The sequence below is a fragment of the Paenibacillus sp. J2R1T-4 genome (genome assembly GCF_059692235.1).
Genome location: NZ_JCAUBA010000019.1, coordinates 1 through 115,343 on the forward strand (window position 1 = coordinate 1; position 115,343 = coordinate 115,343).

At 47.6% G+C, this 115,343-nt stretch carries 102 protein-coding genes and 1 pseudogene (1 of these 103 running past the window's edge); 12 read left to right on the forward strand and 91 right to left on the reverse strand.

What is annotated here, in order from left to right:
- Window positions 1–411 precede the first annotated feature (411 nt).
- Complete coding sequence (locus tag AC58QD_RS25140; RefSeq protein WP_497337775.1) at window positions 412–1,278, reverse strand: nucleotidyltransferase-like protein; 867 nt, start codon at window positions 1,276–1,278, stop codon at window positions 412–414.
- Window positions 1,279–1,407: 129 nt separating this feature from the next.
- Between AC58QD_RS25140 and AC58QD_RS25145 the strand changes: the two genes are divergently transcribed.
- A complete protein-coding gene (locus AC58QD_RS25145; protein ID WP_497337776.1) occupies window positions 1,408–1,773 on the forward strand; it encodes a DUF2614 family zinc ribbon-containing protein in 366 nt (121 codons plus the stop codon).
- A gap of 128 nt (window positions 1,774–1,901) precedes the next feature.
- Here the strand turns inward: AC58QD_RS25145 and AC58QD_RS25150 are convergent, their stop codons facing one another.
- The 25 genes from AC58QD_RS25150 to AC58QD_RS25270 form a co-directional block, all read right to left on the reverse strand.
- Window positions 1,902–3,650 carry a glycosyl hydrolase family 18 protein gene (locus AC58QD_RS25150; protein WP_497337777.1) on the reverse strand — a complete coding sequence of 583 codons (1,749 nt, stop codon included), beginning with the start codon at window positions 3,648–3,650 and terminating at the stop codon, window positions 1,902–1,904.
- Between the two features lie 162 nt (window positions 3,651–3,812).
- A complete protein-coding gene (gene perR, locus AC58QD_RS25155) occupies window positions 3,813–4,241 on the reverse strand; it encodes a peroxide-responsive transcriptional repressor PerR (protein WP_497337778.1) in 429 nt (142 codons plus the stop codon).
- A 72-nt stretch (window positions 4,242–4,313) separates the two neighbouring features.
- Window positions 4,314–5,537, reverse strand: a complete 1,224-nt coding sequence (locus tag AC58QD_RS25160) for a DUF4097 family beta strand repeat-containing protein (protein WP_497337779.1) — start codon at window positions 5,535–5,537, stop codon at window positions 4,314–4,316.
- A gap of 57 nt (window positions 5,538–5,594) precedes the next feature.
- The gene (locus AC58QD_RS25165) at window positions 5,595–6,239 is read right to left on the reverse strand and encodes a DUF6677 family protein (protein WP_497337780.1); all 645 of its coding nucleotides are present in this window, start codon (window positions 6,237–6,239) and stop codon (window positions 5,595–5,597) included.
- 31 nt (window positions 6,240–6,270) lie between these two features.
- Complete coding sequence (locus tag AC58QD_RS25170; protein WP_497337781.1) at window positions 6,271–6,636, reverse strand: hypothetical protein; 366 nt, start codon at window positions 6,634–6,636, stop codon at window positions 6,271–6,273.
- Window positions 6,611–7,210, reverse strand: a complete 600-nt coding sequence (locus AC58QD_RS25175; protein WP_497337782.1) for an RNA polymerase sigma factor — start codon at window positions 7,208–7,210, stop codon at window positions 6,611–6,613. The genes AC58QD_RS25170 and AC58QD_RS25175 overlap by 26 nt, the downstream gene beginning before the upstream one ends.
- A gap of 117 nt (window positions 7,211–7,327) precedes the next feature.
- Window positions 7,328–8,038 (reverse strand): MgtC/SapB family protein, encoded by a 711-nt coding sequence (locus AC58QD_RS25180; RefSeq protein WP_497337783.1) that lies wholly within the window; start codon window positions 8,036–8,038, stop codon window positions 7,328–7,330.
- Between the two features lie 195 nt (window positions 8,039–8,233).
- Window positions 8,234–9,673 (reverse strand): Asp-tRNA(Asn)/Glu-tRNA(Gln) amidotransferase subunit GatB, encoded by a 1,440-nt coding sequence (gene gatB / locus AC58QD_RS25185; RefSeq protein WP_497337784.1) that lies wholly within the window; start codon window positions 9,671–9,673, stop codon window positions 8,234–8,236.
- Window positions 9,674–9,759: 86 nt separating this feature from the next.
- Window positions 9,760–11,232, reverse strand: a complete 1,473-nt coding sequence (gatA, locus tag AC58QD_RS25190) for an Asp-tRNA(Asn)/Glu-tRNA(Gln) amidotransferase subunit GatA (RefSeq protein ID WP_497337785.1) — start codon at window positions 11,230–11,232, stop codon at window positions 9,760–9,762.
- A 38-nt stretch (window positions 11,233–11,270) separates the two neighbouring features.
- A complete protein-coding gene (gatC, locus tag AC58QD_RS25195; protein WP_497337786.1) occupies window positions 11,271–11,558 on the reverse strand; it encodes an Asp-tRNA(Asn)/Glu-tRNA(Gln) amidotransferase subunit GatC in 288 nt (95 codons plus the stop codon).
- Window positions 11,559–11,634: 76 nt separating this feature from the next.
- The gene (locus tag AC58QD_RS25200; RefSeq protein WP_497337787.1) at window positions 11,635–12,432 is read right to left on the reverse strand and encodes an ABC transporter permease; all 798 of its coding nucleotides are present in this window, start codon (window positions 12,430–12,432) and stop codon (window positions 11,635–11,637) included.
- On the reverse strand, window positions 12,422–13,225 hold the full coding sequence (locus AC58QD_RS25205) for an ABC transporter permease (RefSeq protein ID WP_497337897.1): 804 nt from the start codon (window positions 13,223–13,225) through the stop codon (window positions 12,422–12,424). Before AC58QD_RS25205 ends, AC58QD_RS25200 begins: the two co-directional genes overlap by 11 nt.
- On the reverse strand, window positions 13,225–14,253 hold the full coding sequence (locus AC58QD_RS25210; RefSeq protein ID WP_497337788.1) for an ABC transporter ATP-binding protein: 1,029 nt from the start codon (window positions 14,251–14,253) through the stop codon (window positions 13,225–13,227). The genes AC58QD_RS25205 and AC58QD_RS25210 overlap by 1 nt, the downstream gene beginning before the upstream one ends.
- A 153-nt stretch (window positions 14,254–14,406) precedes the next feature.
- Window positions 14,407–15,258: a helix-turn-helix domain-containing protein gene (locus AC58QD_RS25215; RefSeq protein WP_497337789.1), complete on the reverse strand. Its 852-nt coding sequence runs from the start codon at window positions 15,256–15,258 to the stop codon at window positions 14,407–14,409.
- A gap of 168 nt (window positions 15,259–15,426) precedes the next feature.
- Window positions 15,427–16,380, reverse strand: coding sequence for an aldolase catalytic domain-containing protein (locus AC58QD_RS25220; protein ID WP_497337790.1), 954 nt, complete (start codon window positions 16,378–16,380; stop codon window positions 15,427–15,429).
- A 164-nt stretch (window positions 16,381–16,544) separates the two neighbouring features.
- Window positions 16,545–16,922, reverse strand: a complete 378-nt coding sequence (locus AC58QD_RS25225) for an ATPase (RefSeq protein WP_497337791.1) — start codon at window positions 16,920–16,922, stop codon at window positions 16,545–16,547.
- A 268-nt stretch (window positions 16,923–17,190) separates the two neighbouring features.
- On the reverse strand, window positions 17,191–18,018 hold the full coding sequence (locus AC58QD_RS25230; RefSeq protein WP_497337792.1) for an ABC transporter permease subunit: 828 nt from the start codon (window positions 18,016–18,018) through the stop codon (window positions 17,191–17,193).
- Entirely contained in the window at window positions 18,015–18,926 is a 912-nt protein-coding gene (locus AC58QD_RS25235; RefSeq protein ID WP_497337793.1) for an ABC transporter ATP-binding protein, read from the reverse strand. The genes AC58QD_RS25230 and AC58QD_RS25235 overlap by 4 nt, the downstream gene beginning before the upstream one ends.
- A 75-nt stretch (window positions 18,927–19,001) precedes the next feature.
- Window positions 19,002–19,784, reverse strand: coding sequence for an ABC transporter permease (locus AC58QD_RS25240; RefSeq protein ID WP_497337794.1), 783 nt, complete (start codon window positions 19,782–19,784; stop codon window positions 19,002–19,004).
- Entirely contained in the window at window positions 19,781–20,716 is a 936-nt protein-coding gene (locus tag AC58QD_RS25245; protein ID WP_497337795.1) for an ABC transporter ATP-binding protein, read from the reverse strand. The genes AC58QD_RS25240 and AC58QD_RS25245 overlap by 4 nt, the downstream gene beginning before the upstream one ends.
- Complete coding sequence (locus AC58QD_RS25250) at window positions 20,713–20,925, reverse strand: PLD nuclease N-terminal domain-containing protein (protein ID WP_497337796.1); 213 nt, start codon at window positions 20,923–20,925, stop codon at window positions 20,713–20,715. Before AC58QD_RS25250 ends, AC58QD_RS25245 begins: the two co-directional genes overlap by 4 nt.
- Complete coding sequence (locus tag AC58QD_RS25255; RefSeq protein WP_497337797.1) at window positions 20,903–21,145, reverse strand: transcriptional regulator; 243 nt, start codon at window positions 21,143–21,145, stop codon at window positions 20,903–20,905. Before AC58QD_RS25255 ends, AC58QD_RS25250 begins: the two co-directional genes overlap by 23 nt.
- A complete protein-coding gene (locus AC58QD_RS25260; protein WP_497337798.1) occupies window positions 21,142–21,465 on the reverse strand; it encodes a YxlC family protein in 324 nt (107 codons plus the stop codon). The genes AC58QD_RS25255 and AC58QD_RS25260 overlap by 4 nt, the downstream gene beginning before the upstream one ends.
- On the reverse strand, window positions 21,462–21,992 hold the full coding sequence (sigY, locus tag AC58QD_RS25265; protein ID WP_497337799.1) for an RNA polymerase sigma factor SigY: 531 nt from the start codon (window positions 21,990–21,992) through the stop codon (window positions 21,462–21,464). Before sigY ends, AC58QD_RS25260 begins: the two co-directional genes overlap by 4 nt.
- Before the next feature lie 493 nt (window positions 21,993–22,485).
- Window positions 22,486–23,703 carry a M24 family metallopeptidase gene (locus tag AC58QD_RS25270; RefSeq protein WP_497337800.1) on the reverse strand — a complete coding sequence of 406 codons (1,218 nt, stop codon included), beginning with the start codon at window positions 23,701–23,703 and terminating at the stop codon, window positions 22,486–22,488.
- A gap of 171 nt (window positions 23,704–23,874) precedes the next feature.
- Here AC58QD_RS25270 and AC58QD_RS25275 point away from each other — a divergent pair, with 171 nt between their 5' ends.
- Window positions 23,875–24,720, forward strand: a complete 846-nt coding sequence (locus AC58QD_RS25275; RefSeq protein WP_497337801.1) for an SMP-30/gluconolactonase/LRE family protein — start codon at window positions 23,875–23,877, stop codon at window positions 24,718–24,720.
- A gap of 28 nt (window positions 24,721–24,748) precedes the next feature.
- On the opposite strand, the gene AC58QD_RS25280 is transcribed toward AC58QD_RS25275, so the two are convergent.
- From AC58QD_RS25280 to AC58QD_RS25360, 17 genes are all read right to left on the reverse strand, one after another.
- Window positions 24,749–25,231 (reverse strand): hypothetical protein, encoded by a 483-nt coding sequence (locus AC58QD_RS25280; protein WP_497337802.1) that lies wholly within the window; start codon window positions 25,229–25,231, stop codon window positions 24,749–24,751.
- A 71-nt stretch (window positions 25,232–25,302) separates the two neighbouring features.
- Window positions 25,303–25,728, reverse strand: coding sequence for a hypothetical protein (locus tag AC58QD_RS25285; RefSeq protein ID WP_497337803.1), 426 nt, complete (start codon window positions 25,726–25,728; stop codon window positions 25,303–25,305).
- An 88-nt stretch (window positions 25,729–25,816) separates the two neighbouring features.
- Window positions 25,817–25,963: a hypothetical protein gene (locus AC58QD_RS25290; RefSeq protein WP_497337804.1), complete on the reverse strand. Its 147-nt coding sequence runs from the start codon at window positions 25,961–25,963 to the stop codon at window positions 25,817–25,819.
- Window positions 25,964–26,166: 203 nt separating this feature from the next.
- A complete protein-coding gene (locus AC58QD_RS25295; RefSeq protein WP_497337805.1) occupies window positions 26,167–27,072 on the reverse strand; it encodes a hypothetical protein in 906 nt (301 codons plus the stop codon).
- 32 nt (window positions 27,073–27,104) lie between these two features.
- A complete protein-coding gene (locus tag AC58QD_RS25300; protein ID WP_497337806.1) occupies window positions 27,105–28,073 on the reverse strand; it encodes a type II secretion system F family protein in 969 nt (322 codons plus the stop codon).
- Window positions 28,067–29,527 carry an ATPase, T2SS/T4P/T4SS family gene (locus AC58QD_RS25305; RefSeq protein ID WP_497337807.1) on the reverse strand — a complete coding sequence of 487 codons (1,461 nt, stop codon included), beginning with the start codon at window positions 29,525–29,527 and terminating at the stop codon, window positions 28,067–28,069. Before AC58QD_RS25305 ends, AC58QD_RS25300 begins: the two co-directional genes overlap by 7 nt.
- Entirely contained in the window at window positions 29,515–30,771 is a 1,257-nt protein-coding gene (locus tag AC58QD_RS25310; protein ID WP_497337808.1) for a CpaE/TadZ family protein, read from the reverse strand. The genes AC58QD_RS25305 and AC58QD_RS25310 overlap by 13 nt, the downstream gene beginning before the upstream one ends.
- Window positions 30,772–30,813: 42 nt before the next feature.
- Window positions 30,814–31,542, reverse strand: a complete 729-nt coding sequence (locus tag AC58QD_RS25315; RefSeq protein WP_497337809.1) for a CpaB family protein — start codon at window positions 31,540–31,542, stop codon at window positions 30,814–30,816.
- 165 nt (window positions 31,543–31,707) lie between these two features.
- The gene (locus AC58QD_RS25320; protein ID WP_497337810.1) at window positions 31,708–38,793 is read right to left on the reverse strand and encodes a PKD domain-containing protein; all 7,086 of its coding nucleotides are present in this window, start codon (window positions 38,791–38,793) and stop codon (window positions 31,708–31,710) included.
- Window positions 38,794–38,806: 13 nt separating this feature from the next.
- A complete protein-coding gene (locus AC58QD_RS25325; RefSeq protein WP_497337811.1) occupies window positions 38,807–40,036 on the reverse strand; it encodes an S-layer homology domain-containing protein in 1,230 nt (409 codons plus the stop codon).
- 250 nt (window positions 40,037–40,286) lie between these two features.
- Window positions 40,287–41,921 carry an extracellular solute-binding protein gene (locus tag AC58QD_RS25330; RefSeq protein WP_497337812.1) on the reverse strand — a complete coding sequence of 545 codons (1,635 nt, stop codon included), beginning with the start codon at window positions 41,919–41,921 and terminating at the stop codon, window positions 40,287–40,289.
- Window positions 41,922–41,969: 48 nt separating this feature from the next.
- Window positions 41,970–42,854 (reverse strand): carbohydrate ABC transporter permease, encoded by an 885-nt coding sequence (locus tag AC58QD_RS25335; protein ID WP_497337813.1) that lies wholly within the window; start codon window positions 42,852–42,854, stop codon window positions 41,970–41,972.
- A gap of 40 nt (window positions 42,855–42,894) precedes the next feature.
- A complete protein-coding gene (locus tag AC58QD_RS25340; protein ID WP_497337898.1) occupies window positions 42,895–43,788 on the reverse strand; it encodes an ABC transporter permease in 894 nt (297 codons plus the stop codon).
- Window positions 43,789–44,116: 328 nt separating this feature from the next.
- The gene (gene nfsA, locus AC58QD_RS25345) at window positions 44,117–44,857 is read right to left on the reverse strand and encodes an oxygen-insensitive NADPH nitroreductase (RefSeq protein WP_497337814.1); all 741 of its coding nucleotides are present in this window, start codon (window positions 44,855–44,857) and stop codon (window positions 44,117–44,119) included.
- A gap of 486 nt (window positions 44,858–45,343) precedes the next feature.
- Window positions 45,344–47,296, reverse strand: a complete 1,953-nt coding sequence (locus AC58QD_RS25350) for a hypothetical protein (protein WP_497337815.1) — start codon at window positions 47,294–47,296, stop codon at window positions 45,344–45,346.
- A gap of 86 nt (window positions 47,297–47,382) precedes the next feature.
- The gene (locus AC58QD_RS25355) at window positions 47,383–47,739 is read right to left on the reverse strand and encodes a Rieske (2Fe-2S) protein (protein WP_497337816.1); all 357 of its coding nucleotides are present in this window, start codon (window positions 47,737–47,739) and stop codon (window positions 47,383–47,385) included.
- Window positions 47,736–48,887 (reverse strand): amidohydrolase family protein, encoded by a 1,152-nt coding sequence (locus AC58QD_RS25360; RefSeq protein ID WP_497337817.1) that lies wholly within the window; start codon window positions 48,885–48,887, stop codon window positions 47,736–47,738. Before AC58QD_RS25360 ends, AC58QD_RS25355 begins: the two co-directional genes overlap by 4 nt.
- A 195-nt stretch (window positions 48,888–49,082) precedes the next feature.
- Between AC58QD_RS25360 and AC58QD_RS25365 the strand changes: the two genes are divergently transcribed.
- Entirely contained in the window at window positions 49,083–49,898 is an 816-nt protein-coding gene (locus AC58QD_RS25365) for a helix-turn-helix domain-containing protein (protein ID WP_497337818.1), read from the forward strand.
- A gap of 332 nt (window positions 49,899–50,230) precedes the next feature.
- Here AC58QD_RS25365 and AC58QD_RS25370 read toward each other — a convergent pair whose 3' ends face one another.
- The 5 genes from AC58QD_RS25370 to AC58QD_RS25390 all read right to left on the reverse strand — a co-directional run bounded on the left by AC58QD_RS25370 (window position 50,231) and on the right by AC58QD_RS25390 (window position 55,698).
- Window positions 50,231–51,958 carry a polysaccharide deacetylase family protein gene (locus AC58QD_RS25370; RefSeq protein WP_497337819.1) on the reverse strand — a complete coding sequence of 576 codons (1,728 nt, stop codon included), beginning with the start codon at window positions 51,956–51,958 and terminating at the stop codon, window positions 50,231–50,233.
- Window positions 51,959–52,042: 84 nt separating this feature from the next.
- The gene (locus AC58QD_RS25375; RefSeq protein WP_497337820.1) at window positions 52,043–53,668 is read right to left on the reverse strand and encodes a type 2 periplasmic-binding domain-containing protein; all 1,626 of its coding nucleotides are present in this window, start codon (window positions 53,666–53,668) and stop codon (window positions 52,043–52,045) included.
- Window positions 53,669–53,869: 201 nt separating this feature from the next.
- A complete protein-coding gene (locus AC58QD_RS25380; RefSeq protein WP_497337821.1) occupies window positions 53,870–54,283 on the reverse strand; it encodes a hypothetical protein in 414 nt (137 codons plus the stop codon).
- Between the two features lie 32 nt (window positions 54,284–54,315).
- On the reverse strand, window positions 54,316–54,984 hold the full coding sequence (locus tag AC58QD_RS25385) for a hypothetical protein (protein WP_497337822.1): 669 nt from the start codon (window positions 54,982–54,984) through the stop codon (window positions 54,316–54,318).
- 72 nt (window positions 54,985–55,056) lie between these two features.
- Window positions 55,057–55,698, reverse strand: coding sequence for a hypothetical protein (locus AC58QD_RS25390; protein WP_497337823.1), 642 nt, complete (start codon window positions 55,696–55,698; stop codon window positions 55,057–55,059).
- Between the two features lie 162 nt (window positions 55,699–55,860).
- On the opposite strand from AC58QD_RS25390, the gene AC58QD_RS25395 reads away from it, so the two are divergent.
- Window positions 55,861–57,096 carry an aspartate aminotransferase family protein gene (locus tag AC58QD_RS25395; RefSeq protein ID WP_497337824.1) on the forward strand — a complete coding sequence of 412 codons (1,236 nt, stop codon included), beginning with the start codon at window positions 55,861–55,863 and terminating at the stop codon, window positions 57,094–57,096.
- 1 nt (window position 57,097) lies between these two features.
- On the opposite strand, the gene AC58QD_RS25400 is transcribed toward AC58QD_RS25395, so the two are convergent.
- The 16 genes from AC58QD_RS25400 to AC58QD_RS25475 form a co-directional block, all read right to left on the reverse strand.
- The gene (locus AC58QD_RS25400; protein ID WP_497337825.1) at window positions 57,098–57,916 is read right to left on the reverse strand and encodes a helix-turn-helix domain-containing protein; all 819 of its coding nucleotides are present in this window, start codon (window positions 57,914–57,916) and stop codon (window positions 57,098–57,100) included.
- A 271-nt stretch (window positions 57,917–58,187) separates the two neighbouring features.
- Window positions 58,188–59,672, reverse strand: coding sequence for an extracellular solute-binding protein (locus tag AC58QD_RS25405; protein ID WP_497337826.1), 1,485 nt, complete (start codon window positions 59,670–59,672; stop codon window positions 58,188–58,190).
- Window positions 59,673–59,791: 119 nt separating this feature from the next.
- Window positions 59,792–61,609: a cache domain-containing sensor histidine kinase gene (locus AC58QD_RS25410; protein ID WP_497337827.1), complete on the reverse strand. Its 1,818-nt coding sequence runs from the start codon at window positions 61,607–61,609 to the stop codon at window positions 59,792–59,794.
- Window positions 61,606–63,189, reverse strand: a complete 1,584-nt coding sequence (locus AC58QD_RS25415; protein ID WP_497337828.1) for a response regulator — start codon at window positions 63,187–63,189, stop codon at window positions 61,606–61,608. The genes AC58QD_RS25410 and AC58QD_RS25415 overlap by 4 nt, the downstream gene beginning before the upstream one ends.
- Window positions 63,190–63,305: 116 nt before the next feature.
- Entirely contained in the window at window positions 63,306–64,226 is a 921-nt protein-coding gene (locus tag AC58QD_RS25420; RefSeq protein ID WP_497337829.1) for a carbohydrate ABC transporter permease, read from the reverse strand.
- Window positions 64,226–65,182, reverse strand: coding sequence for an ABC transporter permease (locus tag AC58QD_RS25425; RefSeq protein WP_497337830.1), 957 nt, complete (start codon window positions 65,180–65,182; stop codon window positions 64,226–64,228). Before AC58QD_RS25425 ends, AC58QD_RS25420 begins: the two co-directional genes overlap by 1 nt.
- A 42-nt stretch (window positions 65,183–65,224) precedes the next feature.
- Window positions 65,225–67,138 carry an NHL repeat-containing protein gene (locus AC58QD_RS25430; protein WP_497337831.1) on the reverse strand — a complete coding sequence of 638 codons (1,914 nt, stop codon included), beginning with the start codon at window positions 67,136–67,138 and terminating at the stop codon, window positions 65,225–65,227.
- A gap of 185 nt (window positions 67,139–67,323) precedes the next feature.
- Window positions 67,324–70,248: an excinuclease ABC subunit UvrA gene (uvrA, locus tag AC58QD_RS25435; protein WP_497337832.1), complete on the reverse strand. Its 2,925-nt coding sequence runs from the start codon at window positions 70,246–70,248 to the stop codon at window positions 67,324–67,326.
- Between the two features lie 21 nt (window positions 70,249–70,269).
- Window positions 70,270–71,202, reverse strand: a complete 933-nt coding sequence (locus AC58QD_RS25440) for a hypothetical protein (protein ID WP_497337833.1) — start codon at window positions 71,200–71,202, stop codon at window positions 70,270–70,272.
- 177 nt (window positions 71,203–71,379) lie between these two features.
- Entirely contained in the window at window positions 71,380–71,979 is a 600-nt protein-coding gene (locus AC58QD_RS25445; RefSeq protein ID WP_497337834.1) for a TetR family transcriptional regulator, read from the reverse strand.
- 30 nt (window positions 71,980–72,009) lie between these two features.
- On the reverse strand, window positions 72,010–73,149 hold the full coding sequence (locus AC58QD_RS25450) for a YhgE/Pip domain-containing protein (RefSeq protein ID WP_497337835.1): 1,140 nt from the start codon (window positions 73,147–73,149) through the stop codon (window positions 72,010–72,012).
- Between the two features lie 1,581 nt (window positions 73,150–74,730).
- A complete protein-coding gene (locus tag AC58QD_RS25455; protein WP_497337836.1) occupies window positions 74,731–76,071 on the reverse strand; it encodes an ABC transporter substrate-binding protein in 1,341 nt (446 codons plus the stop codon).
- A 13-nt stretch (window positions 76,072–76,084) separates the two neighbouring features.
- Window positions 76,085–76,285, reverse strand: coding sequence for a hypothetical protein (locus tag AC58QD_RS25460; protein ID WP_497337837.1), 201 nt, complete (start codon window positions 76,283–76,285; stop codon window positions 76,085–76,087).
- A 168-nt stretch (window positions 76,286–76,453) separates the two neighbouring features.
- The gene (locus tag AC58QD_RS25465) at window positions 76,454–77,842 is read right to left on the reverse strand and encodes a hypothetical protein (protein WP_497337838.1); all 1,389 of its coding nucleotides are present in this window, start codon (window positions 77,840–77,842) and stop codon (window positions 76,454–76,456) included.
- Window positions 77,839–79,449 carry a M14 family metallopeptidase gene (locus tag AC58QD_RS25470; protein WP_497337839.1) on the reverse strand — a complete coding sequence of 537 codons (1,611 nt, stop codon included), beginning with the start codon at window positions 79,447–79,449 and terminating at the stop codon, window positions 77,839–77,841. The genes AC58QD_RS25465 and AC58QD_RS25470 overlap by 4 nt, the downstream gene beginning before the upstream one ends.
- A 473-nt stretch (window positions 79,450–79,922) precedes the next feature.
- Window positions 79,923–80,306, reverse strand: a complete 384-nt coding sequence (locus AC58QD_RS25475; RefSeq protein WP_497337840.1) for a GyrI-like domain-containing protein — start codon at window positions 80,304–80,306, stop codon at window positions 79,923–79,925.
- 309 nt (window positions 80,307–80,615) lie between these two features.
- Between AC58QD_RS25475 and AC58QD_RS25480 the strand changes: the two genes are divergently transcribed.
- Complete coding sequence (locus AC58QD_RS25480; RefSeq protein WP_497337841.1) at window positions 80,616–80,843, forward strand: hypothetical protein; 228 nt, start codon at window positions 80,616–80,618, stop codon at window positions 80,841–80,843.
- A 172-nt stretch (window positions 80,844–81,015) separates the two neighbouring features.
- Here AC58QD_RS25480 and AC58QD_RS25485 read toward each other — a convergent pair whose 3' ends face one another.
- The 14 genes from AC58QD_RS25485 to AC58QD_RS25550 form a co-directional block, all read right to left on the reverse strand.
- Window positions 81,016–83,304: a helix-turn-helix domain-containing protein gene (locus tag AC58QD_RS25485; RefSeq protein ID WP_497337842.1), complete on the reverse strand. Its 2,289-nt coding sequence runs from the start codon at window positions 83,302–83,304 to the stop codon at window positions 81,016–81,018.
- Window positions 83,305–83,319: 15 nt separating this feature from the next.
- Window positions 83,320–84,168: a carbohydrate ABC transporter permease gene (locus AC58QD_RS25490; RefSeq protein ID WP_497337843.1), complete on the reverse strand. Its 849-nt coding sequence runs from the start codon at window positions 84,166–84,168 to the stop codon at window positions 83,320–83,322.
- Window positions 84,162–85,079, reverse strand: a complete 918-nt coding sequence (locus AC58QD_RS25495; protein WP_497337844.1) for an ABC transporter permease — start codon at window positions 85,077–85,079, stop codon at window positions 84,162–84,164. Before AC58QD_RS25495 ends, AC58QD_RS25490 begins: the two co-directional genes overlap by 7 nt.
- A 66-nt stretch (window positions 85,080–85,145) precedes the next feature.
- Entirely contained in the window at window positions 85,146–86,705 is a 1,560-nt protein-coding gene (locus tag AC58QD_RS25500) for a type 2 periplasmic-binding domain-containing protein (RefSeq protein ID WP_497337845.1), read from the reverse strand.
- A 143-nt stretch (window positions 86,706–86,848) separates the two neighbouring features.
- Window positions 86,849–87,106, reverse strand: a complete 258-nt coding sequence (locus AC58QD_RS25505) for a hypothetical protein (RefSeq protein ID WP_497337846.1) — start codon at window positions 87,104–87,106, stop codon at window positions 86,849–86,851.
- Window positions 87,107–87,240: 134 nt separating this feature from the next.
- Complete coding sequence (locus AC58QD_RS25510) at window positions 87,241–87,651, reverse strand: hypothetical protein (RefSeq protein WP_497337847.1); 411 nt, start codon at window positions 87,649–87,651, stop codon at window positions 87,241–87,243.
- 342 nt (window positions 87,652–87,993) lie between these two features.
- Window positions 87,994–88,233 carry a hypothetical protein gene (locus tag AC58QD_RS25515; protein ID WP_497337848.1) on the reverse strand — a complete coding sequence of 80 codons (240 nt, stop codon included), beginning with the start codon at window positions 88,231–88,233 and terminating at the stop codon, window positions 87,994–87,996.
- A complete protein-coding gene (locus AC58QD_RS25520; RefSeq protein ID WP_497337849.1) occupies window positions 88,220–88,900 on the reverse strand; it encodes a hypothetical protein in 681 nt (226 codons plus the stop codon). The genes AC58QD_RS25515 and AC58QD_RS25520 overlap by 14 nt, the downstream gene beginning before the upstream one ends.
- Before the next feature lie 132 nt (window positions 88,901–89,032).
- Window positions 89,033–89,401, reverse strand: a complete 369-nt coding sequence (locus AC58QD_RS25525; RefSeq protein ID WP_497337850.1) for a hypothetical protein — start codon at window positions 89,399–89,401, stop codon at window positions 89,033–89,035.
- Between the two features lie 278 nt (window positions 89,402–89,679).
- Window positions 89,680–90,774 (reverse strand): Gfo/Idh/MocA family protein, encoded by a 1,095-nt coding sequence (locus AC58QD_RS25530; protein ID WP_497337851.1) that lies wholly within the window; start codon window positions 90,772–90,774, stop codon window positions 89,680–89,682.
- 17 nt (window positions 90,775–90,791) lie between these two features.
- Window positions 90,792–91,805: an AraC family transcriptional regulator gene (locus AC58QD_RS25535; protein ID WP_497337852.1), complete on the reverse strand. Its 1,014-nt coding sequence runs from the start codon at window positions 91,803–91,805 to the stop codon at window positions 90,792–90,794.
- 33 nt (window positions 91,806–91,838) lie between these two features.
- A complete protein-coding gene (locus AC58QD_RS25540) occupies window positions 91,839–92,828 on the reverse strand; it encodes a Gfo/Idh/MocA family protein (protein WP_497337853.1) in 990 nt (329 codons plus the stop codon).
- 89 nt (window positions 92,829–92,917) lie between these two features.
- The gene (locus AC58QD_RS25545; protein WP_497337854.1) at window positions 92,918–93,202 is read right to left on the reverse strand and encodes a hypothetical protein; all 285 of its coding nucleotides are present in this window, start codon (window positions 93,200–93,202) and stop codon (window positions 92,918–92,920) included.
- Window positions 93,203–93,555: 353 nt separating this feature from the next.
- Window positions 93,556–94,128, reverse strand: coding sequence for a hypothetical protein (locus AC58QD_RS25550; RefSeq protein ID WP_497337855.1), 573 nt, complete (start codon window positions 94,126–94,128; stop codon window positions 93,556–93,558).
- 196 nt (window positions 94,129–94,324) lie between these two features.
- Here AC58QD_RS25550 and AC58QD_RS25555 point away from each other — a divergent pair, with 196 nt between their 5' ends.
- Window positions 94,325–95,158 (forward strand): hypothetical protein, encoded by an 834-nt coding sequence (locus AC58QD_RS25555; RefSeq protein WP_497337856.1) that lies wholly within the window; start codon window positions 94,325–94,327, stop codon window positions 95,156–95,158.
- A 115-nt stretch (window positions 95,159–95,273) separates the two neighbouring features.
- Window positions 95,274–95,699: a DUF1284 domain-containing protein gene (locus AC58QD_RS25560; RefSeq protein ID WP_497337857.1), complete on the forward strand. Its 426-nt coding sequence runs from the start codon at window positions 95,274–95,276 to the stop codon at window positions 95,697–95,699.
- Window positions 95,700–95,867: 168 nt separating this feature from the next.
- On the opposite strand, the gene AC58QD_RS25565 is transcribed toward AC58QD_RS25560, so the two are convergent.
- The 5 genes from AC58QD_RS25565 to AC58QD_RS25585 form a co-directional block, all read right to left on the reverse strand.
- Entirely contained in the window at window positions 95,868–96,110 is a 243-nt protein-coding gene (locus tag AC58QD_RS25565) for an HPr family phosphocarrier protein (protein ID WP_497337858.1), read from the reverse strand.
- Between the two features lie 43 nt (window positions 96,111–96,153).
- Window positions 96,154–97,581 (reverse strand): NAD-dependent malic enzyme, encoded by a 1,428-nt coding sequence (locus AC58QD_RS25570; protein ID WP_497337859.1) that lies wholly within the window; start codon window positions 97,579–97,581, stop codon window positions 96,154–96,156.
- A 125-nt stretch (window positions 97,582–97,706) separates the two neighbouring features.
- Entirely contained in the window at window positions 97,707–99,233 is a 1,527-nt protein-coding gene (locus AC58QD_RS25575) for a tripartite tricarboxylate transporter permease (protein WP_497337860.1), read from the reverse strand.
- A gap of 1 nt (window position 99,234) precedes the next feature.
- Window positions 99,235–99,696, reverse strand: a complete 462-nt coding sequence (locus AC58QD_RS25580) for a tripartite tricarboxylate transporter TctB family protein (RefSeq protein ID WP_497337861.1) — start codon at window positions 99,694–99,696, stop codon at window positions 99,235–99,237.
- 65 nt (window positions 99,697–99,761) lie between these two features.
- On the reverse strand, window positions 99,762–100,835 hold the full coding sequence (locus AC58QD_RS25585; protein WP_497337862.1) for a Bug family tripartite tricarboxylate transporter substrate binding protein: 1,074 nt from the start codon (window positions 100,833–100,835) through the stop codon (window positions 99,762–99,764).
- A 225-nt stretch (window positions 100,836–101,060) separates the two neighbouring features.
- On the opposite strand from AC58QD_RS25585, the gene AC58QD_RS25590 reads away from it, so the two are divergent.
- The 3 genes from AC58QD_RS25590 (at window position 101,061) to AC58QD_RS25600 (ending at window position 104,117) form a co-directional block, all read left to right on the forward strand.
- Entirely contained in the window at window positions 101,061–102,698 is a 1,638-nt protein-coding gene (locus tag AC58QD_RS25590; protein WP_497337863.1) for an ATP-binding protein, read from the forward strand.
- Window positions 102,667–103,389, forward strand: a complete 723-nt coding sequence (locus AC58QD_RS25595; RefSeq protein WP_497337864.1) for a response regulator — start codon at window positions 102,667–102,669, stop codon at window positions 103,387–103,389. Before AC58QD_RS25590 ends, AC58QD_RS25595 begins: the two co-directional genes overlap by 32 nt.
- Window positions 103,390–103,640: 251 nt before the next feature.
- The gene (locus tag AC58QD_RS25600) at window positions 103,641–104,117 is read left to right on the forward strand and encodes a hypothetical protein (protein WP_497337865.1); all 477 of its coding nucleotides are present in this window, start codon (window positions 103,641–103,643) and stop codon (window positions 104,115–104,117) included.
- Window positions 104,118–104,141: 24 nt separating this feature from the next.
- Here the strand turns inward: AC58QD_RS25600 and AC58QD_RS25605 are convergent, their stop codons facing one another.
- From AC58QD_RS25605 to AC58QD_RS25630, 6 genes and pseudogenes are all read right to left on the reverse strand, one after another.
- Window positions 104,142–105,353 carry an NAD(P)/FAD-dependent oxidoreductase gene (locus AC58QD_RS25605; protein WP_497337866.1) on the reverse strand — a complete coding sequence of 404 codons (1,212 nt, stop codon included), beginning with the start codon at window positions 105,351–105,353 and terminating at the stop codon, window positions 104,142–104,144.
- Between the two features lie 556 nt (window positions 105,354–105,909).
- A complete protein-coding gene (locus AC58QD_RS25610; protein WP_497337867.1) occupies window positions 105,910–106,776 on the reverse strand; it encodes a LysM peptidoglycan-binding domain-containing protein in 867 nt (288 codons plus the stop codon).
- A 92-nt stretch (window positions 106,777–106,868) separates the two neighbouring features.
- Window positions 106,869–107,792, reverse strand: coding sequence for a S66 peptidase family protein (locus AC58QD_RS25615; RefSeq protein ID WP_497337868.1), 924 nt, complete (start codon window positions 107,790–107,792; stop codon window positions 106,869–106,871).
- Window positions 107,793–108,010: 218 nt separating this feature from the next.
- Complete coding sequence (locus tag AC58QD_RS25620) at window positions 108,011–109,000, reverse strand: Gfo/Idh/MocA family protein (RefSeq protein WP_497337869.1); 990 nt, start codon at window positions 108,998–109,000, stop codon at window positions 108,011–108,013.
- 521 nt (window positions 109,001–109,521) lie between these two features.
- Window positions 109,522–109,875, reverse strand: a pseudogene (locus AC58QD_RS25625) (response regulator); the annotation flags it as partial.
- A 4-nt stretch (window positions 109,876–109,879) separates the two neighbouring features.
- The gene (locus tag AC58QD_RS25630; RefSeq protein ID WP_497337870.1) at window positions 109,880–112,795 is read right to left on the reverse strand and encodes an ATP-binding protein; all 2,916 of its coding nucleotides are present in this window, start codon (window positions 112,793–112,795) and stop codon (window positions 109,880–109,882) included.
- Between the two features lie 231 nt (window positions 112,796–113,026).
- Between AC58QD_RS25630 and AC58QD_RS25635 the strand changes: the two genes are divergently transcribed.
- Window positions 113,027–113,185, forward strand: coding sequence for a hypothetical protein (locus tag AC58QD_RS25635; RefSeq protein ID WP_497337871.1), 159 nt, complete (start codon window positions 113,027–113,029; stop codon window positions 113,183–113,185).
- 198 nt (window positions 113,186–113,383) lie between these two features.
- Here the strand turns inward: AC58QD_RS25635 and AC58QD_RS25640 are convergent, their stop codons facing one another.
- The gene (locus AC58QD_RS25640) at window positions 113,384–114,028 is read right to left on the reverse strand and encodes a spore coat protein (RefSeq protein WP_497337872.1); all 645 of its coding nucleotides are present in this window, start codon (window positions 114,026–114,028) and stop codon (window positions 113,384–113,386) included.
- A 69-nt stretch (window positions 114,029–114,097) separates the two neighbouring features.
- On the opposite strand from AC58QD_RS25640, the gene AC58QD_RS25645 reads away from it, so the two are divergent.
- On the forward strand, window positions 114,098–114,616 hold the full coding sequence (locus AC58QD_RS25645; protein ID WP_497337873.1) for a hypothetical protein: 519 nt from the start codon (window positions 114,098–114,100) through the stop codon (window positions 114,614–114,616).
- Window positions 114,617–114,752: 136 nt separating this feature from the next.
- Here AC58QD_RS25645 and AC58QD_RS25650 read toward each other — a convergent pair whose 3' ends face one another.
- A protein-coding gene (locus tag AC58QD_RS25650) for a glycoside hydrolase family 94 protein (protein WP_497337874.1) crosses the window boundary here: on the reverse strand, window positions 114,753–115,343 show its 3' end. 7,638 nt of this gene lie beyond the right edge of the window; the window shows 591 of its 8,229 coding nt (coding positions 7,639–8,229); the start codon falls outside the window, past its right edge; it ends in the stop codon at window positions 114,753–114,755.

The window sequence follows — 115,343 nt, forward strand, 5'->3', positions numbered from 1 at the left end:
CTCCATAAAGGTAGAAATTTGACTTGCTCTTAAAACGAGTCTAGCTTGTTTTTGGCCATATGGCCGTTAAAACTTGCACGTTCGTTGTTCAGTTTTCAAGGAACAATCTTGTCGTATTCGCAGGTGAGAACCTTCCGAACAGCGACTTTATTAATATATCACATTTGCCCAGTGCATTGCAACATAATTTTTTATGTTCTTCGCAGCTCGTCGATTGGTGTCGACTGCTCTTTAAGGGGCGAGAATTAATTTATCACATCCTGCTGAATAAAGTCAAGCATTCTTCTAAAGTTAGAATAATCAAAAGTTTGTACACAATAACACAGGATATAATTATGTTTCAAAAAAAAGAAAAAACGCTTAGCAAGAAGCTCCTTTGCTAAGCGTCAACCCTTAATACTCAGACTCAAATCAAGAAGCCGTATAGCGAAGCTCGAGTATAAACGAATCATCCTCCGAATAAGCGACTTCCTTAATAAGCTCCTTGCGCGACATTTTCGCAATAAGCAGAGGAAGCTCCAGGTTTAATTCTTTGAGCGATTGAACCTCGGCAAGCTCGCTCAGACTCCACGGATCCTGCCTGCTCTTAATTACGTTCAGCAAGATGTAACAACAGCTTTCCATCATGGACATAACGGAAAACTCACACGCCAGTACTACTAATCTCACCCTTTGTTCAAGTGACTCCTCATTAGATGTGAGCTCATCGTACAGCTTATAAACTCCCGGATTCAGCCTGCGAACTTGTGCCCAAACCAGCACTTCAGGATGTATGCCTTCTTCGATAATGGCAATACGAGCCCAGTGACATAATGCCGCCAGCACATTGCTATAAGCATCCAGCACGTGTCCATCCTGCAAATATTGTTTGCTCTGCAAATAACTTCTCAGAAAATGCGAGAATTCGATCTGCAGCTTTTGACGGCGCATTTCCATAGGATATTCAATTAGCTTGTGAAGTAAACCTTCCATGTACAAATGGGGATCCATTACAATCTCTCCTTGTAACATCCACTGGATAACACTTCGGGTCGGCCCATACATCATCCATTGCTCGAGCTGAACAGAGTTCAATCCTCGTTCTTGTATACGGTAACCGTCTTTTATATAATGAGTTATAGTGCTTGCCGCGTTGTCCTGATCCCTTACGATTAAGACTAGGTAATCCAGACCGTCTACCAGCGGACTGAAGGGTGCCGGATTAGAAACAACAAGGGCACCAGTTAATTTGCTGTCATGTTCATAGCGGAGCTTTATCTGCTGTTTCAAAAAATCCATGGGTCACCTCCGAACACTAGGATCGCTTTAAACGGATGTTCTAAATAAATTCTACATAGCGCATTCGTTTCCTGCCTCCTGCAACGGACAAAATATGAAATTAGAAGCAAGAAGAAAAGAGGAACAAATATGAGATTCAGATCAAGCAAAATAAACGAGTTCAGACTATGGGGGCTACTGCTCACAATGGGCGGAATGGCGATCATGATTGTCGGCTTAGCGGGTATCGTATTCGACTGGGGACAAGCTGGTAAATTAATCGCTGCCATATTCATGGTGCTGGGCATGTTCGTCATGCTCGGCAGTGTAGGCATCTACTTCTGGGCTGGAATGCTTTCCACAAGCGCCGTCTCTCTGGATTGCCCGGAGTGCGGTCGGAGAACCAAGATTCTAGGCAAGACAGACCGATGCATGTTCTGCAAAACCGTCCTGACCTTTGATCCCGCATATGCAGATAAACAAGAGTCATCCGACACGGCTACACCGTCATCATAAGATTATTCATGGAAATTACACTGTTTATTACTTCAAAAGTGAAAACACCCCGGAGGAACGCTGTTTCAGCGAATCCCCAGGGTGTTTTTTGTAAGATTGATTTAAAATACAATAATAGAAATAATAGCTTACGGTTTGGCTTCTAATGTATTCTGAATTACATTCCATATGGCCGGGACTTCGTAACCCCGCCTCCATGATGCAACGCCGGCAAGATTGTATTTCTTGACCAACTCGAGCCGCGCCTTCATCGAAACCTCATCCTCCAACCAAACCTTGATCAACTGATCCCCGTCCTTATATTCCACATAATGCTGGCCAACTTCTGGCAGGAATACCGGTGTTAAATTCTTGTCTTTGATCAGCTTCTGGGCAGTCTCCATGAACACAGCACGGGATGTGACCGATGTCTTGCCATCCTTTATCGCCTCTGTCCATATCCGGGTATAAAAAGGCACACTCAATACCATCTTACTAGGAGGCACCTTATCCTCTTTTAGAATCTGAGCAATCGATCGCTCCACCCATGGCAAGGAGGATACAGAACCGGCTATTGGACTGCTTGCCCAATGCTCGTCATAGGCCATTACCATCATGTAATCCACCGTTTCGCTAAGCGCCTGACGATCATAAAACATCGACCAATTCTCACTAGTAGATTTGACCGTAACATCAATCGACACCACCAGCCCTTGCTCGTGCAACAGAGGTGTCATTTCCCGCACAAACTGAGTCAGGTTGTTTTTATCCTTCAGATTCACGTTCTCAAAATCAATATTAATACCTTGCAGCTTATACATCTGGGCAAAAGAGAGCAATTGCTTGATCATCTTCAACCGCTTGTCGTATGTCGCCAATGCTTCTGTTGTAATCTTGGGATCAAAATTATTATCGAATAACGCCCATACCTGCAAATTGTTGGATTGCGCCCATTTCACATAAGCGGCATCACCCTGATTCTTGATGTTGCCTTCTCCATCCAGTAGATGGAACCAGGTAGGACTAATGACATTAAGTCCAGGCATCGGACCGATCTGTGCGGTATCAGGATTCTTCGTAACGACATGCTCCCATGTCAAATTGATTTTTCCTCCAACGGGCTTCCAAGGAACAAACGGTTCGGCCTGCTTATCAGCGGGAATCGTCTCCACATGACTTAATCCAACACTTTTCTTGGCTACATAGCCGGTTATCCCGTTCTTACGCTGCACACGGTACCACCCGTCATGCTCCGATAGGATGGACACTTGCTCATCAGGCTGCAAATCCGCAACGATCAGAAATTTAATCCCTGTGGAAGAGCGCATCGGGACGGTTTTCCCTTTTTTGCCCGAACCCAATACATTTCCCCACTGAATCGTATCCCCAACGCGGTATATCATAATTACACCCGTCTCATCTGACTCACGGATTTCGAGGCCGTAATATTCACGAAGCGGATCTATTGGTATATACACGGTATTACCTGACTTCTCGAGGGGAAAACGCAGGGTAAACGCTTTATCGTTCATCATTCCTGTTAACGTATTCGTCTTTAAATGAACTACCTTGTCCTTGGTTGTGATTACTACGGACTCCGAGGATGGTTCGTTATACACGGTAGAATCTACTTTCTCTTGAACGAATGAGAGCGGCAGCTTCAAGCTTTCTTTGTTGCCTCTTGCTTCTTCCTTCCAAATAGCGCCTTGATAATAAATCGGTTGTTTCATATTGTTCAAATCAGGATCTACATGCTCATGATTGGGATAATAGACCGAATACCAATAATAAGTCCCGCCTGCGGAACATAATGCAAGGATGAATAAAAGAAACCAGGACCAGAATCGAAAGCCTCTTCGTTTCGGCCGTCCAATAGTTGTATTCGCAGAAAGCTCCATCGTCCCTCCCCAATTACCCCACATTAATGCAGGGACCTTAGACCTTATAGTTATATATTATAGCCGAACAAAAAAACGCATCCGAATCCTCTCCTAAAAGGGAAGAAGCCGGACACGTCTAGTATACTTGAATCACACATATTCATCGACTGAGAAATTACGTCAATGGATTTGGGCGCATGCGGGACATAGCCCGTGAACCTCTAACCGGTGCCCTCTGACCTGGAATCCAGTCTCGTTAGCTGCGATTCGCTCTACATCAAGGAGAGGCGGGTGCTCGAAATCAACAATAATTCCGCAACGATCACATATGGCATGATAATGATCGGACATATCCGAATCAAATCGACTGGAGTCATCCCCGTAAGTGAGCTCGCGCACCAATCCGGAGTCAATAAACACACGGAGGTTGTTGTACACAGTCGCCACACTCATGCTAGGGAAACGTTCTCCTAACGCCTTATAGATGTCGTCGGCTGTCGGATGTGTCATGGAATCCAACAAATAGCCTAGTATAGCATGCCTTTGAGGGGTCATTCGGACACCGGTCATTTTAAGTTTTTCTAATGCTTGTTCGAATCGGAGTGTCATCCTGCTCACCACCACAAAGAGTGTTATATATATGCCAACTCTCTCTATTCTACGGTCGTTTCCTTGTTTTTGTCAATCTGCACGTTGGAAGGATATGCTTGCATTCTTCGTAATTGCCTTAATTTCGTACTCACCGGAGCCTATTTTTCCGGAAATGTGTTTGTCCGCCACATTCAGAGGCAGATTGCTGGATACACTATTCCCGCGCCCATCCACTTCATAGCTTCCATCGGCCGGAAGTCTAACATCGATTTTACCGTTACTGGTCTCGAGGGACCAATCTCCTCCTACTTTATGGCTCGCGATGGAGATGGATCCATTACTGGTCTCTATTTCAACGGAACCCGCCACTTCGTCAACATTTACTCTTCCGTTCTGGGTATCCGCCTTGAGCTTGCCGCTTATGCGCTCAGCAGTTACCGATGCATTGGACGTCTTAAGTTCGGCATCACCCGTAATATCCTGAATGGTCACTGATCCATTGGATGTCTGTATATCGACAAGACCTTGTATGGAGATCGCTTTGACAGCTCCGTTACTTGTACGGCCGTAAACTTTACCTTGTATATCTTGTAAGGTTACACTCCCGTTAGAGGTCTCCGCTTCCAATAAATCTTTGACCGGGAGTTTGTTCGCTTCGATCTTACCGTTGTTGCCTTTTACCGACCAATTGACCTTTTGCTTGTCAGGAACCGTGATTACGAGCTCTATATACGGCTTGCGCGCAAAACGATTGATATCGCTAACAGTAGAAATCGTCAAATGACTCCCCTCGGTTACATCGATATGTGTTCCGTCTGCCACTTCCTTGGCGCCTGCTTCATCCGAGCGGTTCACCCAGACGGTACGCTGTATTTCGATTGCGCTTCCTGTCCCTGTCTGAATAATGACGCTGCCGTATGGATTATCGATAGTCACTTTCTCTGTTCGGTCAGCTAAAGAAACTGTGGTATTGCCCATCTCGAACTTGCGTCCCAATTCCCCCTTGACGATCGATTCCCAGTTCATTCCGTTGAACCATTGTGTAGGAATCCACTTCGCCTGCGTAACTCCAACCACACCTATCGCAATAACGACCGCTATGAGCACTCCGCCAATGTCGAGTCTTAGCTGCTTTTCACCCTTTTGATACTTCAAGTTCACCCATAAATATTCGAGACCCAGCAGTATCAAGATCAAAGGCCACCAATCCAGTAAATACCCAATATAATTCGTATCTGTCATCTGATCCACTAACAGCAATCCGCCGACCGCCAGCAGGATGAGCGCAGATGTAATTCTGCCCACTTTTATCATCGAGTAAGACCTCCCTAGTCAATTACGAAGCAAACACCTTTCTATAAAAGCACATGATTATTTTTTTCTCAAGAACAAGTAGACCCCGATCACAATAAGAATGACAGCACCGATATAGGAACCAGCTGTGCTTATCAGCTCGGTTAACCAGACTGGCTTGCGGCTCAGAACAAAAAACAGCGCACCTACACCAATTAACAACCACCCCGCACGATTGCCGCTGGTGAGAGACTTCAAGGAACCTGCTTCCTCCACTAAAAATTCATTGGGATCCGCATAAAAAGAATGGCGCTTGGCATTCAATCGATCCGTCAGCTGAAGAGCGTCAAATATGCTGTAGAAATAAATGACTGGGATCAGCAAAGAGAATAAAGTGATCAACGGAATGTTCGTATTAGCGCTTAGCGAGAGCTGAACGATTGCAAAAATATCCAGGATAATGGTCAGCATCACAAGAATACCGCGCTGCATAAGGCCCAAGTAAAAGTGCCCCGTCCCCGGAATCAGGAAGGATAATATACCTGCTACAAATTTACGCTTAAGCGGTATGTGCGCATAAGGCTCGAACGGAAGTCCTTGCGGCGGGAATTGGCGGTGGTTCATGTTCATTCCATTCCAGGATTGATGCAATGGCGGTTCGCTCGATTGGGGAGCGGGCTGGGGCGGAAATAACGGTTGTTGTTTGTTGTCCTGGTCAGTCATCAATCATTCCTCCTATTATTAGAGCGGTTGACTAGAGCCGATACAAGGCTTCACTCAGAAGCTCAATACCATAGTAAATCGTATGGGAAACCGTGTTCTGAATGGTCATGCTGAAGGCACCGCTCTGCAAGTCTATAACGCTAGACCAAACTCCCGTAGCAACAAACAGGAACGTGGCTGCAGAGGCTAGCAGCGCATTCATTATATACTGGCGCTTCGTGACAGACCTGATCGTTCTAAGGCGAGTATCATTCGCACTCTTTTGCGCGGAGTATGCTGCATGAAGCTGTTGCTGCTGAGTCTGAACGGCATCCATGACTTTGTATGTGAACATATCTGAGGGCTGCTCCAGCGTCATATTAGTACGGATCTCATTCCACAGCCGATCGGATTTCATGAGGATTCGCCTCCATCCATTTGTCCTTCAATTTCGCTTTACCGCGATGTAAGCGGGTTTCTACGGTTTTGGCGGGCAGCTCTACAATCAAGGCAATTTCTTGTATGGACAGCTGCTTGTAGTAATATAAAAACAGGATCAGCTTGTATTTCTCAGGAAGCTCCCGGATCAACTGCTGCATCAGCTCCTGCCCTTCCTTGGCCACAGCACGATCCTCAGGGCTCATATGTGTTGATGAGGTGTTGGGTGTTATTGTCGGATCTCTAGCCATCCTGAACAGCTTCAGAATAGGATTCTTCACACTTGAGCGCTTATAGTCTGTAACTGTATTCGCCGCAATCCGGTATAACCAAGTAGAGAACTTAGCCTCACCGCGAAATTGTGGGAGCGCGCGATGGAGCTTGATAAACACTTCCTGTGATAAATCTTCCGCCGTTTCACGATGGCCGATCATCTGGAACAGAAGCGTGAAGATATAGCCTTTATGACGCTCTACCAGCTCGCGAAAAGCGGTAAGATCTCCGGCGCCCGCCGCAAGGGCCAACCGCTCATCTGAGTGTCCAGATGGTTCCATCGTTTCACCGCCTTTTCGTTAACATTTCATTAGACGTAAATGGTTTGGATTTCCCTTCATTTTTTCAAGTAAAAAACACGGAAATAATTCCGTGTCTTAAATGCAGGGCAAATTGGACTACTCGATCGCCACACCTGATACACCTTCCACTTGCCTTAATTCGTCCGAGACCGGAAGTAAAATATCTGCTCGAGGCATTTTGATCGACAATATAATAGCAATGAAGTCCTGCTCCGCTTTCTTACCTTTCTCTTCAATCGTAACTTTGCGAATATCGATCCCTCTGCGGGCCAGTACAGCAGATACTGCAGCCAATGCACCCGGTCGGTCCGGCATATCGATCCGCATAACATGGGTCCGTTTACGGCCACGAATCCACCGTTTCTCAACTTTATTCAATATGTATAGGCTGATTAGCACCATCACAGTCGAGATGACAGCCGGATAATAAAACCCTGCCCCTACGGACAATCCAATCGCCGCCACTACCCATAATGAAGCCGCAGTCGTTAAGCCGGAAATGGAGGAACCGTTGAATACAATGGTTCCCGCGCCAAGAAACCCGATCCCTGTAATTACGTTGGCTGCCAGACGAGCCGGGTCAATCCGGACGTTCAGTTCATTGACGAATTCGTTAAAGCCATACATCGACAGCAGCATAATGAGCGTAGCTCCAAGACAGACCAGAATATGTGTTCGTAACCCTGCTGCATGATTGTTCTGCTCACGTTCCAGCCCGACCAAGCCGCCCAAGGTTAAGGCCAGAAGCAATCTTATTGTGATGTGCAACGTATCTATGTCCCAAGGACTGTTAGCTATATCTCCCATTCTTCTCCCCCCTTATAATGAGTATTTCTATTGTATAGCTTAGAGCAAGCATTCATGATAATTCCTTATAGAAAAAGCGCCTACTCCGCCAAAAAGGAGGCGCGCACCAGCATCCTTCCTTAAAGAGGATGCTAGTGCGATCTTGTCCAATTCTGCATCAGTAGACGTTAACTTGTTGTTGGTACACGGTGGAGATTATGTGTTCAAACATTCTAGAATAAGCTTATTGGCTAGCGCAGGATTGGCTTTCCCTTTGCTTTCTTTCATCACTTGACCGACAAGGAAACCTATTGCCTTCTCCTTACCTGCGCGGAAATCCGCAACCGATTGCGGATTGGCCGCAATGACCTGCTCTACAATACCTTTGATCGCGCCTTCGTCACTGATCTGCACAAGGCCTTGCTCCTCGACAATCTGCTGAGGACGCTTGCCGGTCTCGATCATGGATTTGAATACAGCCTTGGCAATCTTGCCGTTGATGGTGCCCTTCTCAAGCAACCCGATCATCTCACCGAGTCCTTGACCTGTTATCTTAACGGCATCGATCTCCACGTTATTCGAATTCAAATACCCCAGGAGGTCGCCCATCATCCAGTTGGATACTGCCTTGGCATCCTTGGTGTAGGACAAGCTTTCCTCGAAGAAATCAGCCAGCTTCATGGAAGTGGTAATCACCTCGGCATCATAGCCAGGCAAGCCGTACTCGGAAGTATAGCGTGCTTTGCGTGCGTCAGGAAGCTCTGGAATGCTTGCGCGCACACGAGCCTTCCAGTCGTCATCGATGTACAGACGTACAAGATCCGGATCTGGGAAATAGCGGTAGTCATGAGCCTGCTCCTTGCCGCGCATCGATAAGGTTTTGCCCGCTGCTTCATCCCAGCGGCGAGTCTCCTGCACTACTTCCCCTCCTCCAGAGAGGATCTCAGCTTGGCGAATCTCCTCATACTCCAAACCTCGCTGCACACCGCGGAACGAGTTCATGTTCTTCAATTCCGCTCTTGTACCGAACTTCTCTTGTCCATAAGGACGAAGGCTTACGTTCGCGTCACAGCGAAGCGAGCCTTCCTCCATCTTCACGTCCGAAACGCTGCAGTACAGCATGATCGATTTCATCTTCTCGAGGTAAGCTTTGGCTTCTTCGGGAGAACGAAGGTCCGGCTCAGATACGATCTCGATGAGCGGTGTCCCGACCCGGTTGAAGTCAACCAACGAAGCGTATCCACCGTCAACATGTGTAAGTTTGCCCGCGTCTTCTTCCAAGTGAACACGCGTAATGCCGATCCGCTTGGTTTCTCCGCCTACTTCGATATCAATCCAACCGTGCTCGCCAATCGGCTGATCATATTGAGAAATTTGATAAGCCTTAGGGGAATCCGGATAGAAATAGTTCTTCCGGTCGAATTTGCTATGCGTAGCTACTTGGCAATTCAGTGCCATTGCAGCCTTCATAGCGTACTCCACTGCCTGCCGGTTCAACACAGGCAGAACTCCCGGGTGACCGAGGCATACCGGACATGTATTGGAATTCGGCGGCGCTCCGAAAGAAGTAGCGCAGCCGCAAAAAATCTTCGATTGTGTATGAAGCTCAACGTGAACTTCAAGACCGATTACGGTTTCATAGCGTTGCTCTGTCAACGTCTTCCTCCTCCATAATAGCTCCCCAAAAAGTGACGTATTTCCGGATGCTTATTCCGATTACTTGAGGGGGACCCCATTGTAAATTAAAGTTCTGGCCGCAGCTTGTGATAGTCCGTATTCTGCTCAAAAGCATGTGCAACTCGCAGCACCGTAGACTCATCCAACGCTTTGCCAATAATCTGCAACCCAACCGGCAACCCATCCACTAACCCGCAAGGTACGCTAATCGCTGGAATGCCTGCTAAACTTACGGGAATGGTGAGAATATCATTCAAGTACATCGTTAACGGATCCCCTACCTGCTCTCCGATCCGGAATGCCGGAGTCGGCGCAGTCGGGCCCAGGATGACATCAAACCGTTCGAAAACGTTGTCGAAGTCTTGCTTGATTAGCGTGCGCACTTGCTGCGCCTTCAAGTAGTATGCATCGTAGTAGCCTGAGCTGAGTGCGTAAGTGCCGAGCATGATTCGGCGCTTCACTTCAGGGCCGAAGCCTTGGCTGCGCGATTGATGATAGAGATCGAGCAGGTTGGCCGGGTCCTTGGCCCGAACACCATACCGTACCCCGTCGAAACGGGCCAGGTTGGAGGAGGCCTCTGAGGACGCGAGCAAGTAGTAAGTGGCGACCGCATACTCTGTATGCGGCAGAGACACTTCCTCCCATACGGCGCCGAGCCCTTCCAGCACCTTAAGCGCCGTCATCACGGCGTCCTTCACCTTCGGCTGCACACCGGCGCCCAGGTATTCGCTCGGGACGGCGATCCGCAAGCCCTTCACATCCCCGGTCAGAGCCCCGATGTAATCGGGGATCTCGACATTGGCGGATGTGGAATCCTGCGGATCGTGGCCCGCGATGGTCTGCAGCACGTAGGCCGCGTCCTCTACGTTCTTCGTGAGCGGCCCGATCTGATCGAGCGAGGAGGCGAATGCCACCAGGCCGAAGCGCGAGACCAGCCCGTAGGTCGGCTTCAAGCCGACGACCCCGCAGTATGCAGCCGGCTGGCGAATCGAGCCGCCGGTGTCGGAGCCGAGGGCGAAGTATACTTCGCCTGAAGCGACGGAGGCTGCCGAGCCGCCGCTCGAGCCGCCCGGTACGTAGTCGGTGTTCCAAGGATTGCGTGTCTCGAAGAAGCTGGAGTTCTCATTGGAACCGCCCATCGCGAATTCATCCATGTTAAGCTTGCCAATTGGCACTGCTTGTCCGCTGCGCAGCTTCTTCATCACTGTAGCGTCATAGATCGGGTTATAATTGCGCAAAAATTGGCTGGCGCACGTAGTCGTCAGCCCTTCCGTTACGATGTTGTCCTTAATGCCGACGGGCAATCCGAACAACAGGCCTTTCTCTGCGCTTGGGCCAGAGGATGAGGACGTCAGCAACTCGTCCATAGCGCGAGCTGTGCTGCGTGCTTGTTCCTCGTCCAGCGTTAAGAAAGCCTGTACTTTAGCATCTACTTCACTAATCCTGCTGAATGAAGCGTCTACCATATCCGTGACGGTCAAATCTTTGCCCGCCAGACGGTTATGTATTTCCTGTAAGTTCAAGTCAAACAAAGACAAAGCCAATTCCCCTTCCTACTTGCTAATATACATACTATCTATTCCAGAACGGCAGGCACTTTAAATTGCCCATCCTCGTCATCGGGAGCGTTCCGCATCACTTGTTCCATTGTAGCCGATGGGCGCGACTCATCTTCACGCATTACATTGACTAGCGGCATTGCGTGACTTGTTGGCTCTACACCGGTCGTATCCAGCTCGTTCAGCTTGTCCGCATATTTCAGAATCGCATTTAACTGCTCCGTGAAGGTTTCCTTCTCAGCATCGCTAAGATCCAGTCTGGCCAGCTTCGCTACATGCTCGACGTCTTTTACCGTAATACTCATTCCAGCACCTCATTTCCGCCTGATCATTCCTACTATTATAGCCTACATCGTTATTGAACTCAACGAATTCTGACGGCTAGTTGCCTGCACTCTCATATCGCTTCAAACCTCGGTAAAATACACGAATGGATAGAAACAAAGCGATACCGGCAACGATTGGTGTCAGCAGCCCAAGCGAAGACCAGCCTTCTTTTCCGAATAAATAGGCAGCCGGGTAGAAGCTGATGAACGCATAAGGCACCACGATGGAAACGAACAGTTGAATCCCCATAGCGTAGATCGTTATCGGATATTTGGTGAAATCACTGATGCTATGAATCATAAACGGGAATGAGTTACGCGGGCCTTGTGTCCAGAATGAGATAGAATTCGAAACCAGGTTGATTGCCACACGAATCGCCCCGCCTGATAGAGCGAATACCACTGCCAGCAGCAGCTGCCACCACGTCCAGCGAATATCCACATGCCAGGCCGCTTGAATGACAATGATGGAACCAATTAGAATATTGCCGAACCCATTCATACCGAAGTGCGATGTCATAACCTGCAGCAGCGTTGGCAATGGACGTACAAGCAGCCGATCCATTTCCCCGCGATTAATCAAATTATTGATTACCCATATCCCGTTGAAAAAGAACGAGGAGATCCCCTCTGACAAGAACACAAGGCCATACATAAAAGCGATCTCCCAGTATGTCCAGCCATTAATAGAAGGAATTCGTTCGAAAATAACCCATAGGAATATAATGCCAAGAAGCTGTGTCATCATAGCGGCAACCATTGAAATCCAAAAATCAGCTTGATACTCCAGAATCGCTTTTACATGCTGAGACATTAATCGATAATAAATAAATAACGTACGTTTAACCCCCATGGATCGTCACCTTCCTGACCGCCCAATTCCATAACCATTTGCCTGCTAACCATAGAGCCACAACCCAGAATAGCTGTAGCCCGAGCATCCGCCATGCTTCCAACCCATGCAGTCGATCGAGATAAAGGGAGGCGGGAATGAACACAATGCCTTGAAAAGGAAGCCAGCTAGAAAATGTCTTCAGCCAATCGGGAAACATAGTGATAGGGATGAGCGCGCCGGAAAATAAGTTCGTTATCGCCGCACGAGCCCAACCAATGCCCATCGCACTCGTGGTCCAGAAGCAGCAGAGCCCGGCCAAATAGACGATGCCGAATTTGATCATCCAGGAAAGCGCCATGCTGATGACGAACAGAATAGCCCCAAACGCCGTGCCTGGAGGCTGCACGCCAGTGAAGATCAGCAGGACGATAACGGTCATTCCTACGCAAACTCCTCCTTCCGTGATGGAGGTGCCAAGTGTTTCGTAAAACCGGGATTTCTGAAAATCGAGCGGCTTTAGCAAATCCATTGCTACGCTGCCGTCGAGAATTTTACGGGAAATCGCGGTTTCGGAGTACCAGGTAATGAGTGTGTTCGAGATAAATACAATTAAAAGATAAGCCTTCATCTCATTCCATGTGAATCCGCCGAGCTCGACCCGATCTGCATAGATCGCTTTCCATAAATAGAAAAGTGCCGTTACGAACACGATGCCGGTAAGCGAATTGATGAAGAAATTAGAACGATAGGCAACCGAATTCTGAAGCGACGCCCGGAAGAGCGAACCGTACTTGCCTCCAATGATTCGCATCACCTCAGCGCCTCCTTGTTAGCCTGCGGCAGCTCCAGATGGCCGTCATATACTTGTCGAATAATATGCTCTACAGAAGGCTCGTCAATGCGGAAGTCGATTACCTCTGCAACCCTCATTACTGCAGCAGCTACCTCTCCGGCGGACATGCGAAACCGATCAAATCGGACAGAGAACGTATGGCCCGCTTCCTTCTCAAGCTCAGCATCCGGCAATTGCCGAATAGCTTCTGCTACAAGCGGACTTGCTTCCGCAACCTGGAAATGAATCGTTCTTTCTTTGGCAAACGCATCCGTTATCGTCTGCAGCTCACCATCATAGAGGAGCTTTCCTTTATCAATAATGACCATGCGGCTGCACAAGTCTTTGATATCATCCAGATCATGCGTAGTTAACAAAATCGTCGTTCCTTGTTCTTTGTTGAGCTGTTTGATGAATTCACGGATGCGTGATTTGACAGCAATGTCGAGACCGATTGTAGGCTCGTCCAGAAATACAATTGGAGGATTGTGCAGAAGAGCGGCCGCCAAGTCGGCCCGCATCCGTTGTCCGAGTGAGATTTTACGCGCTGGCAAGTGCGTGAACTCCTCAAGCTCAAGCAGATCGTTGAATCGTTTCATCGTGGATTCGAATTGAATACTAGGAATCTCATAAATATCTTTTAATAGAGAGAAAGATTCGCGAACAGGCAGATCCCACCACAGCTGCGTGCGCTGCCCGAAGACAACGCCAATATTGCCTGCATTGCGGATGCGTTCTTCATAGGGAACAATCCCATTCACACGTATCGTGCCAGAGGTTGGAACGAGAATGCCTGACAGCATTTTGATGGTGGTTGATTTGCCCGCTCCATTGGGTCCTACATAGGCCACCGATTCTCCCTGCTCAATAGAAAGATCGATGCGGTCTACCGCTTTCTTTTCCTTATACTTCTGAGTAACTAAGTGCTTCAACGCCCCTTTAATCCCGGGCTCCTTAATGGCTTGCTTAAATACCTTGCTGAGTCCAGTTGCTTCAATAATAGCCATTGTTAGCCTCTCCTCTACATCCTGACATTTCAAAGAAGTATAAAGGGTCGAGCCAAAAATTGTCAATATAAACAATCATTATAGTAAAACACCCCATCAGAGGATGAGGTGTTGAGTGGTTAGGTGTTATGAGATGTTGTTCTGTGAAGCGTTCTAATAAGCAGGTTTGGCAGGCTTTGTCTTCGATCGAAAGTAGGAAGGCGGCTGTCCCCCATACTTCTTGAACTGTTTGCTGAAGAAATAAATATCCGAATACCCGAGTGACTCAGCCACTTGTCCAACCGACATAGACGTCTGTGTTAACAAATAGGAAGCTCTCTCAATTCTAGCCCGTGTAATATATTCCTGAAGCGATAATCCCGTCCCCTGTTTGAATAGGCGGTTGAGATAACGCGGTGACACTCCTGTCAAGTCTGCCAGATTGTCATATTCAATCGGAGCCGCTATGTTCTCTCGAACGTACTGTTTCGCTGTCCGAACGATCTTCTTCTGTTTCACTGATAAACCCGATGTATCATTCTGAGTGTAGTGTAGTTCTCTAATGTGCATAAGCACCAATTTCATGAGACAGTTAAATCGCTCCTGAACATACTCTCCCTCAGTCTCATCTTCTGTGTCCAACACTTGATTCAACCAATTTTCTACGATGTATTTATCATCCAGTTCACTATAGGACGGCGGAAGGAAGTATTGCTCCGCTTCTGCTGGTTGTCCCGTGCTCCAATTTGTTAATCGGAAATGTACAAAGATGACGGTTAATCGGTCTTCCAGATTCTGCTCTGCCAGCACTTGATCTCCAGGTCGAAAAATGAAGCAGGAGCCAGGTCCGATCGGATAGGTCACGCCGTTCATTTGAACTTGGCCTGATCCGGATAAGACAAACCAAAGATCGTAATCAAGAAAGGTTGTACGCCAATCCCAACCGGGTTCGCACTTTACCTTTCCCGACTGGCGGCTGCTCTCAATCCAGATGGTCTTGTATCGATTGTTGGACTCCCCGCTCATCGGCTGCACCCTCATTGGCTTCAATATCGTGTTCCTACTATAGTAACAGGTTATTTCTTGGAAATGAATCCAAAGCAAGGGGCAAATGAGAGAAAACCAACGCAAACAAATCAAAAAAGCCTTCAAAGAACGACTACGTTCCATGAAGGCTTCAACATTGCTATATTCTTACTCGCCAGTCGATACTTCAGGGGAAGTAAGCTTGTCATAGAACTCAGCATATTTATCTTTGGCATCGGTATTGCGCACAGCCATTGCAACACGAGGATGTTCATTGAGCATACCGGAGATCATGTAAGGAATTAAGTAGCCCCATTCCACTTTCTCACGCAACGGAATCATGCGACGCTCGATCACTTCAAGAATCGGACGAATTTCGTATTTTGCATTTTTGAGATAGCCAACCAGCAATTCCGTATTGCAGTTACCTGCAGCGCGACCCATACCGAATACTGAAGAATCGAGGAATTGAACACCTAGATCGGAAGCCGTTATCGTGTTGGAGAAGGCGAGCTGCATGTTGTTATGTGCATGAATACCTAGAGTCTTGTTCGGAAGGTACTTCTGGAACTTCTCGATCAAATGCTTGTAATCCTTGTGATCCAGACTGCCGTAAGAATCTACGATATAAACTACGTCAACAGGGCTTTCTGCAATATCCTGGAACGCTTCGATCAGCTCATGCTCCATAACGTGGGACAAGGCCATAATGTTCAGGGACGTCTCGTATCCTTTGGAGTGAAACGTGTTAACCAATTCAAGCGCTTTGTCCAGATCCTTGATGTAACAAGCCACGCGGATCATATCCAGCATGCTCTCGATTCTTGGCAGAATATCGTTCTCGTCAACCCGGCCAATATCAACCAATGCAGATAGCTTCGTATCACCCTTCTGAGGAATGACTTCCTTCATGAAGGACTCCTCCAAGAAGCGCCACGGACCTGAATCCGAGCCTTTCAAAAGCTTCGGTGAGTTCTTATATCCAATTTCCATATAATCCACGCCGGCAGCGTTCAAGGAGTAGTATAAGTCCCTTACGAAATCAACGCTGAAGTCCCAATTGTTAACAAGACCCCCGTCACGGATTGTACAGTCAAGTATTTTACTTTGTGATTCTTTCATTTCCTTCAAAAGCCTCCCGATATGGTGTGATGCTACTCATCATAGCTTATCCGTCAAGCGCATGTCAATCTATCGTTCCCCTATACAAAACCGCTCTTAATCAACAAAAAAGATGCCGAAAGGCACCTTCCATCTTACAATCTATTCAGAGTCAACAGGACTGCTTAGATCCATGCTCTCAAATTGATCTGTTTGATAAAATCTTCTCTGCTCTGAACCTCTTTACTTTTCTCGAGAGGAGCTTCTGCAACCTCGCCATTCATAATGAATCGGAAAAGCTCTTCATTCTTCGTAACCAAAGCATAATCGATTAAAGCTTCACGCTCAACCTGCTCCGCTTCTTGCTGCAGCAATATTTCTTCCAATTCTATATCCGCCGCAGGCACAAAAAAATGCTTATTCAACTTCGGTACGCGAACGACATAATCGAACACATTGTCCGCATTGCGATCGTAAGCAATAATATATCCTGTTTCTCCGATCGGAAAGTGAAGCTCGAAACTATCATTCACAAAAACTACTTTTTGTCCTAAACGAAACATTAGAATATCCCCCCAAACCGGCTTGCCGCCCGCAAACCTTTTTACACAAACTTTATAAATTGCACCGTGTACACACGACTATTAAAATCTAATAAGTGTATTACATGTATGTTATATATCCTACTAAAAAATAATCGAGGTGTCCAATAAATCAACAGATTCATTCGACAATTTATTCCCATATTGGGGACCTGCATATTCTCAGGAATATACAACTGCTTTTAGCTGGCGGCAAGGATCTTGTAAAAGAAGAAAGGGAAGGATCTGACTAGATCACCTGGCTCTCGAATAGCTTGTCTCTCTGATTGACCTTAGCAATCCATAACAACAGCAGAAAATCAACAAGCAGCAGTACACCGCCGGCAATAAAAATAAACATTTTACTTATGAACAACAAACCCGTTACTTGACTGATCAATAGACCCACTAATGGAAGCACAATGATTCCGCCAAGCTGTTGAGCCTCCTGAAAGCCTTTCGAGCGGGCGGAAATGAACACACTGATCAAGATCGTGAACAAAGTGATTCCGGGTGTTACCCATACAAGCAGCAGCATCCAATGACTGTTAGGAAAGATGAGACGCCCAAACATAGAGTATGTGAGACTATCCACCACGACACCATATAACACAAAAGCAATGATCGTACATAGGAACGCCGGAATAAAAGCAGCCATGATTTTCCCTACAAACAGCTCCTTAATCGAAATAGGCGCGTACATTAAGCTCTCCAGGGTATTGCGTTCTTTTTCACCGACAAATCCGTTCAGAGCCATCATTAGCGCATTGAGGATCGGTATGAGCAAAAATAAGGTGCCAAATAAATAAGTTGCAGCAAAATAAATAAACTGATGATTAATGGAAGGCAACTGCTCCAGCATCTCACGTTGCGCCGGAAGTCGCTCTAGGGTATTATGTACGAATTTCGTTAGCGACTCCGAGTCAAGATTCGTTGATTTGGCTACCAGAATAAGGATTCCTGGCATTACCGCTCCGAATAAAACCGGCAATAACACCAGCCCGAGCCATACTTGCGTATTACTTGTGATCGAGCGCATATCTTTTCTAGCAATTGCTGCCACGATTCGCATATTCATTCTGCATTCCTCCGCACATGGAAGTATAGAGATTCCAAGTCACGATTCATAATCTCCACGGAGTTAATCCACGATACACTCAGTATTTGTTGCAGCAAGCCTGAGATCTCTTCTTTGGAAGAAAGCTTGAATTGCAGGATGTCCTGTCCCGTGCGCTGAACTTCATACGAACCGAAACGTTCGCCTTGAACCTGAAGCCCTGTTTCTACTCGCAGCTCGATTGTCTTCAAGTATTTGTGTTCCAGATCAAGCTTACTGCCCTGTTCGATCACCCTGCCCTGCTCTAGAAAAATAAAAGAATCGCAAATGTCCTCCAATTGATGCAAAACATGAGAGCATAAAATAATGGTCGTGCCTTGCTCACGGTTGATTTCTTTCAAATAGCCGAGCACCATGCGAATCCCGTCAGGATCTAATCCATTGGTTGGTTCATCCAAGAATAGAAGGGAGGGACGATGCAGAAGCGCCTTGGCGAGTGCTAGACGTTTTTTCATCCCTGTGCTGTAATGACCCGCTGCTTTATGCTCATGCTCCTTCAATTCGAAGCGAGAAAGCAGTTCATCAATGATGGAGAGATCGGAACAATTGTAGATTTTCGCGAAAAATTCAAGATTAGCCCGGCCGCTTAACTCCCTGTATAACCCTGCCCCTTCGGTTACAATACCGCTCATGCGTCGAATCGCTTCCCCATCCCGATCAGGAGAGAGCCCGGCAATACGGATATTCCCTTCATCCGGCCGGATTACCCCGTTCATCAAACGCACCAAGGTCGTTTTTCCCGCTCCGTTCGGACCAAGCAACCCGATAATATCCCCCTGGTTCACTTGGTAATTCACATCATGCAGCACAAGTTGTTTTCTGTAGCTTTTTTTTACTTTTTCAAGTTCGATTAAGATGTCCGTGCTCAATCTTCTAACCTCCAGTTCCTTGTGCTACGCCAATGCGACTTCTTTCCGTGCATGTATTGAGAATTGCTGAAACTATTAAAGAGAGGCTTGCTTGGATCGGAACAAATAGACGGCACCTTCTATCAGAATGGCGATCAGGACGATCGTCGCACCTAAACAGAGCGGGAATTGAGCGGACACTTTACCCTGAAGCAAGACCGAGTTCGCGTGCTCCGGCAGGTTGGCTGGGCTCCAGCGCATCCATTTACCCAGAAAACTGGAAGTAATGGATAGGATAAAAACGATTCCGATCGTAAGAAACGCTGTGCTTCCGCTACTTTTGAGCAAAACGCTCAGTATCAGAGTGATGGATATAATGAAGGCAAGCCACAATCCGTATAGGAGCAAGCTAAGGGCAAATCTATCAAACGAGACATCGCCTAATAGCAGCATCGTGTAATACCAGGCGGCCAACATTCCCGCTATGAACGATACACCAGTGAGAGTGGCCATAGCAGCCCACTTGGAGGATACATAGGAACGATGCGGCACCGGCTTCATCATGACCATATGGATGACTCCGCTGACACGTTCCGAGGATATGGCTCCCATGAAAGCTAATACCAGGATCAGCACGCCAATTGTGCCGTACTGGGATAATGTACTCGCGATCATCTCGGCGCCGGAGGGCATTGGGATTTGAAGGATTGCCCCTTCCGGGAGTCCTCCCGTGGCTTTTAATATATCAGGCATGTAATACGTTGTGATAGGTTGACTTGCTCCAAAGAGGATGAAGACAAGCGGAACCCACACCCACTTGTAATTGCGCCACATCTCGATCATTTCTTTGCGATACAACACGAACCATTGGGTAATCATTGATTAGTTTCACCACCTATTATTTGCATGAACAAATCTTCGAGATTGGAATGGCCGAATTCAATAGATTGAACCGTAATACCGTGTTCTGCTATTTGCTGGCATACGAACGTCCTCGCGATGTCCATTTGATTGTTGTTTATGAATAAATCCAAAGACCCCTCAGCATGCTTGGGTTGTACTTTTTCTATAAAGGGCTGCTGTTCCCACTCCTGAGTCCATGGAGCTAAGGATTGTTCGCTTTTGATCCTTATGAGCGGTTTGCGATACTTGGCCCGGACGGACTGCAGGTCTCCCGATACAGCAATATTGCCATGCTGCATCAAGATAATGTCGTCGCTAATCTCATCCGCATCATGAAGGACATGAGTGGAGAATAGCAATGTAGTCTCTTGCTTCAGGCTGTGCATCAGCTCAAGAACCTCTCTTCGCCCTATTGGATCGAGCGCGGATACGGGCTCGTCCAGCATAAGCAGCTTTGGGCGATGAATAAGCGCTTGGGCGATACCGAGACGCTGCTTCATCCCTCCTGAGTATCCTCCGATACGCCGTTTCGCAGCATCGGTGAGGCCCACTGCTTCCAGCAGCTCCGTTGATCGTTGACGGGCTTCTTTGGAAGATAAGAAGGCGAGCTTAGCCGAGAACTCGAGAAATTCACGCCCGCTCATCCAGTTGAAGAAGGCAGGATGCTGCGGCAAAAATCCGATCCATTGTCTTATGTCCTTCGGGACATTGGGTGATTCGAATGAAATCGTGCCGCTAGTTGCCGATAACAGTCCTGCGAGCATGCTGAGCGTTGTTGTCTTGCCTGCCCCGTTTGGTCCTAGGAGAGCAATGCAGCGCCCTTGTTCAATGTCGAAGGAAATCCCGTTCACAGCCGTGGTCGTGCCGAAAGTGCGCGTCAGTTCTTTAACGGACAGTAGCTTGTTCATCTATCGCGGCCCCTTCCGAATACGAAGTAAAGAACTGGGCCGATAATATTGATGAATATGATGATGAGTATCCACAGCCATTTGGGTCCATTCGCTTGTTCGGAGCGGATGCAATCAATCAGTGCGATAGTCATGAGTATGGCTTGTATTACGAGGATCGGGGCGACGATAGCCCAGTTGATCTGATCAATCAATTCGTTCATGGTCATTGTGTAAGTCCTCCTTGGCAAGTCGAGATTGTCTCCACCATAGAAATAATATATAAAAGATAGTTGGCAGCGGCACTTGTATCAGTCCCCAGATTCCCCAGAACCATGGGTTAATCTGTCTTCGGCGGGCATCCGTGAACAGCCATGTGCCTTGGATCAGCAGAACGATTGCAACCGGGATCAAGAGCCAGAACGAAACACCGTGAATAGATGTATTCATATCCGATCCACCCGTTTCTTCTGCTTCTGGGTCAGTATGAACCCGACTATGCCGCTAAGCAGGATGGGTGCCTGCATATAAGCGAATAGCAACGGCTTCTGATGAGCGATGGATACGAATGCGGAGAGAATAACTAAGGCAAATAACCAGAACAATAGAAGCTCTTGTATTAATTTTTTTCTTCGCACCTGTTTCTGTTCGGTGATCCAGTTCTCCAATGAAGCGAGATCGGGCATCGGCACAGGGAACCGATCCTCATCATCCAGCTTGCTTAAGTCAGCCTGAATTCGCTTCGTCCATTCTTGCTCGTCCTTCATCATTCTTCACCCATCTCCTTTCGCATTTGCTGCAGCCCATTGTGAATTCTTGACTTTACTGTCCCGAGCGGTATATCCATCATCTGAGCAATTTCTTCATAAGCGTAGCCGTAATAGTGCTTCAGAATAATTGGAACGCGCATCTCGCGTGTTAACTGGCTTAATGCTTCTGTGAGCTCCGACCATCCTTCATTCTCATGAAGAGACTGCCACCGTATTTTTCTCATGTCGGCCATCTCGCTGTCCTTCCAAGACCGTTCGAGCTTCATTCGCCTAAGTTGATCCATATACAGATTGGTTGCGATAGTAATGAGCCACGAGGAAAATTTCGATTTACTATTATAAAGACGAATTTTCTCTATACATCGGATCATCGTCTCTTGCGTCAAATCTTCTGCGGTCTGCGGATGCAAAGTGATTTTCAACAAGTATTTGTACAGGAAAGCGTAGTGCTCCCTCAACAAAAGGGCGAGTGCCTTCGAATCGCCGCGCTGGGCAAGCTGGATGATATGCTGCTCGTCTATGTTCATAATGCTGTCGAGTCTAATGTCACGATTCGAGGTTCACTCCCTTCTTGGTTATAGAATTGCCTATAGTACGGATGAGTCAGGTGAAAAGTTCATTTGATGCGAAAAATATTTTTGACGCTTGTGACAACTAAGTAAAACCTGACCGGAAGAAGTGCACCGGTCAGGTCCTTGGCGTTGGATTTCAGTTGGGACATTATTTGAACTTCTCCATCCTATCAACTGGCTATCCACCTATCGAGAAGCCATGTTACTGCTGCCTATTTTGAACATTTACCTATCCAATCACCAATTAGCAAATCGGACTATCCCTTATTTTTGTGATATGAAGTGATTTTCTCCGAAACCAGCTCAATAACCAATAGTAAAACTTGCTATTTTAGAATATACGGTATTCTCTGCCCTTTTAACCTATAGCAGCAATGGCTATTAGTACTCCTCAAACATTGTAACGTTTAGCTTGGCGTAGTGCAGGAAACTGATCCCGCAACAAAACCTACACTCGGATTAGACCTTCGCGTGTTAGGGTTAGCTGCTCGAAGCCCGTCTCGGTGATGAGATAGGAATTCTCGATTCCGACCACACCTCGGTCTGGGAAAGTGAATTTGGGCTCGATGGCGATAACCATGCCCGGTTCAAGCGGGTATTGAAAGCCGCGGGCGAGAACAGGCAGCTCGTCGATCTCAAGTCCGATGCCGTGACCAAGGAATTTGACCTGGTCACGGCCGAAGCCCATGAAGTGGTCGGCTAGGCCCGCTTCGGCTGCCTGATTGAGCGAAGAGGTATAAAGCTCTTCGCAGATCGTGCCTGGACGCAGCTGGGCTTCTGTGCTGCGCAGTATTTGTTCGCTGACCGCGTATGCGCGCTCAAGGTCAGCGGGGAGATTGCCGATCACGACCGTTCGGGTCTGATCGATCACGTAACCATCGATGCAGCAGCCGATATCGATGAGGATTGGTTCGTCGCGGCCGATGGGACGTCGGCTTGCGCTCTGCGGGCTGGCTGGGCCAAGCCCGCTTCCGCCTGCCGGGCCGTCGAAGTACGTCGGCCGCGCGGCAGCTTCTGCAGCACCGATCATGCCGGTGATGATCTCTTGGTTGTAGCCGCGCACGCGCATAAGCCCCATATGACCGCGCAGCCGGATGGCCGATTCGACGGCCGACATCAGCTCGAGCTCGGTCATGCCTGGCGCAAGGCGCGCCAGCGCGTGCTCGAACGCTGCGTCGATCACTCGCGCAGCTTCGCGGATCGCCTCGACTTCACGAGGCGACTTGATCATGCGCGTCTCGCGGATCAGCAGCGAGCCGTCGACCCACTTGGCTGACGGCAATGCCGCCGTCAACCGCTGGAACTGCGCCACCGGCAGCACGTCGTACTCCGCCGCCAGCACGACAGGCTTGTCCGGATCGCGGTCTGCACCGCTGCCGAACAAATGCGGGCTGCTCGCCGCGAGGCCTACCGCGAATGACCGCAGCGAGCCGAGCTCGCGTACGGTTACATCCGCTTCCTGCTCGGCGCGCAGCAAGCTGCGGCGGACGAAATACACCGCTTCGCCCACCGCAGGCAAGAACAAATAACCGGTTTGCATCGAACCGGTGAAATAATACAAATCGACATTCTGTGTAATTACCATTCCGTCGATGTCTTGCTGAAGCATTTTATGTTGAAGCCGCTGACGACGCTGCGGCCCTTCATTCCCGTAGACTGTTTGCATTTGGATATATCCCTTTCCTGAAGACTGCTCGTAATGGATTCCTTCTATTATACACTGGATACACCATGAGCAGGAAACCCCCCACCAAAAAGCGAATGACTAGTTAGAATATTGTACCTCATCAGCTTCAGCCGTCTTTACCACAATACATATAAAAGGATGTGTATCCCTATGGAATCGAGCTCAATCAAGAGTACCGTACTAACACCAGAAAGCGGTTTCACCTCTGGAATCGAAGGCCCCGCATGCGATCGTAATGGTATTGTCTATGCTGTCAACTACGAACGACAAAGCACAATTGGCAGCGTTACTCCAGACGGGCAAACGAGCCTCTTCGTAGAGCTCCCTGCTGGCAGCACCGGAAATGGAATCCGGTTCAACCGAGCGGGAGATATGTTCATTGCCGATTACACCGGCCATAATATTCTGAAGGTTAATATGGATACTCAGGCAATCTCCGTATTCGCACATGAGCCTTCCATGAATCAACCCAATGATATTGCCATCGCGGACAATGACACTTTATTCGCAAGTGACCCTGATTGGGGAGCTGGAACAGGACAATTATGGCGAATAAATACAGACGGGAGCGTAACCTTGCTCGATGGAGAAATGGGAACGACCAACGGGATTGAAGTAAGTCCAGATAACCGAACACTATACGTCAATGAAACCCAACAACTTAACGTGTGGGCGTTCGATCTCTCCCCAGATCAAGCAATCAGCAACAAGCGGCTGCTCATTGCATTTGAAGATCATGGCATGGATGGAATGCGTTGCGATATTGACGGCAATCTGTACATTACTCGATATGGCAAAGGAACTATAGCCAAGGTATCCCCATTGGGTGAATTATTAGGAGAAATTGAGCTCCACGGCAAAAGCTGCAGTAACATTACCTTCGGTGGACCAGATGGGTGCACGGCTTATGTAACTCTACAGGATAAAGGAAATATCGAGACGTTCCGAGTTGATCGCCCAGGTCGTGAGTGGAGCATGCTGCAACAACACATTTGATTCGAGAACCGGACTTTCCCATGCCACTCTAGTACACTAATTCTGCCGCTCCCTTCACATCCCATGTGATAGGACTAATTACCGTAAAAACACGGGGATATATAATGCGGACGATGAGAACTAAACCGGGACGGTTAAAGGTAACCGAATAATTGTAAGTAGAGTTCGTATATGTGTAAGGAAAAGTATGGTTCTCATTTATGATTTCGAATACAGCAACTTCCACTTCTGACTTCCAAAAGCTTGACGATTGCGGTATATTCGCAGCGTCCAGCTTAAGGTTGGCGCGTAAGTAATCAAGCGCTGCAGCTTGTGAGGCGAGGGGATCAATGGATATGACCCCCTCTGCCAGCTTCTGCATATCGAGTTGCTGTGCTCCAGCATGAGCCGCCCGATTCACCGCGCGTTTGCCTTCGAATAGAGATTGCATAGCCAATTGTTCGTCTGTCTGCAAAGCATTTATTAGCAGCAGGAATGAGAACATGACGATGAAAACAAGAAATTTATACATAGCACTTTCTCACCCAACCGCCTAAAATCGCAACAATCACTAATGAATTACCTTAAATCGTCTTGCTCCAGCTAAGGAACGTACTCACTCATTTTTAATCCCTCTGCGGACATCCGTGCACTTGCAGAAGGCGGCGTAATCCCAATGAGGCGATCGATTTCGAATAACCTTTGATAGGGGTAACTGATCTGCAGCCTCAAGCCTATACCTCTGAGAACAGGGGCACTTGCGTTGCTGCCATCTACACCGCTTGTGGTTAAAACTTCATATTGCAGCAGGGATCGATTGAACCCCCTTCCTTCTAATCTAAGCTTAGACGCTTCTATTGCGGTATTGTCTATATAACCATGGCTTCCGTTTGCACCTATTTCCAACATCAGATCCACCTCTTTCTGCAGAACCGCGTTCCGAATCATGAGCACATGTTTGTATGTAGGCGAGAACATGAACCAGCATAGTAAGCCTGCGAATAACACGAACACCAAAATTTGCTTCATCTCTTAGCTTCTGCTCTCCTTCCCCTTTCTTATTGATTTCATATTCACTTCCATTTCACCTCCACACTGTACAAATCTTCTCCGCCAATTAAGGATTAATAGATTGAATCGATGTTCCTACCCGGACACCGCTGTCTATGACTTTCGACTTCGTACCTTCCTCTCCCCCTATCGTGCGATTATAGATTACTAGGATGACCATAATGAGCAATGCTGTAACAAGAAGCTGTCTCATCTTTACATGCCTCAACTTAAGGAATAAGTGCAGTAATGTCTGTATTTGCCGTAGTACCGTGGGTCTGGATGTTGCGACGCATCCCAGTGTTATTGTCGTTAATAATACTGGTAAATAACAGCGCCACTACTATCAGCATCATCACAGTCATAAGTATATTTCTCATTTTCGATCATCCTTCCTTTCTATTAAAAACTTGCTTATCATTGCAAGGTCTGGAACAGCTTCTGGCCTTCCATTACCCAAGGATAAATAAAAATACGGAACGTATTGAGGATCGGCAGACCCGCTATCAGGAACAGTACATACGATGTCGTTTCCTTGCGGCTGTCTTTTGCTAGTCCCAGTTTTTCCTTATAATCCTGTATCCTTTCACGAAGAAGCACATAATAATTGTCATTCTCATACAAACGGATCGAATTAATAGTCTCTGCAAAGCTATAAGCTTCATCTGTACTAAGCCTCTGCTTAAAGCGGCGAATCGATTGCTCCGCACCGGAGTACCACTCGTTCAACAGCAGCTGGAGTTCTCCTCGGATAACACGGGTAAAAGGGATGCATCGTGACAGCTTATGATGCAGACTTTGCCTTGAGCCGTTGTAATAGAGGAGCTGATTGCTCAGTACATAAATTTCTTTCATGATTTTCTGTGAGCGTTGTTTGCTGATAGCCTCCAGGATCACTCGGTCAGTCCCCAGCAAGAGCAGCATAATACCTCCGCAAAGCAGCAAATATATGGGTTCAACATAGTGATCCATCCCTTGCAATCTAGCAGCCGTAGCTCCTAGTAATACAACGATTACAGCTAGGAAGCTCAACAATCGTCGAATGACTTCATAATCTATAAGATCCACTTGGAACCCGCTTCTTGCAAGGAGTTGTTTTTTGTGCTCAAGACCAGGCGTACCCATCTGAATCCCCAACACCTTCAGCCACCAGGCAGGATAACGTTGCTGCTTCATCCATTTATTCCAATTGAGTACAGGCCAGCGTCCTCTCTTGCGGTACCCAGATAATAGAGCATAATACATGCTAATAAATACCAGAACAAACAAGCTTCCATAACTGATCCATCCTAGCCATTCTAATTGCACCTCTGCTACTGCCAATCGCAACTAACACTCCTTCCATATAACATCCCTTACATTCGACGGATAGATAAATACAAGCCCATCAGGAACGAGCCGAAAATCAACATCCCCCCATCCAGCACCATATTGCGGCCGTCTGGATCTTGCACATAATAATGCCAGGCATTAGAGAAATTTAGCTTGAAATTTATAGAAAGAAATAAGATGAGGAATAAAATAGATGAAAAATTGGCAATTCGTATTTCTAATAGACGATTCCGTTCAGCTTGATCAGCCCTTTGTGCACGGCGCATATCGGTTATCAGTTGTTTGAGATTCTCTCCAATTTCGTTCCCTTCCGTAAGCCCAACTCGCATAATATTGGCAAAATAGTCAGCCCACAAATGTCCAAGCGTGACGGTTAACAATCGCAAACTATCATCGACACTGCGATTCGTAGTCAAGTTATGATTAAGCTGTTCGAACACAGCCTTCATAGGGTACAACATCCGGTTCTCTTCAAGCGTAATATGCAAAGCTTTGCGAATGTTCCGCTGCCCTGATACCAAATAATATTGATAGAAAAGCTCGACAGCAGGCAGAAAATCAAGTCTAGCTTTCATCTGCAGGCTAATAAGCCTCATTCGCAGAGTCAGATAAGGTAACGTCCCCATCATCAGGGTTGTTGAAGCGACTCCCTTTATACTCCCGAACATCAAAGCTCCTGCAATCGCACCTCCCAACGCCAACGTTAAAGTCAAATAGAGCAAGGCACCTAGCGACATCCGGTAACGAAGCGATTCTAACAAATCGGTAAGATGCCGATATAGGCCGCTATATCGAGTCATAAAGCGAGACAACCTGCTTGCCATCGTCTGATCATGCACATAAGCCAATCTGTTGCGCGTTGTGGAGCGATTGGCCCCAGCATGAAGCAGCATGCGGATTGCTAAGTAGAGAAGCATGAATAGCAAAATTATGAAACCTGTCTGCAAACCTATCACTGCCAATGAGCTTTCGGTAAGATTTCCTTTCAGCAAGATTCCACACATCCAAGTTCAGTCAGCAGTCTATGGCCTTTCGGGTCTAATCGCAGTATTCGGGCTGTTGCTCGCTGTGAAAATGCATCCTTAAGGACCCATGTACCAGCAGCATAGTTGTAGCAAACAATATCCCGTACGCTTATTTCTCCGTTTACATATACATACTCCCCAATACGCAGCAGTTTACGCTGCCCTCCGACAAACCCCATTTCCATACCGATCTGAGTAACGTACTCGGTAATTCTTTTTCTCAACCGCTCCGGATCCATCCCCCTCCGGTCCATCATGCACATTTCGGTTATGGCATCCGGCACATCTTCCAGAACGTTAACATGCACCGATGTCAGACTGCCCTCATGCCCTCTTGTACACGCTTTTACATAAATATTGGCGTCCTCGTCCCTGATCTCTGCATGGCATATACGCTTGGGTGATTGGCGCAATGCCAGCTTGAAAGCTTGGTTCCCCGAATGAGCGGTATCCTCCTCATCCACTTCATACTCGATTATGTTTTTTCTCGGAAAATCCCGCTTCAACATGAGCTCGTACCGCGATTCTATAGTAATAAGACGTTCATGATCAGGCAGTTGTGCTATTAGCGCTTTGATCAGATTCGTTTTGCCAGAATTCGTCGGTCCTGTGATCACCATATTGAAGCAGCTGCGCAGCACGACCTCTAGTATGATCCTCATCGGCTCATTGATAGTCTCATAATTGGAATCGCATAAAGTGTCCAGATTAAAATATTTCATAGTATAGAATCGTATCGTAAGTGTAGGCTCAGCGGTGAACCCGAATCCGGTCATGGTTACGCGGGACCCGTCTTTCAAAGATACTTCTGCCCATCTCTTGCGAGGATTGATCACTTCATTGTTAAACAACACCAGATTTTGTTGGATACGCTCAACATCGCTTACGTTCTGGAACCTGATTGACGAAGGCAGGGCTTGCCCGCTTCGCACCTCGTATATATCCCTCCCGACAACTTGAATTTCCTCAAGGCCCTCGCGGTTCTTCATGACCAGTTCAAGCACGTTCAATCCTATTACTTCAGCAAAAACTGCTTCTGTAAGCGTGCTGTAGACGCGATTCGGCGGCTCTACATGACTCAACCGTTTTTTGGCCAACTGATCGCTAATAATAGCTAAAAATTGCCCTCTCTCCTGCTCGAAGCCTAATACTGCGCGGTTCAGCGCTTCACTGTATTGTTGTTTCTCTTCATCCGTCCTTCCCTTGGAGGCAACCAATACGTTGCGAATTTCTTCCACACATCGGTTGAACTCATTCTGTTTACGTTCAGTTGTATCTTGGAATCGAAACTCGTGAAGCTTACCATTAGCGTCGATCAAGTCAGTCATTCCGTTATGTTCTTCTTTGAGTCGATTCGTATCAACAGAAAATGCAGCTAAGGAAAACCTCTTTTCCGGCAAAGTTGTACTCAAGCTTCCCACTTGGCTGATCTTCCTTTCTCGATCCAAAAGCGAACATTTCCAAACCAGCTCTTTCCATCTGAGCGATCTAATTGCACAGGTTTCCGTTCAAACTGATGGTAACGTATCATCGCATCCGTTATTCGGAACAATTCCTTCATTACAGGATGACGACCAAGCAGAAGCTCTAAAAGCTTACCCTGATTCATGGATTCTACTACGGATGGGTGTCGGTGAATTTGTCCCAATACATTCATAGCCGTTTCCCGACGTATATCCTTGAGCCGCAGCACAGCTGTCCCGCTCTGCCTATCTGATTGATTCACGATTAAATCAAACCCTGAAGGCGGAATGCCAAAGGTGTGACATAGATTGTTGAGCCAACGGTTCGTATCCTCTTGGAAGTGAGTCAATTCATTCGTCGTGATTAAATACTTACTGTCCGCCTCCAGAAGTCCGCCCAGGGTAGCTGCATTATCCCAATAAGCGTTAACCTCAACAATACAAATCTCGAATGTCGTCCTTGCAACCTTCAATAGATGGGCGATATCTTCCGGCATATAAAATTCTGCTTGCTCTCTCAGCATATTGCCGAATAATACATGCATGTTGGGAACACCTCTCAGAGACTCGCATGCCTGAAGCAGCTTATCTCTAGTCAAACTTTGCGAACGTAGTTCAGCACGTAACTGATCAAGCGTATAGGAAGGTCGTTCATTACCCAAATATCGATGCAGCTTGGAACTCTTAAGATTCAAACAAATGTAACCGACGCGGTGCGCTGTCGCCCTGGCCAGCTCTACTGCTGTTCCGAAGGAGACGAGCGTCGTTCCGATATTCGGAGTTGAACCTACGAATACCATAAGCTTGGAACGGGGTTCACGAACAACTGAAGGACTACCGTTCATGTATTCGTGCAGCTGCTGAATAATCATTTCATTGGTGCGATGCGGGGATATCCAGAAGTAACCGTTGGCTAAACATGTCTTCATCCAACGCTCATTGAGCAGCCGATCATGTCGATCACTTAACAAAACAGAGATGCGAATATTAGGCTGTCGTTCACGCAAGCTCTCTGTGTAGTCACAGAAAGAGCCGAAGTCAAAGTACCGATCCGATAATACCGCATGGTCTATAGACTGGCGATCTAATACTTCTAACAATTCATGTGGCTCTGAGTAAGTGAAGTAGCGTTCAATCCCTCCTTTTCGGTATGACAACCAACGCTGGTTCAGCTCTTCATCTGCGGATAATAATACTAGCATGCAGGCTTTGCACCTCCTCCTGAACTTCTAGTTCGTACAGCCTTATGGCTGGATACGGGCATCATCCCCTTTGATATACGATGCGGTCAACGCAATGACCAGCTTCGCTTTCTTGGACTTACACATCCGATCTATGGTGAGCCATTCCTCCCCCGTTAAGTTCAAATTAATATGATCGATTGTCCCGTTTGCTTCTCGTCTGGAATAGTACATTTTCTCCGTATCTGAATGGATCTTGGACAAAAGATTCGGATTCTTGGGGTTATCCACCTCCACATTGGCTGATGATTTCACCGAGGCAACTCGGATGCTATGCTCGAATAATCTACGAGATTCCCCCTCTCCGCCCGAAATATATATATCCACCTGATCTCCAGCCCGAATTCCATTAGATAATGTAAGAATGTAATCCTTTGGAATCTGAAAAGTGGACTGAGACTGATTAGGCAGAAGATGGAACCGATCTACTTTCCAGAGCAGTATCGGTTCCAACGTGCCAAGCGGGACAACAGCTTCCGTTCCTACAACGGAGGTAAGCTCGGTTGCTAAATATTGTTGTCTTCCATTCACCGCACCGAGGGCTATCGGCATGGTCTCTACCATCTCTGCCGTAATCATCGTTCCAGTTGGGATGAAATCTCTTGGCACGATGACATCAATCGTCTTCTGCAGTTCCACCTGCTTCAACTGAAGGACATAGACGCCATATACGAGCGCTCCCGAGAGCAATGCCGCCGTCATGCTGATCAGCAGGTTTCTCCTGCGATTCATTCCTATCACCTCCACGTATTGTGAAACAAAAAAAGGACGCAACTCACGGGAATACTCCCGAAAGTTTGCGTCCTTCGCAAACATCTTTTATAAATGGATCACACTTAATATACCATATATGTTTTATTATGTAAATCACTTTTTACGACACAATTTGACTATATTCTACTGTTGGCGGTGTACACGAACGACCTGGCTAGCAGCTCCTATGATTCTAACGGACACGTCCTGTGATTTTACTGCTCCATTCGAGTAGGTAATTCTGAAATGAATCGGCAGCAATCCAAGCTCTAAGCCTTCGGTCATGGAAAGGAACCAGCTTTCAAATAATTCTCCTTGATACTGGTTAGAGACTAATGGCACTTGCATAAGATTTGTCGATACGGTCCGTTCAATACCATTTCGTCCTAAAGCGTCGATCCAAGCCACAACTCCAGCAACAGGAGCAGAAGAAGCCGTTAATTCAAGTTGAAATATTTCACCTGAATAAAAGTCCAGCGGCACCATTGTTGTATTATTCCCGCGCTCTGTATGAAGCTCAAGCCACTGAGGGGTATGACTTACGGATGCTGTAATCTTCAGCTCTTGCGCCCATATGGAATGGGTAACGCTTCTCGTTTCCGTCCCATCTGAAACTGTTAGCTTCACCAAATACTGACCCGGCATACTAAATTTCCTCGTCACATCCATGCTATTTGCTAATATAACAGCTCCATCAGGCTCTGTGATCTCCCAGTTGTAAGAGAGCAAATTCCCATCGGGGTCACTAGATTCATTGAGCAAAGTGACCCTATCTCCTTCCCATATCGGCTTTGGCAGCCAATCAAAGGCGGGATCGGGGGGACGATTCGTTAATATCCATCTATCAACCGACCAATTCGACCATACAAAGCCATCAAATACTCTTACTCTCACCCTTAGCTTCTGTCCAGCCGGCAAATCTGTTGTTACCTGATAACTTTGTGTTGTGGAGGATGTGTTTTGCGATACTTCACCTGAATCACGCACGGTCGATGTGTTCGCCTCGTTCCAGAATTGAACTTGATATTTCAAAAATACAGTTCCTGGATCGGGGTCAGATTGTGTCCAAGTTATGTTCGGTTGTGGACTGACTGTTGACGGAGTTGCTTGGGTGCCAGTTGGATTTGTTACTTGTGCCGATGAAGATAGATTGATTATCAACCATCCCGTGTTGGACCATCCCGACCAAGCCGCACCATCGTGTACGCGAACTCTGACTTGTAGAGGCTGTCCAGTCGGTAAATCTGCAGTTACCGTCATGCTTTGGGAATTGGACTGTGTATATTGGCCTGCGCTATAGTCATAGAGGATTGTTCCGACATCATTTAACACTTGAACGTGATAGCCTTGGAAGTATGTTCCCAGATTTATATCCGCGTCATATTGATTCCATGAAATAGTCGGCCTACGATTATCCTGAATAAGATTAGGTGAAAACTGCAGACCGTTTGGATACATCAAAGTGACAGCAGGGGCACTATTTACTTTCATCCAACCGACATTTGACCAAACAGACCACTGCTCTCCATCGCTCACCCTTACTTGCACCTGAAGATTAACACCGACCTGCAGATCCACTGGCAAACTCCAGGATGCACTCAGTGCTGAAGTCCATTGCGCGCTTTCTCCGCTCTCAGCAACGACATGTCCAGCTTCATTGGATATCTTGACGTGGAAGCCTTGGAAAATCGTGCCGCCTGAATCATTTTGATTCCACGTAATCGAAGGCCGTGTCGTGTAGATCAGATTCGGACTGCCTTGTGTACCGTTAGGATAGGTCAATGTTGCAGTTGGACTAACATTCGGCGGCGGAATACTGCCGACAGTGAGGGATTGAATATAGGGATTGCTCCAAGCACCATATTCATCCCGAACGGACAAGCCGACCGTATATGTCCCCGTCTCTGTTGGTCGGGTCAATTTACTTTCCGCGTATGCGCCGCTTGGAGCCGTGTAGTAATACTTCCTCTCCATTATCCCGCGTGTCGTTCCGTAATTGATACCCGTTATATCAGGGGGCGAATAACTTCCTCCATGAACCCAGCGATCTGGATCGTAGCTATTCTCACTCCAACTAATCGTGCCATCCCCATTTACTCCAATTGTAAACTGTGCCACAGGTCTGCGATGAATAATAAGCCTCTCCTGATAAGCATTAGAGTTTTTTCTATAAGGGTCGAACACCATACTCGAGTACAAGTAGCTCGGATTGGGATCATCTCTTGCTCTCAGCGTAACCCAATATTCACCCACTTTGTCGAAGCTGAGCCGTTCACTGCTATACGTTTGGCCATTCATAACGGAGACACCTTGATTATTCATAAATTTCGGAATATGCGTATAGCTCCACTGGTAGATTCCCGCTAAAGGGTCTGACTCAGGATCCGAGAAGATAATATGATCATAGCGAACTTCCGCGGATGCCGTACCCCCTTCCCAAATAGCATAATTAGACAACCATTGTGTGGTGCCTGCTTGAACGACCTTTGTGGATAGTCCACTAAATTTCACATAAGACTTCTCCGAAAATGGTCCGATCTTGCCACTCAAGAACGATCCATCCGATGCAGACAAGTACGGCACACCATTTAGCGATACATCTATCTGTGCTCCTGCCATGTTCACCTTAAACGAATAGTCTAGGTTGTTCTGGAATGGAAAAGCTACGCTGCTTAGAACGGTTCGACTACCGCCGACGTACCTGCTTAAATATAACGTTGTCCCGTCAGTTTCGACTGCATACCGGTTAGTTGGATCAGCCATTCGGAAGGAGAAACCCGACATTCCCGTATCAGCAACATCTTCCATCCGCATGGTGAACGAAAGTTCCGTATCTGTTACGGATACATCGGAGACGAATTGCCCTAGCTCAAATGGATTTATGACTTCGGCGGCGGTAGTTGGAGGACCCTTAGATATCCACATGTAGAACACATCGTCACTGTAATTCCCCATACTCACGATATGGTGCATCGTTACATAAATTCCGTCCCCAAAATATTGGGAGAATACCGCTCTTGTCGTATTGGACCCGAATCCTTGCTGCCCTCCGGAACCCGCTTTCCCACGATAAGTTCCGGCAGCGTCCCGAACATAATCACCAAAAGGACAACCACAATCCGGAGTATCATTAGGATCGTTAAGTCGGGTGTAGTAGTTCTCCCGTGTAGTGGTGTAATGGTTCAGATCAGCCCCAAGGGAGGCTTCATCATAGTAATTGCCGCTCCAATCTAACCTGAACTTCTCACCATAAGCCGTCCACTCAAAAAGCGTTGGGTCCTCGTTGGAGACAGCTCCGGAGTTCATATTGACAGATTGCATGTAGGTGTAGCAGGTCCAGCTTGGTCCGTCTGTAAAGCTTCTGGCGACTATTTTGTTGTTGATGGGGTCAATGAAAATGAGAGATTTGGCATCGGCACCATTCGTAAACCCCCTGATGTTCGCGCATGCGTTAGGGTTAGAACCGGTTCCTGACAGCTTGACCCTCCAACCAAGAGACGAATCGTTATTAAGCTTGGTTACGTGAGTTTGAACAGATAAAGAACTACCGCTTGGGTAATAGGAAGGAAGCGTATCTTCATAGTAGTAAATGTCTCCGTTCATTCCCTTGTAGATGTTGCTTACTCTGGTGGTATAGTAGGGAGTAAATCCATCCCATGGGTCTGGATCAGATCCCATCGTGTAAGCAGGAGCCGACGGAAGAGCGATCTGCCTTACTATCGCTGCTGTTCTTTCCAATTCATATGCCTGTCGGGATCCGAAATCAAAGAATACCATATTGTCATTCCTATTTATTGCGTTTAACATCTTCCACCCGTTCTCATAAGTTGAAAATGAGTTGGGAGGAGAGAATCCTTTGCTTACAGCAGATCCCAGATACTGGCCCGTGTAGGCGTCAAACGTAGCTATATCAGGAGCAGATGCCTCGTAAGCGAACCAATTTCCGTCCGAGTCATAACCTGAGTGGGCTGCATAAGTCCATATGATAGTGGCGTATATGGTTTTGTCGGAGATTTCATACCCCGTGATTACAGGTGTTCCTATAGAAGTTGTGTTACCCGTACATCCGCCATCGCAGTAATTGTACTTCGATGGAAAAGTTCTCGTACCCATAGCCGCCGCCGTAATAACAAAATCATACGGATTTCCGTTGTTGTAAGTGAAATCCCACGTGAAATAACCTCCTAATGATTTAACATTACCGATTTCTGACTTATTCATGGCAAAAATTTTGCCCTCATACTCGTTGCGTCCGTAAGTGTGGTTGTAATACTGCCTGATTTTGTCGAAATAAATGTACTTCTTGTTAGACCGCAGAATAGGTGGACGACTAGTGTCATAGAAGTACAGCCCCTGCTTTGATGCATCTCCTTCAAAAACAGGAAAGGAATCAAGGTTGTTGAGGGAGGAGTTAAAGCTTGTCTGAGCTCTCCAAGGCGACAGGTTGTTAGCCCCATATCCATTATCCTGGAATGGCGCTGCCCAGTTCTCATAGTAATCATTACCGAACCAAGTTGTATTGAGGTTGTAGAAATACTGACGCTCGAACCCCTTGCCTAGACCACCTACCAACCCCCCATTATTGGACCAGACTGAGTTTTTGTTCGTTTTTGGCTGCGTTGAGTTTACTTTGTACAAGCCCCAGTTGTTTAGAACCGTATTGATCCCATAGCTGATTGGTTGACTCGAGTCTGGCTGTTTGTTCTCTCCGGAAATAGTGAACGAAACAGTCGGAGCTAGGTTGATTGTATCGAAAGTAAGACTCGTAATAAGTTGTGTTGCTGTAGCGCTTGCGCATCTACCGTAATCTTCGCACACTGTCACATCAAACTGGTACTTCCCGACACGTGTCGGCGTGAAACTTGCTTTGGTCATGGTGCCAGCAAGCGCAGTCCAACCATCATTGCCAAATCCGTCGTTAGCCGCATCATACTTGTAGAGGTACGTTGCACTCGTTAAGACATCACCATCAAGGCTGTAAGATTTATTGTACAAATCAACCTGCATGTTTCGAATTCCAAATGGCGGCACGTCCAGCTTTCCAATCGGCACGAGATCCGGTTTAACATTTATGTTACACGTAGACGGTTGAAGCGATTTTAATGCCGGGCTGCCATTATCCCAAACGTGAAGGGAGGCTTGTACGGTAATGTCGCTTGTTGTACCGTTCGTATACGAAGCAATTTTGTTCGTCCACTCATCTCTACTGTGATCGATCTGTCTTCCAAGAGGACTAATACTTTGACTGGAGTTGAACAAATTTGCAGTTACTTGTCTATTTTCCTTCACGACAGGAGGACAACTTGCAACAGGAATTGGGTTGGGCGGGATGACTTCGATCATCGTGGAGGCTGTGTAAGCGGCTCCGAACTTGTCTGTCATCGTAGCGTATATCAAGTGATATCCCAATGTGTCTGTATGGATATTCGGCAAATATTGTTGCTCGGGGACAAATCCGTATGTAGCCGGTAAACCGCTGATCCATGTATTGGAACGACTAAAATCCCAACCGGTAAAGGTAAACTCATCGTGGTCTGGATCACTTGGAGAAGGGTACGGAAGAGAGGCAGGATCCTCAATAACACGCGCTTGTATCGTTGTACCTTGCACCACCTGTGTGAGCGGAGTTTGGCTTGTAAAGTCACCGTTATGGAACCAACCAATTTTGAAAAAGGGCGGGTTGTTGGAGGCAGGTGCATGAACGTTTAACGTCTTGCTGATCCATCCCGATTCTCCGCAGCTTCCTTTCAGCTTCATCATGACCGATACGGACCCTGCCGATATTGGTGCTGGGTAATGGCTTGGGTATGTGAAAGAATATGCGGCTGTGCTGCTAGTTTGCCATGCTGTATCCCAGGTTGAACCTTTGCTTAAGCGATAAATATGGGACTGGTAGGTGCAGCCAGCTGTCGCAGTTATATTCTTGGGTGTTAATTGGAACGGTTCCCGATAGTTGATCGTGTTGGGGGTTATGTCGAAGTCACCGGTGATTTCGCCTGTGTTGATTGTGAAGGTTACAGTCTTTGTGTTATTGTCTTCCCTTGATTCTTCTATTTCATTGTCCCCGTCGACTACCAGGGTTAGATTGAGATTCCCTGCAGTGGTTAATAGTCTCGTTACCGTCTCGGTTAGAGCTTGGTTCGCCAATGCTCCTGAGTATGTCCACCTCCCCCATTCTTCCGCATTTCTGTACAAGTAGACGGTGAAAGGACTGGTTATTGGTTTGCTTCCGTTCTGGAGGCTGATCTGGAAAGTGGCATTGCTGTTAATGATGAGACTTGTCGTTGCGACAATATTCGTTGCTGCAAGATCAGGCTTCTCGAGTTGTTCGTAAGTGACCTCTAGTACGTAGGGGTACTGGTAGGTGTTGGAGGTGATGTCTACTGTGAACTGACCAAAGTAGACCATGAGCTTTGCTCCGGGTGCGGCTAGGTCTTGTGCGTATGGAGAGGGGAAGTTGAAATTTCCAGTATGTCGGACGATAACAGTATTGAAGTCTGGTGTGATGTCTACTGTGATGTTTGAAAATACTTCGCTATCAGGGAAACCAGAAACCCCAGATGGGCCCTCAATATCTACGGATTCAATTAGTTTGTAATTCCCTGCAGTATCTTCATGGTTAATGAACTGTGGTTCTACTTCAGTATTGTCTGCTAATTTAAAACTATTGGTTCTTTGACCTGTTAAAGATAAAGTAGAATCTGTACACCCAGGATATTCATTCATTGAAGGGTATGTTGGATCAACACCATACCCACATACTCTATGATTACTATATGTATTATAACTAGCATCAAGCACGTCAAAATCGGCATGCCATTTCGGGTCTCCACTTGAAGTGGAATACCGATACCACGCATAGTAACTTGCATCTGTAATACTATTTTTTGAAATAACACTCAGAGAATTCCCTGACATCGTTTCTGAGAATGTGTATGACGTTAGGTTTCTAGCCTCTGTAATTTCTCTACGGTCAAATGAATTATTCTCGTTCACAACTTCTATTTTTTTGATTCTCTCTCCCGCAGGAGCCTGTATAATTTTGTTTAAGATTAACGTCTTGCCTGAGCTGATCCGTAATCCCGGCAGTACAATGCCGCCGACGTATTCTGGATCTACCCGTTCCGCTCTAACAACGGAAGGGTTATTTATAAATAAAATAGATACTACGAGGGTTAGAACAAGAATTAGAGCAATAGACGAAACTAATCGTCCCTTTCGAATCTGCATTGTAATAACTCCTTTATTCAATCCTTTCTGGTGATTTGACCCACAAAATGGTTTGACGATTGTTTCGATTCGGGGCAATGATTGGATCAAAAATTTCTAGCAGGATGTCTCCGGACGTCTTTAATTTCTTTGGAAGTAAAACAGCTGGTGTGTCCGTGAAGCCTTTCTGGTAAATAATAACTTCACGACTTAAAACATTATAAGCTCTTGAAGGATCCCAATCTTCAATTCCTAAGATTAGTTGCTTAAGTCTATCCCCTGTATATAGCGAACTGTCATGGTTGTAATTCACATGACTCTTAAAATACAACAAGTAAGCAGGCATGATTTCCTCCATTTGATTCGGAAATCTGGCTGACTTAAACCACTTCAACTCCGACATCGGAGGCAACAAGCTTCGATTCGGATCATTCGGGTCCTCTAAATCGATAGCAATAAGCGCATCCAACTCACCGCTCCATAATCCATCTGGAGTATCAATTCTTAAATTATCCGGATTCCAAGCAGGGCCTTCACCATAAACCTCACCCCCGAACACCTTCGGCATAACCGTAAAAATATTAGTCTTATGCCACAGAATCTCAGCCCGACTAACGGCATATTTATCAACCGGAAGTGTGCCTCCGCCTCGAATCGTCAAGATCCGTTCAATCATCGTTACACTTTGGCTACGATTGGTAGGCTGCTCCTCACCCAACGTCCCAGAGTCATCCATCCCTTGCACAAGGCCCTTACTCGTAGCAAGATACAACCATTTCTTGTCGTCCTCATTAACCCCCCCTATCGCACGTGCCGCAACACGTGACATTTCGGTACGCGTCATCGGCGTATTCCAGTCACCGGAATTGAAGTCCGTCCATTTATGTACGCCCGCACTGACTGCTGCATTAGCGAATGGGATGTACCAATCAGCACCCTCGACTTTACCGCTAACGCTCAGCTTCAAGGCTGTTACGGTCATCTTCACGAACTCAGCTCTAGTTACACTCTGATCAGGACGAAAACTGCCGTCTTCATAACCATCGACATACCCTTTGAGCAGGGCGGATTGGATAGCTTCATTAGCCCAGTGACCGCTTATATCATTAAGCGACCTCGCACTAACAACTGGCGCCGGATCTGTAGCGGAGTAAGAAATAATCTGAAAGGCACCAAAACCAACAATCACAACCACCCAGGCAACCGTCATCTTTCGAACAAACTTATTCACTTCATTCACTCCCACCAAAAGATTAGTTTCCATTTGCAAACAGTCTCCTTATTTCTTGTATCACACTCCTATCCACACGTCCACATTTTTCCATATCATCCACCTGAAACTTACACACAACAAAAAAACCGCCTAAAATCCACATAAATAGTGAATGATAGGCGGTGCTTCCGCTCGATAAGTTTTAAGTTATTGTATACAAAAAATACCATAAAGCGACAACAAGGTCAATACTTTTTCGCTCAGACGATTGAGTTAGTCCCTGCAGACATACTCTATTATATTACTTATTGTAACGATCGTAAGCTGTTTTATATACTTTCAAATAGTCGCTCACACCCATATTTTTAACGGTTGTGACGTACTTGTCCCACTCGGCAAACGAAGTTGCGCCGGTAATAAACTTCGCCTCCATCTCTTTGATGTAGGTATGAATGTCATTCCCTTTTGTACTCAAGAATTCTGATTCTTGTTCTGTGAAGTTGAAGTTGTACCACAACTCCTTGATCGCGTGGGGCTCAGCCTTTTTCCCGGCTTGGACGGATTCCGGCAACGTTTCAGATCCTTTGAAATATTTCTCCTGTACATAACCTGGGTAGCTTCCGCCCATCCACGTGACATATTTCGTCAACGCTTGGTCCATTGTCAGCCCGCTAGGGTTCTTCTTGATTTCATCGATGAATTCAAGCTTACCATCCGCAGCTTTTGTATAGCTGACACCCTCTTTGCCCATGAAATAAAATGTTGCGCCTTCATCACCATAGAAATGGTCCATCCACCGAACGGTTGCTTCCACATTTTTGTTTTTGTCTGTAATGACAAACGCACCTGGCCATACCATTGGTACCTTAATGTGCGTATACAATTGATCGCCGTGCGGTCCTTTTAAGGCTCCCAAACCGAAATAACCATCCCCATTAAATTGCGTTTTCGGATTCGGATTGATCGTTGCCCCAAGCACCCCTTTGCCGCCTTTGGCATAAAGCTGATTGCCCGTTTGGGTGAAGACGTCCTTATCAATCAGCCCTTCCGAATACAGCTTGTTCATGTATTGCAGCAATTCTTTGAAGTTCTCGGTTGTACGGAAAAAACGCAATTCATTCGTCTTCGGATCGATGTCCACATGTTTGTGCCCGAGTCCACGAGTTCCTAAGCCCCAAGCTCCCATTATTTGTTCCATCAACGGGTTGATGCCGGTGCCGCTATACGGGATTTCATCAGCTTGGCCATTGCCGTTCAGATCCGTTGTTTTGACAGCTTTGAAATAAGCGTACAATTCATCTGTCGTCTTCGGTTCCTTCATGTTCAGCTTATCCAACCAATCCTGCTTCACCCATAGCGGGGTTCCGATCAGCATGGGGAGAAACTCCGGACTGTAGAAGGATGGGAATGAATAGATGTTGCCATCCGGCATCGTCAACGCTTTACGAAGATCGGGATATTTGTCCATCAGCTTCTTCAAATTAGGTGCATAACTGTTAATCAGATCATTCAGCTTGACGAATACGCCTTGACTGCCATATTTCATCAAATCAGCTGCAGGCACTCTGGCCGAATACAGCACGTCTGGATAGTCGCCGTTCGCCAGCGAAAGGTTCCGTTTCTCTGTCAAGTTCTCGAATGGTACGGTTTGAAAATTCACCTTAATGTTAGACATTTTGGCATACTCGCTCCACACGAGCCGATCTTCGAATTTATTGCTGCCATTCGTAGCAGCCAATCCAGTGAAGAATGTCAGCTCAACTGGCTCTTTGACGATTGGCATGCCCGCTTTGTTGACATTTTGCACGACTCCGCTTTCTTTATTTGGTGCTGCGTTAGAACCCCCATCTGTTCCCTTAGCCGCTCCACAGCCTGCCAGCAGGCTAGCTGTAATGACCGACGATACCGAAAGTGCTGTCCACTTTTTCCATCTCATCTTGTGATTCCTCCAGTTTCATGTATGCTATCTATGCCAGAAGGGAGGTTACCCCTTAATAGCCCCAATCATAACGCCTTTGACGAAATACTTTTGCAAGAACGGATAGAGCATCAGAATAGGCAGGTTGGCCACAACAACGACGGCATACTTGACCGCCTCCTGATCCAAGAGCGTCTTAGCGTGAGAACTGTCGCCCGCATTAACCATTTCCTCCATTTGACCTTGGATCAGAATTTCCCGCAGAATAAGCTGCAGTGGATAATCGGCACGATCGGTCAAATAGATCAGTGCGTTGAAATACGCATTCCAATGCCCTACGCTATAAAATAAAGTCATAACTGCCAAAATCGGCATCGATAGCGGCAATACGATGGTCCTCAAGATGCGCATCTCCGAGCAGCCGTCAATTGCGGCAGCTTCCTGAATTTCGTTCGGGATGCTTGATTGGAAAAACGTCCTCATAATGATGATGTTATAGACAGATACCGCGCTCGGTATAACGAGTGCCCAGAACGTATTCGTCATTCCAAGCTCTTTGACAACCATATAAGTTGGCACTAATCCACCGCCGAAAAACATGGTAAACACCATGATCCCCATCAAAAGATTGCGTCCGCGAAAATCACGCTTCGATAACGGGTAGGCGGCCATGACAGTCATGACCAGATTAATTGCGGTCCCCAGAACGGTATAGAAAATCGTATTGCCATAACTATTCAGCAGCTCTTTATTCTCCAATACTTTGTTGTATCCCGCGAATGTAATCTCCTTCGGCAGCAGCCACATGTCCCCGTTCAGAACAGTAGCAGGATTGCTGATAGATGCGCTAAGGACGTAGAGAAGAGGATAAAGTACGATAAGCGATATGATCGCCAGCAGTGTTATATTGATCGCATCGAACCATTTGTCCCCATAACTTCGGGTTTCCATTGATGTACCTCCTTCTGAAAACAATTCTATGGAAATCCTTCTACCAAAGGCTGACCTGATTAACTTTTCTCGCAATTCGGTTGACCGTTATTAACAGAATGAAATTGATTACGGAATTGAACAGCCCCACCGCGGCGGAAAAGCTGTATTGCGCTCCTAAGATCCCGCTCCGATAAACATAGGTCGAGATGACGTCCGAACCTTCCAGATTGAGCGAGTTCTGCATCAGGAACACCTTCTCAAATCCGACACCCATCAGCGATCCGAAATTCAGGATAAGAAGAATGACGATCGTCGATCGGATCCCAGGCAAGTTCACATGCCAAATCCGCTGTAGTCTCGAAGCCCCGTCCACCCTGGCAGCTTCATGCAGTTGGGGATCGATTCCGGCCAGAGCGGCCAAGTAGATGATAGAGCTCCACCCCATCTGCTGCCAAACTCCCGAGAAGACGTAAATAGACTTGAACCAACCAGGCTCTGTCATGAAGAAGATTGGCTCCCCTCCAAACGCTTTGATGGCCATATTGACCAATCCGCTATTAGGAGACAAGAACATCATGAGCATGCCAACAACTACGACAGTGGATAAAAAATGAGGTGCGTATGTAATCGTCTGCACGAATTTTCGATAGCCCTTCAATCGAACCTCATTGATCATTAGTGCGAGTAAGATCGGTACTGGAAATCCTACCGCCAGCTCGTACAAGCTAATGCCGAGCGTATTTTTCATCAACCGCCAGAAAAAGAAGCTGTCAAAAAACCGTTCGAAATGTTTGAAGCCGACCCATGGACTCCCCCATATTCCCTTAGTTGCGATGAAATCTTTGAAGGCGATCTGAACGCCATACATCGGCCAGTAATGGAAAATGATAAAGTAAACAACAACTGGAGTAACTAAGAGATACAACTGCCAATGTTTGCGAAGCGCCCTCATCCCTGCGCCTTGTCTCTTGTTGGGAGCGGATGTGAATTGTCGTGCTTGTGCTTGTACTTGTGTCTGTGTCTGTGCCTGATCCAACATACTCCCCCATTTTTAATTTAGTTAAGGTAACTAGCGAAATATTGTTTCAGATCTAATAGCAAGAATTCTGTAACATTGTTTCGATCCTTTAACCATGATACTTATGAATTGTTAAGGGAATGTCATATTCAAATGAAGTTCATGTAAAGGTCGAGTTCCGTCAGGCCAAACCATTTACAATAGAAAAAAGCCTATAACTCTCCTCCATAAGGTGTGAGTCATAGGCTTTTGATATTTCCTCTTAATCCAATCTGAATCCCTGCTCTTCTAAATAGTCCTTCACATAGGGTCGAAGCTTCCGCTTGAACTTCTCTGCCATCTCAAGAGACCACGTCGTATCCCGCTTGCCTTGCGTTCGCTCCATATAATAATCGCGAATTCGCTTATCATACTCATCAATGCCTTCGACAACTTGCTGAGGTATCTGGTATGTATTCTCGTGTAATATAGCTGACGTACTCAATCTGGGCTTAACGGCAGGATCTTGGTCAGGGTAGCCTATACACATCCCGAAAACAGGATAGACAAGCTCGGGAAGCTGCAAGAGTCGAGACACTTCACGAAGATCGTTGCGTATCCCTCCGATATACACGATTCCGAGTCCCATTGCTTCTGCCGCAGCCGCCGCATTCTGAGCAGCCAGTGCAGTGTCTACTGTACTGACAATGAAATTCTCCATGCCATCGGATATCATCTCTGCGTTATTCTTCTCGTTCGCCAGTTTGTTGCGATATAGATCTGCGCACCAGACCAGGAAGAGCGGACATTGTCCCACATGCTGTTGATTACCTGTAACAACCTGAATCGCACTTCTAATCTGTTGGTCGGTTACGCGAATAACGCTGTAGGCCTGAACATTGCTGGAGGTTGAGGCCATTTGGGCTGAATGGAGAATGGCCTCCACTTGCTCCTGAGTTATGGGGTCCGACTTGAACCTCCGTATAGATCTATGAGATTGAAGCCTGCGTATCATTTCATTCATTATTCCCCGCTCCTTTTATCGAAACTATACAAGGAATGATCCTTATGCTTGACCTTATTATGAAGCTTTGAACAATCTGGTGCAAGATAGGAGCTAGGTTGAGCCGGCACTATTCGTATGCTTCTTACTTTCGTGGTTGTATTTAAGTCGCTTTACCAAAATAAGCTATATTACTAAGAATTAAATGTATCATTGGACGAATCTGGAATCTAATAGCCTATACAACAATCCCAAACTTTCATAAAAATGGACAAATTATCCCGAATTTAGTCCAATAGCCAATAGAAGATTGGTAATTTCAGAGAAATTCGTCCATTTGGCACAAATAACCCATACCAAAACAGTCTATCAGAATCCACATGATCGTCGATCGCCTCTGCATTTAGATGTAGTGTCCTTAAATGCCGTCAGTCTAGCACAAAAAGCTGGCTATTTGCCAGCTTTTTGGTATTTGCTTCAAGAATTGTTGTCAAAGGCATTTACAAATTAATAAGTAATGTTCAACTCATCTATCCACGCCCTCCCTGCAGCAGATGGATTGTCGTGAGTCAATATGACCTTTAGTCTATCATTGTATGCGGTAGCTGTAGTGAACGTCGTAGTAAAAGTCGCCCAAGAAGTAGAAGAAATGGTTTGATCAACTAGTACAGTATTTGTGGTGGTGTTGATGATCTTAAGCTTGCCACCACTGTTTCCGTCCACTTTACTTGCAAAATTAACCGTATATAAAGCATTTGCTCGATAACCCAACCAAGTATAAGATAACTCCTGACTTACACCGTCGCCAGAAGATTCTAGAAGTAACGAATTAATCCCTGCAGATCTGTCTGTAGTGTCAATGACTGCATTCGCAGGAGTCGTTGATGTACTGCGCACCCAATAGCGGGGAAGCGTAGAATCCCACGTGTCCGCCGTCTCGAACCCAGCGTTCGCAATCTCTCCATCTGACAGTGATGGGTAAGCATGAATGTCATCGAATCCGATTGATGAGCCGGCAGGCGTCAATGCCGACGTGTATAGACGTATCCTTACATCATGTCCAGCTTCAGGAGTTGTTACAGTGAACTGACTTCTAGTCCAACTGGTATTCGAAATAATCAATTGTCCAAGATTAGTCGATGTGGTGTAATCATAGACTTGAACTCTGCCGTTAACTGTTCCGTACTTTTTGCTTAAGAAGGAGAGGGTATAAGGTGTATTCGGCTCATAATCTTCCATTCTCTGCTCCACAATTTGCCACGAAGTACCGTTTGTGGTAATTAATAAGGATGAATCATTCATTCCTGGATCAGTACCCGTTAACGCTGCAGTATCTGAGGTCGATTGAAATCTCGTCCAGCTCTGCGGCAATGTAGGATCTAATGGAACCGCCTGCTTAAAGTCATAATTCACTAGTTTGTTTCCGCTCCATTTGGCAGTCCCTGTAGCCATTACAGTAGCACAGCCATCTACTTCGCATACTGCATTTGTAATATCCCTAACTAACGGATCGAATTCAGCAAAATGAGTCCAGAAATGAAATCGGTTCGTATTCGTTTTGTCAGTAGTAACTCTAGGCTGCCTCGAATTGTAATACGAAAGTACAGGATCCGCAAAGCTCTGATTCCACATCACGTCGGTGAAGGTTCTTGTTATTTGGGCCAAATCATCATAGGTAAAAACTTGCCCTTGATGGTAAGCCTCCATTACCCCCGCCATCGTCAAACCTGCATGAGATATATCTTCTTGGGTATAGCTTGAATAATGCCCGTTGTCCCACTCACCCAAATTGTCCCAATAGTTCCACAAGGAAGCATCCGTTTCCAGAGTTGCATTTAGTGGATGTGCGATTAGTGTACCTTTGAACGCACGCGACATGTCGTTAGCCCTACTCCAATATAAGGAGCGATCCGCTTCGAAGGCAGTTACCCCCTCTGTAGCATCGTAGAGTAAATACAACATCTGAGCAAAAGCTAAATATTGATTGTGCGGCAAACTGCGTCCAGGGAACAATTCCGTGCTAAAGCCCTCTGGGAAAATATAGACGCCTGTGCCATTGTTCAACCCATCTGTTCCACTAATTTGCTTCCAATAAGGCTCCCATTTATGAAACAAATTATCCGCAACAAAATCGCGATAGGTCTGAGCCTTTATTAAATAAGCTGCGTGCAAGGAAGGATCTGCAATCACTTTATTAACAAATCTCAACACAGGAGACATGATCACCCCTTCATGCACCATATGCTCCCATTGCTCACCGACTTCAAAGGAATCGACCCAAATCATATGCCCTGCTGTTCCAGAAGGAATGGACACTTCGACAATCAGATCATGTCCGGCCGCTGGTGTTTGGAACACACCGTTTACAGCGGTCAGCTTATCCGTATTACTGAAGCTCCAGCTTCCAAGTGTTGTAGCCGTCATGTTGTCGTAAACACGAATTTGCCCGATTGCACCCATATAAGCTTTTCCGTTGAAAGTAATGCCGTATTCTACATTTGGTCTGTAATTATGCAGTTGTTGATAAATCACTGGTGCTGTAGAGTTTATTTAGGAAGAATAACAAACAAGTCCTCACCATCGATTTCCACTGGATATCCCCTTAATTTCGTTGCCGAATCGACCAATAATGCTCCATTTGTCAGATCGAATTCCCAACCATGCCATGGGCAGCGCAAAATCTGATCTTCCATCCCGTACTTGTACTCATACACGAGGGAAGGGAGTCGCGTTCCGCAGACCGTTCCCTTGCATATTTTTGCCCCTTGATGAGGGCAAAAGTTGTTCCATGCATACCATTTACCCTGCACATTGTACAATCCGAACTCAATACCCACAATTTTAAAAATCTTGCTTTTCTTTTCCTGTATATCAGTTGTTTTTCCCACCCAATGCCTGCTCATTCATCTTCTCCCCAAACATTCTCGGGGGATTGCTCCGACTCTTTGGCCATTTGTTCGGCCAGTTCAATAGAGATTTCGCCCTTTCTCTCAGGTCTCGTATGCAACCCGTACAATTCCGCTGCAGTTCCTGCTAGAATACGCTGTTTCATTTCTTTTGGCATTCGTGGTAGGGCCATTCTTGGATTATCATTGTCCCAATGCGGGTAGTCCGATGAGAACATTACCGTTTTCTCTGCCTGTATCATGTGCAGGATCTGCAAAAAATGCTCAGGATTATTCGGTTCTTCGACAGGCTGGGTCGTTAAGCGAATGTGGTCAATAATATATTCCGAAGGAAAACGTTTCAGCCAAGGCGTGGATTCACGTAGTGCCTTAAAGTTTTTATCCATTCTCCACATTAAGTGCGGCAACCAGGAAATACCTCCTTCGATAGCCACAAATTTCAGCTTCGGGAACTTCTCGAACACTCCTTCGCATACTAGGCTGTTCACATGTGTCATATAGTTGGTTGGCAAAATATTATGCCATTCCATATATCGGGTTGGGTAGCCTGATGGCGTCGGTGCTCCCGAGATTCCCTTACCTTCCGTACCAGGATGGACGGCGACGGGAAAACCGCACTCTTGTGCAGCGTCGTAGATGGGATGATAAAAGCGTTGTCCATAAGGCATACGGGCAGCGCTTGCCATTAGCACCTGGACCATACTAGGGTTGGATGAATGACGTCGGATTTCTGCTGCAGCAGCGATTGGATCCGATGCATTGATGAAAATGGACCCTCTAAATCGGTTGCTCACATTTAGCCACGTGTCAATCATACGGTCGTTGCATGCGGCAGCAAGTACATTTCCATAGTCTGGATCTGGATCCAGTGAAAGGCCTAGAACACCTGAACCAGTGAGAATTGCATAGTCAATTCCGTATCGATCCAAATGATCGCTAATTAGAAACTGTGGGTCGCTACCAGGGGCCCCTCCTTTGTCTGGAACTGCATCCTTGCGGTTTGTACCTATGGATGAATAGTACTGAGCGCCATAAGGCAACCCAACATCGCGATATCTATCATGCCACGCCTTTGGTAAATAGGGCTGTAACGGTCCTATTTGGTTATGTACATCCGTATCAATCAGGACTGGTGTTTCGTTCATGGTTATGATTCCTCCTAAATCTAAATCTAGCTTTTTTCATCCAAGTGTGTTCAATTATTAATATTAATGGTTGATGTTTTATCGCTGCACCGTTATTATAGCGTTGATTAGGGTTGCCATTCCATGAAATATCCTCTATTTTATTTGTACAATCTTCTACTCAAATCGTAGTAGTTTTCCGAGGGGTGAGACCATATGAATCCGCCTAATGCCGTGGCTGATTTTGATTTTACTATTACAAATCTAGAATATGTCGTTGAGGTCCAATCGAATAAACCCGTGGAAGTGCATCCTCCTAAACCGCCGGACAATTCGAATGAGTATGTCCTCTCCCTTACAACCCAAGGAACTACAAATTATATGGTAGGCGATCAGCATTATACTATCTCCACCGGGGATGTTCTGTTTTTCCCAAGGTACTTCCCCCGCATAAGAGAAAGACAAGAATCGGGTCAGTGGAAGCATATCGTGGTTCTATTCCATCTTCAATTTAGAGATGAGTCACATAAGACTTCGCTTGATAAGCTTAATCATGTATTCCAAAACTTAGATCAAACCCGAGTCACTTTCTTGTTTCAAGAGCTCCTTCAGGCTTGGGTAGGAAAACAGCTGGGACATTTGATCCGCAGTCGCAGCCGCATTATGGAAATATTGCACTTATTAATTATTGATTCTCTGGAGCACAAAACCTCTCACCTACGTATGGTAGAGATGCTGATCGGATTAATGGACTCTAATGAACAAAAATTTTATTCGATTGAGGAATTGAGCCGTGAAATTGGCATAAGTCCATCGTATTTGTGCCTGATCTTCAAAAAAACAACAGGTGTAACGACGATCCAATATCAAAACCGAATAAAGATTGGGAAAGCATGCGATTTATTAAAAAGCGGGGAATACAATATAACCGGTGTAGCTGAACGACTGGGATTTAAGGATATTTATTATTTTAGTCGATTATTCAAGAAAATTATGGGGATAACACCTTCCGCTCTATTGAAGAAAATCTAGGAGATTAGTAAGTTAAGAATAACCTGATCGGAAGTCCACCGATCAGGTCCTTTGCCGTTGAGTTCAGTTAGGCGGGTGGAAGGGCAGGCAGATGGGCTCCAATCGCTGTTGTACTTGAATCCTTTTATTATATTTTTTATGGTTAGCATTCAAGAACAAAGGCGAACGCTGACGCTTTTCCACTCCATCAGCCTGCCCCCTTTTGTGCTCTTCTCTGTTGAGGAGTTAGGTTTCCGTACGCTTCGCGTCCGGTCGCCCAGCCGTACATCCTCAGGTCCAATATCCGTATTCATGCACTCCGCCATCCACCACCACAACTCTGCACATCCGAATTAGAACGAGACAGTCTGCTTCTTGCAGGTAACACCGAATTTATACTCTATGTGAGATGTGTCTGTATCTTTAGTGTTAAGAACAGGTATCCACAATACTGCCTTCTGATGTTGGAGAACAAACGAAGTGTCAACGGTCACTAACACTTCATCATCAGTAAGGCTCAATCCTGTTATGCGAATGTTACGCCTTGCTCGTTCCCAATCATTGATTTCCTTTCCCGTCATAAAAGTAAATCCATTTTCACTGGCAGTTCGAATCACAGTACGTAGTGCTTCTCTAACGGTAGATTGATTGTGGATATGCAATGGATGGAATAAGAAATGAGCCACTCCGTTCACTCCCTTAGCTTGCTCAAGGAAGGAGACAAGAAAATTACCGTCAGAAATCATAGCATGGTCCATATGATCCTGGATTAAGAAGCCCATTTCAAGTACATCGTAGGAACGATTCTGTTCCTCTGCATACGCAATCGGGAAGTAGGGGTGGCAGGTTCCAAACAGATAGCCAACGTTTCCTTTCTTACTAGGTCCCCGAGTCTGATCGGCTTGAACTCCATTTCGCTCACACCACTGGAATAACTCGCCCCATCCTTCGAAACGAGTGTAATGGTTCTTGTTAGATGAGCATTTCTCCAAACCTGTTGCCTGCTTCAGCCAACTCAGTTGGCGGGCAAATTCCTCCTCGCTCCATTTGCCATTCTGATCTTCCATAGCGTTATAATGGAGAGCTAGCTCATGCCCATCTGCAAGCACCTGTTCATTAATGTGAGAACTGTAGCCTGGTTCCAACATACACCAAGTGCTCTGCACATTGTACTCCTTCAAGATGGCAAGTGTCGTAACTGCGGAATCGTCGACGTTACGATCGCTATCGTGAGAAATCATAGCTACTTGCTCAATTCCATCCGGCCAATATCCAACGAATGGTAAGGTTAGTCCGAGCTTAATAGTCTCCCTTAATAAATGGCCGATGAAAGCTTCCTTCCATAAGTCGGAGTATGGATGGGGGAAATAAGAGGCTCCCGTTAATGTCTTGATGCGATCCAAGTCCCAATTCAGCTCGAAGCCATCATCCGCCTTTAATATTTGGTCATCGAGCGCTGCTGTTCCATCAGGAGCAGGGATGCCGTCCCGGATGATTGGCTGTGTGCCTTGCTGTAGACCTACCCAAGTGGCAGGCAAGTCTACTGCCCAGCGATGAATAGCCCCTAGACCTATGGAGAAGAGTTGCATCACGGCACCTATTGTTTCTCCATCTAGCGAAGGACTTGACTTAAGCACGCCAAGGGACTCTACATCAATTGGAATGGCTGTATCAATGGCGTGGATGCAGTTCCATATCGTTGCATTCATATAGCGTAACGGTCGTATATCTCCCATTGTACTTGGTAGCATCGCATATCCTGGTCCGGTTGTTGGATTAATCTCGCAGCCAAGGCGGTTGGCGAAGCTGTTTAGCCCTGCGAAGGTAATCAATAGTCCGCCACCTTCAGCATAAGTCCATAGGATTTCATGCTCAGATGAATCTGTCGAAGCAGGCTCTAATGCTACAATAACAACATCACACGAGACAACCTCCTCCACAGAATGTAGCAAGTGAAACGGAATACCTGCGTGCTCCAAAACTTCAATAATAAACTTTTCAAACACATTTTCATTCTTAGACCAGCGTGCTTGAGCTGCTTTCCTATCAAGTAAAACGCCTACATTTGCTATTTTTATCATCCGGATCTCCTTAAGTGAATTGGAATGAATTTAAATAAATAAAGACTTCCCCCAACGTGCAGTGAAAGTCTTCATTCATTTAGGTTACTTATCCAAGCCAGCAGCTTTTACTTGCGCATCATAAGCTTCGAAGAGCGCATTGCCGTTATACTTCGTCATTAATTCTTCACGATAGGCCGGCCAGTTCTTGCCTGACTTATCATCGAAGATCGCTTTCGCTTGCAATTCACGTTGGCGATTTCGAAAAGTACCCAAGTCAAAGTCAGTAGGCGGAAGTAAACTCGTTCCTAAATAAGGAGCCGATGGAATAGATGCAATTGTTTTTGCAATCTTACGGTCACGATCGGTCTCATTCGCATTAATAACAGTCAAGCCGAATATCGCAGGTGCTTCTGGTGTAAAGAAATCCCATATGGTCAAGAAATCACCTTTAGCTGTGATATCCGTTTTGATAGCTTCAAGATTGAGGATAATTGTTTTGCCATTCTTGGTGTAATGCTTGTTCTCCACTCCATAGTGGGTTAGGAGGTAGCCCTCCTCAGTAGCCAACCAATCCAAAATTTCTACAATACGGGTAACTTTCTCAGGAGATTTTTCAACAATGTTCTTATGGAATAGAATGGGTGATCCCGGTGCTATACCAGTTGAAATGTTTTGGCTGCCGAATGGTGTGAATGGAACCCAATTTGCATTTGGAAATAATGCTTTCGTTTTCGACTGAATGCTCTGAATATTCGAGTCATATGCAAAATCTTTGGTTGCACCCATTATCACTCCAGCTTTTCCTTGTGCTGCTCTGTCGATATGCTGTGGGGATTTACTCAGAAACCACTCCGGATCAACTAAACCTTCAGCAATAACCTTGGAAATATCATTTAAAACTTGTTCAACACGCGGATCTGTTTGCATATCGATGAACTTTCCGTTTTGAAGGGTAGTAGCGTAAACAAGCCCTGCCTTCCAATATTCGGGCCATTCAAGTCCAATTCCATTGCCACCTGAAGCTGTAGTGAACCCGAAGGTATCTTTCTTACCATTACCATCTGGATCATTATTCGTGAAAGCCTTAAGGACGTTATAATATTCATCGTAAGTTTTTGGAATCTCCAAGTTTAGCTTGTCTAGCCAGTCTTTACGGATATACCAAGTGCGGTACAAATCTTTACTATAAGGTGCAGGAGTACGCACTACTTTCCCTTGAATTTGATAACGCTGAAATGTAGTCTCATCAACCCAATATTTGAAGTAGTTGGGCATCGTTTTGGGATTGATGAAATTGCCGATCTCACCCAAAACGCCATCCAAAGCATATTTTTGTCCGCCATCACCAGTTACATCACGCCACATATCAGGTGGGGAGTTTGCAGCTAACTGTGCATTCAGCTTATTAATATAATCTTGGCCAGCTGGCATGTACTCTACCTTAAGCTCCACATTGAATTTCTCTTCAATGGTTTTCTTCACGAAGTCGTCAGCATTCCCTGGAAGCTGTGCATTGGCAGGACCTTCAATCATGATACGAAGATCAAGCTTCTCTTTTTGTGGTGCTGTTGAAGCTGTGGCTGCTCCATCCGTTTTAGCAGATGTTGGTGTGGGTGTTGCTGACGAGTTGCTCGTACCCTCGTTTGAGCCGCAAGCACTAATGACAACAGCGGCGAGTGTTAATGTGGTAAGCGCTTTCCACTTTGACCTAATTTCTTTTTTGTTCATCTGGTTGTTCATCCCCCTTTAATTTTTTTCTTAACTTTTTGCTACTAGATGCATTTATAGTAATGCAGCTGTTTAATCTCGACAGCGTTATTATATCGTTGCTTAGGATTACCTTTCCATGAATAATCCTCTATTTTATTTGTACAATCTTCTACTCAAATGGGACTGAACAATTCAAATGTAGTTTAAATAAGCCGCATATTATCGGGCCGCCTTGTACATGCCAATTGAGGTTTGGGGAGATATCGTCAGTATTCGTTCGCCAATCACATTCGCCCATCGCTGCCACTCGTTATTCTGATAATCATATCTATAATACTCTTCATCCCTCACTGCAATCGGTTGATTTCCCGCAATTCGTACAGATCCAGGAGGTAGTGGCGCCTCAATGGGCTCTGTTCCTCCATAATTCCATATCCACAGCTTATGATCCACTTGACCATCTGACTGAAGAAGATAATTCTCAAGAAGAAGCACCAACTTATCGTCCGCGTAATACACCTGCCCTGGAAGCACCCTTTTCCGGCCTGTTTGGCTCTCATAATGGGTTATCGGCCTTCCATCCCCCTGTGTTGTAGTGTGAAAGGTGCCACTCTGTACGGGGTAAACGGTCATTCTATAACTCATATACCCATTACTTGTTCCAATTACGGCTGAGCGCAAATGTTCCGAAATGGCTGGCTTTGCAAGTTCCTCATACACAAGGTATTTACCACGACCTGGCCTTTATGATCCTGTGTTTCTTCATACGTATGTGTCATCACATGAAGCTGTCCTGCATGCCGATCGTAGGTTACTGAATGATAACCACCCTCATCACCGTTTCGTTCCATTAGGATCCGTCGCTCGCCAGTAGAGATTGAATATTCATAAATGGTTCTATAATCCGCATATAAAATTCGGTCATTGTCGATCCATTGAACAGGTGAGCCTTGCTGTAGGATGTTGAGATAGACCGAAGTTTCGATAAACCTAGGTGCCTGGCCTCTCTCTTCCAAAACTATCCCATAATAATAGCCATCCCCATCTCCATCTGGACGTCCGATTGCTGCTGTGCCGATATAACGATTGCGATCCGGAGAATAGATGATTGTTTCGTAGAACGTATCCCTAGGTGACCAGCCTATCTTCTCCCCAGTACCGACATCCCTCCATACACCCGGTTGAACCCGATGAACACCTAGATTCCAGTCGTATACAGCCGTATAATTTCCCCTTATTGAACGAAAGTCAATTAGACTCACACTATTTTCTACCCGTTCGTTCCCACCCATTAGGCCATCAGCTAATTCAACCCGATACCGTCTACTATCCAACCATTCTCCCTTTGGCATTCCATTCACTATGGCTTGATCCATTTCTTCAGAAAATGACAACGTCAAGTGTGTTTATAGATTGGATACCACAACAGCTCTCAGAGCAGGGTTCTGCTCGGGGTTTCCAGCTAAAACTATGGATTCATTATTAAAACGTGTAGTTTCAACCGTTAATTGAAGCGGTTCCGCCTTCATAATCCGAATAGGCGGGATATCTCCTATTGTTACCGTAACAACATTGTCCATCCCGGTAAACCGCAGAACGGCACCCATCTGATCGCTATATAGTCTGGTCTGAGCATTACCCTCCATAGTTATCTTCGAGAGTAAATGTTTCTTCTGTAGCCTATCCCCTTCAAGGAGATCCAGTCGAATACTGAACTCCTCCATATGACGCACGATCGAATAGGGCTTATCTGTCAAGTCACTATTGTTAACAGTTCGGAACATATAGCCCACCGTTTCATTGCTTTGCCCAAACGAGATTTGTCGCAAGGAGCTGCGTAAGCTTAGCGGTTGGGCGGTTGGAGTTAAACTTGGAGTTGGAGCTGGACTCGGAATTGGAGCAGAAGTGGGAGTCTCCTTTGGTATAGTTAAGGCTAAATTATCAGTGTTACTATTAACAACCATGTCATCTGTTTGAGCTTCATCCTGGCAGCCAACCAACAATAGCAAACTAACCATCCCAACAATCAGATAAGTCCAGTAACGCATATACTTCAGCCCCTTAATTCAAACAAGATTTTAATGTTATATTTTACCATTTACAATTTAGACGATTAAAACGGGTCAAAAGTTTCTCGGTTTAGTATTGCATATTTATTCATTATTTCGTATATTCATTTAATAATCTTATGGAATGATGGTGATCCTTGTATGCATGATGATGAGATATTAACCACTGAGCAGCTACTAACAATAGCTAGAGATTCGATCCTATTCACGGCAGTAAGGCCTGAGATCATTATGGAACGCGGTGAGGGAATGTATTTATGGGACACGGAGGGTAAGCCATATCTGGATTTTGTAGGAGGGTGGGCGGTCACTTGCTTAGGTCATTCACCTAAAGTCATTCAACAAACACTGAGTACACAGGCTGGCAAGCTCGTAAATACGAGCCCGTCTTATTACAATAAACCTCAATTAGAGTTCGCCCGCCGACTAACCGAGTTATCCGGCTTCGACCGTGTATTCTTTGCGAGCAGCGGTGCTGAAGCGAATGAAGGGGCGATTAAATTAGCCAGAAGGAACGGAGTCCGCAATCTGGGCGGCGCTTATGAGATTATTACGACTCTGAACAGCTTCCATGGCCGTACGCTCGCCACGATGTCAGCAACCGGCAAGAAGCATTGGGAGAGCTTGTTCTCGCCCAAAGTGCCCGGCTTCATTCATGTCCCCCTGAATGATATCGAGGCGTTGCACGCTGCAGTTAACCCGAATACGTGTGCGATAATGTTGGAGCTTGTACAAGGGGAAGGCGGTGTACATTGCGTTGATCAAGAGTATGTAACCCAGCTTCGCAGGATCTGTGACGATACTGGAATCATGCTGATATTCGATGAAATCCAGACCGGGCTAGGCCGCACAGGTAAGCTGTTCGCTAATGAACATTACGGCATTCAACCGGATGTCATGACGTTGGGCAAAGGAATTGGAGGAGGTTTCCCTCTCTCAGCACTGCTGGTAAAAGAATCGTTCAACATCTTCGAGCCAGGCGATCAAGGAGGGACTTATTCGGGGCAACCGCTCGCTATGGCGGTTGGGCTAGCAGTTGTGAATGAGATTGTTGCTAAGGAGCTGTCCGCACAGGCAGAGCAGCAAGGCAAATACATCCTTGCTCATCTTCACCAGATAGCGGCACAATACGGTTTGAGTCGGATACGCGGTAAAGGATTGCTGCTGGCATTCGATCTTCCCGACGAGAATGGCCATGAAATTGTGGCAGAGTGTCTGAAGGCAGGACTGCTGATTAACTCGCCGAATCCCCGGTCGATCCGATTGATGCCGGCGCTGATTGTGTCGGAGAAGGAAATCGATACGATGTTCCAGCTGCTGACCCAGGTTATGGATCAACATGATCTCAAATCATCTCTAACTCAACAAACCTTGTGATTTAACTATATAATTCTTGATATTCTGTAGGCGTAAGGCCTGCATTTTTCTTGAAGGCTTTACTGAAAGAATGGATGGATTGATAGTGCAGCAGCTCCGCAACCCGGGTGACCTTTTGTCCGGACTGCAGCAGGTTCATGGCCTTGAGAATGCGCCTTCGACCCCAATAGTGCTGCAGTGATACGCCCATTTCCGTTCTGAAAACATGGGATAACCGGGAGTGACTGTAACCGAACGCAGCCGCAATTTCGCTAAGTTCTTTCATTTCCAGCAAACGTTTATCTATATACCGTACCGTTTCGAAGGCCAGCTCCTTGGGGTTATCCGAACGGTCGGGTCGTTTGAATATCTTCTCCTCTTGAGTGCTGTAGGAGCGATGAACGATTACGGTGATCTGGCTTACCAGGCTTTCCGCCATCAGGAGTGCATGACTGTTCCTGGCGTCTCCCAGCTCATCAGCCAGCTCCAGCAGGAGACCTTCCATCTTACCCTTATCGCTCCGAATTCTTTGGTCCAGAGGTAGTTTCTCTAACGAAGCAGGGATCAGCATAGAAGCTGCAGCCTCCGAGTATCGAAAGCGCAGGGACAGCAAACGAAACGGCTCCTGCCCGGAGCTGCTGATATCCCAGTTGTCCTTGGGATGGCTTGCAAAATATTGCCCTTCTTGAAACAAAGCCGCTGACTTGTTAAGAGTAAGCTTCCCGCTGCCCGTAACCGCGTAATGGAGGCCGCAGTAAGGTGCCGCACCTTGAGAAGGCAGCAATTCTGATGTAAAGCTGCAATCCCGGACTTGTTCCAGCACATATCTACCTAATGACATAGGCTTCTCCAAGTACGATCTATCGTAAATAAGTCCAACGTTCTCAGAAGAGCTGACACAGATTGGCATGGCTTTCGTCCCCCGTTCTTAACGCGTTTATTCATCTTTATTGTCCCTCGGGAGCAGCATGAAACGTAAGCCCATGAAGTTAAGAAAACAGGGAAAATATTAAGGTTTTGTGAAAAATACTATGGAAATAAAAATCCCCTTATGGGAGCAAGAAGGTTCATCCTAACGATGTTCCAGTCTTAGCTGCCTTAAGGGGCTGATCTTATTTCTTGGATTTGGTGTACCAGTCGCTCAAAGCGGTGTGAACTTCCGTACCACCCTGGGACTTCCATTGCTTAACGAAGTTGTCATAACCGTCCAACTTCTCAGCGCCGGCAATAACCTTGATGATATAGTCATTCTCAAGCTTGCCCAGCTTCTGCATATTGTTACCAACAACAGGAAGCGGAGGTGCAAGAAGTGTCGGGTCTTTTACAGATATCGAATTCTGCTTGTTGATTTCTTCGAACGCTGCGTACATAGTGTTGTCTTTTCTCACACGTACCAGCCATTGCTCTTCGAACGCTTTTGAATCTGTACTAGTGATAAACCAGTCTGCTTGTCCGCGATCATCATTAAATTTAGGCAGGATCGGGAACAGTTTACCAGATGCGTCTTTCTTGTAATGTTCATTTTCAATACCAATAGCCAGTTCTTTGAATAGAGTCGGTTCAACTTTCATGTTCAAGTACTTCATGGCTTCTTCTTTATGCTTCGACGACTTCGGAATGGCGATATACCAGCTTACACCTCCGCCTTGAATCCAGTTGGCAGCTTTGCCGTCTTTACCCTTCAATGCAGGGATAATCGTAATTTTGGAGCCTGGAAGGTTTTTCTCCAGTGCGTCTGTAACGGCCACCGCTACGCCCCAACCATAAACCATAACTCCCGCTTTACCGGTTGAGAACTTTTGCTGCACGGTAGCAGCTTTATTAACAGGCCACTCCTGATCAATCAGACCTTCAGTATACAGCTTGTTCATGAAAGCAAGGTATTCCTTCATGCCCGGATCGTCAAGACGGTGAATCAGTTTGCCGTTGCTGTCTTTCCAAGTCGTAACGACTCCGAATGCGCCTGCAATCTCAGTTACGATACTTTCATAACCTGTGAAAGGAATAATGTTCTTCTTTTCTTTGATTGCTTTCAACAATAGGTAGAACTCATCAATCGTTGTCGGGGATTTCATTCCCAGCTCATCAAGCAAGCCTTGACGGATTGCAAGAGAACTGCCGTTGAAAGCACGAGGATGCATTTCAGGTATTCCGTAGATCTTGCCATCCACCTTAGCGTTCTCTATAGCAGCTTCTGGGTTAGCCTTAACTAGCGCCTGGCCATGCTTTGCTAGAAGATCGTCCAACGGCTCGAGTGCACCTTGTGCAGCCAGACGGTTGTACTGGGAACCGGATAGCTTCAAGATATCATAAGGCTCTTTATTAGCCATCAAAAGATTCAATTTGTCATCGAAGTTTTCTAAAGGCAAAGTTTCATACTTTACTTTATAACCTGTTTTCTCTTCCAGGAACTTAGCAACCGGATCCAAATTCGGATCAAAATTTCTTTGGAAGCCAAGTTGTCTGAGCTCGGGTTTGACCGCTGGTGTAGATGTGCCGCCGCCGTTACTGCCCGATTCCGTACCGCTTCCGCCGCCTCCGCAACCAGCAAGGAGTGAAAACGCTAACACCAAACTGATGATACCAACCTTCTTCATTTAAGTCATCTCCCCTTTATTCTAATGCTTAATTGTTAATCGAATGTAAATGTAACATGTAGTAATCGAAAAGTATTTGTTCCAAGTCACTCCGTTTGTTGTCCTAAGTCTGCATGGACCTATTCCAGTTCTTTATTAAGGCTATCATACAAGACAGCGGGAATGACAATTCTAACTGTCGTGCCATGGCCAAGCCGGCTGTCGAATGTCAGCCCGTATTGTTCCCCGAAGTACAGCTTGATTTTCTCAACCACATTCCAAACACCGTATCCTTTTGTATGAGGCCTTAGTGTTAATTTATCTATCTGCTCGGCCTCCATACCTACACCGTCATCACTAACAGTCAGCAGAATGGTTTGAAGATCGGGGAGCATCTCGACTTTGATTATGATTATCCCCGTCTTATCAGGCCGCTCCTGGATGCCATGAAGGATGGCGTTCTCCACCAGCGGCTGAAGAATCAGCTTAACGGTTGCGCATGACTCCGCATACGGGTCCGTCTCAATCCGGTAATCAATCTTTCCGCCGAAGCGTCTGGATTGAATGTCCAGGTAGATCCGGACATGCTCCAGCTCATCCCGTATAGTGATAACATCCTTGCCCATACTTAGACTTAACCGGAAAAACTTGGCCAATTGGGCGACGACTTCACTTATGTCCGGCGCATTGTGCTTCATCGCCTGCCAATGGATCATATCGAGTGTATTGTATAAAAAATGCGGATTGATCTGTGCCTGCAGCGCCTTTAACTCAGCACTCTTCTTCAGGACCTGCTCCTGATATTTCTCTCGTATCAAGCTCTGGATATTGTCGCTCATTCGATTCAAATGATTCTGCAGCACCCCGATCTCATCGGAGCTGCTCGGAGGCGGATTCTGTTCCCACTTCTCATCCTCAATCTTGCGGATCTGCACAAGCAGGTCGCGAATACGCCGCGTCATCCCGTTAGAGATCCACAAGGCCGTTGGGATAGCCAGCAGGACGACAATTCCAAGGACGATAAGCAAAGATCGGGCCAACTCACTCGTCTGCGCTAATATTTCCTCGTTCGGAATAATCGCAACAAGACGCCACGCCGTCCCCTCGACGTGTTTTTGAGTGACAATGTGAGATTGGCCTGCAATTCTTATGTTCTCTGTTCCTTCGTTTTGCTCCCATAACCTGGCCGGCATCGTATTCATGGAATCCAGAGGCTTTCCGAGCTTGGTTTTGTCCAATGCCGAGATTACAGAACCATTGTTATCAATCAGATATACCGATCCGCTGTTTGTAATGTCCGTCCTCTCGATGATTTGGCTGATCATTTGCTCATCGATGTCCAACACTACAACACCAAGGACTTTGCCGCTTACTCCCCCATTCTGAAGAGGCCTTACACACGAAATAATGTTGGCTATTTTCCTCTCGTCCCCATAGTCGTGCTCATAAGTGGGCCTGCAATAAATGCCGTCAGTATTGGAGAGCATGGAGCTATACCAATCGGACTGCACGATTTCGGACATATTCATGATCGTTCTGTTTTCCCGTGTATAGATAGCTTCGTTCTGTGCATAGACCCGGATACTGAATATTTCCCTGCTGCTGGTTTGCACCGAGCGTATGATCTCCAGCAGCTTATGATAATCGTCGATTTGTTCCGCTAACTTATAATCCGGACCTTCTTTGGCCAGTGTCTGGTTCAACTCCCTGTTCAGGAACAGGATGCTGGAGACATCTTTGATACTGTTCAGCTTATAGGTAATGAACGTGTTCGCTTGTTCGAAAGACTTCTTGGTAGATTCAACTACCCTCTCCTCGATCATACCTGACGTTTTGTAATAGGCCAGACTAGTAAGGGTCAGGACAGCAAGCAAGATAAGCAGGACATACGACAGCAACAGCTTATATTTGATTTTGAGATTATTGAAAAAACTTCTTATTGGAAGTATGGGTTTCATATGGTCCGTCTCTCCATCATTTCCCGGTATTCCGAAGGATTAACACCGGTCTGCTTCCGGAACACTTTGGCAAAATAGTTCGGATCTTGATACCCGATCTTATTAGCGATCTCATAGAGCTTATATTTACGGTCTCCGAGAAGCCGTTTGGCTTGTTCGACCCGGAACTGTGTAATATAGTCGTTCATGGAAATACCCGTTTCCTTCTTGAACAAGATGCACAAATAAGTAGGAGCCAAATATACATGCCCTGCAATAGCGGAGATGGAGACGTCATTGCTGTAATTATCATGGACGTACCGGATGATCTCCCGAATGACCGACTTCTCCGTGCCTTGCTTGTGCGGCTCCAGTGATTCCTGAATAATCTCCAGTCGTCTCATCATGAAATTCCGGATGGTATACAGCTCCCCTGTAACGAATACTTCCGACCAAAGCTCATCCGCCTCGAATTCCCACATTGCCTCCGGGTAATGCTTGGTCATGGCGGCATACCAACGAAACAGCTTTTTGCGCACCGCAGCTACTTCCAAGGTCGGGAACAGAAGCAGATCATTAACCGTTTGATCCAACACCTCGATCGCTTCATTCATTTTTTGCTGCATCAGCGCTTCCTCATATCGAATGAACTGCTGCTTATCGAACAGCAAGAGCTTATTTCTTCCAGGCTGAGCGAGCTCCCGATACCAGAAAGACATGTTCCAGCCTCTATAAAACTTATATTGAAGGGCTTGAACCGCTTGCCTATACGATATGCCAAGAAGGGAGAGGTTAGGAACGGCCTCACCGACTGCCGCAGCTACTCCCCGATCATGCTCACCCTTTGCTTTTCCAGTCAACTTATTCAGCCACAGCGCCAGACCGTCCATATGACGAACGGATTCTACTGCTGCACATATAACACCTGTTCCGTCCCATTCAGCAGCCAGTACATGCAATCCCTCCGCCTTCGCAGTTTCATGGACAGTTTCATGCCAATCCTCCCACTGACCGGCCGACTTCATTCTAAACACACAGCAAATGACTTTGCCTTCAACCGGAAAGTGCTCATCGATCCGTTTAAGCTCCATCTGTACGGCCTCTCCATCGACTTCTTCAGGAGAAGAAATGTCAACGAGCTTCCTCAATAGATGAGCCGTTAGCTGCGGCTTGCTGCGATCGAGCTCTTCCGCAATCAGAACATACAGGTCTTGCTGCTGTCTGGATTCCACAATTTGCTGGGCTACTTGGGTCAAAAGCGTCTCCAGCTCCGTTATTTGTACGGGTTTTTCCAGATAATCCACCACATTAAGCTTGATCGCCGATTTCAAATATTCCGTATCCGAATAACCGCTAAGGAAGATCAGCTTACAGTCAGGAAGCAATGTTTTGATCCGGGAAGCCAGTTCAATTCCATCCATTCTTGGCATGCGTACATCGCAAAGAACGATATCCGGCCTAATCGATTCGATTCGCTCCAATGCTTCTATTCCGTCTTCCGCTTCTCCCGCCACCTCCAGTCCGAGTTGATTCCACGATACAAATTCCCTAAGGCCTTCTCTTGTCATAAATTCATCGTCTACCAGCATGACCTTCAGCATATGTTGAAATCGCTCCTTCCTGGATAGGGATTATAAAATGAAAACAAGCCCAGGCAAGGCTAAACCCATAAATTGGGATAGCCTCACACGGACTATTCTAGTTAATCTGATCGTTGTTAACCTTTGACGGAACCTACCATAACGCCTTTAACGAAATGCTTTTGCAGGAAAGGATACACCAGTAGAATCGGTACCGTTGCTGTAATAATCGAGGCGGCCTGCACCGCTTCGGGCGTTTTGTTCAGTTCTGCGCTGACGTCGATCTCACCTGACATCTTCAACACTTCATTGGTAGAAGCGATGAGCTCCTTCAAGTAAAGCTGTAGCGGCTTCAACTCCGGGTCGGTGATATACACCATTGCGGCGAAGTAGCTGTTCCATTGTCCGACGGCGTAGAACAAGCCAACCGTAGCCAGCACCGGCTTGGACAAGGGGAGTACAATACTTAATAGTATTCTTATATTGCTGGCTCCGTCAAGTTTGGCCGATTCCTCCAAGCTCTCAGGCAGCGCCTCGAAGAAGTTTTTGACAATTAGCATATAGAAGACACTGATCATGCCCGGCAGAATCAAGACCCCGATCGTATTGACCAGATTCAGGTTTTGCATAAGCAGATAGGAAGGAATCAAGCCTCCATTGAACAGCATCGTGAACACGTAAAGAAGCAATATCGGCTTTCTCCACTGCAAACCTGGCTTCGACAATGGATAGGCGGCAAGTGCGGTCATGAACAAAGCTGCAAACGTGCCTACTACTGTGATGAAAATGGTGATTTTGAACGAGTTAAGGAACATTTTATTGCCCATTACTAATTTGTAAGTGCCAAGCTGGAAGTCGATCGGAAAGATTGTGACGATCCCGGACACAACAGCAGCCTCACCGCTCAGAGACTTGGCAATAACGTTCAGGAAAGGAAACAAGGTGGTCATCCCAAGCAGGATAAAAAAAGCATAGTTCAGCACAATGAACACGCGTTCGCCGAACGACTCTTTGATTAGGTTCCCGCTTTTTCTAGCAGAAGAGTGGGTATTCGCCATTACCAGATGCTCCTTTGCATATATTTTTTACTCAAATAGTTGCCGGTAATAACAAGAATGAAGCCTACAACGGATTCGAAAAGTCCAACTGCTGTGGAGAAGCTATAGTCGGATGCGCCTAACCCGACCCGATATACATACGTTCCAATAACATCCGCAACATTGTAGACAACAGGGTTATACATGACTAGAATTTGCTCCGTACCTGCCTCAAGCATATTGCCTAATCGGAGAATGAGCATCAGAACGACTGTAGAGGCGATCCCTGGAAGGGTAATATGCCACATTTGACGAAACTTGTTCGCACCGTCCATCTTGGCGGCCTCATACTGCTGCGGATCGATACCTGCAATAGCAGCCAAATAAATAATCGTTCCCCAGCCTATTTCCTTCCAGCCTTCTGTCACGACAAGCAATGGACGGAACAGATCCTGATCCATAAAGAAAGGGATAGGACTCCCGCCCAACTTTACGATCACGGCATTGACAATCCCCCCGTTAAGCGAAAGCATGTTGATGAACAACCCGCTCACGATAACCCAAGAAATAAAATGAGGCAAATACATAACGGACTGGATTACTCGTTTGAACATCATGACACGAAGCTCATTAAGCAGCATAGCCACGATAATCGGAGCCGGGAATAAGAATAACAACTTCAGCACGCTAATGATAATCGTATTGCTTACTACGCTTAGAAACTGGTCGTTAACCATAAGTTTTTCGAAATGCTTCAATCCGACCCATGGACTATCCGATATTCCCCTGAAAATACTGAAGTCCTGAAAAGCGATAAGCAAACCGTACATAGGGGTGTATTTAAATAAAAGAATAAAAGCAAGCCCGGGCACGAGCATTAAGTACAAGTCCCAATCTTTACGAACAGCCTTTATCTTGCTCGGCTTGGGATTATGGACTTTGGCCGCCGGTTTCGATGACGGGGTTACTGTATCCATGTAAGTGTCTTCCTTTCCATTAAAAGATTGTGGGCAATAGGATTATGGCTTCAATTTATATAGACGGCTGCCTCTGGTATAGTACAACGCTCCCTCGGAAGTAAGGCAGAATAGATCCGATCGCTCGGCTAACAATTGATGTTCCATAGAATCCGGATCTACAACGGATATCCGTCTTCCCGCTGACGTGTAGAGTAAACCGTCCTTCCCCCAACGCATGTAATAGGGTCTCCAACGGCTGCCTGGATTAGCTTCGGGATAAAGCCGTTTCGTCTTCACTACTTCCAATGTGTCGGGGTGAAGAGCAAATATTGCTGCATCTGCATCCATAGCCCCCCAAAGAAGTCCATCGGGCCCGAATGTTAGCGAGCCTATTAATTGAGGAGCTCGGATCAGTCCAGGAATATGAGGCACCCATTCCTTTATCTTAGTGCGTTGCTCCAAGTCCCATAGGAACAGAACAGCCGAATCAGCCTTGGGTGCAATTCCGAGTCCGCCCATCGTCGAAGTTCCTCCGAACAGCTTGCCATTGAGGACAGCCAAGCCGGTTATGCTCTGGTTCTCTACAATGCCGCGATGCACTTCAGCAGTCCATTCTCCGGATTCAGTCTTGGAGCATATCGCGACCGTTCCCCCTTGCTCCCCGTAAGTCGGGATCGTGCCCACATACAGCTGATCGCCATGAGGCAGAAGAGCGAAGGGACGGTCTTGACGTTCTCCGATTTCCAGTACGAATTCGGGACCTTCCGTCTGTTCCCAGTCCCCAGCGTACATACGAGCGTGACGGTAAGTGCCGAACACGGGAACTCCGTCCCAGAACGTAATTCCTTCAGGCTGATGAAACGCTGGTAACACACGCTTCAATCGGTCGGTATCCGGATCGAACACACTCATTCCCCTCTGATATCCTCCAAGGAAAAGAAGGCCATCCGGGGAGCATTCCAGTGACTGAATCTCAACCCCTTCAGCATCAACCTCAGGGGATATAATGCGACACCAACCATCAGTGGGATCGAACAATATCGTTTCCGTATAAGCAGCGATCCCAGCCAACACGGTTCTGCCCGCGTCATCCCCCTCCGTCAACTTGAGCCAACGAAACGCCTTGATGCCGGTTTCAGGAAGTGGAGGCAAGCCGTCTATGGCCGTCACAATATCAGAAGTCCAATTGTAGGCGTACAACCTGGTATTGCTTTTGAAATACACCTTATCCGGCGCATTCGGGTCAGGACCGCTTATAAGATAATCAGCCGCCAGCACCCGGATTAAGGAGAGGCTGTCCCGATCGTAGACTCTGACTTCAATTCCGGTGCTGATAAACAACCGTGATCCAATCACGTATGCCTTGTATACCGTTTCCAAACCAGCTGCGTTAGAAAGCGGGAGCTCCGTCTTTGCTTTCGTAATTCGGCAATATTCTACCACGCCTCCCGTGGTGCCGATTCCTACCAGAAGACGATGGTCTTCCGCCGCCGTGATCCCTCTGGCATACTGCTCGCCTTCTTTCATGGAACCCAGATCTTCAAATATTCCATTCTCCATGCTATATGAGAACATTTTGCTTTCCGGATAACACGCTCCGAATATCATTCCAGCTTCGGCTTCTTCGAGCGCCCAAACCGTCTTGCTATTACATGGATTGTCACCAAGGCTCTCTACCCTGCATTGCTCTGGATTATATCGGAACAATGTTTGCGGTCCCGAAAAATACACTCTCTGGTCGGATGCAGCTAACAGGGAAGTGACAGAATCCACCCCCGGTACTTTCTCCGCATGGATGCGCCGGCCTGTCTCAGCCTCAAACGCATAAAACGTTCCCGGTGAACCGTTTACAAATAGATACAATTCATTGCGGCCATCCCTGTATTGGAATACGGCACCCTGCGTCAACGGGATGGGTACCCCGTCTCCGAGATCCGCAGCTTGCTGCAGAACTTCGTCCGTCCATTGTTCCATATCTAGGACACCCCTTCGAATAATAATAGACTGTTTTAATTGTGGCCCGGGTGAGCTGAAAAAGAAACAGGACGATCTTCGGGAAATGAGGAAAATGTTATGTTTTCGTAAAGAGCTTATTCAGTTTCATACCACAAGGAAGAAGCCCGCTTGTAGGTAGCGGGCTTCTTCTTATATTTATTCACTTAAGCATTCGTCGTCTGAAGAACTTTCTCATTCCAATATCGATTGTCCGTTGACAGAACAGTCTTAAGGAATCGGCCGGTATGTGACTCTTCTACAGCAGCTACTTGCTCTGGCGTGCCTTGAGCCACTACGGATCCACCGTCCTTGCCGCCTTCAGGTCCCATATCGATCAGGTAATCAGCCACTTTGATTACATCCAGATGATGCTCAATAACTAGAACCGTGTGACCGTTCTCCACGAGTTGATTCAAGCAATCAATGAGCTTCTGAATATCATGCAGATGTAAGCCCGTTGTAGGCTCGTCGAGAATATACAGATTATGCGAGCCGCGCTTCAGCTTGCCAATCTCAGTCGCGAGCTTGATTCTCTGTGCCTCTCCTCCTGAGAGCGTTGTAGAGGATTGCCCCAGCTTGAGATACCCTAGACCCAATTGATTCAATACATTGAGCTTATGCAGAATGTACGTCTGATCGGCGAAGAACGTAACCGCCTCTTCAATGCTCAGCTCGAGCACTTCAGAAATGCTCTTCCCATTCAGCTTGACCTCGAGCACCTCGTTATTGAATCGGGCTCCTTTACAAGAAGGGCAAACGGATTCGATGTCAGCCATGAACTGAAGCTGTGTCGTCACAATCCCTTCTCCCTGACAATGCTCGCAGCGGCCGTTCTTCTGATTGAAGCTGAATTCGTTCTTACCGAGTCCCCTATCCTTGGCTTCATCGGTATCCGCATATAACTCCCGGATTCGGTCGAAGAAACCGACATAAGTGGCAGGATTAGAACGCGTACTTCTCCCGATAGGGGATTGGTCGATGTTAATGATACCCGACAAATGCTCGGCGCCTTCGATCGTATCATGCTCCCCTGGAACAATGCGTTGATCCTGAAATACGCCATATAGCTGCTTGTACAACACCTCATTGATCAACGTGCTCTTCCCTGAACCAGAAACACCCGTAACACAAGTAAGAATACCTAGTGGAATATCAACATTAACACTGCGCAGGTTATTGGCTCTAGCCCCTCTAATGCTGAGGAACAACCCAGCCGGCACTCTCCTTTGAGAAGGAACTTCGATTCTCCTGTTCCCGGACAGGAAGGCACCTGTCAGCGATCCCTTCGACTTGCGCAATTTGTCAGCCGTGCCTTGGGCAATGACTTGACCCCCTCGTTCACCGGGACCAGGGCCAATCTCGATAATGTGATCAGCGCTGCGGATCGTATCTATATCATGCTCCACTACGATTATCGTGTTGCCGATATCTCTCAGCTTCTTAAGCGTCTGCACAATCTTCAAGGAATCTCTTGCATGAAGTCCAATACTAGGCTCATCCAGCACATAAAGCATTCCCATCAGTCCTGAACTGATCTGCGTGGACAACCGGATACGCTGTGCCTCTCCACCCGATATCGTGTCTGATCTGCGGCCGAGATTGAGATACTCCAGTCCAATATCGATCAATAAGTTCAGCCTTGTGGCAATTTCACTTACAATCTGAGCTCCGACCTGCTGCTTCTCAGCTGAGAATGTAACGTCATCCAGGAACAGCTTCAGCTCTTTTAATGGAACGCTGCAGAGCTCATGGATATCCTTCCCCCCAATTTGTACGCAGAATCGTTGGGGTTTCAGCTTTCTCCCTTCACAGTCCGGACAAGTATTCTCTACCATCACTCGCTTGAAAAATTCACTATCCCCGCCAATTCCAGCCCTCTTCTTCACAAACCATTTGTACCAACGGTTCACCTGGGCGACCATTCCATGATATCTCCTCATCTGGCCAACCTCTCTCATGGCGTGACGGGAATCCGCATTGGTCTGCAGAATGGGAAACTGCTCGCCTCTTGTCCCATGGAAGAAGATATCGACAAAGTCCTCGGATAATTCATTGAAAGGCGTATCCAGGCTGTATCCATAGTGTACGAATAAGCTGTGAAGGAACATCCCCTTGTAGGATTTCTTCGCGCTTGGCCCAAATAGAGAAGGGTCCAGAGCGCCCTTATTCACGCTTTTCTCAGCATTCTTAATCAAAAACCGTTTCTCAGTCCGCAAATAAGTGCCGATCCCGCCGCAAGTTCGGCATGCGCTTCCTGGATCATTGAAAGAGAAATAGGAAGGATGAAGCTCACCTAGAACCAGATGGTGGGTCGGACAGCCGAAATCCTTGTAGAACGCATGCATATCAACGGGCTTATTTCCCTCGGAATGTACAATCTCGAAACGGATGAAGCCTTCTCCGATCAAATTTAAGCTATTCTCTATCGTTTTGGACAGCGATTTGAACAGAGTAGGTGTAACGACAACCTTGTCTACCACGACCTCCATCTGATAGTCTTCCTCGTCATCAAGCTCTATCGGATCGCTCAGGTTATGGTTCTTCCCATCGATCATAACCGTACGGAAGCCTTTCCCGCGAATCTCATCGAACAGAGTCTGATAATCTTCATCGTACAGCTTGAATATCGGGGCGAGCACCTCTAACTGCGTCCCCTCTGGCAGCGCTTGCAAATGATCGATCATCTGATTGACCGTCTTGGTATTGATCGGATGCTGACAGAACGGACAGCATGCTTCACCAGAGGAAGCATACAACAACCGCAAAAAATCATATAAATCCGTCATCGTCCCTACCGTAGATCGCGGATTCTGGTTGCCCTTCTTCTGCTCAATTGCAATAACAGGCGAAAGTCCGAATACAAAGTCTACATCCGGCTTCTTCAGCTGATTCATTCGGCTCTTGGCGAATGTCGACAGTGACTCCAGAAAGCGGCGCTGTCCTTCACCATAAATAACCTCGAACGCAAGCGATGATTTCCCTGAACCGCTGACACCCGTAATAACCGTCAATCGATCCCTCGGAATATTCACATCTATATTCTTCAAATTGTTCTGCCTGGCACCCCGGACCTCAATACTTGTTTTCACTCGTTGCCTACACTCCTTTGGTTATATAAAATCTTCCTCATCCTGAAGCAAATATCCAGGTTCATCCAGGAATAATCTGCTCTTCGGCGTAGGCTTCACATGGACGGGTACCTGTATGATGTGCTCACGCTCAACGAGCCAGCTGCAAGCCATCTCCAGCAATCCCGCTTCGATCCTGACTATGGTGCTCAGTCTCTCGGTCATCTCGGAGATCGACCGCACATCCTGTTCTTGCCTCAAATAATCCAGAATCGGCCGGAACAGCTCCATCTCCCTCTTCTGGACAAACTCCTTGACCAAAGCTAACGCCGACTGAACCTTCAATTGGTCCACAGGGCCACTGACCAAATCCTCATAGATGGCTCGGAAAAATTCCGGGTTGTACTTCATCGCCTGCTGGACGGATTCCCGAATTGGAACCTCCTTATGACGAATCACTTCGATCTGCGCCAAGATGTCAATCATCTTGATGATCCAGAAGGCGCTGTATGTAAAGTCACGTTTGACCTGAAACCATTTCTCAGCCTTAGCCACTGAGGTAAGCAGAATACAGCCAAGCTGCAGCAGTTGAAACTGCCGATCCCGCTCCCCTATATAGTGGATATTCGCAAAGTAATCCTCGAGTGACTTGTCCTTGGTGAAGAGCAAAGTCCCCCGAAGCAAGTAGGAATGGCTGAAGGAGGTCGATACCGACTTCTCAACCCATCGCTTGAACTCATCACGAGTCTGGATACTTGCGTTAATGGGGATTCCATTCTCCACAAAACACATGTTGTTCTTGACAAGCTTCTGATCATGCACAATCAGCTTCATATCAATATCCGACTTCTCCCATACCTGATCGTATGACAGGCTGCCGAGCAGGATCGCCGCGATGATCTGATCATCCTGCTTTACTTTATCCACGAAGGCTTGCAGGGCTTCCTTATAGGCTGCGTTAATTGCTGTGCTCATGACAACGGTCCCCTCCTCTCTCTATCCTACTATACCGCACACTTGTTCGCGTGTAAATATTTCCCATGGAAATTATGAATTCTTTTTTTTGGACAAAAAAAGAGCTGAATCCCAGGTTATTTCACCAAAAGAGACAACTCCAAACGTTACAGTATTACCTATTAAATGCTGAACGAACTATTCCTCCGCCACAGCACCGAGACCTTGCATGACGAAATGCAGCGTATCCTGGACAAGCTCATCCAGAGAAGGAGGCTCTTCTGCCAGCAATGGCTTGAAGTATTCCGTATGCTTGTGAAAAAGGATCGTCCCCATTATGAAGAACATTGTATTGTCCAAGGATCTGTAACGGAAGACGCCTTGTTCTTTACCCCGCTCCAACAATTCTCTTAACACCTGCCACACCGGAAAAGAAAACTTGCGAATGTGCTCGATGCGATGCGAATTTTTGAATATTTCCTGCTGCAGCAATAAAATCATCTCCGGCTCACTCATCCGGTAACGAATGACCTCTTGGATCAGCGTCTTCAACCCGGCGAACGGCTCAGACCATAAATGAGAGTACTCATCCAGCTGCGCTTTTCCCGGAAAAAATGTATTAAACAGCTCATAGAACAAGTTGTCCTTACCGCCAAAATAATAAGAGACTAGCGATACATTCGCACCTGCATCCTCGCAAATTTGTCGAACAGACGTATTATCAAATCCTTGTCGAGCAAATAAATGTTTGGCAGACATCAATATTTTGATTTTCATATCACGATCAGCGGGAGGCATATGGTTGACCATCTCCTATTCTGAATGCTGCTAGGTTGCTCGAGCGTGACTTCTTTCCTTCTTCAACGCCGTGATCACGACCCCCACAGCTACAGAAGCCAGCATAATCATTAGCAGTCCCCATGAAGGTCCAGCTACCGAGGGTCCACCGAAGAGTAAGTTCATATTTCCTTGAACTGCATACGTGGCCGGCAAATACAAGCTGAGTCCATGATAAAAGTCGGAAAGCAGCTCTCTTGGCACCATGGCACCGGAAGATACGAGCTGAGCGGACAAGACAACGATATTGAATAACATTCCTGCGTTACCGAATAGAAGCAGGAAAATTTGCGCGAAGAACATGAAGCACATCAAGAAAAGCGTCTGGAATCCCCACATAACGAGGAAGCCTTTGACCGCATGCCCGCCCAACAGCAGAACAAGGGAAGAGCCAATCAGTGCAATTCCGACAGCGGACACTACGTTAATGATAGCACGAGCGGTGAACTTCTGCATACGTGTGAAGGTGGTGCCGATCTGCAGAGAGGACTGCTGAATGTTCATGGCCATAATCATCGACCCTACATAAGAAGCCAGAACCATCATCATGGGAATCATCTGATTCGACATATTGGAGACCGGGTTGATATAATGCATATCGGCCGTTACCTTCTCCGCTAAACCCTGTGCAATTCCTTTCGCCTGAGCAGCGGGTGTGTTCATCTGGACCAATATTGCTTCTGCACCTGCACCGATAGCTTCCTTGTTCACATTAGCTGTAACCGCAGCAGCTACACTTTGCATCATGCTCTTGATCATAGCGGGATTGGATTCGTTAATCCAGTACTGCAATTGCCCCTTCTGACCAGAGGTCTGCAGTTGTTTAGTGAACTCAGACGGTATGTACAACACCATTTGTACTTCACGTTTATCCAATTGCTGCTTGGCATCTTCAAGTGACGTCACAGCTTGCAGTTGGAATGGCAGAGTTTGTTGCAGGTTGGCGCTGATTTGTTTCCCTACAGTCGAATCCTCGTTCACTATGCTAATCTTCAAATGGGACGCATTATCCGTAATCCCATCATACCCCGTCATCCATACTAAACTAAAAATCAATTGAAACATCAAAGCAGTTGCGATCCCTACTATTGTGGTAGGTCTCTTAAGAAAAGCTCTCAATGCTTGAAGCATCTTCGGTTTCATCTCCTTCTATAATTAAAACGATCGTTTAAATCAAACGTTTGTTTAATAATTTATCAAAAAGATCTCAATCAGTCAATTCTCTTCAGATGACATTACAAATAAAAAATTAAAGTACAACGACGAGAAAGTCCCCTCTTTAGCGACAAGAAAATCCCTTTTAAGTTTACACTGCATATTTTTTACGACAAGAAAGTCCCGAAATTACATAAAGTCTATTCTTCAAACGGTACATATCCATTATTACGAACAAAAAAGCACTCATAACTAAAAGGGTTAATCTACAATTCGTTGTAGATTAACCCTTTATTTATGATTTATTTAGTTTCTAGGTTGGTTAAATATTCACGGAGAAAAAGATCATTTTTTATTTCGAACTTTATGTTCCAATTTTCACATCTACTATCCTTTGTCAGTATGTTACCACACGAGCATTGAAAATGACATTTATACTTAAATGAATAAAGAATCCTTTGATTGCATTGTATACAGGTACTTCTTATTCTTTCGTCGTGGTATGGGCATCGACTTAAAAGTTGGTGAAGAGTACTATGGAAGTTGTAGTGTAAATACTCTTTGCAATAATTTAGATATTTACTAAATTGATCGCGTGGCTTATTTCCAAAGTAGTAAGACGACATGCGAACTTTATTGATGAAGTCCCTTTGTCCCTGAATGCTGAAATTAACAAAATGCATAAAAGTTTCATTATCAAATCCGTGCATAGTGTAAAAATCTAAGTATTTCGAAGATTGTGTTATTGATTTTTGCTCGCGCACAATTCCGATTCCTAAAGTTCGAATAATATCAACACTAACCAAGAGGATGAAATCCTGCGAATAAGCGAGCATGCGTGAGAAAATCAAATCATACCGAGGAAGCTTATTATCCAACCCGGCCTCAAATTTTTGGAGTTGTATACAAAAATATCATAGTCACTTCCCGTTGGAACTTCCAACCACAAGTTTATCCAAAACTTATAATTGACTGTAAACTTCCACCAGTCCTCGGCGTCTCCATTCGATGACAAAGAGCCATTAAGTGAATCCCCACTGCTGGTTGTTAGAACCCCCCACGCATTATAAGCATCGTTGGGCTCAGATTCAGAAATGGTCGCCATTGTGCTGAACATATTTTTATCAATTTAATGGTAATCGCTGTGTAATGCCAAATTGTTTTGGATTTTTCCGTCCTCAACTGTTAAAACAGTCGCAAATTTGAAATCATTACTCTCAATACAATCACCCCTTAATGCAGATAGATGGAATATAAAGGAAATACCCTTGCATTATGATTAACACGTATTAATAGATTCAAGTCGCAGACTCTCAGAAATTTGCAAGAATACAGCAATAATTCCTCTTTGATCACGATACGATTTCTATTAGTTTAATGAGGCAGAACCTTAAATGCTCTTACTAGACAAAAAAAAGCGGATCTCTCCGCTTTTCTAATGCTTAGGTCTTAAAACGAGCGGCATACAACATTCTTGCCATTTGCTCGCCGCCGGATCCAATAAATAAAAAAGCCCGCAATTTTCGCGGACTTGATTGTTTCAGCAGATGGACAATTTTAAAATATGTTGTCTACCACCATTATTCCTTTTAGATCGTTTGCTTTCTTAGTCGCCTCTTCTTCAGCCATTCGAAGCGCTGTATTGATATCCATGTTTCCGTATAGCACCTCATTGCCATACTTGATATAAATCCCTCTCAGATCGATCAACATGGACCCATAATAGGTGTTGTTTGCCCACTGATTTTGGAACACGGTTTTCCAGTTTTTCTCCTTGAATGCACTTTCTGTTCCCAGCAGTTTTTGCACCTCGACGTTTTTCACGACCGGAACAATACCGATCTTGGCTAAGCCGCTCTGAACTTCATCAGAAACGATATATTTCAATACTTCCATCGCTGCATCTTTATTTTTGGATATCTTACTAATGGACATGTTTACGGACAATGCCTGGGGCCCGATTTTCAACGCATCCTTCAACACCGGCATCGACACAAAATCAAAATTCATCGTTTCCAGCAACGCCTTCGATGAAATCATATTGGCGGTTACCAGCGTAGCCATCGCGCTTTTGCCGTCCTTGAACTCATTGTAATCATTGAGCCCTTTGAAATATCCTTTATCCGCTGTGCTCGCTGCATCTGCAATGTATTTTTGGAAAAATGTTTTCCACCGCTCATCCGAATTGATCGTTGGCGTAGTCGTTCCCGATTTCAAATAAGGGATGGAGAGTGGATTCCCTGCAAACATGTATACCATGGAAGGGATATAACCGGAATATTTAACCCCTCCATCATTTCGAGTCATCCGTTTTGAGATATCATACATTTCCTCCCAAGTCATACCGTCTTTTGGATAGGGGACCCCAAACTTGTCGAATAGGGTTTTGTTGTAGTACAGAAGCGGAATATCGGCTTGCACAGGCAGGAAATACACTTTGCCTCCGTATGCTTTAAACATTTCACTATACGACGGGTTGAACTGGTTCAAGTCCAGCTTGTGGGTTTTGATCAACTCACTCATGTCAGTTGCGTAGCCGTACTGAAATAGCTGCTTCTCATGCCAACCATTCGTCGTGAAAATCAAGTCCATATACGTATTATTCGCCACAAGTCTAGTCATCTTCTCAGCATTGGTGCCGACCGTATCGGTGATATACTTGATTGTATAGTTCGAGAACCTTTTACGAAGCGCGTTGCCAAACCGCTGATTAAAGTATTCTTCCGAGTCGGCTGCCATCGTATAAATCGTAATCTCTATCTGTTTCTCAGGTTCTTTGACTTGGGGAGCAGGCGTCCCTTCGGATTTGCCGGATGGAACGGAACTGCAAGCTGCCAGTAAGACTAACAATGAAATAGCAACGGTATAGCGCTTCAATGATTCAAAAAGACTGTTCATACGATCCTCTCCCCTATTTGGATTCATTCACAATCTGGACAGCGTAGAGATCAGCATCCTGCAACATAAACCGAAACCGTACCGTTTGGCCGAACAGCGCACATAGATCAGAACCGTCACGCCATTTTACAGACTCCCCGAGATGATCACCATAAAGCGCTTCCATATCTTCAAAAGCAAAGCCCTCGATTGCATAACCGGCTTCATCCTGCACCTGAACCCGTACAGAACCTGCAGCCGAGGTCGAGTAATTAAGCGAAAGTTGAGCGCAATCAAGGTTTAGCGCGATTTTCGATTATAACGATAACAAAATCGAAACCCGCGCACTATACAAACCTGATGCGGAAATACAACACGCTTGCTTATGGCGTCCTTTTGCGGCTTATCCAAGCATGGACCCGACTGACCGCTCCGTCCTTATCGCGAACAGGTCGGCGTCCTTCAGCTCGAAGCGGAACCGGACGATGCGGCCGATCCAATGCCCCAGATCGGCGCAATCGCGCCAATGAACGGTCCCCTCGAGCGTATCGCCATACATCGGCTCCATATCGGAAAGGCGGAATCCGTTGATCGGCTGCCCGTACTCGTCCTGCATCTCCACTCGGATCGAACCGGCGGCGGAAGTCGAGAAATTCATCAGCAGCCGGTTGCCCTCAAACGTCAACGGACGCGTGATGAATTCGCCGCCGTCGTATCCGGCGTGAACCGAGGCGAACCCGTGCTTGCGGACTGTGACGCGCCGCAGCCGCATGTCGTCCCAGCGGTAATGCTCCGTCACGTAGAACGACACCAGGTCGGGTTCGGCCGCCAGCTCGACGGCGCCGCTCGCCACCATGCCGCTGCGGTCGGTCCAGTTGCGCCTGTCGTAGCCGGGACGCAGCCACGCTTCCCTGAACGTGCGGTCCCACCGGACGCCGTCGCGGCTCGTCATGAACAACGTATCGCTGACCCCCGGATGCGCGTGTTCGGCGATCAACCGGCGCTCCGGCACGAAACGCATCGGTAACGACAAGTAAATGTGTTCGGCTCCCGGACATAACAGCGTCGAGTTGGTATAAAATTGCTCTTCGGGCGCGTCAGCCGCATATTCGTTCCGCTGCTGCGGGCCCCAGAGGATAAAATCCTCCGATACGGCGCTTTGGATCGCGCGCAGGCGGCCGTCGTGGAAATAGCGGTTGTAGCAGCGGTATTGCTTGCTATTGCTGTCCCAGAAGGCAATATTATGCGAATCGAAGCCGCCGTCCGTCATGATCGGCTCCTCCTTCACATACCGCCAATGAAGCCCATCGGCGGAAGCCAGAGCGAACAGCTCGCTGCGATTCAACCGCGCCGGCCCGGTTCCCACGCCCCCGACCGCCATGTACCGCTGCTCCCTGCCGGCTTCGGGCGACCGGTCGAGGAACGGGGAAAAGTTATGCGCCGCAACGCCCCGCAAGATGATGTTGGTGCTGGCATGCCCGCCGAACGGGTACAAGCCCAGTTCGGGACGCTCGAAGCGAAGGCCATCTTCACTTTCGGCATAACACGTCACCTGATTGGCATCGCTGTCTTCGCCCTGGCAATAGCCGCGATAATAAAGCCGGATCCGGTCCTCATCCTGAAGTACCGAGAAATACCCGCTTGTAGGACCTTCCCAAGGGCGGTCCGGAACAAACGCGATTTCCTTGCGCTCTGGCGCGTGCAGCTTCAGACGAAGCCCGGACATGCCGTCGATCAGCCAGTCGTCGACGAACATCTCGACGCGCGTTCCTATCGATACCACCGTTTTCATAAGCCGCCATTCTCCTTCGCGGCGCCCGCCCCTTGCAGCGGCCTGATTTGCCCTACCGATGCGCCGAGGGGCACACGCTCCGCGTCCGAGCCTAGGCCGGGATCGAATACGCCTTCTAGCCGGATGTCGACAGGGTCATACGCTACCGTCACCACAGCCAGCTCGTTGTCGGCGCCTGGCGGCACATTCACTTGGACCATCGTCCAGCAGCCGTCTTTCCACGTGATGTAGCCGTCCGTTTCGGATTCGGGCAAGCGGTTGCCGTTCAGCGATACATCGTGCAGGATCGCGCGTGGATATGGAATTCGCAGCTTGAAGGCGATGCCGTGTTGAAGCTGGCCGGCGCCGCCCGCCCCCGTATCTTCCGGATGGGGGATGACACGCGAGGCATCGGTTAGCGCTTCCTCCTTCCGCAAATCAAGCGCCAAATAAAGCCCCGGGTCCGGCTCCATGAACGAGCGCAGCCGCCCCGCGTCAAAGCTGGCGCGTCCTTCCAGCCTGTCGATGAAGAGCTGGATCGGCTGGCCAAACGCTCGCTCGAATACGGATTGGTCCGTTTCCCTCGACGTGCTGCAAACGTACATCAGTCGGCCCGGCAGTTCGGGATGCATCAGGCCGGTCGTGAAGCCGCCGATCTTATCCCACAGCTCTACTCGGCTTCTTCGGCGTTGCCCGGGCGTAACGCCCCATGCCGTCACCGAATGAAACAGCCCCCCGTTCATGCCCCGGTTGGGAAAACCCGGATAGTATTCGAGCCGAGCTCGTTCGTTGCCGATTTCTAGCAACCGGCGCATCCGCAGAAACCCGCTTTCCTCGAAAGCGACCTCGATTGACATGACGATCGAATGGTACTTGTTGTACGCGTAAATGCCCTGGTTGCACCCTTCCTTGACGTTCTGAAAATGATGCCGCCATTTGGGCTCCTTGCAAACGGCATCCGTCGGAAGCAGCCGCTCCCGGTCGTCCTCGCTGTCCTGCGGATAACCTGCCGCTTCCGCCGCCGCGCGTATTTCGTCCACGATGCGCCGGTTGTAGCTTTTGTACAGCCCGAAGGCCGACACGCCGATCGTTTCGACCATGATTTGCCCGGCGCTCCAGACGCCGTGGCTGTCGAAGAGCACGTCCGGCTGGTAGTGGTCGATCGCTTCTCTCACGGCTTCCGCTTCCGGATACAGCTCCGGATCACGGACCCCTTCGAAAGACCAGGGCGCCTGATAAGGATCGCCGGCTTTTTCGTTGCGGAATTGATAGTTGATGTCCGCCTTGTCGTACGAGAACGGATTCGGACAAGGAATCAACACCACGATTTGCCGGCGCAAAATGTCCAACGCCCCCGGATCGCCCGATAGCAGCCATTTGCCAAGCATTAACACCGAGTTCCCCCCGGAGATTTCCATTCCGGTATGCATGGCCGTAATGAGCACCACGTCCTTGTGCTCCGCATCGATGCTGCGGTCCGTTAGTTCCGCCAGCCAAATGTCGTGTCCACCGCTTCGGCCGATCGAACGAACGTCGGCATATCGCGGTTGATTGGTTTTCCAATCGGCCAGCAAACGAGCGATTTCTTGCAGCGATAGACGGCTGCGGATAGGCAAAATGTTTTCCAACCGGTACTCCCTCCCCTTCTTCTTGCTTGATCACCGACTCGCGTTTTCAAGTGAATAAGCTTCGCTGTCCTGTTTCCAAACTGGCTGGCTCTCACTTGGCCAGCTCCCTTCGGCGGCATCCCCCCTTCGATGCCCTGAGTATAGCAAGAGGAGGTTCCGGCCGATATACAAACAAAAATTTGGCATACAACAGCGTTGTTTTTGGACGATACAATCGTGATAAACCGAGGCATGAGGGCATAAGAATAACCTGATCGTAAGTTTACCGATCAGGTCCTTTGGCGAAAGCGTTCAGTTGGTGCATATGGCGCGCCTTCCGGTTCGCAGCTGTCGTTTAGATGAGCGATTGGAACTATTTTGCCCGTTTAGCGTGGAAAAGGCAACCGGTATACGCCAGCCGCTTCGCTGGGGATTGTGTTATGCTATCGTGCCCCGTTTTAGCGGAACCTTAGTCGAATTCTAATATCCGAATATTAGGGTTTGTTTACAGGGAATCTTAACACCGTTTTCAACTTTGACGGTTCAGTCTTACGGGGATCCGACAAATAAATTTCCCGATGAATTTTGCTTGAACGGATAAATCCATGTTCAGTACAAAATGCTTCCATTCGCGAAAAGCTTTCCGGCTCATCGTCAAAGCTTCCAATATGCATCATTTGACAGCTCAATCCATCTTCCACATGCTCGAACCGAACTTTCTCAAGGAACGGATTTTGTTTTTCCTTTTCGTCTGTTCCAAAAATCGCTCTTTTGTCTGTCGCGGGTTTTGACCGATCAAGCAAGTCCCATTCGCCCTCAAGTGGAAAAACCGTATATTCATAATATCCAACGGGTACATCCTCACTATTGTAGGACATTGCTCAAAGCCGTTATCTCCTTATGTTTGAATATATATATATGAGCCGAATTTTCCTCTGCGGCAACTTCATGATGTCATTTAGAGTCATCATTCACCCATGATCACTTTATAATATACGATACGCCAACAGAATAGATTTTCCTTTATTTGTTATGTAGAAAGCTGTTTCTTTGCCCAAAAATTTCCCCCTTGAATTACTTGGAGTTACGATAAACTGCCCGTTCAGCGACTTGTACCGAAACTAAAATAAGCGAAGGATGGATTCCATCGCCGTGCTATCGTATGTGAACTATATCCTGGAGAATATGTGGAACGATACGTGTGGGATCAAGGATATTACGGACAAGACGATAAAGGAAATGATTTGAGTTTACCTGAGGAAGCACGCTCTATTATTCGAGAATTTAGTCAGCCAGCTCCCCCATCACCTGGTCAAAGCATTCCGTTCAGTCAGGGGCGATTAGTCGCTTACTTCAATGAACATGCTAATGTAATGTTCAGTCCACGGGCTATGAGAAAGATGGAACGAGGATGAAGCTGGAGTGTCGAACAGCAGACTTTGAGCGGTATCGGAACGATCTTACAGTGGTGTAGGTTATAAATAACTAGAAATATAACACGGAATTACAAACAGACGAAAAACAAGGAGCAACTGCGGTTGGCAGACTTCTCCTCGTCGAGCGGACTGGGCAATCAAGGTAGTCCCGCTATGCCTCATCGCTTACGGACAGCACGTATTTGCGATATTGTCCGGGCGTGACGCCGAATTTCTCCTTGAACAGCTTGATGAAGTAGTGGGTCGTCTGGAACCCGACCGCGGTTGAAATATCGTAAATTTTCGTATCCGACAGGCTGAGCATGTCTTTGGCCTTGTCGATACGAACCAGGTTGACGTACTCCATCACGAACAGACCTTTGCCGTTTTTGAATATGCGGCCGAGATAAACAGGATTCATGTTAAACGCTTCGGATATCATGCGGATCGTCAAATTGGGATTATGGTAATTCTGGTCGACGAACTCGCTGACCGATCGCGTCAGCAGGCTTTCTTCCAGGCGGATCTGGCGATTGGAGCAATCGACGATGTCCCGGATGATGTGCGCGAACCAAGCCGTAATGACGGTCGGGTCCTGCAGCTGTAGAAGCTCCGCGTATACGTTCCGGTTGTCGCCAAACAATTCGCTGCGCCCGACGGCCATCGCGTCCGCTGCTTTGAGCGCCACCTGCAGCAAATCGATCAGTTTCTCCTGCCGGTAAACCACATGATGCTGATCGAAAAGCTGCTTGATGTATTGGGAGACGAACAATTCGGCGTGCGTCTCGTTCCGGGTTTGCAAAATATTCGCCAGCTTGTCCGTATCTTCGAGAATCGTCGTCTCCCGGTTGACCTGCTCCTCGCGCGTCTTTTCCAGCCGATTGACGATGATTCCATCGCCCAGATTGATTTTGTAAGTGAGCAGGCCGCGCACTTGTTTGAAACAGCCGTGCAGCTCCTGCGGTCCGCCTCCGCAAAGGCCGATGCCGCACGATACGGAAAGCGAGAAACCGCTTTCCACATGCTTCTGGATGCTTTCGCAGATAGCGAACGCCTGCCGGTTAAATTCCTTTTCTTCGCCATCCTGCTCGACTTCAAGCAGCAGCGCCCAGCAATCGTTGCCGATTTCGACGACAACCGGTCGGCGGTGCGCTTGCAGCGCTTCTTTAAAAAAGCCGATCAGCGAGATGCGGTATTCGTCGTACCGGCCCCCCAGGCCGCCTCCCGCCGCGTCCAGCTCCAGCACAATGACGCCGTAATGACGCCGGCCGATGTCGATTTGCAAAAACGCCGCCTGGCGTTCGATTTCTTCTTCGGACAAATAATGTCCCATCAGCAGGTTGTAATAAAAACGGTCCTTCATTTGCGGCAGCATTTGGTTGTAGGCCAGCTTCAGATCGCTGTTCTCGTGCAGCAGTTGCACGATATTTCGGTTGATGTAGCGGATTTCATCGGTGATTTTCATTTTGGCTTCGGCGGGCTCGCCCTTGGGAAGCATTTCCTTGATCGCCTCGAACATGCGGCGAATCGGCGCCATCGTGATGACGGACAACACATACGAGAAGAACGCGCCGAATGCGACAAGCACGATGCCGACGGCCGCGATGCTGTTGCGCAAGGCAAGCTCGGCCGCCAGCAGGCGGCTCTTTTGGTCCAGCTTGATCAGATAGATGCCTATCGCATTTACTTGAGCATGCATGCGGATCATTTCCATTGCTTCAGAACGCAAATAATCGATACCGCTTTGCCCTTCGGGCGTATGCCCGCTCCAGGCGAGATCGATCTCGGGCGGCGGCGCGCCGACTGGCAGCACGTTGCCCTTCTTGTCGGCAATCACAATGCGCTGCCCGTTCAAGTCTCCAACAATATCGTGAATTAACTCCCCGATATCGACTTGCACCAGCAGCATGCTCGTCTTATAGGCAGAGTTGAACGGTAGCCTTAGCACGATCGAAGCGACGACTTTGTCACCGGCGATCGGCACTGGGATGGTTTCCGCAAAGGTGCTTTCGAGCGTGGTGTCGGTTTGGCCGAAGAGCGGCATCCAGTCGCCGTGAAACGGCGTATTCGCGTATTCCAGATCCGAATCGATATATTCCCGATTGTTCTCCTTGACGTTCCGGATATAGTACACGTTGCGGATAAAGCGGTTCGTCTGCTTCATCAGCTTCAAATTGTTGATGATGTCCACTTTGTCCGCCTGTGCGATCGTGACGTCATGGTCGTACTTGTCGAACACACTGTCCAGGCCGAATTTTTTGGCGTTGTTGTAGATCTGCTCGTAAACGAGATCGATGTTTTTCTGGTATTGCTGCAAAATGATGGACTGGTCGCGCAGCTTGCCGTCCATTTTGTCCACCACGCTCTTCTTGTAAATCATGAAGGAGGACACAACGATGCAAAGCGTAATTGCCACGAACAGCAAGACAAAAACGTTCCCTTGCACGGACCATCTTTTCATCGACCGTGACCCCCCTTATTCCTTGACTGCGCCCAGCATAACTCCCTGTATAAAGTATCTTTGCACAAACGGGTAGAGCAGCACAATAGGTAAAATGGTCACGATCAACGTGGCAACCTTGATCGATTCCGGTGTCATTTTGCCAGCGGTGTCCATGCTCATCAGCTCATTCACGGCCGATGCTTCCATGACGATGTTGCGCAGCAGCACCTGCATTGTCCACATGTCGCTTTGACGGATGTACAGCAGCACGTTGAACCATTCGTTCCAATGATACACGGCGTAGAATAGCGAAATCGTAGCCAGCACCGGAGTCGACAGCGGCAGCACCACTTTCAGGAGAACGGCGTAATCGCTCGCCCCGTCGATGCGGGCCGATTCTTCCAGCGAAGGGGGAATCGCCATGAAAAAATTCCGCAGCAAAATGACGTTGTACGCGCTGACCAGCGATGGCAAAATCATCGCCCAGATGGAGTTGATCAGCCCAAGCGACGTAACTGTGATGTAGGTCGGTATCAGCCCGCCGTGAAACACCATCGTGACGACGATGTAAACCATCATCGCTTTACGGCCTGGCAAATGCTTCTTGGACAAGCTGTACGCGAGCGGGATCGACACGAGCATGTTGCAGACCGTGCCAAGCGCCGTTCGCATTACCGACATCCGAAACGACGCTACGATTTTATCGCTCGAGCTGAAAATAAACTCATACGCACCGAATGACACTTTAGACAGCGACATGTTGTAAACGATCGTCTCGTTCGTGAGGGAAACAGCCAGCAAATACAAAAATGGGGCCGCAATCGAGGCGACGAGCAGCGACAGGACGACGTGGATGGCCAGCTTGCTGAATGTCGCTACCATAAGTTTTCCGCCTCCAGACGCCTGGCCAGCGCGTTCGCGGAAACAATCAGCACCATTGCGATGGCCGATTTGAACATGCCCACGGCAGTAGCGAAGCTGTAGTTGGACGTGACCAGCCCTTCCCGGTACACGTAGGTATCGATTATGTCCGCCGTCGAGTACACCGAGGGCGAATAAAGCAGGAAAATTTGCTCGAACCCGGCGTCAAGCAGCCCGCCCACGTTCAAAATGAACAGGACGCTGATGACGTTCGTTATCGAAGGAAGCGTGACGTGCATCGTTTGCTTCCACCGCGTTGCGCCGTCCATCATCGCCGATTCGTATATCTCCGGATTGATGCCGCTGATGGCTGCCAAATAGATGATGCTGGACCAGCCGATTTCTTTCCAGATGGAGCTGGAAACGAGAATGCCGCGAAAAAATTCGTTGGAGCTGAGCATGTAAAACCCTTCGCGGTAGCCAAACCATTCTAGAATCCCGCTGGCAATCCCGAAAGACGGTGACGCCAGCAAATAAATCATGCTCGACACGATCACCCACGATATAAAATGCGGCAAGTAGGACACTGTCTGCACGATTTTGCGGAACACGCGATTTTTCACTTCGTTGATCAGGAGCGCCAGCACGATCGGCGCCGGAAACCCGAACGCCAGCTTGAGCAGGCTGATGATCATCGTATTCGTAAATACGCGGACAAAAAAGTAGGAGCCGAAAAAACGTTCGAAATGCTCCAAGCCGACCCATGGCGACGTAAAAATGCCGGCCAGCCCGTCGATCGGGGAATAATCCTTGAAGGAAATAACGATGCCGACCATCGGAACGTAATGAAAAAGTAAATAGTAGACGAGTCCAGGAATCGCCATCAAGTAGAAGGCCCGATGCTTTCCGAGCCGAAGTATGCCTTTTACCATGGAACTTCTCCCCTATCGCGGTGCGCCGAGCATAAAGACCCGCGTCTCCATGCTCGGCCGGACCTGCTATTTTCCCGCTTTTTTGTAGATCTCATTTTTCTCTTTGATGATGTCGTCCATGCCCATTTTGCGCCACTTGGCCAAAAATTCGTCCCAGGCGGATACCGGCAGCTCGCCCGCTGCGATGCGAATGAACGTTTCCAGCTTGGCGGCGTCGAGTGTCGCCTTGTTTTTTTGCACCGACGTGAGGATGAGCTCGTTCAAATTCAGTGCCTGATCGAGCGGCGTGTAGTTGGTCAGCTTTCTCATCTTCCGCAGGTTCTCGTAGTAATAGTCCCAGTACGGGCCTTCCGTCTCTTCCACGAAATTATCGATGTCGAGAAACTCGAAGGTGCCTGCGGCGAATTCCTGCGCGGGATCGAATTTGTCCAGCACTTTGATTTTGTTTTTGGCCTTGTCCGTGTAGTCGTACATGACTCCCGGCAAGCCTCTGCGTGAAATCGTAGTGTTTTCGATGCTAGCGGCGATCCAGTCGTAAATTCGGATCGCTCCTTCCGCATTTTTGGACTTTGCGCTGATGACCTTGAAGCTGCCCGGCTGGCGAATGGCAGCTACGCCGTTCGCGTATTTCTGCGACAACACCGTCGGCGCGTAGGAATATTTGGGTGCGAGCTTGATCAGGTTGTCGTACTGACCGTTATCCCGGCCGTACGATCCGATCGTGGCGCCTACCCAATCCTGCCCGATGAACTCCTTTAGCTTGGTTGCGCCTCCGTCTGCCGTAATCGCATACGTTTCGGGATGGACGAGCTTTTCCTTATACCAGTTTTGAAGCGTTTGCAGATACGTTTTGTAATCCGGATCCATCTCGGGCGGCAAATATGTGCCGTCGGCGCTTTTCCACCACGATGCGCCGTTCTTCAGAAAGCCGCCCAGCAAGGCCTGATCGGCACGCGTCGCTTCGATGAAGATCGGATACAGCTCGCCTTTTTTCGTTGCGTTGCTTGGATTCAGCAGCTTGATCGCGCGCATCGCCTTTTCGAATTCGTCGATAGTCTGCGGTACGGGCATATTGACCGCGGAGAGCCAGTCGGCGCGAATGTACGGTACGTTCGGAAACATGAACGCTTCGTTCGGGATTGCGTATATTTTGCCGTCATCGCCTTTCGTCCAGTCCCACAGATCGGGACGGATGTTTTTCTTCAGATTGGCGCCGTATTTGGCGATCAGGTCGTCAAGCGGCATGAGCAGCCCTTTCGACCGGGCGCTGTTGAAATCGCTGGCGGACAAGCCGACGGAATCGACTTTTTCCCCCGACGCGATCATCAGGTTGAACGTTTGCGCCGCGTTTTCGGCGAATTTCAGTTCGATGCCGGCGCCCGTCTTTTCTTTGATAAAGTCGGACACTTTTTTGATCCCTGGCTTTTCGAAGGTCGGGGCGGTGATAAAAACGGGTGTGCCGAACTCTTTTTTCTCCTCGGTTTTGGCCGGCGTATTGGTCGCGGCATTCGTTGCCGCCGGAGCGGACGATTCGGGCTTGGTTTCTTGTTGGGCTGAACAACCGATCACGACGGCTGCGAGCAAACCTATTGCTACGGCAGGCGCCGCCATTTTGGTTACTTTCATGCGATCTCTTCCCCTCTTTTAATGTGAAAGCGCATCAAGGCTAAGCGCGAATTTTGATTATAACGATAACAAAATCAATACCAGCTCTCTATACAAACCTGATGCGGAAATACAACATGCTTGCTTATGCCGTCCGTTTACCGCTAATTAGAGCATATCACCCGATTGTCCGCATCGTCCGAATCGCAAACAGGTCGGCGTCTTTCACTCGAAGCGGACCGGACCGTGCGGCCGATCCAGCGCTCCAGATAGGCGCCATCACGCCAATGAACGGCCCCATTGCGCGTATCGCCGTACATCGGTTCCATATCGGATAGGCGGTAGCCTTCGATTGGTTCCCCGTATTCGTCCAGCAGCTCCACGTGGATGGAGTCAGCGGCGGAAGTCGAGAAATTAAGCATCAGCCGGTTACCGCCAAATGTCAACGGGCGCGTGACGAATTCGCCGCCACTGTATCCGGCGTGAACCGAGGCGAAGCCGTGCTTGCGGACGGTGACACGCCGCAGTTGCATATCGTCCCAACGGTAATGCTCCGTCACGTAGAACGATAATCGGCCGGGTTCGGCCGCCAGCTCCATCGCTCGCTCGCCACCATCCCGCTGCGGTCGGTCCAGTTGCGCCTGTCGTCTCCCGGGCGCAGCCACGCCTCCATGAAGAGGCGGTCCCACCAGACCCCGTCGCGGCTCGTCATGAACTTCGTATCGCTGACGCCAGGATGCGCGTGTTCGGCGATCAAATGGCGCTCCGGCACGAAACGCATAGGAAGCGACAAGTAAATGTGTTCGACTCCCGGACATTGCATCGTCGAATTCGTATAGAACTGCTCCTCAGACGCGTCAGCCGCATATTCGTTCCGCTGCTGCGGGCCCCATGCGATAAAATCCGCCGATGCGGCGCTTTGGATCGCGCGCAGGCGGCCGTCGTGGAAATAGCGGTTGTAGCGCATCGGTATAGCTTGTAATTGTCGTCCCAGAAGGCAATATTATGCGAGTCGAAGCCGCCCCCGTCATGATCGGCTCCTCCTGCACATATCGCCAATGAATTCCGTCGGCGGATGCCAGCGCGAACAGCTCGCCGCGATTCAGCCGGGCCGGCCCGATGCCCACGCCTCCGACCGCCTTGTACCGCTGCTCCTCGCCGGCTTCAGGCGATCGGTCGAGAAACGGGGAGAAATTATGCGCCGCAATCCCGCGCAAAATAATGTTGGTGCGGTCGTTCCCGTCGAACGGGTACAAGCCCAGTTCGGGACCTACGAAGCGAATGCCGTCTTCGCTTTCCTCGTAACATGTTACTTGATCGGCATGGCTGTCTTCGCCCGAGCAATAGCCGCGATAATAAAGCCGGATCCTGTCCTTGTCCTGAACAACGGAAAAATACCCGCTCGTCGGTCCTTCCCAAGGGCGGTCCGGAACAAACGTGATTTCCTTGCGCTCACAGACGAATCGCCGATATGCCATCGATCAGCCAGTCGTCGACGAACATTTCGACCCGTGTTCCGATCGATACCGCCGTTTTCATATGCCGCCATTCTCCTTTGCTGCGATACGATATTTCCTCTCAGCGGCCTGATTTGCCCTTCCGATGGACCGAGCGGCAAACCCTTTTGACGTGCTGCACACGTACATCAATCGGCCTGGCAATTCCGGATGCATCAGGCCCGTCGTGAAGCCGCCGATCTTGTCCCACAGCTCCACCCGGCTTCTTCTGCGCTGCCCGGGCGTAACGCCCCACGCCGTCACCGAATGAAACAGCCCTCCGTTCATGCCCCTATTGGGGAATCCCGGATAGTATTCGAGCCGCGCACGTTCGTTGCCGATTTCGAGCAGCCTGCGCATCCGCAGAAACCCGCTTTCCTCGAAAGCAACATCAATGGACATGACGATCGAATGGTACTTGTTATACGCGTAAATGCCCTGGTTACACCCTTCCTTGACGTTCTGAAAATGATGCCGCCATTTGGCATCCCGGCTAACGGTGTCTGTCGGAAGCAACCGCTGCCGGTCGTCCTCGCTGTCCTGCAGATAGCCGGCCTCTTCCGCCGCCGCGCGGATTTCGTCCACGATGCGCCGGTTGTAGCTTTTGTACAGCCCGAAGGCCGACACGCCGATCGTTTCGACCATGATCTGCCCAGCGCTCCAGACGCCGTGGCTGTCGAACAGCACGTCCGGCTGGTAGCGGTCTATCGCTTGCCTCACGGCTTCTGCTTCCGGATAAAGCTCAGGATCGCTGACCCCTTCGAACGACCATGGCGCTTGATAAGGATCGCCGGCTTTTTCGTTGCGGAATTGATAGTTGATGTCAGCCTTGTCGTACGAGAACGGATTCGGTCAAGGAATCAGCACAACGATTTGCCGGCGCAAAATCTCCAAGGCGCGGGGATCACCCGAAAGCAGCCATTTGCCAAGCATCAACATCGCGTTTCCTCCGGAGATTTCCATCCCGGTATGCATGGCCGTAATAAGCACCACGTCTTTGTGCTCCGCATCGATGCTGCGGTCCGTCAACGGCCAGCCAAATGTCGTGCCCCCCGCTTCGGCCGATCGAACGAACGTCGGCATACTGCGGTTGACCGATTTTCCATTCGGCCAGCATGCGAGAGATTTCCTGCAGCAATAGTCGGCTGCGGACAGGCAAAATGTTTTCCAACCGGTATTCCCTCCCCTACTTCTTGATCGATCCCAGTCGCGCATTTTCATTGAATGTGCCTCCCTGTCCTGTTGCCAAGCCGGCTGGCCTTCGCATTGCCGGCACTCGTTGGTGGCCCCCCTTCGAATGCCCTGAGTATAGCAAGGAGTCATTCGAGCCGATATACAAACAAAAATCCGGCATACAACAATGTTGTTTGTCGACCGGATCAATCGTGAAAAACGGCGGTTATCCACAAAAAAAAGCCCTATAAATTCTTATATGTAAATAAAAGGCTGTTCCAAAAGGTTTTGGGACCCTTAGGAACAGCTCTTTCAATCGAACCTTCTTACACCGTAACCGTATGCGGCAGCTCCACGGACACCTCGCGTCGGGACTCTGCCGAGCGCAGCACGCCGTCGATGATCGCTTGCTGGATCAGTATTTGTTCGCCCGGTATCGGAGCGGGACGGCTGTCGCGGACCGCTTCTGCGAAGTCCCGCACCTTCTCGTCGAACAAGTTCAGCGAGTGCTCAACCAGCGGAATCTCAGTCTGCGTATGGCCGCCGAATTCGTCGTGGAACAACGTCATCGAGCCGATTTTACCATCCCACACCCCTGACCAAGGCCCGGTTCCGAACGGGATCACCTTCAGCCCAGCTTCGCTTCCGAGGAACATCGTCGCCCCAAGCGTATCCATGTGCATCGCCCAGGAGATCTTGAAGTGCAGCACGAGATCGTTCTCGAACCGGACAAGCGCGACGCCGAAGTCTTCGACTTCGAAGCGATCCGCTTCTTTGTGGTGCAACGGGTTTCGGCCGAAATGGCTCGTTGTGTACGCCGATACTGTCAGCGGACGCGGATACCCGAGTGTATTCAGCGCCATGTCGAGCGAATAACAGCCGATGTCCGCCATCGCCCCAGCGCCTGCCAGCGCCTTGTTGATGAACGTGCCGCCCGGCATGCCCCGTCGGCGGCCGCCGCCTGTCTCCACGTAATATACGTTGCCGAGGCGGCCGGATTGCACGATCTCCTGCAGCCGCTTCATGTTCGGGTCATATCGCGGCTGGAAGCCGATTGTTAGCATATTGCCCGTCTCGCTGGCGGTCTCCACCATCTCCAACGCCTCTTGCAGCGTCACGGACATCGGCTTTTCCAACAGCACCTGCTTGCCTGCGCGTAATGAGTCGACCGCAGTACTATGATGCGAGACGTTCGGCGTGCAGATGCTGACGCCATCCAGCTCCTGCTGAAGCAACTCTAGATGGCTATCGAACGCGGCCGCTTCGGTCAAGCCTTGCGCTTCGACGAACCGCTGCGCTCGTCCTGGAACAACATCAGCCACTGCGACGATATCGACGAACGGGAGCTTCCGATAGCCGGCGACGTGCGATCTGGCAATGCCTCCGCTGCCGATAATGCCAATCTTCAATCTTTTGCTCATGGGTACGCTTCCTTCCATTAGAGGGTATCGGGCGCTGCGCCTCCATCTTGCATGCGTCGGTAAGCTGCGGGTGTCATGCCATACTTCTGTTTGAATACGGGAAACAAGTAGGTCGGCGTCGCGTAACCTCGGGCTAAGGCAATCTCCTCGATGGAGCGGCACGTGTTGAGCAGATCGGCGCACACAGCCGAGAGACGTACATGCACCAAATAGTCGCGGAACGTCGTCCGGCCTTCGCTATGAAAGATGCGTTGCAGCTGGCGGGAGCTGACGTTGACACGCTCGGCCACTTCCTCCAGCGAGATCGGCCGGCTCTTATTGTCCTGAATGTATTGGGTCGCAAGCTCGTAACGATGGCCATTCATGTCCCTCTCCGGGATGCCGGGCTCCGTCCCGGCTGCACCGAATACGCGGGTCGAGCGAAGAAGAATCTGGATGATGGCCTGCTTAAGAAGCGTGTAGAAGCCCGGGGGCTGCTCCTCCCAGGCCCGGTAGGCATCGAGAAATCCGCCCATCGCGTTGTACGTGTCCCAGACGGTTGTTAAGGGAACGCTGTTCAGCATGCTGATACACGTCTCGGCCTCGCTGCGCTCCAGCTTTGTCCCCCAAACTCCATCCGCACCGCCATCTATCGGGTTCAGGGGAATGAATTCGATATGCAAGCACAGCTCATGCATCGGATCCTCGGAGTCGGATTGTTGGGAGTGAATGACGTCTGGACCCGTTATGTAGAACTGTCCTTCGTGCAAATCATAGGTCTGATCCACGATGGTTACATTGCCCTTACCTCTAGCTATAAAGTGGAATTCGAACTCCGAATGTTTATGAGTAGGGATGAAATGACCTTTGCCGAATATCGCAAGGTGGCAACGAAGCACTCGAATGCCGAAGTCGCCCCACCTGAAGCGGATGTCCAATCGATCAAGCGCATGAGGGTTGGGCAGCATCCGGGCGAACGGGAATGGCAGCGATGCCGCCTTCCGTTCGAAGCGCGGCTTGTCTTCTTGCTTGGTCCCCTTCCCACTGCGCATGTCTCATCCTCCCTCCATATACATTGTAAATGCTTAATTAGCCAATTCGATTAGCTTTACAGGACGACCTTCCGCTACGGAACGATTCGCTGCTTCCATCATTCTTGTCAATTCGACGGCCATCTCTATATTGTCTGTTGCATCGGTTCCGTTCAGCACATGCCCGACCCACTGATCGAAAGCCATCGTTCCGTTATCCGGTAGCGGAAGGTCTTCCCAGGCTCCGCTGTCCTTGTTGTTGCGAATCTGCAACCGGTTGTCCGGGAAGCCGAACAACAAAGAACCTTCTGTGCCATGAATTTCAATCGAGAATGGAGAATGTGGATTGACGAAACCGGCCTCGACGATCCCCACCGCACCATTCGCGTATTGAAGCGTCGCTACGGCATTGTCTTCTACTTCCTTGCCGGTTACATATCCGAAGGAAGCACTGACGGATTCGGGAGCGCCGAGGAAACGGCGGACCAAGTACATCGGATGGCAGCCGAGGTCGATCAGCGCGCCGCCGCGACATTGCTCCAGCGAATAGAAATGTGCAGGGAGCCAATTTGCGATGGCGCCGCCATGCGACAACCGAGCGCGGACAAGGGTCAGACGGCCAAGCAACTCTTGCTCCAGCACAGTCTCAATCGCCTGTGTATACCCATGGTAGAGCCGCGGCAGCGATACCGTGAGCTTGACGCCGGCATCATTGACGACTGCGAGAATGTCTAGTACTTCTTGGTACGTCGCAGCCACCACTTTTTCCGTGAATATGTGTTTGCCGGCTTGCGCCGCCTTGATCATAACCTCACGGTGAATATTCGTAGGGGCATCCACTACAACCCCATCGATTCCGCTATTCTCCAGCATGTCGTCTAACGATTCATAATAAGAAACGCCGTACTTCGCCGCCTTTTCCCTACCACGTGCGGGTTCTTCGTCCCAAATTGCCGCGATTTCGGTGTCCGGATTGGCGAGCACCTGGCGCGTATAATCTTCCGCATGCACATGCCAATAACTGATCATTCCAACTCGAATCACTAACCTCACCCTTTACTTTAAATATACGACACAATGTGAAGATACCATATACGCAATATTTGCAACAGTAGACGTTTGTGCCATTAAAACTATAGTGTTGCGCCATCATAAGAAAAACCACTGGGGCCTCCACCGTTGTTTATTCTATAAACGTTCGTATTGTCGGCGGACGTGGTGTCGGCAAGATCGACACGAAAATGACCCTCTTTTCCTTCATCCCGTACAAAATAGAGAAACTCTGGGTCGAGACTGAGATTGGCCCGGATCTCGGCAATCGTAGTCGAAACGACCAGATCCGCCGCTTTTAGGATCGGCACCTTCCCCTTGCCGTTAAGCTCTCCATACACGGATTCGGTAACCGATCCTCCCTCCAACGATGACCCAGTTCAAAAAATGCGGCAAATAAACGAGTGTCTGGATGACACGCTTATAGAACATGCGCCTGATTTCGTTCAACAGGATCGCCAAAATAATCGGAAAGGGAAACGAGACCACGATGGTCAGCACGCTTATGAAAAACGTGTTTTTGATAATGGTAAGCATCATCGGACTGTTGAACAGAAGCCGGAAGTTGTCCAAGCCCGACCAAGGGCTGTGAAGAATGCCGTCCGCTAAGTTGTAGTCCTTGAAGGCGACTTCTCTCGTTCATTCTAAGCAAAACAGTCCCGATAAGCGATCTCGAGCGAGCGAGTGATTGCTTATCGGGACTTAATGTTTTTGCAAGCGATTATTGAAGGCTGGACTGCTGGATATCAATCCGTGCTGCTACACCGGCCGGATTTTGCGCACTTCTATCTCCTCCGAAGTTGAATGCGATGATGACGATATCGTTGCGGCCTCTCCGCACAAAGCCGCGAATATTGAACGTACGGCCTGGATTGAAGTTGGAAACCGCGTTAGTCGGCCCGTCAAAGAGCAGCGGTACGCCGTTAATAATGACGACTGCGAAATTGTCTACGGACAGAAACAACGAAGCGGATAATATTCTTCTTCGGGTGGACAGCGTAAATCTTCTGGAAATAATGGCATTCGGACTGCTCAGATTGCCCGAGTACCATACATAGTTCGCGTTTACTACATTAACCCACGCAGGATCACGTGGAATGACTTGGGCATTAAACCACGAGTTGTCGGTGCCGATCGATACGGTCCGCTGGCTGATGAATATAGGCTTTTGATTGGCGTGAAGCTTCTTAATATGACTCGAGTAAAGTGCCATTATTTTGTTCTTGGGCATGCCTGCGCTTCTTGGTAGGCGAACGACTTTTTTTGGAATTGCTGCGCTTCGCTTTTTGTCCACTTGATCCTCTCCTTATCGGTTAACGGTCATAATACTGTATGTCCGGATTCACATGGCGCTTGTACGAATACACTAGGGAAGTAAAATCTAGTTGTCCGCAGAGGTTAAAACAGAATGGAAAAACAAGGGTCATGATTTTGAATAATGTTGAATAAGGCCTTTTGTAAGTGAAGGAAAATACTGTATAATTTCTAGTATGAAACCATCCCTCTCGTCCCAATCATGGGCATCCCTGTCCCGGCAGTTACCGGGCAACTTCAAGCTTTTTCCCGCCTTGATCTTGGCCGGCTTCTTAGTCGGCTTGATTCTGGCTGCGTTTTTATTCCCTTGGCACAAGGATCCGGGGTACCCTAAACAATATGAATACCGGAAGCTGCAGGCTTCTAACGGTACGGTCCTGTACACCCTCGAGACGAATCCGGATAATGTCCAGCTCCAGCGGATCGATAAGAATGTGACGGCCACCCCTTTTTACGGGATCAACGGCGGCTTTTTCTGGGAAGGCTACCTGCTCAGCATAGCGGTCGTGAACGACAAGCCTTTGAGGGATCAGCCCGGCGATTACGGATCCGGCTGGTACAACACGGGGGTCGATGCGAACTTGAAGCGCGGGACACTCGTATGGGACGAGATAGCGAGACAATTCTCAGTCCAAGTCGTCACGGAAGCGGGGGAGCTCTCGGTAACCGACAAGCAGCATTATTGGGCTCAAGGCGGTGTGAGCATGGGACTTAACCAAGACCTGACATGGGAGCAAAATATGATCTCCGAGCAAATGCCTGCTTATGAGGAAGCGCGCATGCGGTCAGGACTTGTATACGACAATCGGCAAAATATATACATGATCGTTTCACCGACGCTATGCACAGTGGAGCAGTTTCGTACCGCCATTATTGAAAAGCTGGGTCATCAGGGCATCGTAGACGGCATATTCCTAGATGGCGATGGCTCTTCCCAGTTGAAAAGCAGACAGGCTCGCCTAGCAGGTGACAATCGGCAAGTGTTTCAAATGTTGGCTCTGAAGAAATAACGGGACTGGGACACAACAGGTTATTATGTAGTAGTTTGTACCTTTATGGTCAATGGGTTATTATTCTATTATCCGTAAAATGTTGTCTACTATAATTGGGAGAGAGTGACTGAACATGGAGCTTCGTCTGCGCGGCCATCATCTGTTATGTCTGTTAGGGTATCAGGGAATGGGGTACTCTGCGGATTTTACAGCTAATATGACCAGGGTATACCAAAACTTGCAGGAGCAGCCCGAAACCTTAGTAACCTTGATAGAAGGCCCAGACGATCTGTGCGCATGCTATCCTCCTGAAGCAGAAGACTATCATTGCCTCAATCAATCGGTCATACAGCGAGATGAACAAGTTATCCGCCGACTTGGTCTGCAGATCGGTACCCAGGTTCAGTGGTCTACAGTGATGGACAGGGTTAGGGCTCATCTTGTGCCGGAAGATATCCAGGCTCTGTGCTACACGTGCAGTTGGCGATCATTGGGTGTGTGCGAAGCGGGCATTCGAAGAATACAACAAGGAGAAGGGCTGTCCCCTCTCCCTATATAACGTTCCAGGTTAGTCGTTTCTCATGTAGGTCAAGCTATGCTCCTAGTCTTTAGGAAACTAACGACAAGACTAATGATGTCCCTATGGAAGTAATAGAGACAGCCCAAACTCTGGCTGCCTCCGTTTCGTGCTTCTTCTGCTGATTGACTCTTGCATTCATTCTACCCCTTATTCCCCACTTAACGATAGACCATGCTTTGCAAAAATTTCTGTCATTACTTCTCTGGCCTTTCCTTCATCTGGACCTTGAATGTCAAGCCGGTACGTATGATTATTGAAGAGAGTGACGCTCAGACCTAGAATACTTTTCACATCGATAAACTTCGTGCCTACCTGAATGACGATGCTTGAATTAAATCGATTCGCTGCCTGATTGATTTCTACAATGGCTCTCGTTTCCAAAGCACCCATACCGATCCCTCCAATTTGTTTACGATAGTTTAGCCTTAGACGATTATTCCATCTGACGAAACTCGCGCGGAATTCTACGTGCCATTCCCGTTTGAATCGCGGCATGAATGACGGCTTCCCGAATACGTCTGACAACTTCCTGATTAAATACACTAGGAATGATATATAGCTTGTTCAACTCCTGCTGCGAAACAACGGAGGCAATCGCTGCGGAAGCAGCCAGCTTCATCTCTTCGTTGATCGTAGCAGCCTGGCAGTCCAATGCGGCACGGAAAATGCCTGGAAAGCAAAGTACGTTGTTAATCTGATTTGGAAAATCCGAGCGGCCCGTTGCAATGACATATGCAATATCTTCAATTTCGTCTGGATGAATTTCAGGTGTCGGATTCGCCATCACAAAAACGATGGGCCGTACCGCCATCCGCTCGACATCCGCCCGCTTCAGCACGCCACCTGTGGACAAGCCGATAAACACGTCTGCCCCGTCGATTATTTCATGAAGAGAACCTGTTCTCAGGTTAGGGTTCGTCTGTTGGGCGTACCCATTCCACATCGGGTTTGCGTACTCCTTCGTGCGTACCAACGCGCCTTCCCGGTCGACCCCGATCAACTCCTTCACACCTGCAGCGAGCAAAATGTTCGAGCAGGCAATGCCCGCTGCACCTATTCCGCATACGACAACTTTGGCCTCATTTATCCGCTTGCCGACTACTTTCAACGCATTGATAAGCCCTGCGTACAATACGACTGCTGTGCCGTGCTGGTCATCATGGAACACGGGAATGTCCAGTTCCTCGCGCAGCCGTTCCTCAATCTCAAAGCATCGCGGCGAGGATATATCCTCCAGATTAATACCGCCAAAGCCTGGTGCCAAATGCTTTATGGTCGCGACGATTTCATCGGTGCTCTGTGTGTTCAAGCAAATAGGAAAAGCATCGACATCAGCAAACTGCTTGAACAGCATCGCCTTGCCTTCCATGACTGGCATCGCAGCATACGGCCCGATGTTACCGAGCCCGAGGACGGCACTGCCGTCGGAAACGACTGCGACTGTATTGCGTTTAATAGTAAGCTTGTAGACTTTGTCAACATTTTCATGTATGGCCATACAAACTCTGGCAACATCCGGCGTGTACACACGGGACAGATCATCCCTGTTCTGAATAGGCGATTTCGGTTTCATCTCGATTTTGCCGCCGAGATGAAGCAAAAATGTGCGATCCGAGACATGAACGAGTCTTACACCAGCGAGCTCTTGAATCCTTGCCGTAATTTTGTCCAGCTGGGTTTGTTCTGAAGCCGTTACCGTAATGTCTCGAACTGTCCAATTCGCACCCGTTTGGATGACATCAATAGCGATAACATCCCCACCGTTTTCCGTAATGACAGTAATTAATTGTCCGAAGTGGATCTGCTCCGTCCGCAGCTCCAATCGTAGAATAATACTTTTACCACCCATTGTATTTTTCATTGCAGCCTCCATATTCCGTGAGTTAAAGATTCCGCTACTCTCCATTAATGAAACCCCTGATGGTTGGAAAGCAGCCGATCATGACCAGGGCTCTACCCATCCTAACAGGGGTTTAACGATAGCTTTTATCCTTCCTCGTTCACAAGTACATTTTTTCCTCTTAGTTTCAAGATCAGCGGAATGGTGATCCATATAAGTCCAATAATAAGAAATACAAGCGAGACAGGCTTTTGCAGGAATATCATGAAATCGCCATTTGAAATCGTAAGCGCTCTTCGCATATTGTTTTCCATCATCGGCCCAAGAATAAGACCCAGCACTAATGGCGCTAAAGGATAATCGTTCTTAGCCAGGAAGTAACCTACAAGACCACAGCCCATAATAAGCAGCAAATCAAACGTCGAATACTGAACCGCATACACCCCGAATACCGAAAAGACGATAATCAGCGGTATCAAATATTTCGTTGGTGTTTCAATAACCTTGGCAAACACTTTAACCAGCGGCATATTGAGAATCAGCAGCATGAGATTGCCGACAAACATACTCGCAATGACACCCCATGCAAGCTGTGGGTGATCTTGGAATAACAAAGGACCTGGCTGAACATTGTACATAATGAAAGCACCCATCAGAATGGCGGTCGTGCCGGAGGACGGGATCCCTAGTGTCAAGAGCGGAATCATCGCACCGCCTGATGCAGCATTATTCGCAGCTTCCGGCGAGGCTACGCCCTCAATGGCGCCCTTTCCGAACTTCTCGGGATTTTTACTAATCTTTTTCTCCATGATATAAGCGAAGAAAGAAGCGAGAATGGCGCCTGCACCAGGCAGTAAACCGATGAAAAAGCCAAGCACTGAGCCTCGTGCAATCGGTGCCGCGCTATCTTTCAAATCCTGTTTCGTCGGCAGTATCCGATTGATTTTGGCAAGTTCGCCATCGTTTCCTTCACGCTGAAGAATCGTTTTAAACACTTCCCCGACAGCAAAAGTACCGACAGCAACGGTCAGGAACTCCAAGCCCTGATACAGCTCAGGAAAGCCGAACGTGAACCGTTCCACACCTGACACGTTATCGATGCCGATCGTCGCCAGCAATAACCCGAAAGCGGTCATCATCAGCGCCTTCACCATCGATTTACCGGCAAGTCCGCTGATCGCGAGTAAACCGAGCACCATGAGAGAAAAATATTCGGCTGGCCCGAACTTGATGGCGACTGCAGATAAAGGACGAGCCAAGAAGATCAAACCAATCAGCGAAATAATCCCGGCAGCGAAGGAACCGATCGCCGATATCGCAAGCGCCGCCCCCGCTCTGCCCTGTTTGGCCATTTGGTAACCGTCCAGCGTTGTGACGACAGAAGAAGATTCCCCCGGTGTATTCAGGAGGATCGAAGTCGTCGAACCTCCGTACATCGCGCCGTAATACACCCCTGCCAGCAATATGATTGAACTCGTTGCCGCTTCCTCAGGACCTAAGCCGGCTGTCATCGTTGCCGTGATCGGAATCAGGAGGGCTACACCGCTCATCGGACCTATCCCAGGAAGCACGCCGACCACCGTACCGATCAATACCCCAAGGAATACAAATACAACATTGTGCCACTGCATCGCAGTGCCTAAACCGTGAAGCACATAATCAATCGTGCTCATCTTATGCCCCCCCTAACCATGTTGGAAATCCGGGAAGCGAACCATCCAGCACATGCACATACAAATAATAAACGCCATAAGAGAAGCAAGCGGCAATAAGCAGGGAAACCCATACTCTACCCTTTTGCATCGTTTGGAATCCGATCATCAGAAACAGGAAGGTAGAGATTACGAACCCGATATCTTCAAGGAAATAGGCATATAAGACAGCAGATATGAAAATAATGCCAAATCTTTTGTAGTCCAAATTTTCTTTGCGCTTTTCCTCACGCTGCTTACGGATAGTTTCGTATATAAGGCGAATACTCATTAAAGACAAGAACGATCCCAGAATCATCGGAAAAATATTAGCACCCACATTACTCCCGTAAGCGCTTGTCGAAATACCTAAGGAACCTATGACAAACGCAAGGCCAATTGCGAAAAAGGCGATGCCTGCATAACGGTCAAACGTAGTATTCATTCCTCTGCCTCCTACCCTAAGGGCAAGGGAGAAAAGAATCTCTTCTCCCTTGTCTCTTTAGGTATTTATTTCTGCATGCCAAGCGCTGTCAGCATGTCTTTCAGTTGGGTCTCTTGTTGTCCTAAGAAAGCTTTGAAATCATCCGCTTTCTTATAATCTGTTTGCCAGCTGTTTGCTTGCATTTCTTTTTTCCAAGCATCGGATTCTACCATTTTCTTAATCGTATCTTCCCAATAACTCCTTGCATCCGCACTCATGTTCTTCGGTCCAAAGAAACCGCGCCAGATCAGGAACTCTGCATCAACGCCTTGTTCTTTCATCGTCGGAGTATCCTTCAGACTGCCACCAAGACGGGATGGTGCCGCAACAGCAAGTATGCGGATTTTTCCCGCTTTCACGTATTGATCCAAGGACGAAGCATCTGTACCAAGCACGTCGGCATTTCCGCCAAGCAAGGCAGTTACAGCTTCACCGCCTCCATCGTAGGACACATATTTGACCTTTTTCGGGTCAATGCCGTATTTGAACGCCGGAAGAATCGAAACGAGGTGGTCCATCGAGCCAGGCGCCGATCCGCCTGCAACCGTAAGCTTCGTAGGATCAGCCTTCATATCTTCGAGCAAAGATTTCAGATCTTTATATTTCGAATTTGCCGCTACAGCGATAGCTCCGTAATCTTTCGTCAATTGGGCTAGCGGCGTCGTATCATTGAAACCATATGGCGTGTTGCCTTCTTTTTTCAAGTGGTTAATCAGAATTGGAGGCGAACTGACGAACAGCTTGTAGTTATCTTTGACATCTTTGGTCGCGTACTCCGCCATAAATACAGTACCGCCGCCGCCTGGTTTGTTCTCAACGGAAACCGGCTTGTCGATTACTTTGGTTTCCGTTAATACTTTAGCAATCGTACGTGCTGTCATGTCCCATCCGCCGCCTGCGCCGGAAGGAGCAATGATGCTGAGTGCTTTTTCAGGATAGTTGGACTTAGCGACTGCCGGAGCCGTTGTCTCCTTGGCTTTATCCGCCGGTGCACTCGTTCCTGCGGGATTAGCTGTGTTGCTGCCGCAAGCCACTAAGCTTACTGCAAAAATACTGACGGCTGTTACTTTCCAGGAAGCTGTAAAAAGTTGTTTTATCAAATGATACCCCTCCATAATGATTCCCTATTTTTTGTATGCGCTTTCTTTAAAGCGTTTTCAGAATACCATCTGTTAGCGTGTGTTGGGAAGTTTATGGAGATTAGTTGCAATAACGCCGTTTTGAACATTTTGTTCATATTGTTCACGGAAGCGGGTAACCCTATTAGGGTCTAAATGATAACGCTTTATGTTACAATACAAACGAAACGGGGGTCTGCATGGCAAATGAAGCTGCAAACCAAGCTTATCTTAATTATTTGTTCGTTCCTTTCCATGGTGATCATCAGTTTAGGAAGTATATTTTATTACATTATGACCACGACACTTGAAGATCAAATTGGAACGCGTGCCTTAACTGTCGCTGAAACCTTTGCTAATATGCCCGACATTCGTCATGCTTTTCAAACTTCCGACCCGTCCAAGATCATCCAGCCTATCGCCGAAAGTATCCGCGAAAAAACCGATGCCGAGTACATCGTTGTCGGGAACCGCGAAGGCATTCGGTACTCACATCCGCTGCCTGAACGAATTGGCCAAACAATGGTCGGCGGCGACAACGGTCCTGTCTTGGAAGGGCAGTCGATTATTTCCAGAGCCGTAGGTTCTCTTGGACCTTCACTTCGCGGCAAAACTCCTGTTTTTGATGATCACGGCGATGTCATCGGCATTGTATCAGTCGGATTTCTTACGAAGGATATCGATACCCTAACAGCCGCTTATCAAACGCGTATCGAACAGATTTCGCTAATCGTCCTTGCCGTTGGTCTCATCGGTTCCGTGCTTATCGCCCGTAACGTCCGAAGCTCTATTCATGGACTTGAGCCTAAGGAAATCGGGGAGCTGTATACCGAAAAACAAGCTATCCTGCAAACCATCCGCGAGGGTATTATCGCCGTAAATCGAGATGGCATCATCACGATGGCGAACCGCTATGCCTTGCAGCTTCTACAGCTGCCACTCAGTACCGAAATCACTGGCAGACACATTGAAGATATTATCCCGAACACCCGACTGAATGAGGTGGTACGCACGGGAGAAGCCGAGTTCGACCGTGAAATGCTTATCGGAGATCATGACGTCATCGTCAACCGTGTACCGATCGTCAGCCGGAAACACGGTGTTACCGGCGCAGTTTCGAGCTTCCGAAGCAAATCTGAGCTTTATCGTCTGGCCGAAGAGCTCTCTCAGGTGAAACGCTTCGCAGAAGCACTGCGTGCTCAGACGCATGAGTTCTCAAACAAACTGTATGTCATATCCGGGCTCATCCAGCTGGAATCGTATCAAGAAGCTGTCGATCTCATCTCCAAGGAATCGGATGTGCACCAGAATTGGGTGCAGTTCATCATGCACGAAATCCCTGATCCGATGATCGGGGGACTGTTAATTGGCAAATTCAATCATGCGCAGGAACTGAAACTAACATTTGAAATTGACCGTGAAAGCTCGTTTGCGGATATCCCTGAGGAGATCGATCGAAATTTGCTGGTCACGATTATCGGAAACTTGATTGATAATGCCATGGAAGCAGTTCTATCAAGCGGGGAACAGACAGCGCCTTATGTCAAACTATTTTTAACCGATCTCGGCGAAGATTTGATTATCGAATGCGAGGACTGCGGCATCGGCATTCCAGACGAAGTGGCTAATGCGGTGTTTGAGAAAGGCTTCTCCACCAAAGCAGGCGAGCATCGAGGCATCGGTCTAGCCTTAGTCCAGCATGCCGTACGCAAGCTGAACGGATACGTAACTTTCCATAAAAATTCAGAAAGAGGCACCATTTTCACCGTCGCCATACCGAAACATCCAATTTCTACAGAAAGGAGTCCCCGCCATGAACCTGGAACACCAACAACCAACAATTGAAGTTCTAATTATTGAAGACGATGTGAAAATCGCCGAAATTAACCGAAGGTTTATTGAAAAAGTAGACAGCTTTCACGTTGTCGGAATTGCCACAGACGATGTTCAGGCCAAAGAACAGCTAGACATATTACGGCCAAATCTAGTTCTTCTGGATGTTTATTTTCCTGGCGCAAACGGATTGGAAATGCTGTCTTATATCCGTCAACATTACCGGGATACGGACGTCATTATGATCACAGCGGCCAAAGAGGTCGAGGCCATACGGGAAGCTGTCCGCAGCGGAGCGTTCGACTATATCATGAAACCGCTCATTTTTAATCGGCTGCAGGAAACGCTTCTGCGTTATCTGGATTTTCACCGCGAGCTGAATCGTTTGAATAACACCCTAACAATCAATCAAAGCGATGTCGATCGCCTATTGTCCGGTTCGGGTAAAAAGGATTCCCGCTCCGAGATTTCCTTCCTCCCCAAGGGCATCGACAAATTAACGCTTGTGAAAATCGTTCAGGCGATTTCGGCCGCGGCAAGGGGGATGACAGCGGATCAAATCGCCAAAGAAATTGGCGTCAGTCGTTCGACGGGACGCCGCTATTTGGAGTATTTGGTCAGCTCGGGCGAAGTTTTCGCCGATTTGACCTATGGCGTCGTTGGGCGCCCCGAGAGGGTGTATCGTAAAAAGAATCGTGACTGAAATATGTTGTCTACTATTATTGGGGGAGAGTGACTGAACATGGAGCTTCGTCTGCGCGGCCATCATCTGGTGTGTGCGAAGCGGGGATTCGAAGAATACAACAAGGAGAGGGACTGTCCCCTCTCCCTTGTTAACGATCTAAGTTAGTCGTTTCTCATGTAGGTCAAGCTTCTACGCCCCAAGTTGAACAGCAAGGCACAAAAGTGTATGTTAGAGTCACAAAACAAATTTACCTTGACTCGGAGGCACAAATGCTCACATTCGAAGAAAAGCTGGCTATACTGGATTCCTTTCCAGAATTACAACGCAAAGACGTGTCACTTAAACGTGTTAATTATCACTTTGATGACAGTGCCTATGATAAAAAAATCGTAGCCTATCACATGCATCCGAACGGCAACGGCTATATATATGCCGGCCACCTTGCAGGTTATTCGACGGACGACAAAGGCTTCGTTAACATTCGGGATTATTCGGCTGAAGAGCTTCTCAATCTAATTGAGCAATCGATCCGCTCCCTCGCGGGAACTGGCATAGAGAAAACGGCTCCTGTTAGGAGTGAAAGCAAGCAGCAGGAACGTTGGATTGGACCGGATGATCATATTCTCGTTGTTACATTTTCAGATGAATTGTGGTACGTGTATTCAGGTGTCATTCTGGAGTCCGCTTTTGAAACGTATGAAGAACTTGAAGTGTATATGGAAGAGGAAGCTTTCACACGCCTGTAGACTGCGGATGTTGATCCATCCCCGTTAATTGGCGATTCTTCGAGGGAGAAGAACTTTGCGAACAACGAGTGACAGCCCTCCTATCAAGTATAGATACCTCGCATCAATCAGCCTTTTCATCATAGCGGCGAAATGCCCTTTGATCTTCCTTTGTTTCAATAGGCCTACCGCTTTTCTTTTGCCTAATGATGCCACCACTCCTTTGTTATCAAAGACGAAGGGGTGCATAGGCTGACGACGAATTTTACGAGTTAAATTATGCGCAACGTTAAAAGCCTGTTGGACAGCAATTTGCGCATTGGCAGGGTAGGGTCTTCCCTCTGGATCTGTTACCAATGAACAATCACCGATAATAAACACCTCTGGATACGGATAGGATTGCATATACTCATCCACTTTTACACGACCTCTAAATGCTTCAAAGCCTGCCGCCTCCAAAAGACGATTACCGCGTACCCCGCCTGTCCATATGACCGTTTTGGATCGGATGAATTCTCCATCTCCTAACAGAACCCCGTCAGGTGAACATTCTTTTATCGGTGTGCCCAGCTTATATATAACCCCTTTGCTGCGCAGTACCTCCATCCCATTTTCAACTAAATCGGCAGGCAAGCCTGGGGGTAATGCAGAGGGAGATGCTTCAATATTGTAGATTCTCACATCAGCCGGGTTAACGTCATATTCTTTGCATAGAAACGGGACCCGATCAGCAAGCTCGCCAACAAACTCTGTACCTGTGAACCCTGCTCCCCCAACAACGATAGTCAAATATTCCATGCGAGACGGCTGCGTCTTATACTTCGCAAACATGTATTCAATATGCTGACGGATGAGCCGAACACTGTTAATGCTCCTTATCGGGAATGCGTGTTCCTCCAGCCCAGGAATGCCGAAGGTTTCTGGATCACTGCCTAGACCTATCACGAGATAATCATAAGACAGAGTCTGATCCTCCAGGATTACTTTCTTCTCTTCAGGTTTGATTGCAAGAACGGTGGATTTGATGAAATGCACTTTTTTCTTATGGATTAGCTTCGTAATGGGCACACGAGCATTCTCAGGATGATCTGTGCCTGCAGCTGGCATGTGCAAATGTGTAGTGAGGAAATGATAATCATGCTTATTAACCAATGTAACTCTGGCTTTCTTATTGTTCAGCTTCTTCTGAAGCCTTATTGCGGTGACTAGTCCCCCATAACCTGCCCCAAGGATTAGGATTTCAGGTACTTTGTTCATAGAGATTCCCCCCATAAGTTCTGTTTCTGATTTATGAAATAGATTGTGAAAAAATGCACGTACTACTTTAAAAAAATAAGGTATAGTTTATTCGTTCGTGTGCTCGTGGGCTTGCTTGTGAATTAAATCACAATATCGTATTACTTACATCGTAATACAATTTCCTCCTATTGTATATAGGCTTTTGCATGCTATTGCATACATTGACGACACCATGTTCCCATCACAAATACTTAATCTCTTTATCCACGAATAAGGGAACTGCATTCCTCTATTTCGTACAAACAGATTAGTCTTGTGATAATAGGGGAGCTATTGTCCCTTAGTCTGTGAAATGACCTAATATCTTAAACATTCCAGATTATTAGGGAAGTCAGTTCCCCTATTCTTGCCAGCAAAACTACTATAATTTAAATACGAAATGTGAGGTCCCTTATTATCAGAATAGAATAACTGCTTATACGATCTGCACATATATTCCTAACCCAAATAAGCCCCTCAAAGAGGGACCTATCTATCTGCTATTCTATCAATCTACACTCTGCACAACCTGACACTATAATTTCTTTTCCCATGCTTGCAAATATGGATAGGGATCTGTAGCTACCCAGGAACCGGTATCTGTTTTATACATCCCAAAATGCAAATGTGACTCGAATTGTCCTTCAGTCCCTTCAGGTCCGTAGCCGGTATTGCCTACGTATCCGAGCAGCTGCCCTTTGGTAATCGAATCGCCCAATTTCAAGCCTTCGGCATATTTGGAGAGATGGGCGTAATAGAGAACCGTGGAGTCATCTGCTTGAATCGTAACCCGCCAGCCTCCATAAGTATTCCAACCGAGTCGAATAACTTTCCCGACCGTGGCGCTGTATACGGGAGTTCCTTTTGCCGCATTGATATCAACGCCCTCATGGCTTCGTACCGTTGGGGCATCAGGCGACCAAGTCCTTGCTATCGCGAAGCTGTTGGTGTAAGGCTGGTAGGTCCCTTTTCCAAGCGGGAATCTCCCATCCGATAGGTTTGTACTAGCGGTGGTCAGCTTAGGGGGAGTGTTATTCAGAATTGGAATATGTATATTCAGTCCTCCCCAGATATTGTTCGGGTTCCAAATCTGCGGATTGGCGTTAATTAACGCTGAGAGCGGTATGCCAAACTTGTTGCTGATGATCCACATGGTATCATTCGATTGTGTTATGTAATCAAATGATTTGACCGGTATGTGCAGCTTCTGATTCGGATAGATGAAATCCGAACTAAGACCGTTCCAAGACTTAAGCTCTGTTACTGTTGTTCCGTTTGCCGTTGCGATCTTCCATAATGAGTCCCCCGGCTTCACCATGTAGCTGGCTGCCAATGATGGGCTGGCAAATAAGGTCATGCCTAGTACAGTTCCTGCTAGAGACATCTTGATCGTTTTCTTCATGCTGTCATCTCCCTTTTTCATGAGGTATCTGTATCATACCCTGCATGACGGACGAAATGAAAGCGCTAATAATTTCCACTGGACAATCCCATTTATAGCGAGATTACAGGCTCGACGACGGTAAGCGTGTTATTGATTGTGTTCAGATTGACCGTAGCCCCGATGGGTAAAGCTGCTTTGTATTCACCATGTCCGGTAGCTAAATTCGTCATTAACGGTTTTCCTAGCGGAACGAGGAAGGTTCGGATCAAGTTCTCGTAATCTACATTATAAGCAACCGGACAGCTAGTGCATTGTCCCATTATAATACCTGCGCAAGCATCGAGCTTCCCTGCCAGTTTAAGATGAAGCAAATAGCGATATACGGTGTTGATCGGTTCATGGGTTTCTTCAAGGAACAATATTTTGCCCCGCATGTCGATATCATACCTGGTTCCCAAAATACCGACCAATGAAGTGAGATTTCCACCGACTAGTATTCCAGTTACATTGCCTCGCACAAGACTGATAAGAGGCCTCCCAGGCGGGTTTTCAATGATTCTGCGGGCAGCATAGACTGAGGTCATGGCAAAAAACTGATTGAAGTTGTAATCCGGTGTGCTCGCTTTGAAATCGATCAGCAGCAAGCTGTGTAATGTGATCAGATCGATGTAATTATACAAGACGTTCAAGAGCACCGTGATATCACTGTATCCGCTGATCCATTTCGGATTGCGTGCAATTTCGGAATAGTTCAGGTAAGGTAATATCCCAGCAACTCCAACCCCTCCCCTCGAGGGCAGGATCAGCCTAACCTCCTTGTTGAGGAACATACTCATTAAATCTGCTGCACGCTCTTGGTCAGTAGCTGCCAAAAAGCCGTTCCAATTGTAAACGTACTTCCCTATCACAACCTTAAATCCCATAGCCTCGAGTGTCTGTATTCTTGCATTGATGATAGAAGGATCCAATGGACTGCCTAACGTCACAATTCCTACGGTATCGCCCGATCGCAGGATCGGCGGTCTAATCGGCATCGTTCTCCCTCCCCATGCATGGACTGTTGCATAAAATGCAAAAGACCCCTAATCATCAGGATTTATGCGGGAAGCAGCCAATTTATGCCTGGGAAGCAGAAAAACAAATAAAAATAGCCCCTCTAAGGGCTATTCAGGAGGTGCGCTATTCACAGTTGTATTTCTTACAAATTGTATTCAGGATGTTGGAAAATGGATTTCTTTACCCGCTCTTGCCATCAAAAATAAACTACGCGTCCCTCATCGGCTGACAATCTCGCTTTCAGACAAGCCTCCGTTACCATAAAGGATTGTTCAGCGCTAACCATACACTTCCCGGCACCCCGAACCTGCTGCAGGAAATCGACGAAGCTTTCCTGTTCCGCTAGTAAAGGTACTTCTTGAATGCCAGCTACTTGTTCACTTATCAAATACACTTTATTATCAAGCACTTCCAGAATTCCTTTCGTTCCTGCGACTCTGATTCTGTCATCAGCATGATTAGGCGCCTGCTTCGGCCTCAGGTAATCAATGTTAACCGAACCAAAAACTTCATTGGTGAATGTAAAATGGCAAAGACCGGTAGCCTCTAACTCACCATGGCCGTTATTAGATCTTGTCGAATGAGAGGCAAAGACCGAAAGAAACTGTTCACCGCTCAACGCGTACATCCAATCAATCGCATGGCTTCCAACCCATGGTATCGTACCACCATAGGTTTCGCGTTTCCGATACAACTCACTGCGCTCGCCTAATCGGTATGATTTTTGCGCATTCATTAACCTTATTTCGCCGATACTTCCTTCTTGCAAAAGTTTGTTAGCCGTTAAGAACCAAGGGGTATAACGAATGCCGAACATGGCCGCCAAGTGTGCATCGGATTTCTTATAGGCAGCCTTTACTATTTCGAGATCCTCCAAAGTGGTCGCTATCGGTTTTTCAACAAAGACATGCATGCCTCTGTTAAGCGCCTCAACTGTGACAGAAGCATGATCGTTAAAATGACAGGCAACTGCCACAATGTCGGGCATCAGTTGATCGAGCATATCAATAACGCTTTCAAATTTTCGAGGCGAATATCCATAATCAATGGCCGTACGGTATAGCCCTTCAACGTCTTCACCATGAGATCCTGGAGCGATACCGACCAGTTCCGCATCTTGTTGTCCACGCAAACCTTTCAACACATATCCTGTGTGACCTACAGAACCTACTATGCAAATTTTCAAGAGAAAACCTCCAACATCTCAATATTAAGTTGAACGAGCTCCGACCTGATAAAAAAATGATGAGTACCCTACAAATAGCCCCTCCTAAGGGCTATTTAATAGTGTTACTCGTATAGTTAAATCACTATCTCCGTCAAATCCGTATATATCTTGGCAAACATCACTTCGTCTGCTGCTTTTAACTGGCGGATCAAGCGTAAGTTGCGGCTAACGATGCAGGTAGAGCCATCTGCTTCATGAACCGCTTGAATAAAGCCCATAAATTTCTCCATCTCTTCGTCTGACAGCTTTTCCAGTTCAAAATTGAACACTACCTTGAGCGGTTTCACATAGACGAAGCCTTGGAGCGCCATTTGAATGGATTGCAAAGCGGATTCGTCCATTTTGGGAAAAACGGAAACAATGAAGATTCCATTCTTATTATCTATAGTAAATGGAACTTCTTGCGGTGCTCCGCCAGGAACCTCCAAAGCCCTACCCGCATAACCTTCCGAGCCCCGCTGATCCGAACTCGGTAAATCCAGCACGTCATTAATCGTCGACAGAACCTTCTCCAGGGTGACCGGCTTGAGAATATAATGCATGGCTCCATTCTGGATCGCTTCAAACACCATATTCTTCTGATCCAGGGAGCTGATCATGATGATTTTGGCATGGGGATAGGTCGCGATTATTTTCTTCAACGCCTCGATCCCGTTCATAACTGGCATTGTGATATCCATGGTGACGAGGTCCGGCAGGTGCTTCGCATATTCGCGATAGGCCTCAATACCGTTCACTGCTTCCGCAACAACGGTATGCCCCGCTTCAGCAAGCAGAACCTTCAGGTTCCGGCGCATTAGAATCGAATCGTCTACAACTAATATATTGGCCATTCTCTCATCCTCTTTTCATGATTACAAAACTGATCTGCATGGAGCCGTGACTGCCTTCGAGCGTACATGTCCATATTTGGGAGTCTGCGTATTTCACGGATGCTCCTCCGGTGTAGATCGTTATCGGTGACTCCATAATGATATATTCGGAGAAGGCCCCAAATATTTTTAGAGAGTTGCCTAATAATATATTCGCTGTCTCGGCAAGCGTATCCTCCACCAACTGCTCTTCTTCCTCCGGACTAAGCGCAAGCGCATCGAGCACTATTCCTTGAACCATCTCTCGGGACAGCCGCTCATCAACGCTCATGACGAAGAAGCCTTCTACTGCCCCTTTAATGCCTACAAAGGCGGTCACGTTCTTAAGCGTTAATTTGTCTGCTGCGTTAGATTGGAAACACTCATCCGCTCGAAGCGACAATCCGGCGAATTGCTCCAAATACTGCTTAGCATGGCCGATCATCGGGTTCAAGGTGTCTGGATAATGGATTAGCTGCTCAGCGTTCAACTCCTCATAGGGCAGATGGAGCCGGAATGTAGTTCCCCTGCCAACCTCAGTCAACACCTCAATCGTGCCTTTGAGCTTCTCAACCTCTGCTTTGACGGATGATAGACCGATCCCCCGGCCGGAAATATCACTAACATGCTCTTTTGTCGAGAATTCATCGTGAAATATAAGTTCGATTGCCGCTTGATCGGTAAGCTGATCAGCTGCCTCCTGGGTGCATATTCCTTTGTCCACAGCGCGTTGGCGAATCCTGCCAGCATCAATGCCTGAACCGTCGTCACTCAGCTCCATGACGATTCCTTTATCCTTAAGCTCAATACGGCAACCAATCGTAGCGACTTCATCCTTGCCGGCTTCAAGCCGCTCGTCAATAGGTTCTATAGCATGATCGATCATGTTGCGGAACACATGAATCAAACTGCGGCTGAAATCATAGTAAATTTCTGTCTCGGCAGGAAAGTCTCCACCGCTGATAGTGATAGGATGAATGAGCTTCTCCATTCTTTCTGAGAGTCCATTCACATATTCCGGATAAGCTTTCATCAGCTCATGGAATGACTTGTATCTGAGCTTACGGAGATCCGGCAAGAGCAGCTTGCATTCATTGGGTGACAGAATCGTAAGCATCTTACGCTCGATCTCCATAATCTTGTTCTTGTCGATCATGAGCAGATCCTCTTGATTGAAGAACGATTCTCCTAGTACCGACTGAAGTACAGCCAAATCCTCCTTCAACCATTCCCCAATACGAAGCTCTCTGAGACACAGTCCCATCTCTTCTTCAGTCAGCTCATCCGCTCTGCGTATCAACAGACTAAGCTCAGACTCCGCTTCATGCAGGATGTTCACGACATGAATAAGCCCAAATTGCGAGAAATTGCCCTTATATGTATGGATGTCCCGGTACAACATAAGCAGCTTCGACTTCATGGAATCTTCCCCGCGAAGCAGCTCAGGAAGCTCGAACTCGTAGAACAAACGGAAGTCTCGTACGCAATCGTTGAAGTCGCCATAATTGACAATCACCTTCACGACCATCTTGAGGATATTCCGTTCGTGCTCCATTTGACTTTGCAGCTCACGCTTCTCGGTAATATCGGTAAGGATAACCATAATCGATTCTGCGGCTTCGCCTTCCGTACCTTGTATCATTTTATAGTCCAAATGAATACTGCGTTGGTTAATAACAATTTCATCGGTTAACAGAGGAAAATAAATGGCCCTTTTGTGCGGATCCGTCTCGGAGAACAGCTTGTTCAACAAATTGTCCAAAAATCGGCGCTGCTCTTCATCTTCATTCACCAACAGCTCAGGAAATCCCACACCCGCTATTTCGCGGTCGAAGATGGAGGAGCATTCTAGACTATACTCCGGATCAACGAGAAGACTGCTGCCGAAGGTCAGAAAGCCTTGTCCTGCATTATCCAGCAGGTTTCGAATCGACTTGCCGGTTCGGATCAACTGGACCTGCGCCTCCTGCAGCAGCTGTTTGGAGGTCGTTAATTCTTCATTTTGCGCTTCCAACTCTTCATTCTGATCTTCCAGGACATCTTTTTGCTGCTGCAGAATTTCGCTGTAATCTTTCATTTTATCCATAATCATATTAGTAGCTGCTGCTAGATCCTGTATTTCCCTTAGCGGCTTGTGCAATTCAATCTTGCTATCCATCGCCGTAGATTCACGGGAAATCTCTCCCATTCTTGTGATGAGCTGATCAAGCGGATTCAATACCGGTATGGAAATCAGCTTTCCTATGAATCTTGAAATTAGTAAAGAGACAAGCACAAGAACGATAAAACCTACAGCAAACATCACAAATAGAGCCACTGTAAATTGGGGAGCGACCATAGCCCTGACTTGTCCGATTTCGGTACCGCTTGAATTGATCAAAGGAACCGATGTCTCGATCGTATAAAAGCTGATCAGATGGCGTACGAGACCGGAAGACTCCATGCTCATCAACTGACTTTCGTTGGAGTACTGCTTCTTGCCGTTCAGCTCAATATGCATCTCGATAAAAGTGAAGTCTTCTGCAAATAAAATGATTTTATTGATCTCAGACTCGGACTCCGGCTGTTTTTCTGCAAATGCTTTTTTATCGGCAACAGGTATGTACGTTTCAAGCTTCGTTAAATGATCCATACTGCGAACCCACTCTTCCCCATAGGGCTGCGCAGAATCAAACTGCTCCAGACTAGCCAACTCGTATTGCTTCAAAAAGGCCTCCGAATTCATCTCTCGAGCGACCGAGGCGCTTGTGAAGTTGGATACAAAGCTGGAAACCGGCTTCAATAGAAAGGAAACCCCTATGAGGACAGCTGTGCTGAATAACAAAATACTAATGACGGAAGCCAAATAGATCGTACGGCTGATCCGTTTCTTCAATGTTCTTCGATTGGATTGCGGCTTCATGTTGGTCGCCTCTCTTCGGAAATAAACTTCTGCAGTCTAGGACTAATGTCGTATGTCTCATCTGATTGTAGTACTTTCGATAGATTCCGACAATCCTTAATCATTTCAGGTTATAAACGAACATGTTGCTGTAAAAAAGTACGTATTCAAACCGTATTTTCATCAGTACGATCAAGATAAAAGACTTGCGATCTGGAAAGGTTTCCTAAACCTACTGAGGAGATTCTGAACATGAGTGAAAGCAGGAAAAACTTATATCCCGTTTACTTGGTTCATGATATAGAAAACGCTTTCAAGATTGAGTTTACAAACTCCTTCTACATCGCCGATATGTTGTTCCGTAAGCCGAGCTTGAACCGGGAAGCCATCCCCGTATCATCCGTCCATTGAGCAGATTATTAAGGAAGGTATGGTGGAGTTAATCGGACGTAATTGAGTTAGAATAACCCGGCCGTTGGCTAGGTCCGCGCGCGAGGGCAATTGGCTCGTTAGGAAAGAGCGTTGAGATTTTGGCCACAAGGGCTTATAGATTAGGAGAAAGAAAACCCAGCATGGGCTATTGAGACCGATGCTGGGTTTTTGCTGTTATTAGTGAACAGTAGTTGTCGCTGTTGCTTTGTTGTTGGCCGGCATTTGCGGACTTCCAGAGGCTGGAACGAACGTGTTCAGCATTGTTGTCATATCGGAAGCTTCCATTTGCGGTACTTGGTAGTAAGCATTTTTGTTTTGGTACAAGAAAATTTCATATGCCATTTCGATAAAATTCTGTACTTGAGAAGCTAGTACACGACGTACGACAGGATTCGTTACTTCAGTGGCACTCATCGTCAGAAGCGACGCATGGGTTTTAACCAAGCCGATCATAAACCCGCTTATACCTGCATCGTTCACTTCAGCCAATGATTGATTCGGCTTTTTCGGCTGCATTTGTTTCATACCATAAATCGGCTGCATCATTTCTTTTATCATATACGTTGACGTTTCCTGGCTCGGTTTCTGCCCCGTCGTAAAACATTCTGCAGTCAGGTTGTACTGGGAGAGCATGAAATTATATTGACGATCCAGAATGTCCAGCAGTTCTTGATCTTGTACAAACTGTCTGTAAATCATGAATTGATCCAACACATGAATACTGCAGCCTAACACCTCGTGCATATCAAAAAGCTCATGACCCCCATGATTCATTTGCTGCGTGCCTTGTGTCTGGTTGCTGTATTGTGTTTGCTGCTGCATCTCGATATCTCCTTTAATGTTTGTGTGAGGTAACTTCAATAATATAAGTGTTATAGGAGTGATTTATGCATGAACGGGCTGAATGATCTTTTTTGGTTAGGGAACGATACGGATGGAGGTGGGAAAATGCAAATAAAAAAAGTGTTGATACTGCTTTTGTTATTTCCTTTGTTTTTTGGAATTTCTACTACTGCTGATGCTGAGCGTTACGCTGAGTCGTTTCAAATACAAGGGGAAACCGACCAGTCGGGCACTATTGAACCTTTTAGACGCGGCGGATATCGTTCTCCATCTCGAAGCTATAACCCTGGTGTAGGAAATCCCGGCCGTACAACCCCAACAAGACCAGATAATGCGGTTCGCAATCCAACTAGAATGACGCCTGCACCACGAACGGGTTTTGGCGGATTTTTTGGCGGGTTGTTCGGGGGATTGGCATTGGGAACGATCCTGGGATCGCTGTTCAATCCATTTGCCGGTTTTTCACTCGGTGCTCCTTTTCTTTCGCTGCTTAGCTTCGCTTTGTGGCTCATCTTAATTATTGTTGTCGTTCGTATAGTGCGCAGGTCAAAGCGTAAAGAATATTAATTGAAACGTTCGCTTATCGTGAAACGGAAGACAAACTCCTAGTAAAGGGTTTGTCTTTTTTTTGTTAGTCCTGATCGATCGTCAGAAGAATAACAGCGACCTCTCCCTTTATATAAATCGGGAAGAGATCGCCGCACTACTGGATTGTGAATTCAAGCTCATGGACCTGCCCGTCATCGAACAAGTCGATATAGGCGCCATCTTCCTCATGCTTCACGAATACAGAAGCTTGTACATCCGTTTGCTGCAAATGTTCACCGCTGCTGCCTTTGCCGTTTTTGACGGTAATAGCAAAATATGTTTTTCCGTACCGGTAGCGGACGGAATATTCAGGCCATTCCGCCGGAATGCAAGGCCGGATATATAGTCTCTCCCCTTCGCGGCGAAGGCCGAGAATCCATTCGATGCCAGCCTGATACATCCATCCTGCTGCACCCGTATACCAGGTCCAACCGGCACGCCCTTCATGCGGCGACGCCGTGTACACATCTGCGGCCATTGCGTAGGGCTCCCCGATATAACGGAGTACCTCTTTCGACGTTTTCGTATGCGCCACCGGGTTCATAATATGAAACAGCTCGAAAGCTTTTCCTCCATGACCTAGCTGACACCATGCGATTATGCTCCAGATCACGCCATGTGTATACTGCCCTCCATTCTCGCGAATACCCGGAGGATAACCTTGAATGTAACCGGGACTTGGAGAACTCCGGTCAAACGGCGGGTC

Bases quoted from the DNA above. Each gene is read 5' to 3' on its own strand.
- AC58QD_RS25340 (WP_497337898.1), bottom strand. From the start codon at position 43,788: ATGAGGGCGCTTCGCAAACATTGGCAGTTGTATCTCTTAGTTACTCCA.
- AC58QD_RS25380 (WP_497337821.1), bottom strand. From the start codon at position 54,283: ATGACCGTTTACCCCGTACAGAGTGGCACCTTTCACACTACAACACAG.
- AC58QD_RS25310 (WP_497337808.1), bottom strand. From the start codon at position 30,771: ATGCTAGTATTATTATCCGCAGATGAAGAGCTGAACCAGCGTTGGTTG.
- AC58QD_RS25350 (WP_497337815.1), bottom strand. From the start codon at position 47,296: ATGGGTGCAATCGGGCAAATTCGTGTTTACGACAACATGACGGCTACA.
- AC58QD_RS25335 (WP_497337813.1), bottom strand. From the start codon at position 42,854: ATGGAAACCCGAAGTTATGGGGACAAATGGTTCGATGCGATCAATATA.
- AC58QD_RS25645 (WP_497337873.1), top strand. From the start codon at position 114,098: ATGAACGGGCTGAATGATCTTTTTTGGTTAGGGAACGATACGGATGGA.
- AC58QD_RS25205 (WP_497337897.1), bottom strand. From the start codon at position 13,225: ATGCGAATCATTGGAGGCAAGTACGGTTCGCTCTTCCGGGCGTCGCTT.
- AC58QD_RS25290 (WP_497337804.1), bottom strand. From the start codon at position 25,963: ATGAGACAGCTTCTTGTTACAGCATTGCTCATTATGGTCATCCTAGTA.
- AC58QD_RS25260 (WP_497337798.1), bottom strand. From the start codon at position 21,465: ATGATGAAGGACGAGCAAGAATGGACGAAGCGAATTCAGGCTGACTTA.
- AC58QD_RS25165 (WP_497337780.1), bottom strand. From the start codon at position 6,239: ATGACTGACCAGGACAACAAACAACAACCGTTATTTCCGCCCCAGCCC.
- AC58QD_RS25500 (WP_497337845.1), bottom strand. From the start codon at position 86,705: ATGAAAGTAACCAAAATGGCGGCGCCTGCCGTAGCAATAGGTTTGCTC.
- AC58QD_RS25610 (WP_497337867.1), bottom strand. From the start codon at position 106,776: ATGAAGAAAACGATCAAGATGTCTCTAGCAGGAACTGTACTAGGCATG.
- AC58QD_RS25150 (WP_497337777.1), bottom strand. From the start codon at position 3,650: ATGGAGCTTTCTGCGAATACAACTATTGGACGGCCGAAACGAAGAGGC.
- AC58QD_RS25370 (WP_497337819.1), bottom strand. From the start codon at position 51,958: ATGATAAAAATAGCAAATGTAGGCGTTTTACTTGATAGGAAAGCAGCT.
- AC58QD_RS25255 (WP_497337797.1), bottom strand. From the start codon at position 21,145: ATGAATACATCTATTCACGGTGTTTCGTTCTGGCTCTTGATCCCGGTT.
- AC58QD_RS25475 (WP_497337840.1), bottom strand. From the start codon at position 80,306: ATGTCCTACAATAGTGAGGATGTACCCGTTGGATATTATGAATATACG.
- AC58QD_RS25490 (WP_497337843.1), bottom strand. From the start codon at position 84,168: ATGGTAGCGACATTCAGCAAGCTGGCCATCCACGTCGTCCTGTCGCTG.
- AC58QD_RS25455 (WP_497337836.1), bottom strand. From the start codon at position 76,071: ATGAACAGTCTTTTTGAATCATTGAAGCGCTATACCGTTGCTATTTCA.
- AC58QD_RS25560 (WP_497337857.1), top strand. From the start codon at position 95,274: ATGGAGCTTCGTCTGCGCGGCCATCATCTGTTATGTCTGTTAGGGTAT.
- AC58QD_RS25175 (WP_497337782.1), bottom strand. From the start codon at position 7,210: ATGGAACCATCTGGACACTCAGATGAGCGGTTGGCCCTTGCGGCGGGC.
- AC58QD_RS25635 (WP_497337871.1), top strand. From the start codon at position 113,027: ATGAGTGAAAGCAGGAAAAACTTATATCCCGTTTACTTGGTTCATGAT.
- AC58QD_RS25525 (WP_497337850.1), bottom strand. From the start codon at position 89,401: ATGAAAATGCGCGACTGGGATCGATCAAGAAGTAGGGGAGGGAATACC.
- AC58QD_RS25280 (WP_497337802.1), bottom strand. From the start codon at position 25,231: ATGTATAAATTTCTTGTTTTCATCGTCATGTTCTCATTCCTGCTGCTA.
- AC58QD_RS25605 (WP_497337866.1), bottom strand. From the start codon at position 105,353: ATGAACAAAGTACCTGAAATCCTAATCCTTGGGGCAGGTTATGGGGGA.
- AC58QD_RS25245 (WP_497337795.1), bottom strand. From the start codon at position 20,716: ATGAACAAGCTACTGTCCGTTAAAGAACTGACGCGCACTTTCGGCACG.
- gatC (WP_497337786.1), bottom strand. From the start codon at position 11,558: ATGAGTATTACGGTAAAAGACGTCGAGCATGTAGCGAAGCTGGCCAGA.
- AC58QD_RS25365 (WP_497337818.1), top strand. From the start codon at position 49,083: ATGAATCCGCCTAATGCCGTGGCTGATTTTGATTTTACTATTACAAAT.
- AC58QD_RS25485 (WP_497337842.1), bottom strand. From the start codon at position 83,304: ATGAAAAGATGGTCCGTGCAAGGGAACGTTTTTGTCTTGCTGTTCGTG.
- AC58QD_RS25505 (WP_497337846.1), bottom strand. From the start codon at position 87,106: ATGCTTAATTTCTCGACTTCCGCCGCTGACTCCATCCACGTGGAGCTG.
- AC58QD_RS25355 (WP_497337816.1), bottom strand. From the start codon at position 47,739: ATGAGCAGGCATTGGGTGGGAAAAACAACTGATATACAGGAAAAGAAA.
- AC58QD_RS25145 (WP_497337776.1), top strand. From the start codon at position 1,408: ATGAGATTCAGATCAAGCAAAATAAACGAGTTCAGACTATGGGGGCTA.
- AC58QD_RS25325 (WP_497337811.1), bottom strand. From the start codon at position 40,036: ATGGAAACTAATCTTTTGGTGGGAGTGAATGAAGTGAATAAGTTTGTT.
- AC58QD_RS25250 (WP_497337796.1), bottom strand. From the start codon at position 20,925: ATGACCATGAACGAATTGATTGATCAGATCAACTGGGCTATCGTCGCC.
- AC58QD_RS25180 (WP_497337783.1), bottom strand. From the start codon at position 8,038: ATGGGAGATATAGCTAACAGTCCTTGGGACATAGATACGTTGCACATC.
- AC58QD_RS25600 (WP_497337865.1), top strand. From the start codon at position 103,641: ATGCTCACATTCGAAGAAAAGCTGGCTATACTGGATTCCTTTCCAGAA.
- AC58QD_RS25565 (WP_497337858.1), bottom strand. From the start codon at position 96,110: ATGGGTGCTTTGGAAACGAGAGCCATTGTAGAAATCAATCAGGCAGCG.
- sigY (WP_497337799.1), bottom strand. From the start codon at position 21,992: ATGAACATAGACGAGCAGCATATCATCCAGCTTGCCCAGCGCGGCGAT.
- AC58QD_RS25430 (WP_497337831.1), bottom strand. From the start codon at position 67,138: ATGGAACAATGGACGGACGAAGTTCTGCAGCAAGCTGCGGATCTCGGA.
- AC58QD_RS25330 (WP_497337812.1), bottom strand. From the start codon at position 41,921: ATGAGATGGAAAAAGTGGACAGCACTTTCGGTATCGTCGGTCATTACA.
- AC58QD_RS25390 (WP_497337823.1), bottom strand. From the start codon at position 55,698: ATGCGTTACTGGACTTATCTGATTGTTGGGATGGTTAGTTTGCTATTG.
- AC58QD_RS25420 (WP_497337829.1), bottom strand. From the start codon at position 64,226: ATGGCGAATACCCACTCTTCTGCTAGAAAAAGCGGGAACCTAATCAAA.
- AC58QD_RS25530 (WP_497337851.1), bottom strand. From the start codon at position 90,774: ATGAGCAAAAGATTGAAGATTGGCATTATCGGCAGCGGAGGCATTGCC.
- AC58QD_RS25510 (WP_497337847.1), bottom strand. From the start codon at position 87,651: ATGCGCTACAACCGCTATTTCCACGACGGCCGCCTGCGCGCGATCCAA.
- AC58QD_RS25315 (WP_497337809.1), bottom strand. From the start codon at position 31,542: ATGAATCGCAGGAGAAACCTGCTGATCAGCATGACGGCGGCATTGCTC.
- AC58QD_RS25410 (WP_497337827.1), bottom strand. From the start codon at position 61,609: ATGAAACCCATACTTCCAATAAGAAGTTTTTTCAATAATCTCAAAATC.
- AC58QD_RS25445 (WP_497337834.1), bottom strand. From the start codon at position 71,979: ATGCCTCCCGCTGATCGTGATATGAAAATCAAAATATTGATGTCTGCC.
- AC58QD_RS25580 (WP_497337861.1), bottom strand. From the start codon at position 99,696: ATGAATACTACGTTTGACCGTTATGCAGGCATCGCCTTTTTCGCAATT.
- AC58QD_RS25170 (WP_497337781.1), bottom strand. From the start codon at position 6,636: ATGAAATCCGATCGGCTGTGGAATGAGATCCGTACTAATATGACGCTG.
- AC58QD_RS25285 (WP_497337803.1), bottom strand. From the start codon at position 25,728: ATGAAGCAAATTTTGGTGTTCGTGTTATTCGCAGGCTTACTATGCTGG.
- AC58QD_RS25320 (WP_497337810.1), bottom strand. From the start codon at position 38,793: ATGCAGATTCGAAAGGGACGATTAGTTTCGTCTATTGCTCTAATTCTT.
- AC58QD_RS25575 (WP_497337860.1), bottom strand. From the start codon at position 99,233: ATGAGCACGATTGATTATGTGCTTCACGGTTTAGGCACTGCGATGCAG.
- AC58QD_RS25160 (WP_497337779.1), bottom strand. From the start codon at position 5,537: ATGATAAAAGTGGGCAGAATTACATCTGCGCTCATCCTGCTGGCGGTC.
- AC58QD_RS25200 (WP_497337787.1), bottom strand. From the start codon at position 12,432: ATGGGGGTTAAACGTACGTTATTTATTTATTATCGATTAATGTCTCAG.
- AC58QD_RS25630 (WP_497337870.1), bottom strand. From the start codon at position 112,795: ATGAAGCCGCAATCCAATCGAAGAACATTGAAGAAACGGATCAGCCGT.
- AC58QD_RS25425 (WP_497337830.1), bottom strand. From the start codon at position 65,182: ATGGATACAGTAACCCCGTCATCGAAACCGGCGGCCAAAGTCCATAAT.
- AC58QD_RS25360 (WP_497337817.1), bottom strand. From the start codon at position 48,887: ATGAACGAAACACCAGTCCTGATTGATACGGATGTACATAACCAAATA.
- AC58QD_RS25440 (WP_497337833.1), bottom strand. From the start codon at position 71,202: ATGAGCACAGCAATTAACGCAGCCTATAAGGAAGCCCTGCAAGCCTTC.
- AC58QD_RS25400 (WP_497337825.1), bottom strand. From the start codon at position 57,916: ATGTCATTAGGTAGATATGTGCTGGAACAAGTCCGGGATTGCAGCTTT.
- AC58QD_RS25615 (WP_497337868.1), bottom strand. From the start codon at position 107,792: ATGCCGATTAGACCGCCGATCCTGCGATCGGGCGATACCGTAGGAATT.
- AC58QD_RS25275 (WP_497337801.1), top strand. From the start codon at position 23,875: ATGGAATCGAGCTCAATCAAGAGTACCGTACTAACACCAGAAAGCGGT.
- AC58QD_RS25395 (WP_497337824.1), top strand. From the start codon at position 55,861: ATGCATGATGATGAGATATTAACCACTGAGCAGCTACTAACAATAGCT.
- nfsA (WP_497337814.1), bottom strand. From the start codon at position 44,857: ATGAATGAAATGATACGCAGGCTTCAATCTCATAGATCTATACGGAGG.
- AC58QD_RS25375 (WP_497337820.1), bottom strand. From the start codon at position 53,668: ATGAACAAAAAAGAAATTAGGTCAAAGTGGAAAGCGCTTACCACATTA.
- AC58QD_RS25450 (WP_497337835.1), bottom strand. From the start codon at position 73,149: ATGCTTCAAGCATTGAGAGCTTTTCTTAAGAGACCTACCACAATAGTA.
- AC58QD_RS25210 (WP_497337788.1), bottom strand. From the start codon at position 14,253: ATGGCTATTATTGAAGCAACTGGACTCAGCAAGGTATTTAAGCAAGCC.
- AC58QD_RS25230 (WP_497337792.1), bottom strand. From the start codon at position 18,018: ATGAATATGCGAATCGTGGCAGCAATTGCTAGAAAAGATATGCGCTCG.
- perR (WP_497337778.1), bottom strand. From the start codon at position 4,241: ATGACACTCCGATTCGAACAAGCATTAGAAAAACTTAAAATGACCGGT.
- AC58QD_RS25140 (WP_497337775.1), bottom strand. From the start codon at position 1,278: ATGGATTTTTTGAAACAGCAGATAAAGCTCCGCTATGAACATGACAGC.
- AC58QD_RS25415 (WP_497337828.1), bottom strand. From the start codon at position 63,189: ATGCTGAAGGTCATGCTGGTAGACGATGAATTTATGACAAGAGAAGGC.
- AC58QD_RS25515 (WP_497337848.1), bottom strand. From the start codon at position 88,233: ATGGCGGCATATGAAAACGGCGGTATCGATCGGAACACGGGTCGAAAT.
- AC58QD_RS25555 (WP_497337856.1), top strand. From the start codon at position 94,325: ATGAAACCATCCCTCTCGTCCCAATCATGGGCATCCCTGTCCCGGCAG.
- AC58QD_RS25220 (WP_497337790.1), bottom strand. From the start codon at position 16,380: ATGAAAGAATCACAAAGTAAAATACTTGACTGTACAATCCGTGACGGG.
- AC58QD_RS25640 (WP_497337872.1), bottom strand. From the start codon at position 114,028: ATGCAGCAGCAAACACAATACAGCAACCAGACACAAGGCACGCAGCAA.
- AC58QD_RS25225 (WP_497337791.1), bottom strand. From the start codon at position 16,922: ATGTTTCGTTTAGGACAAAAAGTAGTTTTTGTGAATGATAGTTTCGAG.
- AC58QD_RS25270 (WP_497337800.1), bottom strand. From the start codon at position 23,703: ATGCAAACAGTCTACGGGAATGAAGGGCCGCAGCGTCGTCAGCGGCTT.
- AC58QD_RS25240 (WP_497337794.1), bottom strand. From the start codon at position 19,784: ATGATTACCCAATGGTTCGTGTTGTATCGCAAAGAAATGATCGAGATG.
- AC58QD_RS25590 (WP_497337863.1), top strand. From the start codon at position 101,061: ATGAAGCTGCAAACCAAGCTTATCTTAATTATTTGTTCGTTCCTTTCC.
- AC58QD_RS25495 (WP_497337844.1), bottom strand. From the start codon at position 85,079: ATGGTAAAAGGCATACTTCGGCTCGGAAAGCATCGGGCCTTCTACTTG.
- AC58QD_RS25465 (WP_497337838.1), bottom strand. From the start codon at position 77,842: ATGAAAACGGTGGTATCGATAGGAACGCGCGTCGAGATGTTCGTCGAC.
- AC58QD_RS25535 (WP_497337852.1), bottom strand. From the start codon at position 91,805: ATGCGCAGTGGGAAGGGGACCAAGCAAGAAGACAAGCCGCGCTTCGAA.
- AC58QD_RS25595 (WP_497337864.1), top strand. From the start codon at position 102,667: ATGAACCTGGAACACCAACAACCAACAATTGAAGTTCTAATTATTGAA.
- AC58QD_RS25215 (WP_497337789.1), bottom strand. From the start codon at position 15,258: ATGAGCGGGGAGTCCAACAATCGATACAAGACCATCTGGATTGAGAGC.
- AC58QD_RS25570 (WP_497337859.1), bottom strand. From the start codon at position 97,581: ATGAAAAATACAATGGGTGGTAAAAGTATTATTCTACGATTGGAGCTG.
- AC58QD_RS25405 (WP_497337826.1), bottom strand. From the start codon at position 59,672: ATGAAGAAGGTTGGTATCATCAGTTTGGTGTTAGCGTTTTCACTCCTT.